This is a genomic window from Brevibacterium epidermidis NBRC 14811 (assembly GCF_001570805.1).
Taxonomy (GTDB): Bacteria; Actinomycetota; Actinomycetes; order Actinomycetales; family Brevibacteriaceae; genus Brevibacterium; species Brevibacterium epidermidis.
The window spans coordinates 459,909-575,251 of the sequence record NZ_BCSJ01000003.1 but is presented as its reverse complement, the minus strand read 5'-3'; the positions used below and the strand labels follow the sequence as shown (position 1 = coordinate 575,251).

Annotated in this window: 102 protein-coding genes and 1 pseudogene (1 of these 103 only partly in view); 45 read left to right on the top strand and 58 right to left on the bottom strand. The window is 65.0% G+C overall.

The window, feature by feature from the left end:
* Positions 1-448: 448 nt before the first annotated feature.
* A pseudogene (locus tag BEP01S_RS17315) lies at positions 449-865 on the bottom strand (ATP-binding protein); the annotation flags it as partial.
* 304 nt (positions 866-1,169) lie between these two features.
* Between BEP01S_RS17315 and BEP01S_RS04235 the strand changes: the two are divergent.
* Together BEP01S_RS04235 and BEP01S_RS04230 are read left to right on the top strand one after the other, a co-directional pair.
* On the top strand, positions 1,170-2,363 hold the full coding sequence (locus BEP01S_RS04235; protein ID WP_062240755.1) for an acyl-CoA dehydrogenase family protein: 1,194 nt from the start codon (positions 1,170-1,172) through the stop codon (positions 2,361-2,363).
* Between the two features lie 38 nt (positions 2,364-2,401).
* The gene (locus tag BEP01S_RS04230; protein WP_062240753.1) at positions 2,402-3,547 is read left to right on the top strand and encodes an acyl-CoA dehydrogenase family protein; all 1,146 of its coding nucleotides are present in this window, start codon (positions 2,402-2,404) and stop codon (positions 3,545-3,547) included.
* Positions 3,548-3,737: 190 nt separating this feature from the next.
* Here BEP01S_RS04230 and BEP01S_RS04225 read toward each other — a convergent pair whose 3' ends face one another.
* From BEP01S_RS04225 to pyrE, 4 genes are all read right to left on the bottom strand, one after another.
* A complete protein-coding gene (locus tag BEP01S_RS04225; protein WP_062240751.1) occupies positions 3,738-4,367 on the bottom strand; it encodes a TrmH family RNA methyltransferase in 630 nt (209 codons plus the stop codon).
* Positions 4,364-5,980: an ABC transporter permease gene (locus BEP01S_RS04220; RefSeq protein WP_083532505.1), complete on the bottom strand. Its 1,617-nt coding sequence runs from the start codon at positions 5,978-5,980 to the stop codon at positions 4,364-4,366. Before BEP01S_RS04220 ends, BEP01S_RS04225 begins: the two co-directional genes overlap by 4 nt.
* Entirely contained in the window at positions 5,980-6,861 is an 882-nt protein-coding gene (locus tag BEP01S_RS04215) for an ABC transporter ATP-binding protein (protein WP_062240749.1), read from the bottom strand. Before BEP01S_RS04215 ends, BEP01S_RS04220 begins: the two co-directional genes overlap by 1 nt.
* Before the next feature lie 180 nt (positions 6,862-7,041).
* On the bottom strand, positions 7,042-7,608 hold the full coding sequence (gene pyrE / locus BEP01S_RS04210; RefSeq protein WP_062240747.1) for an orotate phosphoribosyltransferase: 567 nt from the start codon (positions 7,606-7,608) through the stop codon (positions 7,042-7,044).
* 240 nt (positions 7,609-7,848) lie between these two features.
* Here pyrE and BEP01S_RS04205 point away from each other — a divergent pair, with 240 nt between their 5' ends.
* On the top strand, positions 7,849-8,121 hold the full coding sequence (locus BEP01S_RS04205) for a GlsB/YeaQ/YmgE family stress response membrane protein (RefSeq protein WP_039212053.1): 273 nt from the start codon (positions 7,849-7,851) through the stop codon (positions 8,119-8,121).
* Between the two features lie 74 nt (positions 8,122-8,195).
* On the opposite strand, the gene BEP01S_RS04200 is transcribed toward BEP01S_RS04205, so the two are convergent.
* Positions 8,196-8,384, bottom strand: a complete 189-nt coding sequence (locus tag BEP01S_RS04200) for a hypothetical protein (protein WP_062240745.1) — start codon at positions 8,382-8,384, stop codon at positions 8,196-8,198.
* 105 nt (positions 8,385-8,489) lie between these two features.
* On the opposite strand from BEP01S_RS04200, the gene BEP01S_RS04195 reads away from it, so the two are divergent.
* Positions 8,490-8,702: a hypothetical protein gene (locus tag BEP01S_RS04195; RefSeq protein WP_157070510.1), complete on the top strand. Its 213-nt coding sequence runs from the start codon at positions 8,490-8,492 to the stop codon at positions 8,700-8,702.
* Positions 8,703-9,258: 556 nt separating this feature from the next.
* Here BEP01S_RS04195 and BEP01S_RS04190 read toward each other — a convergent pair.
* Positions 9,259-10,035, bottom strand: coding sequence for an SDR family NAD(P)-dependent oxidoreductase (locus tag BEP01S_RS04190; protein WP_062240742.1), 777 nt, complete (start codon positions 10,033-10,035; stop codon positions 9,259-9,261).
* Positions 10,032-10,856 carry a thioesterase family protein gene (locus tag BEP01S_RS04185; protein WP_062240740.1) on the bottom strand — a complete coding sequence of 275 codons (825 nt, stop codon included), beginning with the start codon at positions 10,854-10,856 and terminating at the stop codon, positions 10,032-10,034. The genes BEP01S_RS04190 and BEP01S_RS04185 overlap by 4 nt, the downstream gene beginning before the upstream one ends.
* 176 nt (positions 10,857-11,032) lie before the next feature.
* Between BEP01S_RS04185 and BEP01S_RS04180 the strand changes: the two genes are divergently transcribed.
* From BEP01S_RS04180 to BEP01S_RS04150, 7 genes are all read left to right on the top strand, one after another.
* Complete coding sequence (locus tag BEP01S_RS04180) at positions 11,033-11,827, top strand: exodeoxyribonuclease III (protein WP_062240738.1); 795 nt, start codon at positions 11,033-11,035, stop codon at positions 11,825-11,827.
* Positions 11,828-11,937: 110 nt separating this feature from the next.
* Positions 11,938-12,852 (top strand): GTP pyrophosphokinase, encoded by a 915-nt coding sequence (locus BEP01S_RS04175; protein WP_062240736.1) that lies wholly within the window; start codon positions 11,938-11,940, stop codon positions 12,850-12,852.
* 69 nt (positions 12,853-12,921) lie between these two features.
* Positions 12,922-13,800: a DUF5926 family protein gene (locus tag BEP01S_RS04170; RefSeq protein ID WP_039212044.1), complete on the top strand. Its 879-nt coding sequence runs from the start codon at positions 12,922-12,924 to the stop codon at positions 13,798-13,800.
* Between the two features lie 78 nt (positions 13,801-13,878).
* On the top strand, positions 13,879-14,655 hold the full coding sequence (locus BEP01S_RS04165; protein ID WP_062240734.1) for a glycosyltransferase family 2 protein: 777 nt from the start codon (positions 13,879-13,881) through the stop codon (positions 14,653-14,655).
* Entirely contained in the window at positions 14,652-15,590 is a 939-nt protein-coding gene (gene pheA / locus BEP01S_RS04160; RefSeq protein WP_062240732.1) for a prephenate dehydratase, read from the top strand. Before BEP01S_RS04165 ends, pheA begins: the two co-directional genes overlap by 4 nt.
* A gap of 159 nt (positions 15,591-15,749) precedes the next feature.
* Entirely contained in the window at positions 15,750-17,510 is a 1,761-nt protein-coding gene (locus BEP01S_RS04155; protein ID WP_062240730.1) for an FAD-binding dehydrogenase, read from the top strand.
* 1 nt (position 17,511) lies between these two features.
* Positions 17,512-18,342 carry an SDR family oxidoreductase gene (locus BEP01S_RS04150; protein WP_062240728.1) on the top strand — a complete coding sequence of 277 codons (831 nt, stop codon included), beginning with the start codon at positions 17,512-17,514 and terminating at the stop codon, positions 18,340-18,342.
* A gap of 26 nt (positions 18,343-18,368) precedes the next feature.
* Here BEP01S_RS04150 and BEP01S_RS04145 read toward each other — a convergent pair whose 3' ends face one another.
* Both BEP01S_RS04145 and BEP01S_RS04140 read right to left on the bottom strand, forming a co-directional pair.
* Complete coding sequence (locus tag BEP01S_RS04145; RefSeq protein WP_062240726.1) at positions 18,369-19,301, bottom strand: NAD-dependent epimerase/dehydratase family protein; 933 nt, start codon at positions 19,299-19,301, stop codon at positions 18,369-18,371.
* Positions 19,302-19,334: 33 nt separating this feature from the next.
* Positions 19,335-20,114 carry an enoyl-CoA hydratase gene (locus BEP01S_RS04140; protein WP_062240724.1) on the bottom strand — a complete coding sequence of 260 codons (780 nt, stop codon included), beginning with the start codon at positions 20,112-20,114 and terminating at the stop codon, positions 19,335-19,337.
* Between the two features lie 108 nt (positions 20,115-20,222).
* On the opposite strand from BEP01S_RS04140, the gene BEP01S_RS04135 reads away from it, so the two are divergent.
* Together BEP01S_RS04135 and clpB are read left to right on the top strand one after the other, a co-directional pair.
* On the top strand, positions 20,223-21,800 hold the full coding sequence (locus BEP01S_RS04135) for a Na+/H+ antiporter (protein WP_062240722.1): 1,578 nt from the start codon (positions 20,223-20,225) through the stop codon (positions 21,798-21,800).
* Between the two features lie 119 nt (positions 21,801-21,919).
* Positions 21,920-24,526: an ATP-dependent chaperone ClpB gene (gene clpB / locus BEP01S_RS04130; protein WP_062240721.1), complete on the top strand. Its 2,607-nt coding sequence runs from the start codon at positions 21,920-21,922 to the stop codon at positions 24,524-24,526.
* Positions 24,527-24,704: 178 nt separating this feature from the next.
* Here the strand turns inward: clpB and BEP01S_RS04125 are convergent, their stop codons facing one another.
* From BEP01S_RS04125 to BEP01S_RS04115, 3 genes are all read right to left on the bottom strand, one after another.
* Complete coding sequence (locus BEP01S_RS04125) at positions 24,705-25,958, bottom strand: HTTM domain-containing protein (RefSeq protein ID WP_082019093.1); 1,254 nt, start codon at positions 25,956-25,958, stop codon at positions 24,705-24,707.
* Positions 25,948-26,736, bottom strand: a complete 789-nt coding sequence (locus tag BEP01S_RS04120) for a DUF5819 family protein (RefSeq protein WP_062240719.1) — start codon at positions 26,734-26,736, stop codon at positions 25,948-25,950. Before BEP01S_RS04120 ends, BEP01S_RS04125 begins: the two co-directional genes overlap by 11 nt.
* Positions 26,737-26,966: 230 nt before the next feature.
* The gene (locus tag BEP01S_RS04115; RefSeq protein WP_235355306.1) at positions 26,967-28,142 is read right to left on the bottom strand and encodes a CaiB/BaiF CoA transferase family protein; all 1,176 of its coding nucleotides are present in this window, start codon (positions 28,140-28,142) and stop codon (positions 26,967-26,969) included.
* A gap of 271 nt (positions 28,143-28,413) precedes the next feature.
* On the opposite strand from BEP01S_RS04115, the gene BEP01S_RS04110 reads away from it, so the two are divergent.
* Together BEP01S_RS04110 and BEP01S_RS04105 are read left to right on the top strand one after the other, a co-directional pair.
* A complete protein-coding gene (locus tag BEP01S_RS04110; RefSeq protein ID WP_062240717.1) occupies positions 28,414-29,448 on the top strand; it encodes an agmatine deiminase family protein in 1,035 nt (344 codons plus the stop codon).
* A gap of 218 nt (positions 29,449-29,666) precedes the next feature.
* Positions 29,667-30,062, top strand: a complete 396-nt coding sequence (locus tag BEP01S_RS04105; RefSeq protein WP_062240715.1) for a hypothetical protein — start codon at positions 29,667-29,669, stop codon at positions 30,060-30,062.
* Between the two features lie 224 nt (positions 30,063-30,286).
* On the opposite strand, the gene cls is transcribed toward BEP01S_RS04105, so the two are convergent.
* Positions 30,287-31,783 (bottom strand): cardiolipin synthase, encoded by a 1,497-nt coding sequence (gene cls / locus BEP01S_RS04100; RefSeq protein WP_062240713.1) that lies wholly within the window; start codon positions 31,781-31,783, stop codon positions 30,287-30,289.
* A gap of 189 nt (positions 31,784-31,972) precedes the next feature.
* Between cls and BEP01S_RS04095 the strand changes: the two genes are divergently transcribed.
* Entirely contained in the window at positions 31,973-32,674 is a 702-nt protein-coding gene (locus tag BEP01S_RS04095) for an NUDIX hydrolase (RefSeq protein ID WP_062240924.1), read from the top strand.
* 2 nt (positions 32,675-32,676) lie between these two features.
* Here the strand turns inward: BEP01S_RS04095 and BEP01S_RS04090 are convergent, their stop codons facing one another.
* Positions 32,677-33,552 (bottom strand): enoyl-CoA hydratase-related protein, encoded by an 876-nt coding sequence (locus tag BEP01S_RS04090; RefSeq protein WP_062240711.1) that lies wholly within the window; start codon positions 33,550-33,552, stop codon positions 32,677-32,679.
* 107 nt (positions 33,553-33,659) lie between these two features.
* Positions 33,660-34,979, bottom strand: coding sequence for an MFS transporter (locus BEP01S_RS04085; RefSeq protein WP_062240710.1), 1,320 nt, complete (start codon positions 34,977-34,979; stop codon positions 33,660-33,662).
* Positions 34,980-35,158: 179 nt separating this feature from the next.
* On the opposite strand from BEP01S_RS04085, the gene BEP01S_RS04080 reads away from it, so the two are divergent.
* From BEP01S_RS04080 to BEP01S_RS04070, 3 genes are all read left to right on the top strand, one after another.
* Positions 35,159-35,602 (top strand): TM2 domain-containing protein, encoded by a 444-nt coding sequence (locus BEP01S_RS04080; protein WP_062240709.1) that lies wholly within the window; start codon positions 35,159-35,161, stop codon positions 35,600-35,602.
* Positions 35,603-35,694: 92 nt separating this feature from the next.
* Complete coding sequence (locus BEP01S_RS04075; protein ID WP_083532504.1) at positions 35,695-37,278, top strand: FMN-binding glutamate synthase family protein; 1,584 nt, start codon at positions 35,695-35,697, stop codon at positions 37,276-37,278.
* A gap of 70 nt (positions 37,279-37,348) precedes the next feature.
* Positions 37,349-37,918 (top strand): dienelactone hydrolase family protein, encoded by a 570-nt coding sequence (locus tag BEP01S_RS04070; RefSeq protein ID WP_062240706.1) that lies wholly within the window; start codon positions 37,349-37,351, stop codon positions 37,916-37,918.
* Positions 37,919-37,969: 51 nt separating this feature from the next.
* Here the strand turns inward: BEP01S_RS04070 and BEP01S_RS04065 are convergent, their stop codons facing one another.
* Complete coding sequence (locus BEP01S_RS04065; RefSeq protein WP_062240703.1) at positions 37,970-38,773, bottom strand: 3-oxoacyl-ACP reductase; 804 nt, start codon at positions 38,771-38,773, stop codon at positions 37,970-37,972.
* Positions 38,774-38,981: 208 nt separating this feature from the next.
* Here BEP01S_RS04065 and BEP01S_RS04060 point away from each other — a divergent pair, with 208 nt between their 5' ends.
* From BEP01S_RS04060 to BEP01S_RS04045, 4 genes are all read left to right on the top strand, one after another.
* A complete protein-coding gene (locus tag BEP01S_RS04060; RefSeq protein WP_062240701.1) occupies positions 38,982-40,001 on the top strand; it encodes a hypothetical protein in 1,020 nt (339 codons plus the stop codon).
* 122 nt (positions 40,002-40,123) lie between these two features.
* Entirely contained in the window at positions 40,124-41,152 is a 1,029-nt protein-coding gene (locus BEP01S_RS04055; protein WP_062240700.1) for a 3-oxoacyl-ACP synthase III, read from the top strand.
* 8 nt (positions 41,153-41,160) lie between these two features.
* Positions 41,161-43,920, top strand: coding sequence for an alpha/beta fold hydrolase (locus BEP01S_RS04050; protein ID WP_062240699.1), 2,760 nt, complete (start codon positions 41,161-41,163; stop codon positions 43,918-43,920).
* 9 nt (positions 43,921-43,929) lie between these two features.
* Entirely contained in the window at positions 43,930-44,895 is a 966-nt protein-coding gene (locus BEP01S_RS04045; protein WP_039212004.1) for an NAD-dependent epimerase/dehydratase family protein, read from the top strand.
* A 33-nt stretch (positions 44,896-44,928) separates the two neighbouring features.
* Here the strand turns inward: BEP01S_RS04045 and BEP01S_RS04040 are convergent, their stop codons facing one another.
* Entirely contained in the window at positions 44,929-46,263 is a 1,335-nt protein-coding gene (locus BEP01S_RS04040; protein WP_062240697.1) for a hypothetical protein, read from the bottom strand.
* Between the two features lie 125 nt (positions 46,264-46,388).
* Here BEP01S_RS04040 and BEP01S_RS04035 point away from each other — a divergent pair, with 125 nt between their 5' ends.
* Positions 46,389-48,320: an acetate--CoA ligase gene (locus tag BEP01S_RS04035; protein ID WP_062240922.1), complete on the top strand. Its 1,932-nt coding sequence runs from the start codon at positions 46,389-46,391 to the stop codon at positions 48,318-48,320.
* Positions 48,321-48,500: 180 nt separating this feature from the next.
* On the opposite strand, the gene BEP01S_RS04030 is transcribed toward BEP01S_RS04035, so the two are convergent.
* Complete coding sequence (locus tag BEP01S_RS04030; protein ID WP_062240695.1) at positions 48,501-49,334, bottom strand: hypothetical protein; 834 nt, start codon at positions 49,332-49,334, stop codon at positions 48,501-48,503.
* 85 nt (positions 49,335-49,419) lie between these two features.
* On the opposite strand from BEP01S_RS04030, the gene BEP01S_RS16995 reads away from it, so the two are divergent.
* A complete protein-coding gene (locus tag BEP01S_RS16995) occupies positions 49,420-49,989 on the top strand; it encodes a MarR family winged helix-turn-helix transcriptional regulator (protein ID WP_176573034.1) in 570 nt (189 codons plus the stop codon).
* Positions 49,990-50,038: 49 nt separating this feature from the next.
* On the opposite strand, the gene BEP01S_RS04020 is transcribed toward BEP01S_RS16995, so the two are convergent.
* The 4 genes from BEP01S_RS04020 to BEP01S_RS04005 all read right to left on the bottom strand — a co-directional run bounded on the left by BEP01S_RS04020 (position 50,039) and on the right by BEP01S_RS04005 (position 54,115).
* A complete protein-coding gene (locus BEP01S_RS04020) occupies positions 50,039-50,524 on the bottom strand; it encodes an SRPBCC family protein (protein WP_083532503.1) in 486 nt (161 codons plus the stop codon).
* Positions 50,525-50,641: 117 nt separating this feature from the next.
* Entirely contained in the window at positions 50,642-52,111 is a 1,470-nt protein-coding gene (locus BEP01S_RS04015; RefSeq protein ID WP_062240693.1) for an LssY C-terminal domain-containing protein, read from the bottom strand.
* Positions 52,112-52,202: 91 nt separating this feature from the next.
* Positions 52,203-53,246, bottom strand: a complete 1,044-nt coding sequence (locus BEP01S_RS04010) for a MerR family transcriptional regulator (protein WP_062240691.1) — start codon at positions 53,244-53,246, stop codon at positions 52,203-52,205.
* 140 nt (positions 53,247-53,386) lie between these two features.
* Positions 53,387-54,115 (bottom strand): HEAT repeat domain-containing protein, encoded by a 729-nt coding sequence (locus BEP01S_RS04005; protein WP_062240689.1) that lies wholly within the window; start codon positions 54,113-54,115, stop codon positions 53,387-53,389.
* A gap of 100 nt (positions 54,116-54,215) precedes the next feature.
* On the opposite strand from BEP01S_RS04005, the gene BEP01S_RS04000 reads away from it, so the two are divergent.
* Entirely contained in the window at positions 54,216-54,830 is a 615-nt protein-coding gene (locus BEP01S_RS04000) for a GyrI-like domain-containing protein (protein WP_062240917.1), read from the top strand.
* An 80-nt stretch (positions 54,831-54,910) separates the two neighbouring features.
* Here the strand turns inward: BEP01S_RS04000 and BEP01S_RS03995 are convergent, their stop codons facing one another.
* Positions 54,911-55,198, bottom strand: coding sequence for a hypothetical protein (locus BEP01S_RS03995; RefSeq protein WP_062240687.1), 288 nt, complete (start codon positions 55,196-55,198; stop codon positions 54,911-54,913).
* Positions 55,199-55,310: 112 nt separating this feature from the next.
* Here BEP01S_RS03995 and BEP01S_RS03990 point away from each other — a divergent pair, with 112 nt between their 5' ends.
* Positions 55,311-55,898: a peptidoglycan-binding protein gene (locus BEP01S_RS03990; RefSeq protein ID WP_306306249.1), complete on the top strand. Its 588-nt coding sequence runs from the start codon at positions 55,311-55,313 to the stop codon at positions 55,896-55,898.
* A gap of 86 nt (positions 55,899-55,984) precedes the next feature.
* Positions 55,985-56,344, top strand: coding sequence for an ArsR/SmtB family transcription factor (locus tag BEP01S_RS03985; RefSeq protein WP_025777104.1), 360 nt, complete (start codon positions 55,985-55,987; stop codon positions 56,342-56,344).
* A 72-nt stretch (positions 56,345-56,416) separates the two neighbouring features.
* Here the strand turns inward: BEP01S_RS03985 and BEP01S_RS03980 are convergent, their stop codons facing one another.
* Genes BEP01S_RS03980 through BEP01S_RS03970 form a run of 3 tightly spaced genes read right to left on the bottom strand, consistent with a single transcriptional unit; the run spans position 56,417 to position 59,208 of the window.
* Positions 56,417-57,352: a DMT family transporter gene (locus tag BEP01S_RS03980; RefSeq protein ID WP_062240685.1), complete on the bottom strand. Its 936-nt coding sequence runs from the start codon at positions 57,350-57,352 to the stop codon at positions 56,417-56,419.
* Positions 57,353-57,392: 40 nt separating this feature from the next.
* A complete protein-coding gene (locus BEP01S_RS03975; RefSeq protein WP_062240683.1) occupies positions 57,393-58,631 on the bottom strand; it encodes a pyridoxal phosphate-dependent aminotransferase in 1,239 nt (412 codons plus the stop codon).
* A 4-nt stretch (positions 58,632-58,635) separates the two neighbouring features.
* Positions 58,636-59,208, bottom strand: coding sequence for a peroxidase-related enzyme (locus tag BEP01S_RS03970; protein ID WP_200885332.1), 573 nt, complete (start codon positions 59,206-59,208; stop codon positions 58,636-58,638).
* Between the two features lie 129 nt (positions 59,209-59,337).
* Between BEP01S_RS03970 and BEP01S_RS03965 the strand changes: the two genes are divergently transcribed.
* Positions 59,338-59,643: a cupin domain-containing protein gene (locus tag BEP01S_RS03965; protein ID WP_025777100.1), complete on the top strand. Its 306-nt coding sequence runs from the start codon at positions 59,338-59,340 to the stop codon at positions 59,641-59,643.
* 94 nt (positions 59,644-59,737) lie between these two features.
* Here BEP01S_RS03965 and BEP01S_RS03960 read toward each other — a convergent pair whose 3' ends face one another.
* Positions 59,738-61,219 (bottom strand): glutamate-cysteine ligase family protein, encoded by a 1,482-nt coding sequence (locus BEP01S_RS03960; protein WP_062240681.1) that lies wholly within the window; start codon positions 61,217-61,219, stop codon positions 59,738-59,740.
* A gap of 149 nt (positions 61,220-61,368) precedes the next feature.
* Between BEP01S_RS03960 and BEP01S_RS03955 the strand changes: the two genes are divergently transcribed.
* Positions 61,369-62,541 (top strand): M20 family metallopeptidase, encoded by a 1,173-nt coding sequence (locus tag BEP01S_RS03955; protein WP_174521213.1) that lies wholly within the window; start codon positions 61,369-61,371, stop codon positions 62,539-62,541.
* Between the two features lie 165 nt (positions 62,542-62,706).
* Here the strand turns inward: BEP01S_RS03955 and BEP01S_RS03950 are convergent, their stop codons facing one another.
* Positions 62,707-63,717 (bottom strand): FkbM family methyltransferase, encoded by a 1,011-nt coding sequence (locus BEP01S_RS03950; RefSeq protein ID WP_062240913.1) that lies wholly within the window; start codon positions 63,715-63,717, stop codon positions 62,707-62,709.
* A gap of 173 nt (positions 63,718-63,890) precedes the next feature.
* Here BEP01S_RS03950 and menC point away from each other — a divergent pair, with 173 nt between their 5' ends.
* Positions 63,891-65,015: an o-succinylbenzoate synthase gene (menC, locus tag BEP01S_RS03945; RefSeq protein ID WP_062240679.1), complete on the top strand. Its 1,125-nt coding sequence runs from the start codon at positions 63,891-63,893 to the stop codon at positions 65,013-65,015.
* A 144-nt stretch (positions 65,016-65,159) separates the two neighbouring features.
* Here the strand turns inward: menC and BEP01S_RS03940 are convergent, their stop codons facing one another.
* From BEP01S_RS03940 to BEP01S_RS03925, 4 genes are all read right to left on the bottom strand, one after another.
* Positions 65,160-66,068 (bottom strand): cation diffusion facilitator family transporter, encoded by a 909-nt coding sequence (locus tag BEP01S_RS03940; protein ID WP_039211980.1) that lies wholly within the window; start codon positions 66,066-66,068, stop codon positions 65,160-65,162.
* A 218-nt stretch (positions 66,069-66,286) separates the two neighbouring features.
* Complete coding sequence (locus BEP01S_RS03935) at positions 66,287-68,044, bottom strand: flotillin family protein (RefSeq protein WP_082019091.1); 1,758 nt, start codon at positions 68,042-68,044, stop codon at positions 66,287-66,289.
* A gap of 211 nt (positions 68,045-68,255) precedes the next feature.
* Positions 68,256-68,717 carry a DUF3817 domain-containing protein gene (locus tag BEP01S_RS03930; protein ID WP_039211977.1) on the bottom strand — a complete coding sequence of 154 codons (462 nt, stop codon included), beginning with the start codon at positions 68,715-68,717 and terminating at the stop codon, positions 68,256-68,258.
* Between the two features lie 237 nt (positions 68,718-68,954).
* Positions 68,955-71,078, bottom strand: a complete 2,124-nt coding sequence (locus tag BEP01S_RS03925; protein WP_062240677.1) for a M28 family peptidase — start codon at positions 71,076-71,078, stop codon at positions 68,955-68,957.
* 473 nt (positions 71,079-71,551) lie between these two features.
* Here BEP01S_RS03925 and BEP01S_RS03920 point away from each other — a divergent pair, with 473 nt between their 5' ends.
* Both BEP01S_RS03920 and BEP01S_RS03915 read left to right on the top strand, forming a co-directional pair.
* Positions 71,552-72,655, top strand: a complete 1,104-nt coding sequence (locus tag BEP01S_RS03920) for a VIT1/CCC1 transporter family protein (RefSeq protein ID WP_083532501.1) — start codon at positions 71,552-71,554, stop codon at positions 72,653-72,655.
* Positions 72,652-73,539 (top strand): aminotransferase class IV, encoded by an 888-nt coding sequence (locus tag BEP01S_RS03915; RefSeq protein WP_062240674.1) that lies wholly within the window; start codon positions 72,652-72,654, stop codon positions 73,537-73,539. The genes BEP01S_RS03920 and BEP01S_RS03915 overlap by 4 nt, the downstream gene beginning before the upstream one ends.
* Before the next feature lie 96 nt (positions 73,540-73,635).
* On the opposite strand, the gene BEP01S_RS03910 is transcribed toward BEP01S_RS03915, so the two are convergent.
* On the bottom strand, positions 73,636-73,839 hold the full coding sequence (locus tag BEP01S_RS03910; protein ID WP_039211971.1) for a hypothetical protein: 204 nt from the start codon (positions 73,837-73,839) through the stop codon (positions 73,636-73,638).
* Between the two features lie 244 nt (positions 73,840-74,083).
* On the opposite strand from BEP01S_RS03910, the gene BEP01S_RS03905 reads away from it, so the two are divergent.
* Complete coding sequence (locus BEP01S_RS03905; protein ID WP_039211970.1) at positions 74,084-74,383, top strand: DUF4235 domain-containing protein; 300 nt, start codon at positions 74,084-74,086, stop codon at positions 74,381-74,383.
* A 171-nt stretch (positions 74,384-74,554) separates the two neighbouring features.
* Here the strand turns inward: BEP01S_RS03905 and BEP01S_RS03900 are convergent, their stop codons facing one another.
* Positions 74,555-75,412 carry a type I 3-dehydroquinate dehydratase gene (locus tag BEP01S_RS03900; RefSeq protein WP_062240672.1) on the bottom strand — a complete coding sequence of 286 codons (858 nt, stop codon included), beginning with the start codon at positions 75,410-75,412 and terminating at the stop codon, positions 74,555-74,557.
* 57 nt (positions 75,413-75,469) lie between these two features.
* Between BEP01S_RS03900 and BEP01S_RS03895 the strand changes: the two genes are divergently transcribed.
* From BEP01S_RS03895 to BEP01S_RS03870, 6 genes are all read left to right on the top strand, one after another.
* Complete coding sequence (locus BEP01S_RS03895) at positions 75,470-76,270, top strand: alpha/beta fold hydrolase (RefSeq protein ID WP_039212511.1); 801 nt, start codon at positions 75,470-75,472, stop codon at positions 76,268-76,270.
* 336 nt (positions 76,271-76,606) lie between these two features.
* A complete protein-coding gene (locus BEP01S_RS03890) occupies positions 76,607-77,917 on the top strand; it encodes a quaternary amine ABC transporter ATP-binding protein (RefSeq protein WP_062240670.1) in 1,311 nt (436 codons plus the stop codon).
* The gene (locus BEP01S_RS03885) at positions 77,917-78,816 is read left to right on the top strand and encodes an ABC transporter permease (RefSeq protein WP_062240668.1); all 900 of its coding nucleotides are present in this window, start codon (positions 77,917-77,919) and stop codon (positions 78,814-78,816) included. Before BEP01S_RS03890 ends, BEP01S_RS03885 begins: the two co-directional genes overlap by 1 nt.
* A gap of 53 nt (positions 78,817-78,869) precedes the next feature.
* The gene (locus BEP01S_RS03880; protein WP_062240666.1) at positions 78,870-79,775 is read left to right on the top strand and encodes a glycine betaine ABC transporter substrate-binding protein; all 906 of its coding nucleotides are present in this window, start codon (positions 78,870-78,872) and stop codon (positions 79,773-79,775) included.
* A gap of 202 nt (positions 79,776-79,977) precedes the next feature.
* The gene (locus BEP01S_RS03875) at positions 79,978-80,502 is read left to right on the top strand and encodes a methylated-DNA--[protein]-cysteine S-methyltransferase (protein WP_039211962.1); all 525 of its coding nucleotides are present in this window, start codon (positions 79,978-79,980) and stop codon (positions 80,500-80,502) included.
* A gap of 327 nt (positions 80,503-80,829) precedes the next feature.
* On the top strand, positions 80,830-81,732 hold the full coding sequence (locus tag BEP01S_RS03870; RefSeq protein ID WP_062240664.1) for a glycine betaine ABC transporter substrate-binding protein: 903 nt from the start codon (positions 80,830-80,832) through the stop codon (positions 81,730-81,732).
* Positions 81,733-81,913: 181 nt separating this feature from the next.
* Here BEP01S_RS03870 and BEP01S_RS03865 read toward each other — a convergent pair whose 3' ends face one another.
* The 4 genes from BEP01S_RS03865 to BEP01S_RS03850 form a co-directional block, all read right to left on the bottom strand.
* The gene (locus tag BEP01S_RS03865; RefSeq protein ID WP_306306248.1) at positions 81,914-83,275 is read right to left on the bottom strand and encodes a Dyp-type peroxidase; all 1,362 of its coding nucleotides are present in this window, start codon (positions 83,273-83,275) and stop codon (positions 81,914-81,916) included.
* Complete coding sequence (locus BEP01S_RS03860; RefSeq protein ID WP_039211956.1) at positions 83,214-83,867, bottom strand: copper chaperone PCu(A)C; 654 nt, start codon at positions 83,865-83,867, stop codon at positions 83,214-83,216. The genes BEP01S_RS03865 and BEP01S_RS03860 overlap by 62 nt, the downstream gene beginning before the upstream one ends.
* Before the next feature lie 438 nt (positions 83,868-84,305).
* The gene (locus tag BEP01S_RS03855) at positions 84,306-85,001 is read right to left on the bottom strand and encodes a hypothetical protein (protein WP_062240660.1); all 696 of its coding nucleotides are present in this window, start codon (positions 84,999-85,001) and stop codon (positions 84,306-84,308) included.
* 68 nt (positions 85,002-85,069) lie between these two features.
* Positions 85,070-85,666: a hypothetical protein gene (locus BEP01S_RS03850; protein ID WP_062240658.1), complete on the bottom strand. Its 597-nt coding sequence runs from the start codon at positions 85,664-85,666 to the stop codon at positions 85,070-85,072.
* Positions 85,667-85,881: 215 nt separating this feature from the next.
* On the opposite strand from BEP01S_RS03850, the gene BEP01S_RS03845 reads away from it, so the two are divergent.
* The gene (locus tag BEP01S_RS03845) at positions 85,882-87,582 is read left to right on the top strand and encodes an HNH endonuclease signature motif containing protein (protein ID WP_062240656.1); all 1,701 of its coding nucleotides are present in this window, start codon (positions 85,882-85,884) and stop codon (positions 87,580-87,582) included.
* Positions 87,583-87,739: 157 nt separating this feature from the next.
* Here the strand turns inward: BEP01S_RS03845 and BEP01S_RS03840 are convergent, their stop codons facing one another.
* From BEP01S_RS03840 to dcd, 13 genes are all read right to left on the bottom strand, one after another.
* Positions 87,740-88,933: an N-acetylglucosamine-6-phosphate deacetylase gene (locus BEP01S_RS03840; protein ID WP_062240655.1), complete on the bottom strand. Its 1,194-nt coding sequence runs from the start codon at positions 88,931-88,933 to the stop codon at positions 87,740-87,742.
* A 163-nt stretch (positions 88,934-89,096) separates the two neighbouring features.
* Complete coding sequence (locus BEP01S_RS03835; protein ID WP_062240653.1) at positions 89,097-91,112, bottom strand: S9 family peptidase; 2,016 nt, start codon at positions 91,110-91,112, stop codon at positions 89,097-89,099.
* A 74-nt stretch (positions 91,113-91,186) separates the two neighbouring features.
* Complete coding sequence (locus BEP01S_RS03830) at positions 91,187-91,918, bottom strand: hypothetical protein (RefSeq protein ID WP_235355303.1); 732 nt, start codon at positions 91,916-91,918, stop codon at positions 91,187-91,189.
* 5 nt (positions 91,919-91,923) lie between these two features.
* Entirely contained in the window at positions 91,924-93,552 is a 1,629-nt protein-coding gene (locus BEP01S_RS03825) for a sensor histidine kinase (protein WP_083532500.1), read from the bottom strand.
* Positions 93,549-94,301 (bottom strand): response regulator transcription factor, encoded by a 753-nt coding sequence (locus BEP01S_RS03820; protein ID WP_039211949.1) that lies wholly within the window; start codon positions 94,299-94,301, stop codon positions 93,549-93,551. The genes BEP01S_RS03825 and BEP01S_RS03820 overlap by 4 nt, the downstream gene beginning before the upstream one ends.
* Complete coding sequence (mnhG, locus tag BEP01S_RS03815) at positions 94,291-94,686, bottom strand: monovalent cation/H(+) antiporter subunit G (RefSeq protein WP_039211948.1); 396 nt, start codon at positions 94,684-94,686, stop codon at positions 94,291-94,293. Before mnhG ends, BEP01S_RS03820 begins: the two co-directional genes overlap by 11 nt.
* Complete coding sequence (locus BEP01S_RS03810; RefSeq protein ID WP_052240180.1) at positions 94,676-95,257, bottom strand: MrpF/PhaF family protein; 582 nt, start codon at positions 95,255-95,257, stop codon at positions 94,676-94,678. The genes mnhG and BEP01S_RS03810 overlap by 11 nt, the downstream gene beginning before the upstream one ends.
* Positions 95,254-95,967 carry a Na+/H+ antiporter subunit E gene (locus BEP01S_RS03805; RefSeq protein WP_244882042.1) on the bottom strand — a complete coding sequence of 238 codons (714 nt, stop codon included), beginning with the start codon at positions 95,965-95,967 and terminating at the stop codon, positions 95,254-95,256. The genes BEP01S_RS03810 and BEP01S_RS03805 overlap by 4 nt, the downstream gene beginning before the upstream one ends.
* A complete protein-coding gene (locus BEP01S_RS03800) occupies positions 95,964-97,547 on the bottom strand; it encodes a Na+/H+ antiporter subunit D (RefSeq protein ID WP_039211946.1) in 1,584 nt (527 codons plus the stop codon). Before BEP01S_RS03800 ends, BEP01S_RS03805 begins: the two co-directional genes overlap by 4 nt.
* Positions 97,544-98,179, bottom strand: a complete 636-nt coding sequence (locus BEP01S_RS03795; RefSeq protein WP_039211944.1) for a Na(+)/H(+) antiporter subunit C — start codon at positions 98,177-98,179, stop codon at positions 97,544-97,546. The genes BEP01S_RS03800 and BEP01S_RS03795 overlap by 4 nt, the downstream gene beginning before the upstream one ends.
* Positions 98,176-101,223: a Na+/H+ antiporter subunit A gene (locus BEP01S_RS03790; protein WP_039211943.1), complete on the bottom strand. Its 3,048-nt coding sequence runs from the start codon at positions 101,221-101,223 to the stop codon at positions 98,176-98,178. The genes BEP01S_RS03795 and BEP01S_RS03790 overlap by 4 nt, the downstream gene beginning before the upstream one ends.
* A 136-nt stretch (positions 101,224-101,359) precedes the next feature.
* Positions 101,360-102,694, bottom strand: coding sequence for a hypothetical protein (locus BEP01S_RS03785; RefSeq protein ID WP_236853235.1), 1,335 nt, complete (start codon positions 102,692-102,694; stop codon positions 101,360-101,362).
* Positions 102,691-103,269: a dCTP deaminase gene (gene dcd / locus BEP01S_RS03780; protein WP_039212498.1), complete on the bottom strand. Its 579-nt coding sequence runs from the start codon at positions 103,267-103,269 to the stop codon at positions 102,691-102,693. Before dcd ends, BEP01S_RS03785 begins: the two co-directional genes overlap by 4 nt.
* Before the next feature lie 289 nt (positions 103,270-103,558).
* Here dcd and BEP01S_RS03775 point away from each other — a divergent pair, with 289 nt between their 5' ends.
* The 3 genes from BEP01S_RS03775 (at position 103,559) to BEP01S_RS03765 (ending at position 107,231) form a co-directional block, all read left to right on the top strand.
* Positions 103,559-105,130: an LPXTG cell wall anchor domain-containing protein gene (locus tag BEP01S_RS03775; RefSeq protein WP_157070508.1), complete on the top strand. Its 1,572-nt coding sequence runs from the start codon at positions 103,559-103,561 to the stop codon at positions 105,128-105,130.
* A gap of 6 nt (positions 105,131-105,136) precedes the next feature.
* Positions 105,137-106,210, top strand: a complete 1,074-nt coding sequence (locus BEP01S_RS03770) for an ATP-binding cassette domain-containing protein (protein ID WP_062240649.1) — start codon at positions 105,137-105,139, stop codon at positions 106,208-106,210.
* A gap of 61 nt (positions 106,211-106,271) precedes the next feature.
* On the top strand, positions 106,272-107,231 hold the full coding sequence (locus tag BEP01S_RS03765; RefSeq protein ID WP_062240647.1) for a hypothetical protein: 960 nt from the start codon (positions 106,272-106,274) through the stop codon (positions 107,229-107,231).
* A 111-nt stretch (positions 107,232-107,342) separates the two neighbouring features.
* On the opposite strand, the gene BEP01S_RS03760 is transcribed toward BEP01S_RS03765, so the two are convergent.
* The 3 genes from BEP01S_RS03760 to mmsB form a co-directional block, all read right to left on the bottom strand.
* Complete coding sequence (locus BEP01S_RS03760) at positions 107,343-109,277, bottom strand: NHL domain-containing thioredoxin family protein (RefSeq protein ID WP_062240645.1); 1,935 nt, start codon at positions 109,275-109,277, stop codon at positions 107,343-107,345.
* Positions 109,278-109,453: 176 nt separating this feature from the next.
* A complete protein-coding gene (locus BEP01S_RS03755) occupies positions 109,454-110,194 on the bottom strand; it encodes a YggS family pyridoxal phosphate-dependent enzyme (protein WP_082019088.1) in 741 nt (246 codons plus the stop codon).
* 224 nt (positions 110,195-110,418) lie between these two features.
* Positions 110,419-111,384 (bottom strand): 3-hydroxyisobutyrate dehydrogenase, encoded by a 966-nt coding sequence (gene mmsB / locus BEP01S_RS03750; RefSeq protein WP_373277892.1) that lies wholly within the window; start codon positions 111,382-111,384, stop codon positions 110,419-110,421.
* An 80-nt stretch (positions 111,385-111,464) separates the two neighbouring features.
* On the opposite strand from mmsB, the gene BEP01S_RS03745 reads away from it, so the two are divergent.
* On the top strand, positions 111,465-112,340 hold the full coding sequence (locus BEP01S_RS03745; RefSeq protein ID WP_052240179.1) for a LysR family transcriptional regulator: 876 nt from the start codon (positions 111,465-111,467) through the stop codon (positions 112,338-112,340).
* A gap of 90 nt (positions 112,341-112,430) precedes the next feature.
* On the opposite strand, the gene BEP01S_RS03740 is transcribed toward BEP01S_RS03745, so the two are convergent.
* From BEP01S_RS03740 to BEP01S_RS03730, 3 genes are all read right to left on the bottom strand, one after another.
* Positions 112,431-113,177: a 3-hydroxybutyrate dehydrogenase gene (locus BEP01S_RS03740; RefSeq protein WP_062240643.1), complete on the bottom strand. Its 747-nt coding sequence runs from the start codon at positions 113,175-113,177 to the stop codon at positions 112,431-112,433.
* 154 nt (positions 113,178-113,331) lie between these two features.
* Positions 113,332-114,690, bottom strand: coding sequence for an MFS transporter (locus BEP01S_RS03735; protein ID WP_062240641.1), 1,359 nt, complete (start codon positions 114,688-114,690; stop codon positions 113,332-113,334).
* Positions 114,691-115,132: 442 nt separating this feature from the next.
* Positions 115,133-115,343, bottom strand: the 3' portion of a protein-coding gene (locus BEP01S_RS03730) for a bifunctional copper resistance protein CopD/cytochrome c oxidase assembly protein (protein WP_062240639.1). It continues 1,847 nt past the right edge of the window; 211 of the gene's 2,058 nt are visible here — the last part of the coding sequence; its start codon lies beyond the right edge, outside the window; its stop codon occupies positions 115,133-115,135.

Genomic DNA, 115,343 nt, shown 5'->3' with positions numbered 1-115,343 from the left:
GTTCGCGCATGCTCACCTCTCCCCCTCGACCCTTCGAAATCGAGAGCAGACCATCCTCCGCCAGAGAGTCGATCGTCTGCGGACTGGTGAGTCCGACGAGCACGTCATAGGGCACCGCTTCGATGAGAGAGACGGTTTCGATGACCTCGCGACTGGTCTGATCGACCCGGGCGATCGCCGTTTCGACCCCGCTGGTCCGGCTCCGTCCGAACAGCAGCCTCTCGAGCAGCCGCGGATTGCCATGGGCGAGAGCGGTCAGCTCCGCGACCGATCTCGTCTCGGTCTCCATGAGTCCGATGCCGTTGATCATCGCCACCGCGTCCGCCTCGTCGATACCGTCCAGATCGATCCTGACGACGTTTCCGGCCAGCCACAGTCCGGCGATGAGATCGACCGGTGGGCGCGCGGATTCGGCGGCGACGACGAGCGTGATCCTGCGTGCATCCGTCAGCTGGGCCAGCACTGCGAGGGAATGATCGTCGACGAGATCGGCATTGTCGACGACGACCAGGCAGCGCCCTCCGGCGGCTCTGCGCTCGAACAGATCACCGATCACCGACAGTGCTCGGCCGGGCGGGAGGTCCGTGTCGATGCCCTCCCGTGACAGCAGGATTTCGAAGATTCCGAGGTTTCGGACCCGCGCATTCTCCGAGCCGCGCAGACGGGTGACCGACAGATCGGGGTCGAGACGGGAGAGTGCGGTGTTGACCAACGCGGTCTTCCCGACGCCCGCCGCGCCGATGATGAGTGCACCCAGATGACGCTGCCCGGAGAGCGCGTCGACGAGCGTCGAGAGTTCGGACTCATATCCGTAGAGCCGGCGCGAGGGTGCGACCGGGGGGATGTATGTGGTCCTGCCTGACACGTCACTCAGCTTTCCGTACCCCTGGGGATCTACTGCGGCGGGGAATGCGGAGCCCCAGCGGCACGGGGTTCGGTCCGGAGAGGCTCACGTCTGGGAATCACCGAAGAAATTCCACAAACAGTATTACCACTCGCGATAGATGTAGTAATACATTTCTGAAATAAAGTTAGGCGATTGTGACATCAACATCCGACCCCACCGGAGGGCCGCCTCGGCGAGGATCTCCGTCTTTGCCCACTTGTGAGCCGGAACACCGGACCGTATCATTGGAGGAAAGTTACTGAACGATCTATAAGGAGTTCACATGGACACACTACTGAATGCGGAAGAGCGCGATTTCGCGCAGCAGATGCGTCAGTTCTACCGCACGGAGATCCCTGAGGAACTCCGCCTCAAGGTCGCCACCGGCCAGGAGCTGACCAAGGAAGACATGGTCACCTCGCAGCGGATCCTCAACCAGCACGGCTATGCCGTGCCGAACTGGCCGGTCGAATGGGGCGGCCAGGACTGGACTCCGGTGCAGCGTCACATCTGGCTCGAAGAGATGCAGCTGGCCTGCGTTCCGCAGCCGCTGGCGTTCAACGTCTCCATGGTCGGTCCTGTCATCGCGACCTTCGGTTCGCAGGAGATCAAGGAGCGCTTCCTGCCCGCCACCGCGAACATCGACATCTGGTGGTCGCAGGGATTCTCCGAGCCCAACGCCGGTTCGGACCTCGCTTCGCTCAAGACCACCGCGGTGCGCAAGGGCGACAAGTACATCGTCAACGGCCAGAAGACCTGGACGACCCTGGGCCAGTACGGCGACTGGATCTTCAACCTCGTGCGCACCGATCCGGATGTGAAGAAGCAGGCCGGCATCTCCTTCCTGCTCATCGACATGAAGACCCCCGGCGTCACCGTCCGTCCGATCCAGCTCATCGACGGCGGCCATGAGGTCAACGAAGTCTTCTTCGACAATGTCGAGGTGCCCGTTGAGAACCTCGTCGGCGAAGAGAACAAGGGCTGGACGTACGCGAAGTTCCTCCTCGGCAACGAGCGCACCGGAATCGCCCGCATCGGCGGCTCGAAGGTCAACCTCGCCCGCGCCAAGGCCTATGCCGCGGTGACGAAGACCGCTCGCGGCACACTGCTCGACGATCCTCTGTTCTCCGCTCGTCTGACGAAGATCGAAGCCGAGCTCACCGCGCTCGAGATGACCCAGCTGAGGATCCTCTCGACCCAGGCCGCCGGGTCCGACAAGCCGGATCCGCGCTCCTCGGTGCTCAAGCTCAAGGGCTCGCAGCTGCAGGAGGACATCTCCGAACTCCTCGTCGACGTGCTGGGCCCGCAGGGCCTCGACTTCGTCTCCGACCGCGTGCAGGGTCAGGGTCTGTCCGACCTGCCCAACGGCGCCGTCGATGCGCTGCCCGCCTACTTCAACACTCGCAAGGTCACCATCTACGGCGGTTCGTCAGAGGTGCAGCGCGGAATCATCTCGAAGGCATTGCTCGGTCTCTGAGATACCGACGCTCATCCGATCTCCCAAGAAGGACAACCATGGATCTTGAACTCAACGACATTCAGCAAGAACTCGCCAGCACACTGAACAAGTACCTGCGCACCGAATACGACATCGCCAAGCGCGAAGAGATCCTTCGCAGCGAAGAGGGCATCTCCCGCGAGAAGTGGCAGGCGTTCGCCGAGATGGGACTGCTCGGTCTCGCAATCCCCGAGTCCTACGGCGGCGCGGACATGACCTTCAACGAGGTGGCCGTGGTCGCCGAGGCGTTCGGGCGCTCGCTCGTCCTCGAACCGTTCCTGGCGACCGCAGTCCTCGGCGCCAATGCCGTCCTGCTCGGCGGCAGCGAAGAGCAGAAGCAGGCCATCCTGCCTGGTGTGGCAGAGGGCCAGACCTTCCTCGCTCTCGCAGCGCTCGAGCCCGGACTGCGCTACGCCGTCGACGCCCCGCAGACTCAGGTCTCCGGTGCCGACGGCAGCTTCACCCTCACCGGTGAGAAGAACAACGTGCTCGGCGGAGACGTCGCCGACCACTTCGTCGTGACCGCTTCGCAGAACGGCGAACTGGGACTCTACCTCGTCGCCGCCGATGCCGAAGGTCTGACCCGAGTCGCTCAGCGCCAGGCCGATGGCCTGGGCAGCGCGAACCTTAAGCTCGACAGTGTCGCCGCTCAGCGCCTCGACGCCGCCGATGCCAACGCCGTCCTGTCCGAGGTCCTCGACCTGGGCAACGCTGCGATCATGGCCGAGGCCGTCGGTGCACTCGAAGCCTCGCTGACGATGACCGCCGAGTACCTGAAGACCCGTGAGCAGTTCGGTGCTCCGATCGGTGCGAACCAGGCTCTGCAGCACCGCGCCGCAGACCTCTACGCCGAGCTCGAGTACGCACGCAGCATGGCGCTGTACTCGCGTCTGGCCGTGACCTCCGAGGTCCCCGGGGCCGAGAAGGACCGCCACCGCGACGTCATCGCTGCGAAGATCATCGTCGACCGGGCAGCTCGCAACATCAGCCAGGAATCGATCCAGATGCACGGCGGAATCGGCATGACCATGGAATACCCCATCGGTCACTACGCCAAGCGCCTGACGGTCATGACCCGCACCTTCGACGACGCGGATTCGCTGACCGCGGAGCTCGCCGAACTGGGCGGACTCATCGAGCCCCAGGCTGCCGACCTCCGCTGAGGCAGCGACCGGATCGCTCGGGTTCCGCTGAGAACCTGAGCGATCCGGTCCGGCAGCACAGAAGCGCCGAGGCGGCACGATCGTAATCGTGCCGCCTCGGCGCTTCTTCGTGTCCGCGGTCTGTGTGGCAAGGTCGATTCCGCACAAACGGGAGCGTCTGCGCGGAGACCGCCGCCACGGGGCGAACTGATCAGTTCACGGGCTGGTCGTACACGTGACGACGGATCCAGGAGTGCATGGTGATCGCTGCGGCGGCCGCGGCGTTCATCGACCGCGTCGAACCGAACTGCGCGATCGAGAGCACGTCCCGACTCGCCTCATGCGCTTCCTCACTCAGCCCCGGTCCTTCCTGCCCGAACAGGAGCAGGCAGCGCTTGGGCAGGTCGTAGGTCTCCAGCGGCACGGAATCCGGGAAGTTGTCGATGCCCAGCAGCGGCACGTCGTTCTCGGCGCACCAGCTGAGCAGGTCGTCCACACTCGGATGATGGATGACGTGCTGGTACTTGTCCGTGACCATCGCCCCGCGGCGGTTCCAGCGGCGTTTGCCGACGATGTGCACGGCTGCGGCGTTGAAGGCGTTGGCGGTGCGCACGACCGAACCGATGTTGAGGTCGTGCTGCCAGTTCTCGACTCCGACATGGAAGTCGTGCCGAGATGTATCGAGGTCAGCAACGATCGCGTCGTGCTTCCAATATCGATACTTATCGACGACATTGCGCCGATCGCCCTCGGCCAGCAGCTCGGGATCGAAGTGCTCTTCCACAGGCCAGGGGCCGGTCCACGGACCGACCCCTACCTGTGGTTCAGCGCTTTCGGTCACTTGTCGTCGCGGGAATCATCCGCCGACTTCGCGTCCTCTTCGTCCTTTGCTTTCGCCTTTGCGTCCGATTTCTTCGCCGAGGCGGCCGTCGACTTCTTCTCGTCCGTTGACTCTGCGTCGTCGTCCGAATCGGCATCATCGGTGTCATCAGCGTCCGAGTCCGACTTCGCCGAGCCCTTCGAAGAGGCGACGGCTCCGACCTTCTGAGCGCGCTTGCTCATCTTCACGGTCTTGCCGCCGCGTCCGCCTCCCGACAGCACCGAGCGCACGTACGCACCCGAGGCCAGAGCGTGGAGGATGACAGCGAGGACCAGAGCGATGCCGGCGGCGACGAGGCCCTCCCACCATTCGGTCTGACCGGCGAAGGAGCGGCCGGCGATGCCCAGCGGCGAGGTGAACGGCGTCCACGACAGCACCTTCGCTACGGTGCCCGAGGGGCCGATGAGGACCGGGGCGAAGAAGCCCGCCACGGTGATGACGCCGATGATCGTGAGGAAGGTAGCACGTGCCTTGGACCCGACAACGGTCGACGCCCAGACCAGCAGCGCGAACACCGACCAAGCGGTGAGCAGCAGGGCCAGCGCGAACCAGCCGAGACCCGGCAGCATGGCGAAGGCCAGTGACGTCTTGCCTGACAGCGATAGGCCGAGTTCGGTGATGACGGCCGCCACCACGAGTTGGACGATGACCAGGGTCAGCATGCCGGTGATCCGGCCCGAGGCCGAGGCCCGCGGCGGGATCGTGGCAGCGATGATCTCGGTGATCCGGTTGCGCTTCTCGAGACGCAGGTTCTGGTACAGAGCAGTGCCCAGGGTGGCGACGACGAGAAGTGACAGTGCGACCATTCCCCACAGCAGCGGGGTGGCCACGGTGCTGTCAACAGCCGGTGTCTTGAGCAGCGTCGCCTCGGTCTTCGGAGCGAGCTTCTCGAGCAATGCGTCGGGCTGCTTGTCCAGAGCGATGATCGTCGGCTGTCCCTGACCGCTCGGGTCCTGGATGAATGCGGCGTCGACCTTGCCCTCACGCACGAGCTTCTCAGCCGCCGGCGCATCCTTGGCATCGGTGATCTTCACACCCAGCTGCTGTTCGTACATCTGCGCTTGTTCGCCGACACCGACCATCGCCATGGTCGGTGTTCCGGAGTCCTTCTGCACGTCGGCGACGATTCCGGAGATGATGGCGGCCAGCACGCCGAGGATAATCACGGCGGCGGTGACCAGGAAGTACGGGCTGCGCATGGCCGTGGTGCTCTCACGGTTCGACACGAGCCACGCGGCCTGGCGGTTGCCGACGTCGACGAATTCCGAGACCAGCCCGGTCTCCGGCAGTTCGTCGGGGTCGGGGGTGTCCTCGGCGAGTTCGAAGGGAACGTCGTCGAGGCCGTCGGTGGCGCCGGATTCGTCCGATTCCTTCTTCGCCGTGGCGGTCGATCCCTTTGACGCACCAGTCGCGGTCGCCTCGTCATCCGACTCGGCTTCGTCGGCGGTGGTCTCGTCTTCGATCACTTCGTCATCGACGGGCACACCGAGGTCGTCGATGCCTTCGCCGGCCGTGCCCTTGGACACGAGCGGTTCCGGGGACTCGTCGTTCGCACCGTTGTCTTTGCGCGCCATTACAGAGCCTCCTTGTACTGCTCGGCCAGTGTCGGGCGGACACTTTCGAAGTTCTTCACATTCTTCAGCTCGGCCACGGCAGCGGCGGCTGTCTTCGCATCGTCGGCGCTGAAGCTCACCGCGGAGTCTTCGCGTCCGGCGGTCTTGACGTCGCTGATTCCCTTCCGGGATTTCAGCGCCGAGGCGGCCGCCTCGGTGTCGGCTGTCTCGACTCGGTAATGCGGCTCACCGAGCAACTTCTCGACGCTGCCCGAAGCGGTCACCTTGCCCTGGTTGAGGATGATGACGTCGTCGGCGAAGGTCTGTGCGGCCTCCCAGTCGTCGGTGGCCAGGATGACGGGCACTCCCGATGATGCGTGGGCCCGCAGAAGGGACGTGACCAGACGCAGCGAAGCCGCGTCGAGGCCGGCGAAGGCATCGTCGATGACGACGACGTCCGGGTCGGCGGCCAGTGTCGCGGCGATGTCGACGCGGGCGATCTCGGCCCCGGAGAGGTTCTTCAACGGTGCGTAGCCGCGGTCGGCGAGCTCGAGGTGGCCGAGCAGGGTCAGCGCATTCCGTTCGGCCGCGCCCAGGGTGATCCCGTGCAGGCGGGCGAGGTAGACAATCTGGTCGAGCACGCGCATGTTCGGGTATCCGCCGCGTTCCGCGGGCAGATAGCCGAAGTTCTGCCGGTCGCCGAAGTCGAGTTCGAAGTCCTCGAGTTCGATCGTGCCCTCATCAGCGGCGATGAGGCCCATGATGATGCGCACCAGTTCGGTGCGGCCCGCCGAGCGGGTTCCCACGATTGCGGTGATCCGGCCCGCCTCGGCGGTGAAACTCACCTCGTCCAGATATGTCCGCTTCCCTTTGCGCAGGGAAACCTCTTTCAGTGTGAGCACGCGTCATCCTTTACATCAAACAGTTCTTGGGGAGTGTCTCATCTATCGTGTTGAAATAAGAGACTTGTTTCAAACCACGTCCTCGATTTCGACCGAATTGCCAGTCGAGTCCCAGGTCGTGATCGGTGAGCCGATCTCGCCGAGGCGGCACCGTGCGGGCCCACCTCGCCGAGGCGGGGCTCAGTCGAGTCCGAGATCCGCGGTCGTCAGCGCGGTCAGGTACGGAATTCCCGTGGCTTCGACCCGTTCCTTGGCGCCGGTGTCGCGGTCCATGACCACGGCCACTGCGACCACCTCGGCGCCGGCTTCCTTGAGCGCTTCGACGGCGGTGAGTACGGAACCGCCCGTCGTCGAGGTGTCCTCGACGGCGACGACGCGCTTGCCGGCGACATCGGGGCCTTCGACGCGACGAGACATTCCGTGCTTCTTCGCCTCCTTGCGCACGACGAAGGAGTCGAGCGGAGTGCCCCGGACCACGGAGCGGTGCATGACCGCTGTGCCGACGGGATCGGCGCCCATGGTCAGGCCGCCGACGGCGTCGACCTTGTCCAGCAGGCCGTGGGAGTCGAGCAGATCGAGCACCACGTCACCGATGAGCGGAGCCGAACGATGGTCGAGGGTGACCCGACGCAGGTCGAGGTAGTAGTCGGCCTCCTTGCCGGAGGAGAGGGTCACCCTGCCGCGCACCACGGAGAGTTCGTCGATGAGGTCGAGCAGTTGTCGGCGAGTGTCTGTGCTGTCGGTCATGGTCTCCAGTCTAATGCGCGGGTTTCGGGCGACCGTTCAGCGCCGTCTCAGCGACGGCGGCGGATGCGGACGTGACAGACGGCACAGATCTGGAGCGTGAGGATTTCGTCGCGCCTGCTCCTGTACCAACGCTATAAAGAATCAACACACCTTTCGACTCTCGACTATAGTGAGTTGTAGAGTGTCAACAACACCGCGCAACCCAGCCGGTCAAGTGCTTTCAGGAAGGACGTGAGCAACATGGGTTTCATCGCATATCTCATCCTCGGACTCATCGCCGGAGCCATCGCTAAGGCGATCCTGCCCGGCAAACAGGGCGGCGGCTTCTTCGCCACACTGATCCTCGGCGTGATCGGAGCCATGCTGGGCGGCTGGCTCGGCGGCATGATCTTCGGCGCCCAGATGGACAAGTTCTTCTCACTGTCGTCCTGGCTGTGCGCGATCGGCGGCTCGCTTATCGTGCTCATCGTCTGGGGCCTCATCACCGGACGCTCGAAGAGCAAGGCCGCCTGACCCCTCGGCAACGGCACAGAAAAAGGTGGATAGCCCATGTTTGAACATGGGCTATCCACCTTTTTCTGTGCCGTTCACGTGCTGCGGCGCATCACCCGTGCGGCCGCATTGGCGATCATGTCGCGCAGCCCCGGCGCCAGGCCGGTGACGCCGTCGACTCCGGTGACGGGTTCGGTCAGGCGAGCCGAGACCGCCGCCTCGTCGAATCCGCGGACGGTCTCGTTCTCAGCCATCGGCTTCTCAGCCATCGGCTTCTCAGCCATCGGCGGCCTCCTCGTCGACGAATACGTCCTCGACGGTGACGTCGATCCGCAGTGCGGGCGGTCGCCGCCGACCTCGAATCCACCGACGGGGTCTCGGATGCCCAGGTGATCCTGCGGGGCACCGCGCGGAGTCCGGAGCCGCTCATCCATGTCGATGCCGATGAACGTGCCGACCTCGATACCGTCATCGCCGAAGTCGCCGAGCGCGCCGCCGGCAATGCCTCGGTGGCGCTCGGTGCCCCGCTGAGCGCGGTGGCGCTCGAGGTCGGCATCGCCCGCACGCGCTCGCGCCGCCAACGCAGCGTCAGCGTGCAGTAGTCGGCCGTGCCGCATCAGCGGGTCAAAAGTGCATATGTGCTGATCTGGATCAGCGCACGCGCATTCACACTTCGGACCCGCTGGAGCAGTCCTCACGTCGGCGGCTGCGAAGAACGGCTGTGAATGACAAGAACCCCGGGGCGCGTATTCGCGACATCCCGGGGTCCTCGCAGCACTCCCCTCGAGTACCCGGACGCATCCCCATACGTCCGTTATGTCCACCCGATCCCCACCGGGCGAACACATTAATTTGACCACACTTTCGTATCGCTTGTAAAGAATCTCACGCTCCGTCTTGAATCCTGTCAGGCTCTATAGCATAGAAGCGATCAGAATAAAACCCCTGGTCACAAGCCCAGATCCAGGTAGTTCAATCCTCAACTCAGATGTGACGCTCCTGCCGAAAATTGCATATAGGTCACATCTCGCGACGCGCACACGACCCCGGATCGATGACCGCCGGCACGTCTTGCGAGACCCGACTCAGCGATCGCGAGTGCGAAGCGATCACCGCTGGCGCACGTCATGCCGACGAGCGCACGTGACGAATCCCGACTCAGCGATCGCGGGTGCGGGCGAAGGAGAATCCGGTCGACCCCCAGCGCATGAGCGGGCGCGGCACCACCGGAGCAACGAGCGCGGCCAGACGGTATCCCCACCCCGGCACCGAGACGACCTTGCCCGCCCGCGCATCACGCAGCGATTCCCGCACCACCTGATCGACGCTGAGCCAGATCAGGCCGGGCCCCGGACGCTCGACGCCGAGGCGGCTGTGGAATTCCGTCCGGATGAAACCGGGCAGAACGGCGGTGACCGTCACCGGGCTGCCTCTGAGTTCCCCGGCGAGCGCCTCGGTGAAGACCAGAGTCGACGCCTTCGAAGCGGCGTACTGTCCCATTGTCGTCACCGCCGCCAGCGAGGAGACATTGATGATGCCTCCGCGACCGCGGGCCCGCATGCGCCGAGCCGCCGCCAGCGACAGCTCCCTCACCGCCCCGGCGAGCACCCGATCGAGCGCATCGAGCTCGGCAGCGTCGGTATCCAGCAACGTCCCTGGCAGACCGAAGCCGGCGTTGTTGATGAGCACGTCGATCGGCTGCGTTTCGATGATCTCGTTGACCGCGTCGATACCGTCACGGGTCGACAGGTCAGCCACGGCCGCCTCGGCGTGGATGTTCTGCGTGGCCTGGAGCTGGTCGGCCAGCTCTCTCAGTCGGGCTTCGTTCCTGGCGACCAGGACGAGGTCGTAGCCCTCGGCGGCCAGGGTGCGGGCATAGCCGCTTCCCAGCCCGGAGCTCGCTCCGGTGATGAGGGCACGCGGCCGCGGACTCATACCGCGCCTTGACCTCGGCGGACGGTCAGGGACTGCACGGCCGTGCCGATGGGACCGTCGACATCGCTGAGCACGCTCGTCGTCTGCCCCAGGCCGGTCGGCCCGAAGGCAACCTTCGTGTCGAAGCCGACCCAGCCGGCCCCGGGCACGCGGGTGAGGTGGATGGAGAGGTCGACGTTCGGGAAGAAGGTCGTCTTCGGATCCTCGCGAACGGCCAGGCCATTGGCGGTGTCGACGAACTTGACGAAGGCCGCAGTCGGCGGGTCGATCTCGCCGTCGACGAGAGGATAGGGACTGCGCACCCAGGACTGTGCGCGGCCGGGATGAGCGTCCGCTCCTTGACGCCCCTCGAGCGACGCGATGAAGCCACCACCCCAACGACCGGTGAAAGGAGCCTCGGGCACTTCGGACACGGGCGGCATCGGCGACCATTCGTCGCCGGCGACTGCCTCGGTGTCGGAGGCCTGCAGCCGCCACACGCGAGCGGTCACGCTGGTGCGCTCCCCGTGGCGCATATGCGCTTCGACGAGTTCGATGGTGCGGCCGGGACGGACGACGTTGACGTCGATGGTGAACTCACCGGAGTGGATGACGCCGAGGACGTCGAAGGTCACCCGGGAGATGAGCTTGTCGCTGGGCAGTCTACGTTCGATTTCGGCGAGCACGATCCCCGAGGCGGGCGCGAGATGCTGCTCGCCGGGCTGCCATGCGCCCTGGCTGTGCAGCGTCGAGACGAGGCGGTCCTCGGACAGCCGCACATAGTAGGAATCCGGGTAGGCGGCACCGTCGTGGCCGAGGTGTTCATTGGGAGCTTCAGGCATGGTGCCAGCTTATCGAGCCGAGAGGGTCCGCTCGACGCAGGGGCTGGGCACGCCCCCTTCCACACGGCTCCGGCATAAGCGGCTGTGTTGCTCCGGCATAAGCACGCCGAGGCGGCCCACCGGCAGCCTCACGCACCCCGCTTTCACCTCCGGCGCGGACGGCTTAGGGTGGGAGGGTGAGAATCGCTACGTGGAATGTGAACTCGATCCGTGCCCGCCACGACCGCATCGGGGCCTGGCTGGATCGTTCGGATGTCGATGTCCTGGCCATCCAGGAACTCAAGTGCAAGGACTCGCAGTTCCCCGAGGAGCTGTTCACCGAGCGCGGCTACGAGGTCAGCTATCACGGCCTCAACCAGTGGAACGGCGTGGCCATCGCCTCGCGCGTCGGACTGGCCGACACGGAGATCGGGTTCGAGGACATCCCTGCGTTCGGCGCCGAGGAACCCGTCGTCGAGGCCCGGGCACTGTCGGTGACCTGCAACGATGTGCGCATCTACTCGCTCTATGTGCCCAATGGCCGCGAACTCGACCATCCGCACTACGCCTACAAACTTGACTGGTACAAGGCGCTGACAGCCGATATCGCCGCCCAGCTGAGCGCCGAACCGGAGAAGAAACTCGTCCTCTGCGGTGACTTCAACGTGGCCCCGCTCGACGAGGACGTCTGGGATATGGCCGAGTTCGAGGGCGCCACTCACGTCTCGGATGCCGAGCGCGCCGCCTTCGACGATCTGCTCGGTGCTGGACTGAGCGAGGTCACTCGGCAGTTCACGCCCGGACCCGGCGTGTACACCTTCTGGGACTACCAGAAGCTGCGGTTCCCGAAGAAGCAGGGCATGCGCATCGACTTCCAGCTCGCCTCACAAGCATTGGCGAAGACCGCGACCGCCGGTGAGATCGACCGCGAGGAGCGCAAGGGCAAGGGCGCGTCCGACCACGCTCCCGTCATCGTCGACTACGACGTCTGAGGCCCCTTCGTCTCACCTTTCGGCACCCGGCGACAAGTTCAGCGTCGAATCCATAGACATCTCCCCTCTCTTCTGGTGAAGTTGAATCAGGAGCTAGGAAGGTGACGAGGATGTCAGCAACTGTCCGCGAATTGGTCGACGAAGCCTATGATCGGCGTGAGTCCACCTGGAGGGCCGCTCTCGAAACGGTCAACGACTGGGTCGAGTCCGTCCGCGCTCCTTCCGCACTGCTCTCCGGGGATCGAGTGCGCGTCGTCGACGGTCGGATCAAGGACCGGATGCGCACGGGCGAGAAGCTGCGCCGCAAGCTCGCCGACGCCAATGACGAGATCCACGAATCAGTCGAGGTCGAGAATCAGGTCATCGATGTCGTCGGTGCCCGCGTCGTCTGCCGCACCGAACGCGAACAGTCGGCCCTGTGGGATCTGCTCACCGAGGTGGGTGACGATACGAACCTCTCCATCGCCGAGGTGCGCGACTATTCCGCGACCCCGAAACCATCGGGGTACCGCGGCCGCCACCTCATCGTCGAGGTCCCCTTCGACTCCGAACCTTCCGTCCTCGTCGAACTCCAGCTGCGAACGATCATGCAGGACGCGTGGTGCGTGCTCGCCGAGGAGCACCTGTTCAAACCCGGGCAGGCCCTGAAGACCGATGCCCAACAAGAACGGCTGTCGGTGATCCTCGCCGGGCTGATGGCGCAGGCCGATTCCGTGGCCGGCTATATCGCCGATGACGTCGGCGCCTATCTGGGGATGGGCAATTCTGCTCCGCCCAGAGCCTTCGCCGAGGCGGAGGAGCCGACCGATCCGGCCATCGAGGTCACGATCCGCGAACTCAATCATTCCTATGTCCTCGCAGCCGACGATGTGGGGCGCCACGGCATCATCCGGTTGGAAACCCTCGGGCTGACTCCCGACAATCCGGAACGCTCTGCTTTCCCCCATCCGGGCGACAAGCTGCAGGTGCGGATGGACGAGTCGAACAACACGCGCTACTTCATCCCTGTCGGTCGCGAGAGCTGAGCACGAGGTCACAGCCCTGACCGCGGGCCCTTCAGCCGACTGCCGTCACACCGACTAGACTTGCGTCCCATGGGAAAGAAGTCGAAGCGCTCCAAGGAAGAACTCATCGCCAAGCGTCTCGCGCGGGCCCAAGCCACGGCCTTCGTCGCGCGTCCGTTCGCTGATCTGCCGTTCGAGGCCGATCTCATCTGCCTGCGTGAACTCGTGCCCGCGGCCACCGCGACAGCCAAGCTGACCGAGGAATATGGCGGCCACGAGGTGACCATCGCCTCCCTGCTGCCCGCCGCATGGCAGGCCTGGCGCCGCGACGACGGTGAGATCCTGGCCGGAATGCAGGTGCCCGTGTCCTCGACCGATGCCTCCCGCGATGTCGCCCGCGGCCTGCTGGCCGCCGTCGATGCCGAACCCGGCACCTCCATCGAAGCGACGACCGAACCCGGCGAGGGCCCGCGTCTGCAGGACATCCTCGACACCTCTCATCCGTTCGACGTCCGCGTGCTCGAGAACTTCGACTACTGGGCCCTGCCCGAGGCGGAGAACGATGCCGATGTGGCCGCCGCCCTCCAGCAGGCCAACGACTCCGTGGCCCCCACGGAGAAGCTCGCCTCCGTCGACTCCGCCTACTGGACCGAGATGTCCGGTCGCACCTACGTCCGCTGGGCCCGCTCCGAGGGTGAGGACCGCGTCGTCGATGCGATGGCCCGCCTGCAGGCCGAGAACGCCAACGACCTCGGCGGAATCGGCACCTTCCTCGGCTACTTCCGCGCCCACGGCATCATCGTCCCCGTCTGGGAACTCGAGTTCGGCACTCAGGTCGACGACGTCGAAGAGCCCATCGCCGCCTTCGGCAAACGCCTCGACGAAGCGCTGAACGCGACGGAGCCGATGAGCACCGAGGCCCGCCGCGTCCGCTCGGGAATCGTGTCCCGCCAGCTGACCATCCACTGATATCCGTCACACCATCACCGAGGCGGGACCCGGGAACGGTGTCCCGCCTCGGTGCCGGTGACGGACAGGAGAACCGACATGAGCGCACAGCCGCACGCTGCCCCCGAGGCGGTCGCTGCCATCATCCCCGCGATGGACGAATCCGCGCGGATCGCTGCCACCGTCACTGCGGCCAAGCAGATCCCCGGGGTCGACATCGTCCTCGTCGTCGACGACGGATCGTCTGACGACACGGGGGTCCTGGCCCGCCGGGCCGGCGCCGAGGTGATCACCCACCCGAAGAACAAGGGCAAGGCCGCGGCCATGATGACCGGGGCGTTCGCTCTGCGCAATCGGGAGATCTCCGACGCCGATCCGGGTGCCGATCCGCACCACCGTGCGCTGCTGTTCATCGACGGCGACCTCGAGGACTCCGCGATCAATACCGCTCCCCTGGCCGCCCCGGTGCTCGCAGGGGAAGCCGATATGACGATCGCGATCCTGCCCGCCCAGAAGCGCAAGGGCGGCGGCTTCGGCTTCGTCGTCGGATTGGCGAAGAAAGGGATCGCCGAGCTCTCCGGGTTCGACGCCACCCAACCCCTGTCGGGAATGCGCTGCCTGTCGCGGGAGGCCTTCGACGCGGCCCTGCCGTTCGCCGCCGGATGGGGCGTCGAGGCGGCCATGACCATCGACGTCGTCAACGCCGGACTGCGCGTCGAAGAGGTCGAGTGCGACCTCCACCACCGCGTCACCGGTCGCGATCTGAAAGCGCAGCTGCACCGCGCCGCCCAGTACCGCGATGTCGCCCGCGCCATCCTCGTCCGCCGCCTCCGCGCGAAGCGGAATGGCGATAACCACAAGGAGACCGGCAAGTGAGCCTCAACCGTTTCGCGTATCTCGGCCCCGAGGCCACCTTCACCGAGGCGGCCCTGCTCAGCTTCCTCGACTCCCGGAACCTGCGCGCCGACGCCTCGACGCACCCGATGCGCAATGCGCCCTCGGCACTCGATTCGGTGCTCGAGGGCGACTGCGATGCCGCGGTCGTGCCGATCGAGAACTCCCTCGAAGGCGGAGTGCCGGCCACGATCGATGCGCTGACGGAGAACGGACGCCTGCAGATCATCGCCGAGGTGGTCGTGCCCGTCCGCTTCGTCCTCGCCGTCAAGCCCGGCACCACCAAGGAGGAGATCTCCTCCTTCGGCTCCCACCCGCACGGCGAGGCACAGGTGCGCGCGTTCATGAACGAGCACTTCCCCGAAGCCGTCTACCTGCCGACGTCCTCGACTGCCGCGGCCGCCAGGGATCTGGCCAATGACGCCGGCGACCATATGGCCGCGGTCTGCCCGGCTCTAGCCGCGCAGCGGTATGGACTCGAAGTCGTCGCCGAGGACATCGGCGACCGCAAGGATGCCGTCACCCGATTCGTCGTGGTCACACGACCGGGTCCTCTGCCCGCTCCGACCGGGGCCGATAAGACTACCATCGTCGCGGCGCTGCGTTCGGACCGTGCGGGTTCGCTGCTCGAACTGCTCGAACAGTTCTCCAGCCGCGGGATCAATATGTCCCGCATCGAATCCCGTCCGACCGGTGACGGGCTGGGCCTCTACCAGTTCTCCATCGACCTGCTCGGACACATCTATGAGGCACGGATGGCCGAGGCCCTGCAGGGCGTTCACCGGGCGGCTCTCACACTGCACTTCCTCGGCAGCTACCCGAGTTCCGACGGAGCCGTGGTGCCGATCGACCCGACGACGACGGACGAGTCCTTCGCCGCGGCCGCCGACTGGCTGGAGAGGACTCTGGAAGGCTGAATTCGTCCCAGTTCGCTCCCAGCTCGCCGCCGAATCTGCAATACTGAAACCTACTGGTAGGTAAGTGTGCGCAGATTGCCGGAAACTGGTCTGTTTCGGGCAATCTGCGCACACTTAACGTCGGTTCACCCGCCGACGAATGCGACAGAGGAGTCGACGATGAGTTCTTTCGGCAGCACACCCGCAAACAGGGGCCGCCCCTCCCCCGACGCGATCATCGTCGGAGCCGGACTCGCCGGGCTCGTCGCCGCCCACGAACTCACCCAAGCCGGCAAGCGGGTGCTCATCCTCGACCAGGAGAACCGCACGAACCTCGGCGGACAGGCTTTCTGGTCGCTCGGCGGACTCTTCCTCATCGACTCCCCAGAACAGCGGCGGCTGCGCATCCACGATTCGCTCGAGCTCGCCAAGGATGACTGGGCCACCTCGGCGGGCTTCGACCGAGACGAGGACCATTGGCCCAGGAAGTGGGCGGAGGCCTACCTCGAGTTCGCGGCCGGCGAGAAGCGCGAGTACCTGCGTGACCTCGGACTGAAGCTGACGCCGATCGTCGGCTGGGCCGAACGCGGCGGCTCCGGGGCCGGCGAGCACGGCAATTCCGTCCCCCGCTTCCACCTGACCTGGGGCACCGGCCCCGAGGTGGTCCGGGTCTTCCGCGAACCCGTCGAATCCGCGGAGGCCGCCGGACTCGTCAAGTTCGCCTTCCGGCACCGCGTCGACGAACTCATCACCGAGGGTGGTGCCGTCGTCGGGGTCCGCGGACGCACACTGGCCCTCAGCCACACGGCCCGCGGAGTCGAGTCGAACCGGGAGGAAGTCGCGGACTTCGACCTCCGCGCTCCCGCCGTCATCGTCACCACCGGCGGCATCGGACACAATTTCGAGCTGATGAGGAAATACTGGCCGACCGACCGCCTCGGCGAGTTCCCGCGTACGATGCTCGCCGGAGTCCCCGCGCACGTGGACGGGCGGATGCTGCAGATCGCCGAGGATGCCGGAGCCAGCCTCATCAACCGGGACCGCATCTGGGCATATACGGAGGGCATCGAGAACTGGAATCCGATCTGGCCGGGGCACGGGATCCGCATCATTCCGGGACCGTCGTCGCTGTGGTTCGACGCCGAGGGCAACCGCTTCCCGGCCCCGAACTACCCCGGTTTCGATACGAATCGGACGATGCGCACGATCCTGGACACCGGACACGACTATTCGTGGTTCGTGCTCAACGAGTCGATCATCCGCAAGGAATTCGCGCTCTCCGGTTCGGAGCAGAACCCGGACCTCACGGAGAAGGACATTCGGATCACGCTCGATCGGGTGCGCTCCTCCGATGCCCCGGGACCGATCGAGGCCTTCAAGAAGTACGGCTCCGACTTCGTCGTGGCCGAAACCACCGAGGAACTGGTCGCGGGAATGAACGAACGCTCCCGGGGACCGGTCATCGATCATGACCACATCGTGGAGCAGATCCGGCAGCGGGACCGGCAGACCGAGCACGGCTTCTCCAAAGATGCGCAGGTCCAAGCCATCCACAATGCGCGGTCCTATCTGGGCGACAAGATCGTGCGCGCGGTCAAGCCGCACAAGATCCTCGACCCCGCGCACGGACCGCTCATCGCGGTGCGGCTGAGCCTGCTCTCGCGCAAGACGCTCGGAGGGCTGGAGACGAACCTCGACGGGCAGGTCCTGGCGGGATCCGGCCCGGCTGCACTCGGCGGGCCCGGTGGCGGCGACAATGCAGGTGGTCCAGGCGCCGAAGACTTCAACACACCGATCCCCGGCCTGTATGCGGCCGGCGAGGTGACCGGTTTCGGCGGCGGCGGAATGCACGGCTACAACGCGCTCGAGGGCACCTTCCTCGGCGGGTGCATCTTCTCCGGCATGCGCGCCGGCCGCGCTGTCGCTGGGGAGGAGAACTGACGTGGCACGTACTGAAATCACCGTCCTTGTCACGGGCGGCACCTCGGGCATCGGCCGAGCCCTCGCCGAGGCGCTGGCGGCGAAGGGCTGCACGGTACTGACGACCAGCCGGAACCCCGACCGCCTCGCACCTGCCGAGCGGATCCCCGGTGTCCGGTATCTGCGACTCGATCTGGCCGACCCGGATGGTCCGGACGCCCTGGCAGAGGAACTCGAGGATCTCGGCCTGCTCGACGACATCGATGTGCTCATCAACAACGCCGGTGAGAGCCAGTCGGGTCCGTTCGAAGAGCTGCCGGCCGAGGCCATTGAGCGACTCTTCCGCACCAACGTGTTCGGACCCGTTCGGCTGAGCCAGCTCGTTCTGCCCGGTATGCGTGCGCGCCGCCGGGGGCGCATCATCATGGTCGGGTCGATGCTCGGCAGCTTTCCCTTGGCCCACCGCAGTTCGTATTCAGCGGCGAAGGCGGCTCTGCGTACTTTCGCCACGGCGGCACGGCAGGAGCTTTCACCCTTCGGTGTGTGGGTGAGCACCGTCGAACCGGGTTCGATCGCCACGGGAATCGGGCTGCGGCGGACGAAGTACCTCGAGGAGGGCTCACCCTATACGGACGACGTCACGACGATGCTCGAGCATCTCGACGCCAACGAACGCGGAGGCATTCCTGCTGAGAAGGTCGCCGCCACGATCGTCGATGCGATGGTCGCGCCGAGGCCGCGAGAGTTCTACGCCGTCGGCAGCAGGGCACCTCTGCCGTTTCTGCTCAAGCGCGCACTTCCGCGCGAACTCCTGTCGAAGATCGTCGCCGCCCAGCACGGTCTGAAGCGGTGAGCGCAGGCGGTCCGTTCCCAGCCGCCCTACTGCAGGCGGGACGGGATGAGGTGTTGGGTGGTCGAGATGCCGAGCACCCGCTGCTGCCGGGACAGGTTGTACGTCCGATCCGACTGCAGGTATCTGACGAGGAAGAGCTTCGCTCGGTCCCCGCGCTTGAACACGCCCTTGATCTTGAGTCCCAGCTTCGCCGACACCAGCGCCTTGTCCTTCGCGACACCCTCGATGACGACCTGGTCATAGCCCATCCGAGCAAAGTGAGTGACCACAGCCTCTTTGAGCCGGTACGGAATCGGGTCACCGATATTGAAGGGACCCGCCGCCGAAGGCACGTCGAGGCAGGCGAGCGCTGCCCGCACCACATTGCCGACATGCGTCAGGGTGATCTTCTGTCGTCCGCCGCCGGGCAGCCGCAGCACACCCTTCTTCGACATCCGCGACAGGAACGGCATGAGCATCGTCTCCCCCGGACCGTAGACAGCCGCAGGACGCAGGATCGCAGCATCGGGACGGAGCCTCATGACGAGCTGCTCGGCGAGAGCATGGGTGCGAGAGTACGCGTCGGCGAAGTCGTTGGGATCCTTCGGCCCGGCCTCCTCCCACAGCTCTGCGTGGGGTTCGGACTCGGAGTACACCGTCGTCGAGGACACATGGACGATGCGAGCCGTCGGGAAGGCGTCGAGGACATTGCGCGTGCCCGTCACCTTCACGTCATAGAGAGCGTCGTCATCGGCGCTGACGGAGGCGATTCCGGCACAGTGGAAGACCGCGGTCACATTCTTGGCCAACGAGGTCACCGAGGCGGACGCGGGTTCGGTGATGTCCCAGTGCTGGAAGTTCACCCCGGGGATCTCGGGATCTCGCCGGCACAGCGCGTAGACCGTTTCGCCCCTTTCGACGAGCGCCCGTGCAATGGCACCACCGATGAAGCCGCTGGCTCCGGTCACTATCACCGCCACGACGTTCCCTCTCTCATCTTCACATCCACCGCCTCAGCGGCGGTGCTGCCACTGCGGCTCCCTCTTCGTCAGAAAGGCGTCGATCCCTTCCTGCGCATCGGCCGCGACGGCATTGTCCGCCATCACCTGCGACATCCGCGCATAGGCGTCGGCCACAGGCAGCTCCCGCTGTTCGTAGAACGCGGCCTTTCCTAGGGCAACTGTAGCCGACGAGGCGGACGCGACCTTGAGAGCCAATTCCAAGGTGGCGGACTCGAGGTCGGCGTCGGCGACGACATCGGAGACGAGACCGAACTTCAGCGCATCCTCGGCGGTCACGAAATCACCGGTCAGCAGCATCCGCATCGCCTGCTTCGCCGGCACCGCACGGGAGAGGGCCACCATCGGAGTCGAACAGAACAGACCGATCTTCACTCCCGGAGTTGCGAATCTGGCGGACTCGGCGGCGACGGCAAGATCGCAGGTCGCCACCAGCTGGCAGCCGGCCGCCGTGGCCACACCCTGCACCTGCGCGATGACCGGCTGTGGGATGGATTGGATGACCTGCATCAGTCGGGCACAGGCGTCGAACGTGGTCTGCTGCGTCTCCAGATCCGCCCCGCGGATCTCGGTGAGGTCATGACCGGAGCTGAACACATGACCAGCGGTGATGAGGATGACCGCGCGCACATCGGTGCGGTCGGCCACCTCGGTGAGGGTGTCGATGAGGTCTTCCATGACCGTCAGCGACAGTGCGTTGCGCGTGGACGACCGGTTGATCGTCACGGACGCGACTCCGTCGTCGAGCTGCGCGAATACAATTGATTCCGACATAGCCTCATTCTGCCAAAGGTCGCCGTGCCCGGCGCGGAATCTGCGCAGACGATTTCCGCCCGCCTCCGGACATATCTGCCCCGGTGGGAGCGATTCGGAGGGACTGGCATGACCACACTGCTGATGATCATCGGATTCGGAGCCGCCACCTCGGTGGTGGTCGGATTGGGGCAGAAGCTCAAGCTTCCATGGCCGGCGCTCATGGTCCTCATCGGCATCGCCGGTGCGTTCATCCCCACCTTCGCCGAGGTGGCCATCGACCCCGAGCTCGTCCTCCCGCTGTTCCTGCCGCCCTTGCTCTTCGCTGCGGCACAGAAGACATCGTGGGCGCTGTTCGCGATCCGGTGGCGCACGATCCTCGGCATGTCCGTGGCACTGGTCGGGGTGACCGTGGCCGCCGTCGCCGGGTCCGCTGTCTTCCTCATCCCCGGAATCACGATCGCCGCGGCCATTGCGCTCGGCGCCATGCTCGCCCCGCCCGATCCCGTCGCCGTCGAAGCCGTGGCCAGCACCGTGTCAATCCCCCGCCGGATCATGTCGACCCTGCAGAGCGAAGGCCTGTTCAACGATGCCGCTTCCCTGGTCATTTTCCAGACTGCGATGGCCGCGGTGTTGGCCGGCACCGAGGTGGACTACGCAGATCTGGCCGTGTCCTTCGTCGTCTCCGCCATCGTGGCGATCATCGTCGGCTTGGTCCTGTCCTTCGCCGCCTGGTGGGTGATGGAGAAGATCGATCACACGATCGCTCGCTCCTCGCTCATGCTCGTCCTGCCCTTCGGCGTCTACCTCGTGGCCGAGCATTTCCACGCCAGCGGGGTCATCGCCGTCGTCGTCGCGGCCCTCGAGGTCAGACGCCGCGATGTCGAGGGCAATTCGGCGGAGCGGGTGACGCAGAATTCGACGTGGCAGGTTCTCGAAATGCTCATCACCGGAATCGCTTTCGGACTCATCGGCCTCGACCTGCGACTCATCGTCGAGTCCGAACACGGCGACCTCGGGCGAGCGCTGCTCGTCGGCGGACTCATCGCCGTCATCGTCGTCGCCGTCCGCTTCGTGTGGCTGCTGCTGGGCACGATCATCGAACGCAAGAGACGCGAGGAGGATCCGGATGCCGCACCCTTGAGCGTCCGCGATGCGACCCTGATGACCTGGGGCGGGATGCGCGGCCTGGCCACCGTTGCCCTGGCCCTGTCGATCCCGGCCACGACGAGCTCCGGCGCACCGTTCCCCGGCCGGTCCTATATCGTCGTCGCGGCCGCGGTGGTCCTGCTGGTCACTCTTGTGTTGGCGGGTCTGAGCTTTCCGACCGTCGTCGCTCTCCTCGGCATCGATGACGAAGCGGAGAAGGAGCACCAGGCGACAAGGGACATCGCTCTGCGTGCCTACAAGGCAGCGATGCGTGAGATCAAGAACGATGACAGCCTGCCCGACGACGTCATCGAACCCCTGCGGGCACGGTTCAAGGTCCTTCACGATCAGCTCAGCGGAACCACCGATGACCAGGCGAGCGAAGAACAGGCGATGGCGTTCAAGGAGCACCGGGAACAGATGATGCAGGTGCAGAAGAGGGCGATGCAGTCCGCCCGCGCCGAGGTGCTCAAGGCCCGTCGCGAACGCGGCACAGATCCGGAGATCGCCGACCGCGTGCTCCACCGCTTCGACCTCCAGTCGGTCATCACCCGATAGGGGCGGATCGGCGAAATTTTCCATCGAAATCCAAGGTTGAGTGGAATAGACTCAACTTTGTTGGTGTTGTTCCTTTCGAGAGCTGAAATCAGCACAGATTTTGACAAGGAGATGCGTAAATGGACGCACAGATGACAACCAAATCCCGGGAGGCGCTGCAGACCGCCGTCAACGACGTCGTCGCCCGGAAGAACAATCAGATAGAACCGGCCCACCTCGTCGCGGCCCTGCTCGGCCAGCCCGATTCGCTGGCCGCAACCCTGCTGACGACGGTCGGTGCCGACCCACAGACCGTTCTGCGGTCGATCGAATCGGTGATCAGCGGATTCCCGACCGTCAGCGGTTCCACCGTCAGCCAGCCGGGACTGTCCCGTGCGGGGCTGGAGATGATGAATCTCGCTCAGGAGGAGATGACCGCACTCGGCGATCAGTTCGTCTCGACCGAGCACCTGCTGCTGGCCGCTGCGGCTGGCCAGGACGGCGCCGGTGAGGCACTGCGCGCCAATGGGGCGAACCGGGATGCGCTGCTCGCCGCCCTGCCCGAACTGCGCGCCGGCAAGAAGGTCACCTCGGAGAACCCCGAGGAGACGATGCAGTCGCTGGAGAAGTTCGGCATCGATCTCACCGCCGTCGCCCGTGAGGGCAAACTCGATCCGGTGATCGGCCGCGATAAGGAAGTGCGCCGCGTCGTACAGGTGCTCTCCCGCAGGACGAAGAACAACCCCGTCCTCATCGGTGAGCCCGGCGTCGGCAAGACCTCCGTCGTGGAGGGCCTGGCCCAGCGGATCGTGGCCGGTGACGTGCCCGAATCGCTGCGCGACAAGACGCTCATCAGCCTCGACCTCTCCGCGATGGTCGCAGGTGCGAAGTACCGCGGCGAGTTCGAGGAGCGGTTCAAGGCCGTGCTCGAGGAGATCAAGAACGCCGACGGCCGGATCATCACCTTCATCGACGAACTCCACACGATCGTCGGTGCCGGTGCCGGCGGGGACTCCTCGATGGACGCGGGCAACATGCTCAAGCCGATGCTCGCCCGCGGTGAGCTGCGGATGATCGGCGCCACCACACTCGACGAGTACCGCGAGAACATCGAGAAGGATCCTGCGCTGGAACGCCGGTTCCAACAGGTGTTCGTCGGTGAGCCCAGCGTCGAAGACACGATCGCGATCCTCCGCGGACTCAAGGAACGCTACGAAGCCCACCACAAGGTCTCCATCAACGACGGCGCCCTGGTCGCGGCCGCGACGATGTCGAACCGGTACATCACCGGCCGACAGCTGCCGGACAAGGCCATCGACCTCGTCGACGAGGCGGCTTCCCGCCTGCGCATGGAGATCGACTCCGCTCCCGTCGAGATCGATGAGCTCCGCCGCGCCGTCGACCGCCTGAAGATGGAGGACATGGCGCTGGCGAAGGAAACCGACTCCGCCTCTGTCGAGAGGTTGAGCGCACTGCGCGCCGATCTTGCCGACAAGGAGGAGGAGCTGCGCGGACTCGAGGCCACCTGGGAGTCCCAGCGTGCCGGCCTCAACCGGGTCGGTGAGCTGAAGACGAAGCTCGACGAGCTGCGTTCGGCCGCCGAAAAGGCTCAGCGCGACACTGACCTCGAAACCGCATCCCGCCTGCTCTACGGCGAGATCCCCGCCGTGCAGAAGGAGATCGCCGAGGCCGAAGCCGCCGAAGCCCAGGCCGAAGCAGGAGCGAATTCGGATCCGATGGTCTCGGACAAGGTCTCGAGCAACGACATCGCCGAGGTGGTCTCCTCGTGGACGGGCATCCCCGCCGGACGCCTCGTCCAGGGTGAGGTCGAGAAGCTGCTCGGCGCGGAAGGCATCCTCGGTGAGCGTCTCATCGGGCAGAAGAACGCCGTCGCCGCGGTCTCCGATGCCATCCGCCGTTCGCGTGCCGGTGTCGCCGATCCGGATCGTCCGACCGGTTCGTTCCTGTTCCTCGGACCGACGGGTGTCGGCAAGACGGAGCTCGCGAAGTCTCTCGCGGACTTCCTCTTCGACGACGAGAAGGCCCTGATCAGGATCGATATGAGCGAATACGGTGAGAAGCACACCGTGTCCCGCCTCGTCGGTGCCCCTCCGGGCTACGTCGGATACGACGAGGGCGGCCAACTCACCGAGGCGGTCCGCCGTCGCCCGTACTCCGTCGTCCTGCTCGACGAAGTGGAGAAGGCGCACCCGTCCGTGTTCGACATCCTGCTTCAGGTCCTCGACGACGGTCGGCTCACCGATGGTCAGGGACGTACGGTCGACTTCAGGAACACCATCCTGATCCTGACCTCGAACCTCGGTTCGCAGTTCCTCGTCGACAAGAACCTGTCGAGCGAGGAGCAGAGGTCCAAAGTGCTCGACGTCGTGCATTCGACGTTCAAGCCCGAGTTCCTCAACCGTCTCGATGACATCGTGCTCTTCGACGCACTCAGCCAGACCGAGCTCGCGTCGATCGTCGATCTGCAGATCGCGCACATGTCGAAGCGGCTCTCGGACCGTCGGGTGTCGCTCGAGGTCACGCAGGGTGCCGAGGACTGGTTGGCCCTCGAAGGCTACGACCCGGCGTTCGGTGCCCGGCCGCTGCGCAGGCTGGTCCAGCGCGAGATCGGCGACAAGCTGGCCCGCGCCCTGCTCGCCGGCGACATCGTCGACGGGGACACCGTGGTCGTCGACCTGCCTGAGGACCCCGAGGCCACCGGCCTGGAGCTGCGCCCCAAGCGGTAAGCTCCCAGCCGCGGCATGAGGTGAGCCTCCCGGTCGCAGCGCCGGCGAACGGGTAGCCATTAAAGGTGCAGGGCATCAGTTTCGATCCTGATGCCCTGCACCTTTTGTGACGCTGGTCTGCACTAAATGTGACGCAGAAGTGCACCTGAAGTGATGCAGTGCCGAAAGTCGGCGCAGGCTACTTCTTGCGCGACCCGGACGAAGACTTCGACCCGGCCTTCGCAGCGCTGCCTTTGGAACCGCTGCCACGAGCTGTCGAACTAGCCTTCGTCCCGGACGCCACAGGCGAACGGCCAGCACCCGCGTCGGCTCCGACAGCCCCACCGGCCGACCTCGGGGCCGACGACTTCCACCAGTGCCGCAGGTACGCGCTGACCTTTGCGAACGAACGGTCGCGGATGAAGATCGCATCGACGGCGATCATCGTCAGCGAGAACCACGGCAAGCCCATGAGCAGCGCGATGCCGAGGTGGAACGACAGGATGCCCAGCAGCGCGATGATGCGGGTGTAACGGTTGAAGAGCATGAACGGGAAGGCGCACTGGAAGAGGATCGATCCCCACGAGATCGCCACGACCATCGGTCCCCACGCCGTCATCAGGTCCGACAGCACCGGCCACGTGCCGAACTGCTGAGTATGCAGTGGGTTGTACACTGCGAAACCGTGCTGCCACGCTTCGCCACCGGCCTTGTACAGACCGCCGGACATGTAGATCGCGCACACCTGGAATGCGAGCACGACGATGGCGAGGTTGTTGGCCATGATGAGCGCCCAGCGCCATTGGCCGCCGTCGTTGTCCGGGAACTCCGGATTCCGCGCCCGTCGCCTCGCGTCGAGGGACCACCTGCGGGTCGTATCGGCGAAGAGCATGGCGATCATGAACATCCGGTAGGCGTTGTCGCCCTGGTCGCCGGCCCCGTCGTTGAGCTCGATGAAGCTCACCCACAGCACGAGGTAGATCGGCAGGACGATTCGCGTGCGCCAGCCGAGGATGATGACGATCGCCAGCAGCGCGAGTCCGATCATCATCGCGGTGAACAGCGGCGGCACCGTCACCGCCCGATGGAAGAGGGAGAAGAGCCAGATGTTCGGGAAGTCGCTCTTGGGTTCGGCGATCTCCCCGTTCCATGCCGACCCCACACCGAAGGCGTAGTGCCGAGCATTGAAGTTCGTGAGGATGAGGCCGAGCCCGGTGAATCCGATGAGGATCCGCGTCACCGCCAGCCCGTACGTCGCGTGGTATCGGCCGGTGAGCATCTCCTCGAGCCAGTTCCACCCCTGCGCGAACTTCGTCCGCACGAGGGTCGTCACCGGGACGAGCCCGAATTCAGGTGCGTATTCCTCCGCCGAGGCGGCCGTACCGGTCCGCTGGTCCGTGACCTCTGCGTCGCGGTCGTTCCCGTCGTTACGGGTCGTGTCGTCACTGTTCACTGACGCACCTCACTTCGTCCGAGGCGCAGAAGTACTTCGTGAATTCCTCTTGGGACTGATGTTCTTCGACGACGAGTGCGCGCCATCCCACTGGGACGGGCTGGATGTTCGGGCGTTCCGCGCCTTTGTCGTTGCGTTCGGCGAAAGGCACAACGTTCTGCCGCGCGGCCTGGTATTGGACGCGCTGGACATCGTCACCCCAGATGGCCTTCGCCACCTGAGTCGCATACGCCGTGGCCAGGTGTTCGCTCTCCAGGTACGCAGGAATCGTATTCTCCGGGTCGTCGTATTCCTTCAGCTTCGTCTCCAGCCGGTCGAGGGAGTCATCGCCCTTGAAGTAATCGAGTTTGACGATCGCCTTCTGGTCATCGGACAGCTCTTCCCAGGACCCCTTGATGTCCGAGGCGACTCCGATGCCCAGTCCTGCCGACCGCGGCGGGAAGAGCTTGTACGTCGAGTGGTCGAGCTCGACATCGGTGGCCCGCACCCACTGGGTGATCTCTTCGCCGCTGTCGGTCTTGATCACCGCGCGCACGTCGAAGTAGTAGTCACCGTTGATCGGCTCGGGGGCGAACACGCTCCACGACTGTCCCCACAGCGGGATCATGTATTTGGAGAGCAGGTCACCGGGAATCACCTCCCGCATCGTCGATGCAGGGGCGATCCACAGGAAGCTGGCGAAGATATGGAAGCCCGTGATCGCCATGGCGATGACCATCAGGGTCCGTTTCACCGCCGAACGTCGCCGAGGTGTGACCTCGGTCGGCTCATTGTCCATCTCGGTTCCGGAATTCTCTTGGGAATACGACAGTCGTCACCGCTGGTCCCGCACCTCATTGCTCGATCGGCAGGCCCCTCGGTGACAACGCACAGTCAATAGCGTACTTCAGCTGTCCCACTGCCCGCCCGGGTAATGACAGAATCATTCGCGAGAACCATTCGCGGTCATAGGTCACAAGATGACTTGCCGATTTGCGGCGCGCGGACACAGCTCGACTCGGCCAAGGTCTACTCGGCCGCTCGCAGCCACGCCTTGACCGCTTCGGTGGAATCGCCGAGCGTCGGCGGGGCCAACTCATAGCTGGGCGGGGTCTCGGACAGCCGGATCGGGTTGCGGACTGTGGGGATGACGCGATCGCCGGACCCCGCCTCGGCGACGGGTTCGAGTCCCAGCGTCGATGCCAGGTCCACGCCTTGGGCGATCGAGTTGATCGGTGCACACGGCAGCCCCGCCTCGGTGAGGATGTCGAACCATTCCTGGTTCGTCTTCTCACTCAGCGCGGCGATGAGCTCGGGTTCGAGATCGTCGCGGTTGACGTTGCGGTCGGCGAAGTTCGCGAACCGTTCATCGGCAGCCCATTCGGGGTGGCCGAGCACCTCGGCGAGGCGGGCGAACTGCTTGTCGTTGCCGCACGCAATGATGATCTCGCCCTCGGCGGTGGGCATCGGCTGATAAGGGTAGAGGCTCGGGTGTTTGTTGCCCATCGCCTGCGGAGTCACGCCGCCGGCCACGTACGCCGAGGTCTGGTTCGCCAGTCCGGACAGTGCCGAGGACAGCAGATTCGTCTCGACCAACTGACCGACCCCGGTGTCCTTGCGGTGGGTGAGGGCACCGAGGATGCCCACCGCCGTGTGCAGTCCCGTGATCACGTCGACGACGGCGACACCGGCCTTGACCGGGCCCGATTCCTCGGAACCGGTCACCGACATGAAACCGGACAGGCCCTGGATGAGCAGGTCGTAGCCCGGCTGCGGGTTGCCCCGACCGAAACCGGTCACCGAGGCGTAGACGATGCCGGGGTTGACCGCGCTGACCGTGTCATAGTCGAGGCCGTATTTCGCCAGTCCCCCGGCCTTGAAGTTTTCGACGAGCACGTCCGCACGAGCGGCGAGCTGCTGGGCGAAGGCGAGGTCCTCCTCGTCCTTGAAATCGAGGACGACGGAGTGCTTGTTCCGGTTCGCCGTGAGGAAATACGTCGCATCATCCCCTCGCCGAGGCGGCGCCCAGTGACGTGTATCGTCCCCGGTCTTCCCCTCCACCTTGATGACCGTGGCACCGAGATCCGCAAGCATCATCGTCGCGTAGGGACCGGCGAGGACTCGCGAGAAGTCGGCCACAATGGTTCCGGCCAGCGGCCCCGTCCCTCGCCTGCCGAACATCTCCTGCAGATCCTGGTCTTCCACTTGTTGCCTCCTTCGGCACACGATCGAACGCTGGGCCCGTGTCCGGTGTTCGGCTTCGGTCCAGATCTATGACTCCCTGCCAGACTATACGGACTCCCACGCCCGCTCACTGCCTGGGATGGCTCCGTGGGCTGGCTTGGCGAACTGCGGGGACTCCCCCGGGGCCACCCGGTGCGCAGATCCGGCGTTGGACCTGCGAAATCCGTCGACCGCCTCGGCGAGATTCTGGCTACACTCGGCCTCAGCGACTGGCCAAGCGAAGGGACGAACGATGACGTTGCACATGCCGGCAGAGACCGCCGCCCAGGACCGAGTGTGGATGGCATTCCCGTCCTCCGGCTACGCCCTCGGCGACACGGAAGCCGAAGCCGAGGCCGCACGCGACACCTGGGCCGCCGTTGCCCGCGCCACCAGCGAATTCACCCCTGTCACGGTCGTCGTGACCAGTGCACAGACCGAGCAGGCTCAGGCCCACCTCGGCGAGGGGATCAACCACGAGATCACCATCGTCAACGCCGAACTCGACGATGCGTGGATGCGCGATATCGGACCGAGCTTCGTCATCGACGAGGCGGGAGCGCTGCGCGCGGTGGACTGGGTGTTCAACGGGTGGGGCGCGCAGGAGTGGGCGACGTGGGATCACGATGAGCACATCGGACGATTCGTCGCCGACCTTGCGGGGACTCCCGTGGTGTCCTCGGATCTGCGCAACGAAGGCGGCGGATTCCATGTCGACGGTGAGGGCACAGTGCTCGCGACACGCAGCGTCCAACTCGATCCCGGCCGCAATCCGGGACTGACCGAAGCCGATGTGGAAGCCGAATTCGCGCGCACGATCGGGGCGAAGAAGGTCATCTGGCTCGACCGCGGACTCCACCGGGACAATCAGACCTTCGGCACGCGGGGACACGTCGATATCGTCGCCGCAATGCCCAGCCCCGGGGTCGTCCTCGTCCACGATCAGCGCAATCCCGAACATCCGGACTTCGAATTCAGTCGCGCACTCAAGGAGCAGTTCGCATCCGAGACCACCGCCGACGGCACACCCTTCGAAGTCGTGCCGATCCCGGCTCCCGAGGTGCTGCGTGACGAGGAGGGGTGGGTCGACTACTCGTATGTCAATCATCTCGTCACCAACGGCGGGGTCATCGCGTGCACCTTCGATGATCCGATGGACGCCGAGGCGGCCGCCGTGCTCGAACGCGTCTACCCGGGCCGGAAGGTCGTCGGGGTCGATGCTCGCGAACTCTATGCCCGCGGCGGCGGAATCCACTGCATCACCCAGCAGCAGCCGAGCATTGGCTGAGCCGAACAGGGAACTGCCGCATCCGGTGCGTGCCGACCCCAACGGACGACGAAAATCCCGCGATGAAGGCGAGTGCAATTCCATCCCCGTACGGGCCCGACTCGGTATAAGCTGGTGGCGAGGGCACAGTGCCCGTGCGCGGCTGCATCGCTGCTCGGACCTGTGTCGCACAGCAGAGCCGAATACTGTGACGTCGAGTTGCGAAGAGGAGCACGACCATGAAGAAGAGATTGATTCTCCTGACCGGTCTCGGAGTCGGATTCATTCTGGGATCACGCACCGGGCGCCAGAGCTATGAACGGCTGAAGGCCCAGGCTCAGGACCTGTGGACGGACCCGCGTGTCCAGGACACCGTCGAGAAAGCCAACCAGTCGATCCGCGAGAAGTCGCCGGCCGTCGCCGACGCCGTGCAGACCGCGGCCGACAAGGTCAATGCCGCAGCCGCCACGAACACTCCCGTCTCCGAATTCGACGGTGACGAGGATTCGGCCGGTTCGAAGGCATCGGGCGGTGCCGCCAAGCACGTGCCGTCGCCGAAGGCCAAGGACTCGGTCGCCGATCCCGAGCGTCACCTCGACGACGAAGGTCCGGCCGGAGTCGCCGACGACGACTGAGCGTCGGCGAATCGGCTGAGCGAATCGGCTGAGTAGCCGCGCCGTCGGGACAGTCCGATCGCGGCCCCGACGGCCACAGCCCGAAAAAGGCGAACAGCCCCTGTTTGAAACTGGGCTGTTCTCCTTTTTCTGTGCTGTTCGCGGATTCCCCCGACAGTCGGCAGCACATCCCCCGGCCTCGACAGCAGCCAGCCAGACGTCCGCGGACGCCAGCACGCCTCCCCCTACAGCAGTGAGCTCGTCAGGCGGGCCACGTTCTCCAGATACTTCTTCAGCAGCGGCCGCGACTGCCATTCCTCGGCATTGAGTTCCACGGAGTTCGGTGCATAGCGTTGAGCTTCAAGGTCGTACATGCGCTGGGTGAATTCCTTGTTGACGATGAAGAGGGTGACCTCGAGGTTCATCGCAAACGACCGTTCGTCCATATTCGACGAGCCGATGATCGAGACCTCGTCGTCGATGATGAGGAACTTCGAGTGCAGCACCGTCGGAGCGTGGTACATGAAGATCCGCACCCCGGCCCGCACCAGCTCGTCATAGTAGGACTGCTGCGCTTTGTGAGTCAGCCAGTGGTCGCTCGTCTCACCGACGTAGAGGCGCACATCGACACCTGATCTGGCTTCCGTGGTCAGCGCGTGCAGCAGCGACTCGTCGGGCACGAAATACGGTGAGCAGACGACGACGCTGCGATTCGCGTTGTAGATGAGGTGGTTGAACAGCCGCAGATTGTTCTCGTCCTCGAAGCCCGGACCGGACGGCACGATCTGAGCCTGGATGCCGCCGAATTCAGGGGCTTCGAGTTCGAAGCTGTCGGGTTCGTCGAGGATCTCATCGGTCTCCGAATACCAGTCGGTGATGAACACGGCATCGAGCTCTTCGACGACCGGACCACGGCATTCCACCGACAGGTCCTTCCACTGGAAGCCCCTCCGACGGTTGCGGGCCTTGTTGTAGGTACGGTCGATGATGTTCTGCGAACCGGTGAACGCGACGTCGCCGTCGACGACGAGGATCTTGCGATGATTGCGCAGGTCGGGCCGCTGGTATTCGCCCTTCCACGGTCGGATCGGCAGGGCACGGCGCCAGCTGATGCCCGAACGGTCGAGCTTCTTCACCAGTTCCGAATATCCCGGGTAGCCCAGCGATCCCACATGGTCGATGAGCACTCGCACGCTCACGCCGCGCTGGTGCGCGGCCAACAGGGACTCGAGCAGCCGCCTCGTCGAGTCATCGATGGCGACGATGTAGAACTCGAAGTGGACAAACCGCTGCGCTCGATCGACGGCATCGGCCATCGCGTCCATGCAGGCGTGGTTGTCGACGTGGAGGTCGAAGGAGTTGCCGTGCGTCATCGGCAGGGCACCGAGGTCGAAGTTGAGCTGCGCGGCAGTGCTCAGCGGTTCGGGCATATGGTCTTGGCGTCCGACGATCGCCTGGTGCCGGATCTGATCGCGGAAGAGGTCGTTCATCTTCGACTGCTTGTCCCGCCGCCGCTTCGGCAGCTTCGCCGAACCCAGCAGCAGGAACGCCGCAATGCCCACATAGGGGATGAGGAAGATCGCGAGCAGCCACCCGAGCGCGACCGATGGCCTGCGATTGTGCGGAATCCACCCGAGCGCGATGATGCGGATGATCATATCGACCAACAGCAGGATGATGATCAGCCAGTTCGGCCAAGCCTGGTTGATCGTGAAGAACGGATAGATCCCGAAACTGCTCATATATTGCCCGTTCAGCCTCGCCCTGTTCGTCACCGGTTGGGTTAGCGGCCTCAGATGGAGGATGTCAGATTGTCACCCATCGTATCCTGCCTGGCCAGTGCGTTCACGGCCCACCCTGCCGTCGGCCATCTGTCCGCGCCCGGGCATACTGGATGAGGACATCAATTGCTGAGAGCGAAGGTGCTGAACGTGATTCGAGACATCAACCCCGAGGGCTCCGACCGTTCGGATACCGCCGACAGCGCGAGCCGCGGCCCCGATATCGCCGACGCCGAGGCGGTCCCGATCAAGCCCGCCGTCAGCGTGCTCATGCTCCGCGACGGAGAAGAAGGACTCGAGGTCTTCGTCCAGCACCGGGTGTCGACGATGGACTTCGCCGCCGGCGTCGTCGTCTTCCCCGGCGGTCGCGTCGACCCCGTCGACTCGACGACCGCACCGTCCATCACCGTTCCCGATCCGCAGGTGCACACCTCCGCCTGGTCGAAATCGACCATCGCCGAGGATGCCGAGGGCTGGCGCGTCCTGCTCGCTACCGCTGTGCGCGAGGTCGAGGAGGAGACGGGCGCAGTCCTCGACCCGGCCGGGCTCATGCCATGGGCGAACTGGGTGACTCCCCTGGGACGACCGAAGCGCTTCGACACGTACTTCTATACGATCGCCGCTCCCGAACTCGCCGCCGCCCACCATCAGACGACGGAGGCACACACGAGCGAGTGGCGCTCCGTGGCCGGCATCCTCGCCGATGAGGCCGAGGGCACGCTCAAGCTCATGCGCCCGACGTTCGTGCTGCTGCGTGAGCTCTCGGAGTTCTCCACCGTCGCCGAGGCGGCAGGAACCGAACGGATCATCGATCCCGTCCGTCCGGAGTTCCCCTCCAACCGCGGTTCCTGAGCTCAGCCCTTCGCGCGAGCCTTCATCATCGCGAGGCGTTCGGCCACGACCTGCTTCTGCTCGTCGGTGCCCAGCAGCTGAGCCAGCGCCTCCTGTTCGGCGTCAAAGCCGGCGCTGAGGTCGGATTCGTAGGAGAGGTCGACGAGTCGCTTCGCCCACACAAGGGATGACCGGGACTTCCCGGCGATCTGCCCGGCCAGTTCGAGGGCGCGAGCGATCGGGTCCTCGACAACCTCTTCAACAAGGCCGATGCGCAGCGCTTCCTCGGCGCCGATCGTGTCGGCGGTGACGATGAGCTTCTTCGCTTGTGCTGGACCGACGAGTCGTGGCAGCAGCTGCGTGCCGCACATATCGGGGATGATGCCCCAATTCGTCTCCATCACCGACAGCTTCACATCGGGGCCGACCACGCGCATGTCAGCGCCCAGGGCGATCTGCAGTCCGCCGCCGAGCGCTGCCCCGCGCACCGCTGCGATGACCGGGACCTCAACGAGCGACCACACGTGCACGGCCTTCTGCGCCAGCGCCCGGGCCGAACCGAGCCGAGTGCCGACCTCGACGACGGAGGCCACGGAGTCTGCGGATTTCGCTCCGTTGCCGGTCTCGGCCTCTTCCTCGGATGTCGAACGGGTCGCGGCTCCCGCCTCGGCGATCCGGGCGAGCTCGGTGAAGTCGAGGCCGGCACTGAAGGCACGACCGCGACCGGACAGGACCACGGCCTTGACCTCGCTCGAGTCTTTGAGTGCCAGCCCCGCCTCGACGAGGTCCTCGAAGACCTCGCGTGTGAGCGAATTGAGTTTGTCGGCACGATCGATCTCGACGTGGGCGATGCCCTCGGTGATCGAGTAGACGACGGTCGAGTGGGTGGTCTCGGGCATGAGCTGGCCTTTCGAAGACGGTGCCGGTGCGACAGCAGCCGGCGGAAGCGGAACGCGCTGCGACCGCAGGTTCCCCGGCGCAGGCGCCGGCAACCCTGAACGAGCGATCAGTTGCGTTTCCTGAACCCTATCGGAGCTCCCGTCAGCGTCAAGACCAACACGGCGATGAGCGACGCCGCGCACATGCCGACGACGCCGGGCCAGGCGAAGTCGGAGAAGAGGACTGCCGAGAGCCAGGCGCCGAGGCTCGTACCGAGGTAGTAGACGGTGAGATAGATGGCAGAGGACCGGGTCGAGTCGACTCCCGGCCGGGCGGCGCTGGCCGCCGCGGAGGCTCCCGTATGGCCGAGGAAGAAGCCGGCGGTGAGCAGTGACATGCCGATGATGATGACCACGAGCGAATCGACGAGGGTCAGACCCGCACCGGCGAGCGCGATGACCATTCCGGCCAAGGTGATCCGAGTGCGTGAGAACTTCGTGGCCAAGCGGCCGTAATACGTCGTGACGACGGTGCCGACGAGGTAGATGAGGAAGAACAGTGCGACCGCGCCCTCGCTCAGTCGCCATGGGTCCTGCTGCAGGCGGGTGCCGAGCATCGTGAATGATCCGCCGAAGACGATCATGCACAGGAACCCAGTGAGGTAGATCCGCCACAATCCCCCGCGCAGCGGAATCGCTCGCCGAGGCGGCTGTGCACTCCCAGCCCCACCATCGTCGGTCTTGTCGCCGGCTGGGACGGCATCGTTGCCGTCGGAAGGATCGGCCGCCTCGGTGAGAGTGGGATCCGTGTCGGTCGGATTCGAATCGACCGTGTCAGTGTCAACGACGGCCCTGCTGCGGGCGGTGGAGAAGAGGTCGTGGCGCAGCAGCCAGACGACGATGAGGCCGAAGATCAGTGACACGACCGCGGTGAACGCGAGGCCGCCGTGCCAGCCGAGGAATTCGGAGGCCAGCCCGGTGAGCAGTCGCGAGCACAGTCCGCCGATCGTATTGCCGGCGATGTAGACGCCGATGGCTCCGGGCAGAGCGGCGGGCGGCAGCCGCAGGGACAAGTAGGCCATGGCCGTGGCCGGCACCGAGGCGATCGCCACGCCCTGGAGGAACCGGACGACGATGAGCAGCTCCGGGGTCGGAGTGAAGGGAAGGATGAGCGCGAGGATCGCCGCAACGATCACTCCCGCACCGATCTGCCTTGCGTGGCCGATGCGCGGGGCGAGCATGGAGAACGGGATGAGGAAGCAGGCCATGGCCACGTTCGTCGCGGACACGGTGAGGCTCGCCGTCGGACCGTCGATTCCGTAGGCATCCCGGATCGCCGGCAGCAGACCTTGAGTCTCGTAGAGGACGAGGAAGACGGCGATCCCCGCGAGGAAGACCGCAGCGACGGTACGCCGAGTGCTCGTCAGACTCGGCTCACCTGTGCTCATGAGCCCAACGCTATGCCTGCCGAGAGCGTCTGCTCAAACGATTCCGGGTCCCGGACCGTGTAAGTCCCGCCACCGCGGGGTTCCCGGGATATGGAGGATAACCCCATCGCCGAGGCGGTCCCGCGCCTTTTAGGCTGAAGACCAGAAGTTCGACAAGCACCGAATGGAAGTACCCAGCGATGACGGCGACCAGCGAGATTCCCGCACTCAGCGACGCTCCCGCTTCGCACAATCCTGCGGCGCCCTCCCCCGGCGTCCCCGCCTCGCCCCTCGAATCTCTCGCCCCGCTCGACGGGCAGGACACGAAAGCCGCCGCCAATCGCTCCTTTGTCGTCACATGGCTGCTGTCGATGCTCTTCGGCGTCCTCGGCCTTGATCGGTTCTATACCGGCCGGTACTTCACGGGCGCACTCAAGCTGCTCAGCCTCGGCGGGTTGGGGATCTGGTGGATCATCGATCTCGGCATCGTTCTGGCCGGCGGTCTGCGCTATGGGCGGGATCCGCTGCGCGGTTATGCCCAGGACAAGGAGATCGCGTGGATCGCCACCGGGTTCACCCTCATCGTCGCCTACTCGCTGCAGGTCGACGAAATGGTCACGACGCTGCTCAGCGGACTGTTCTGATCCGCCCGCCTTTCCAAGGTTGAGGTCCGCCTTTCCTGAAATCTTCGCCTCCCCGGTCTAGGCTCGAGGTGAGGACAGTTCAAGGAGGCACTATGAAACGGCAATTCCCCTTTGGCAGGATGGTCACCGGCGACTCGGCAGGCAAGCAGTTCGCAGGAGTGGCCGCGGCCGCCTCGGCGATCGGGCTCGGCGCACTCGCCGCGTGGGATCTCACGCAGAAGAAGCACTCGATCCTGCGCAACTATCCGATCGCCGGGCACGCCCGGTTCCTGCTGGAATCGATCCGGCCGGAGATCCAGCAGTACTTCATCGAACGCAACTGGGACGGGCGCCCGTTCAGTCGCGACACCCGCACCACCATCTACGAACGCGCAAAAGGCACCCACTCCGAACACGCCTTCGGCACCGAGCACGATGTCGACCGCACCGGCTACGAGGCGCTCATGCACTCGAATATGCCGATCCCCAATCCGCCCCGGCCACCGCGCGTGCGCATCGGCGGTGACGAATGCACACAGCCCTACGACATCTCGCTGCTCAACGTCTCGGCGATGAGCTTCGGCTCGCTGAGCAACAACGCCATCCGGGCGCTGAACAAGGGTGCGGCGCTGGGCGGATTCGCCCACGACACCGGTGAGGGGTCCATCTCGCCGTATCACCGTGAGCACGGCGGCGACCTCATTTGGGAGCTCGGCACCGGATACTTCGGTGCCCGCACCCCCGAAGGAGATTTCTCCCCCGAGATCTTCGCCGAGAAGGCGCAGGATCCGCAGGTGAAGATGGTCTCGCTCAAGCTCTCCCAGGGTGCGAAGCCGGGCATCGGCGGTGTGCTGCCCGGGCCGAAGGTCACCGAGGAGATCTCCGAGATCCGCGGCATCCCCGTCGGCCAGACCTGCATCAGCCCTCCCGGACACACGGTGTTCTCGACTCCGATCGAGCTGCTCGAGTTCATCCGGCAGATGCGTGAGCTCTCCGGCGGCAAGCCCGCCGGCTTCAAACTGTGCGTGGGTTCGCGCACGGAGTTCCTCTCGATCGTCAAAGCCATGGTGGAGACCCAGATCCTGCCGGACTTCATCATCGTCGACGGCTCTGAGGGCGGCACGGGCGCTGCACCATTGGAGTTCGAGGACAATGTCGGTCTGCCGCTGACTCAGGGGCTGATGATCGTCCACAACGCGCTCGTCGGCGCAGGGCTGCGCAAGAAGATCAAGATCGGCGCATCGGGCAAGATCGCCACGGGCACCGACATCGTCAAGCGCCTCATCCAGGGTGCCGACTTCACGAACTCGGCGCGGGCGATGATGATGGCCGTCGGCTGCATCCAGGCCCAGGCCTGCCACACGGGCAAATGCCCCGTCGGCGTCGCCACACAGGATCCGCGGCGGGCGCGCGCCATCGACGTGCCCTCCAAGGCCGATCGTGTGCGCAACTATCACGAAGGAGTCGTCGCCGAGGCGCTCCGCCTCATGGCATCGATGGGTGCGGCCGCACCGGAAGAGCTGGAGCCGACGATGCTGCGACGCAATGTCTCGGCCTCCGAATCCTGGTCCTATGCCCGCATCTACGACTGGCTGAAGCCCGGGGAGCTCCTCGACGACACCCCCTCCTCCTGGTCAGACGACTGGGCCACGGCCAGCGCCGACACCTTCACCATTCCGCGCGGGCACAGCCGCTGACCCGTCGAGACGAACACTCGGGGCCGGCGGCTCGACGCCGGCCCCGAGGTCCCTTGCGAAAGGATTGCGCATGACCACTCTTGTCCTTCTCCACTCGGCACTGGGTCGGACGTCCGGGATGGACGCCATCGCCGAGCGCTTCGCTCTGGCCGGATATGCCGTCCACACTCCCGACGTCTACGCGGGCAGGACCTTCGACGCCGCCGAACCGGGAGTCGCCCACTCCCAGGAGGTCGGGTTCTCGACCCTCGTGGACCGAGTGAAGGAGGCCTGCGAGGACCTCGGCGATGACCTCGTCTTCGGCGGATTCTCGTTGGGAGCGGCACTCGCGCAGCAGATGGGCAAGAACGATCCGCGGGCTCGCGGAGTCCTGCTCTTCCACGGCGGCGGTTTCCCGAAGCCCACGCGCTGGCAGGCCGGAGTCCCGGTGCAGGCTCATTTCACCGTCGATGACTCCTGGCGCAGTCCGGGCACGATCGAGAACCTGATGGAATCCGCGACGAAGGCCGGCGCGCAGGCAGAGTACTTCCTCTACCCGGGAAGCACTCATCTGTTCAGCGACCCGACCGTCCCGGACTACCGCGAGGACAGCGCCGAACTGCTGTACGAACGGGCCTTGGCCTTCCTCGACCGCTTCTGAGCGATAGCCGCCTCAAGAGCACGGGACCCCGGCGCCTGCTGGCAGGCGACGTCACCCCATGACGAGGCCGTTGTCGACGATGAGGTTCTGGCCGGTGACCGCACGCGAAGCAGGAGAGGCGAAGAACACTACCGCCGAGGCGAATTCCTCCGGAGTCGTCACCCGTCGCAGTGCACTGGCGGTGGCAATCTGGTCGAAGACCTCCTCGGGTGTCGCCGACGACGCATCCGTGGTGCGCAGCAGACCGCCGGAGACCATGTTCACTCGCACCCCGGCGGGCCCGAGGTCCTTCGCGAATGTCCTGGTCAGCGACAGCAGAGCTGCTTTGCCCGCCGTGTAGTCGTGGTACGGCACGACCGGGTCCTGGAACAGGTTCGTGCCGATGTTGATGACGCGGCCGGAACCGAGCTCGCGGAAGCCGTGCATCGCGGCCTGGATGGTGTTGACCGCTCCTTCGACCGAGCCGCGGAACTGATCAGCGAAGTCCGAATAGTCGATCTCGTCGGCCGGCTGGCGCTCATCGCCGTTGAACGAGAAGTCGGCGAGCGCATTGTTGACCACTGTGGACACGGGCGCCCCGAACTCGGCAGCCGCGGTTTCGAACATGGCATCGACGGCGCGGGAGTCGGTGACATCGGCCTCGACGGCCACTGCACGTCCCCCGCGAGCGCGGACCGCCTCGGCGAGCTCTTCTGCGGTCTCGGCCGAGTACCGGTAATTGATCACCAGCGCCGAACCCTCCGGAGCGAAGGCCTTCGCGATCGCAGCGCCCAGGCCGCGTCCGGACCCGGTGACGAGCACGACCTGCTCATCGAGAGGCAGTGCCTCGGAGGTGAATGCCTGTGGGTTGCTCATCGCGTGTCTCCTTCGGACGTCGGTGGCCGAATCTCGCAGGCCTGATCCCACCATACCCACGAACCTCGGACATCGTGTTCGACGGCCGCCAGGGCGAAGAAAAGGGGTCCGAACCGCATGCAGATGCGGCACGAAACGTGCTCTGAGCGGCATGAGTCCATAGACTGAAAAGAAGACCACCGTTGTCCATCCCCAGGAAGTCACCCTTATGAACGAGCTCGGCGCCGGCATCTCCATCGGAGTCCTCGCGGCTCTCGTCGTCTTCGTCATCTACTTCATCGGAGCGAAGATCGGCCGATGGCAGCCGCGGAACCCCAGCGCCGGATCAGGCGCTCAGGGCGGCTACCCGCAGACTCAGGGCGGCTTTGGCCAGAACCCCTACGGCCAGTCCGGGTACAACCAGTCCGGTCGCCCGTGGAGCAGTGAAGACGAGACCCGTGTCCTTCCCAGCAATGCGCAGGGCTATGACGACGTCGACGCCGATCTGCCCCGGGCCACGAAGAACGAACTCGCCGGCAACATCCAGCACTCCGGCCAGATGATCGAGGCCAACCGGCGGGCCGCCACCGCGGCCAACGGCGACACCGTTGCAGTCTTCACCTACATCCTCGGCGCCGCTCTCATCGCCGTCGTCGCCTTCGTGTTCTTCAACAACCTGCTGCTGCCGGCCACCATCGGCGCGCTCACGGGCGCGATCATCTGCGTCGCGCTTTCGGCGACCTATACGATCAAGCACCTGGACTTCTGGCCGGACAATGCGACGATCTCGATCATCAACCTGCTCGTCGCCCTGGCCGCTGCGATCTTCATGTACATCGGGTCCGTCCAGACTGTGCGGGACAACATCAGCCTGTCCACGATCACCGACTCGTTCGACGCCCTGCCCTTCAGCGACGGCTTCTCCGCCTTCGCCGTGGCCATCGGCGATCGGGTGGTGACATTCTTCAAGGACTTCGGCTTCCTCGGCTTCATGTTCCTGCTGTTCATGGGCATCGGATGCATCATCGTGTTCACCCTCGCGGCTAAGTCGCTCATCGACGTCATGGACTGGCGGATCTTCGCCCAGTTCGGCCACAACGTCACCGATCGGCCCATGTCATATTCGCGTGCCGTGCGCTTCCAGACCTCGAAGGTCTCACACACTGTGACCTCGCTGGTTCTGGCCGTCATCGCCGTGCTCGCCGCCACAGGATTGCTCTATGACGGCTTCACGTGGTTCACACGCTGATGAACATCTCAGAAACCGGGCGGTAAGATAGGTCCGGAATTCCTCCGTCGTGACGCGTCACGCGCGCCTCTGCGGCCAATATCGATACTGACGAACGACCCGAAAAGGGATGAGAACCTCAATTGGCGAACGGCAACGCAACATTTCGGCACTCGAACGTGGCCCTGCTCGGCCTGACCGAGACGCTGGCCCCGAACGAAGTGACCTCACAGGAATTCGACGACCGCCTCGCCGATACGCTGTCATCCCTCAAACTGCCGCAGGGTCTGCTCCAACGCGTCGCCGGCGTCTACGCCCGCCGCAACTGGGATGAGCCCCACCACTTCGCCGATGGTGCGATCGCGGCCGGAAAGAAGGCCCTCGCCGAGGCGGGTGTCCCTCCCGACGCCATCGGACTGATGGTCAACACCTCAGTCACCCGTGAACACCTGGAACCGTCCGTGGCCGTCGGCGTCCACGCCGGCATCGGACTCGGCCCGCAGGCGATGAACTTCGACATCGCCAACGCCTGCCTCGGATTCGTCAACGGAATGACTCTGGCCGCGAACATGATCGACGCCGGGCAGATCGAATACGCCCTCATCGTCGCCGGCGAAGACGCCTCCCGAGTCCAAGACGCAACGCTGCGCCGCCTCAACCGCCCGGAAATCACTCGCGAGGAGTACCTCAACGAATTCGCGTCCCTGACGCTGGGCTCCGGCGCTGCCGCCGCCGTCCTCGGACCGGCCGACAAACATCCGGAGGGCCACCGCATCCTCGGCGGGATCACCCGTGCGGCCACCCAGCATCACGAACTCTGCGTCGGCGACCACAACGGAATGTTCACCGACACGAAGGGTCTGCTCTCCGGCGGCATGGAACTCGTCGTCGCCGCGTGGGAGGAAGCCCACGAGACCGGTTGGGACTGGCGGGAGATGGACCGCTACGTCATGCACCAGGTCTCCGATGTGCACACGAATTCGATCACGAAGGCCGCGAACCTCGACCCCGACCGAATCCCCGTGAGCTACCCGGAACTGGGCAACGTCGGCCCCGCCTCCCTGCCCATCACCCTGTCCCGTGAGGCCGAGAACCTCAAACCCGGCGACCGCATCCTGTGTATGGGCGTCGGCTCCGGCCTCAACACCGCCATGACCGAGATCGAGTGGTAGAAACCTTCATGAAATATCCTGCACGGCCGGCCACGATTCCCCCGCAGCTGCCCGAGTGGGACCCCGCCTGGTCCCGAATCGTCGAGGCGCGAACCTCCGACGGGACGCATGAGTTCCATGTGCTCGACACACTGCCCGCCCTGACCGCCGCCGGTGTGGAGCCGACGGGCACGATCGTCGCACTCCACGGCAACCCCACCTGGTCGTATCTGTGGCGTCGGCTGGCCCGCGCCACCGTCGATGCCGCACAGTCGGGCGCCCGCGCCTGGCGGCTCGTCGCCCCCGACCAGCTCGAGATGGGCTTCTCCGAACGACTGCCCCATTCCGCGATGCCCACCCCGAAATCCCCCGAGGTGCGTCGCATCGCCGATCGCATCGCCGATTTCGATGCCGTCGTCTCCGATCTGTTCGCCGAGGTGGCCGCCACCGGGTCTGACACCCACCCGATCGTGACGATCGGTCACGACTGGGGCGGAGTCCTCTCACTCGGCTGGGCGGCCCGAAACACCGACCGTGTTGCCGCGGCCATCAGCCTCAACACGGCCGTCCACCAGCCTGAAGACGCCCCGGTGCCCGCTCCGCTGCGCGCAACTCTGGCTGGCCCCATGCTGCCGACGGCCACCGTGCTCACGGACTGGTTCCTGCGCGTGACCTTGAGCCTCGGCGATCTCGACGCCGAGACCAAAGATGCCTTCCACGCCCCGTATCGCAAGGCAGAGGACCGGTGGGCGATCGGCAACTTCGTCGCCGACATCCCCGTCGATGACACTCATGCTTCGGATCCTGAACTCCAGCGCATCGGCAGGGACATCGCCGCCTTCGACAAGCCCGCGCTGCTCGTCTGGGGCCCGAAGGATCCGGTGTTCCTCGAACGCTATCTGCGGGATCTGCGCCAGCGCCTGCCGCAGGCCGATGTGCACCGGTTCGAAACCGCGTCCCACCTCGTCAGCGAAGACCACGACGTTCCCGGTCTCGTCCTCGACTGGCTGAGCGCCCAGTTCGATTCGCCCGAGACTGCGAACACCCCCGCCGAAGCGGCCCCCGCGAAGGGATCGTCCGCGCGTTCGGGCACGGCTGCCTCGGCGCAGGGATCAAGTTCCGGCAGCGCTGCGGACGTCCGCGCGGTGGCGGCGATCCTCGATGCACGCCGCGACGACGAATCGATCGCGTCGGTCGACTTCGCGCAGAACCCGGCGCAGCAGATCACGTGGCGCCACCTGTGGCACGTCACCACATCGATTGCGAACGGACTGCTCGACCTCGGCGTGAAGCCCGGGGATCGGGTGTCCATGCTCGTGCCTCCGGGCAACAATCTCACCGCCGCGCTCTATGCGTGTCTGAAGATCGGCGCGGTCGCCGTCGTCGCCGATGCCGGACTCGGCCCGAAGGGGATGACCCGGGCGATCACCTCGGCCGATCCGCAGTGGATCATCGGCGAACTGCCCGGACTCACCCTGGCACGCGCCTTCGGCTGGCCGGGACGACGGATCTCCGTGCGTCCGCTCGGCCCCGTGCGCTCCCGCCTGTTCAAGACGGAGACGAGCCTGACCGAGCTCTCGCGCACACCGCACCGCGACGAGCTGCCGTCACCGGCACCGGATGCCGATGCGGCGATCCTCTTCACCTCCGGGTCGACCGGACCGGCGAAGGGTGTGCGCTATACGCATGCGGACATCTCCTCGCTGGCGGCCGTGCTGACCAGGACCTTCAACGTCACTGAGGGCACCGGCCTGGTGGCCGGCTTCCCACCGTTTGCTTTGTTGGGACCGGCCATCGGGGCCACCTCGGTGACACCTGACATGTCGGTGACGAAACCGAAGACGCTCACGGCCACGGCGATCGCCGATGCGATCATCGCCGGACGGGCGACCATGGTCTTCGCTTCCCCGGCGGCGTACTTGAACGTCGCTGCGACCGCCTCGGAGCTCGACGAGCAGCAGCGGGCAGCGTGCGCCGGAGTCCAGCTCGTACTCTCCGCGGGTGCGCCCGTGCCCTTGGAGCTCATGGACGCCATCGCCGAGGTGTTCCCGAACGCGTCCATCCACTCCCCCTACGGCATGACCGAGGGGCTCCTGCTCACCGATATCGACCGTGACGGTGTGGCCGCCGCCGACGCCACCGGTGATCTCGGCGTGTGCGTGGGGCAGCCGATCGACGGCGTCGAACTCGCGTTGGCGCCCATCGATGAGTCCGGCGAGTCCTCCGATGAGCTGCTGCAGGGCGAGACCGCGCAGGGCCGCCTCGGTGAATTCGTCGTCAGCGCAGCCCATATCAAGTCCGGCTACGACAACCTGTGGCGCACCACTGCGGATTCGGCCCGCGATGACCTGCACGGTCTGACCTGGCACCGGACGAACGACATCGGCCATATCGATGACGCCGGTCGCGTGTGGCTCGAAGGACGCCTGCAGCATGTCGTGACGACGCCGCGCGGACCGGTCGGACCCGGCGGGCTCGAAGCACTCATCGACTCCGACGAGCAGGTCAGCCGCAGCTCCGTCGTCGGCATCGGACCCGTCGGCACCCAGGCTCTCGTGGCAGTGCTCGATGCCGAAGGCACCTCACTCTCACCCGGTCTGGCGCCCCTGGACCTGTCTGCGCGTCTGCGGGAGAAGGTCGCCGAGGCCGGCGGCCATGATCTGACCGCGGTGCTCGTGGCGCCCGAATTCCCCACCGACATCCGCCACAATTCGAAGATCGACCGTTCCCGCCTCGCCACCTGGGCCGACAGCGTCCTGGCCGGTGGGCCGGTGCGTGGAAGCGTCTGAGGAGCTGAAGTGAGAATCACCGTCACCGGAGCCTCCGGGCTGCTCGGTTCGTCCGTCGCACGTGCGCTCGTGGCCGCCGGTCACGAGGTCACGACCCTGCAGCGTCGCCCTTCGGGGGTCGACGGCGCCACCGATGTGCTGGGTTCGGTGACCGATGCGGCCGCCGTCGGGAAGGCCGTCACCGGCGCCGAGGCGGTCGTGCACTTGGCCGCGAAGGTCTCCATGATGGGCGATCCCAAGGAATTCGAGGCCGTGAACATCGGCGGCACTCGCACCCTCGTCGATGCGGCACAGGCCGCCGGCGTGCAGCGTCTCGTCCACATCTCGTCACCCTCGGTGGCCCACACCGGTGAGTCGATCATCGGCGACGGTGCCGAACCAGCTTCTCCGGAGTTCGCCCGCGGTGAGTATGCACGGACGAAGGGCGCCGGTGAGCGGATTGCTCTTGGCGCCGATTCGCCTGATTTCCGGGTGCTCGTCCTGCGCCCCCACCTCATGTGGGGTCCGGGTGACACTCAGCTCACGGAGCGGGTCATCGATCGTGCTCGTGCGGGCCGGATGCCCGTGCTCGGTTCAGGAGCCGCCCTCGTCGATACCCTGTTCGTCGACAATGCTGTTGAGGCGATCGTCGCAGCAGTCACCGCGGTCGATTCCACTCATGGTGAGGCGCTGGTGGTGACGAACGGGCAGCCGCGACCCATCGGCGAACTGATGTCGCGGATCGCGATCGCCGGCGGTGCGTCGGAGCCGAAGCTGCGCATTCCGGTGTCACCGGCGCTGGCTGCCGGAACCGTGGTCGAGAAGGTGTGGGAGCTCGGAGAGCACGACGACGAACCGCCGTTGACCAGGTTCCTGGCGGAACAGCTGTCGACCGCGCATTGGTTCGATCAGCGGCGGACGCAGGAAGTCCTCGGCTGGACTCCCCGCGTCAGCATCGAAGAGGGCATGCGGATCCTCGCCGCACACTACGCCTGAGCGTATTCACCGACTCAGGGCAATATCTCCGGCTCAGAGCCGGTACTGGTTGTTCTCCTCGGCTGAGGGACCCTCGCGTTCAGGAGCCTCAGCATCGTCGGCGTCGTCGTCAGGTTCTTCTCCGGCCGTGTCGGCTGACTCATCGGCTTCTTCCGGCAACTTGCCGGAGAGTGCGTCGGCCGACATTCCGGGCTCGCCGGTCGGCGGTGCCTCGAGCGAGGAGCCGCTGGCGGATTCGTCGAATTCCTCCGGGTCGAGCGTCGCCGGATCATCGGCCTGTCCTTCGAGATCCGGGTCGGATGACTGAGCGGAGCCACTTGCGCTGGCACTGTCCCCGGCTTCGTCCTGATTCAGCGACGGAGCCGAGGACATGTCGGCGTTCTTCGCATCGGCGGCACCGGCCTGCGGAGCGTCGGTGGGCTGAGAGGGGAACGCTGGCGGCATCGGCGGAGGCGGAGGCAGCTCCGACGAGTCCTCTACCTGCGAGGCCGGCTTCTCAGCGGGCTTCGACGGTTCTGCCGTCTGTACTGGCACAGCGGGTGCGGCGGGCTTCACTGGTTCTTCGTGCTGCGCAGGCTTCACCAGCAACTCGGGCTTCTCCGGCTCAGTGGCATCGGTCGTGTCCCCATCAGATTTTGCCGCTTCGCTCGGTGCCGCTGCATCCTTCGATGTCGCTGCCTCAGACTGGCCCGCATCGGTGGGCTGTCCCTCATCCTGTGAAGTGACGTCATCTCCGGTTCCGTCCGATTCCAGGGACGATTCCGTTTCCCCGTTCTGCTCGGCTGCGTCCTCGGTCGCCTTATCGGCTGCATCGCTTTCGGGAGTATTCTCCTCAGCGGTCGAGCCGGGAGTCGCCTCGGCGTCTGCGGCGGCAGACTCCCCATCGGCGCGGTCACCAGCCTGGTCAGTGTCTTCACTCTCGAGAGATGTCCCCTCGGCGGGAGCCGCCTCCTCCGACTCACTCTCTAGGGCCGTCTCACCGTCGGCCCCGGGGGCCGCCTCACCATCGGCGGCCTTCTCATCGGTGGAGGTCGACTCATCGGTTTGGGCGGTCGATCCCGGCAGGGCACCGTCGATGCCTTCGAGGCTCACTCCCGCCTCGGCGGCGAGTCGCGCACGACGTTCGGCACGGGCCTTCGCCCTCTCGTCTTCGCTTTTCTGCGCCTTCGCCTTGGCCTTCGCCGATTCGCCCTTCGTCTGGGTCGGGCGCACGGCCTCCCAGATGAGCAGGACGACGAGCATGGTCAGTCCGACGATGACGCCCATGAGGATCGAACCCCACGGTCGCGCCATCGCAAAGAAGTCGAAGATGGCGTTCAGACCGAACATGACGGCCAGGCCGAGGATCAGTGCAACCAGGAATCTCATATCCCCATTGTGCCCTCTCCTGGTCCGAGTTCAGGGAAATGGGTCGACTTTCATGCCGACAGCGATCTCCAGAAGATGTGCACCCCACCTCTTCACAGGGCTGTGCCATGCGTCACAATAGTTTCATGAATACCACCACCGAGAACTCCGCAGCCAACTACGACGAGGTCGTGACCCGCATCGCCGAGGATCCCGAGGGATTCTGGCTCGAGCAGGCCAAGAGCCATATCGACTGGGTCACCGAACCGACGAAAGCCGTCGACGATTCGAATGCGCCGATCTATCGCTGGTTCCCCGACGGCGAGCTCAACGTCTGCTTCAACGCGATCGACCGCCATGTCGCGAACGGCCGCGGCGATCAGGCCGCCATCATCTACGACTCGCCGGTCACGAACACCGTCCGTTCGATCACATACGCAGAACTCCTCGATGAGGTCTCCCGCTTCGCTCGCGCACTGTCGGACAAGGGCGTGACCAAGGGCGATCGAGTCGTCATCTACATGCCGATGATCCCCGAGGCGGCCGTGGCCATGCTCGCCTGCGCCCGCCTCGGCGCAATCCACTCGGTCGTCTTCGGCGGCTTCGCCCCGAACGAACTGGCCGTGCGCATCGATGACACCGCACCGAAGGCCGTCATCTCCACCTCCTGTGGGGTCGAGAAGAGCCGAGTCCTCGAATACAAACCGATGCTCGATGAGGCCATCGAGATCGCTGCGAACAAACCGGAATTCACCGTCATCGTCCAGCGCGACGAACACCGCTGCGAACTGGGCGAGACCGACCTCGACTACGCCGAGCTGCTCGACCAGTCCCCCGAAGGCATCGACCCCGTGACCGTGAAGGCCACTGACGAGCTCTACGTCCTCTACACCTCAGGCACCACCGGCAAGCCGAAGGGCATCGTCCGCGATTCCGGCGGATACGCAGTGGCCAGCGCTTTCTCGATGCCGACAGTCTTCGGTCTCCAGCCGGGCGACACGATGTTCACCGCGTCCGACGTCGGGTGGGTCGTCGGGCACACGTACATCATCTACGCGCCTCTGCTGGCCGGCGTCACCTCGGTGCTCTATGAAGGCAAACCCGTGGGCACGCCCGACGCCGGAGCCTTCTTCCGCGCCATCGAGCAGCACAAAGTCAACGTTCACTTCACCGCCCCGACAGCCATGCGCGTGGTGCGCAAGGAAGATCCGAACGGTGAGCTGATGAAGAAGTACGACCTGTCGAGTCTGCGCGCAGAATTCCTCGCCGGCGAACGACTCGATCCCGACACCTACGAGTGGACGACGAAGATCCTCGCCGAGGCGACCGGACGCGATATCCCCGTCGTCGACAACTGGTGGCAGACGGAGACCGGCTGGCCGATCACCGCGAATCCTTTGGGACTGACCCGGTTCCCCCTCAAGGCGGGATCGTCAACGAAGCCGAATCCCGGCTTCCAGGTCGAGATCGTGGACCCCGGCGGAAAGCCCGTTCCTGCCGGAGAGGAAGGACTCATCGTCATCAAGCTGCCGCTGCCTCCGGGCACCATGGCCACGGTGTGGGGCGATGACGAGCGGTTCATCTCCTCTTACCTGGCCGCCTTCGACAGCTACTACCTCACCGGCGATTCCGGCTACCTCGATGAGGACGGCTACGTCTTCGTCATGGGTCGTACCGACGATGTCATCAACGTCGCCGGTCACCGTCTGTCCACCGGCATCATCGAGGCGGTCGTCGCCTCCCACCCGGCCGTGGCCGAGGCCGCTGTCATCGGTGTCCACGATGACGTGAAGGGGCAGATCCCCCGTGCCCTCGTCGTGCTCGGTGATTCCGCCGAGGCGGCCGACCCGAACACCGTCATCGACGAACTCGTGGCGCTCGTGCGCAAGGAGATCGGGCCGGTCGCCGCGTTCAAACGCGTCGACATCGTCTCGGGCCTGCCGAAGACCCGGTCGGGCAAGATCCTGCGCAAGACGATGCGGCAGATCGCCGATGGCGAGAACGATCCGGCTGTGCCGTCGACGATCGAAGATCGCAGCGTTCTCGATGACCTCGGGGCCGTGCTCTCCCGCAGCTGAGAAGTCAGAGGCCCGAGCACGCAGACGCGATCCGGGCGAACCGTGGAGGTTCGCACCGGATCGCGTCGATCTCTCACGGTGCCGTTCTGTTGATGGACAGCGCGGATGTGCGGGCCGGCACCGCAGTCATGGGCGGCTAGCTGCGGCCTGCTGAATGAGCAGGCGGACCAGCCGATTCGGTTATGAGTTGCGTCCCTGCTCGAAGCCCGCGGCGAATCCGCGCTCGAAGGCCTCTTGGACTTCCTGCTCGCGGCTGCGGCGCTCATCGGCCCAACCGAAGGGGTCGAATCCGCGGCGTCCGGGTCCGAAGCCAGGACCGAAGTTCGGGCCGAATCCGCGTCGTCCGCGGCCTCCGCCGCGGCGACGGTCGCCGTGGCCTTGACCGTGAGCTTCGTGGCGGTCAGGGCCGCCTCGGTGATCGTCATGATCGTGCGGTCCGTCGTGGCGGTCCGAATCGTCTCCACAACGTTCGGGGCCGAAGTTCTCAACGATCTTCGACAGCGAGGCTTTGAGGTTCTCGAACTCTTCGGAGGTGAGCACCTCTTCGATGCGGTCGCCGACTCCGTCGCGCATTTCGCGGAAGCGCTGGCGCATCTCTTCGGGGTCGATGTTCTTCGACGGTCCCCAGCTGCCCCGGCCGCGCGGCGGCCCGTAGGTTACCGGCTCTTCAGGGTAGGCGGCGCCATCGGCGACGACCTCGTCGGAGTCCCAGCGGCGACGTCCTCGCCGCATGCGTCCGAAGTCTCGAGGGTCGAATCCGGAGTCGGCCGCGGCGCCGCGGAATTCGCGGCGCAGCACGTGGCTGAACTCGCGCAGCAGCTGCGGAAGATCGGCGTCGGAGTCGTCGCGCTTGTCGTCGCCGGAATCGGCATCGAGGTGCGGGGCATCGCTCGCATTGGTGTTCTCGTCGGTGTTCAGTGAGTCTTCCCGGTCGTCTGCACCAGTTGAGCCGGAGTCAGAGTTCGGAGTGGTGAAGTCGTCGTTGTCATCGTTGAAGTCTTTGTTTTCAGTCATGTCATCTCCTTAGTTGTCATCTGACATGTACATGCAGAATGACATGCAATTAGATTGCATGTCAAGTGGCATGTAAAATCGAATCATGAGTACGAACGATGACATTCAGGCGATCGCCGAGGCGCTCACCCGCCTGCAGTGGCGACGCGGACCCGGCGGTCCGCGCGGATTCGGACCCTTCGGCGGTTTCGGTGAGCACGGCGGCCCGGGCGAGCGCGGGGGCTTCGGTGAACGCGGAGGCTTCGGTGGCGGCCGGCATTCGGACGACTTCCCCTTCGGCGGCAAGCGTCATCCCGGTGGACCGTTCGCCGCGCACGGTCGGGGACGTGCGCTCATCCGCCTGCTCGTCTCGCTCGTCCAGGCGGGCACGGCGCTGGGAGTCAGCGCACTCGGCGATGCGATCGGCGTCGATCAGCCGCGCGCGTCCCGGCTCGTATCCCAAGGTGTCGAGCTCGGCTTTCTGCGTCGCGAGGCAGACCCGGATGATGCCCGGCGAACTCTCATTGCGCTGACGGACAAAGGTCGCGCGATCACGAACAGGTTCCGTGGCGCTCAGCGTGAGAACGTCGATCAGGCACTGAGCACATTCTCCGAAGACGAGCGCGCACAGCTGGCATCGCTTCTCACACGCTTGGCCGACGCCTGGCCTAAATGAGTGTCGCTGTGCCACTCCGGTCAGTCGGCGGTCGGCCCGAAACCTGTCTTCAGCTCTCGGCGAGCTGTTTGAGTCGCTTGAGTGACGCGAGCAGATTGGCTGCCGTCGTCGACTGTGCCCGCGGCAGGCGCTGAGGATCGCGCAGCTCGGTCCAGTCGTAGACGTGACGCACCAGGACCGAGTCCTCCCCGATCGGTTCGATTTCCCACACCCACTTCTGCCCGAACGGCTCTCCCCCGACTTCGGAGGGCATCCAGGCGATGAGCCTGCCCTCGGCGAAGTCGACGATGTGGTTCTCGCGGTCCACGCCCTTAGTCAGGGTCGTGATGAAGGAATCGCCGGTCCCACGCACTCGCTGACCGTCGGCGGCCGAGCCGAGGTTGTCGTTTCCGTCCCATTCGGGCTGCCGCTGCGGGTCGGCGATGAGCTCGAACACCGCCTCGGCGGGGGCTGAGATCTCGATCTCGGCGGTGACGACCTTGAGGACCGGGTCGATCGAGTCGAAGACGGAAGCGTCGGGAGTCTGGTCGGTCATGGGTCCTGCCTTCGTTGATGGTCCAGCTCCGGCGTCGGGTCGAAGCGAGGAGTGGATCGGACACGGTCAGAATACACGGGCCGCCGCCCCAACCTTCGGGCCCGCGGGTCCGCCGCTTCAGTCCTCGAGCGCGCGGTCCTGGCGCTCGGCGCGCAGGGCCGCCGTGCTGAACCGGGTGAACATCCGGGAGGAGTCGCTCGACAGCGCCAACAGCACTGCCACCTGCATCGCGATCGTCGTCAGCGCGTACATGTTCGTCGCCAGGTCGCGGTCGCCGGTGAAGTAGTTCGTCATCGACACGATCACAGAGATCGTCGAGAGAGTGAGGATCCACAGTCTGGCCCGGTTGCTGCCGCGGAACACCGAGGTCGAGGCGATGACCTGCAGACACCCGATGAGGAGACTGACGCCGACGAGCACTCCCGCGACGATGCGGGTGGCCGTGTCATCGCTGACGGTCGCGATGTCCGAGCTAAAACCGACGACTTCGGACCTCAGCCCGTTCCAGTCGAGGAGCATGCTGATCACATCCCAGGCTTGGAAGAGGAGCAGGATGAGCACGAGAGCGGCCCCGACGACGGTCTGCAGCGGGCGTTGCCGCCACAGCGTCTTCGTCACTTCGGACACGCTGCGCGATTCGGAGTAGATGCGGGTGGCGTCGAGGGCCAGTTCCAAACGTTCTGGGTGGTCGGCTTCGTCGGCGACCACCTCATTGACGTCGACGATCGGCAGGTGCCCGTCCGTGACGATCGCGTCGCCGCCGCCATTTCGGGAGTGGTATCCGGTGGAGAAGTCCTTGATCCGGTCGACCGAGATCGCTTCGTTGACGCCGGTGACGGTGTCGACGATGTGGTCGCGTTCGACGTCGGTGTTCTCTTCGATCTTGTGGGTGAACTGGAGCGTGAACAGGGAGATGCCGACGGCTTTGTCGTAGGTTCCGGCGGCCAGCCAGTCAGCGTGGTGTCCACCGGGCAGCAACCATCCGTTCGGGCATTTCCAGAACCGCACGTGGTGACGCTGTCCCGGATCGCCGTCGACTTCCTGCTGGTAGGCGAAGTCCTGACGTCGACCGAACAGCAGCAGCGGGGACACCGGGGCCTGTGGGTAGCTGCGCTTCGTCACCGTCGAGCGGATGATCTCCCATGTCGATGCGGGCGTGATGCTGTCAGCGAGGATCCACCCAGCTTCGCGCATCGCGTGGTGGATCTGGGCTTCCTCACCGCGCCAGGCGAGGTTGACCGGATCGCCGAGCAGACCGTCGGAGGTGCGGGTGCGGCCGATGAAGTAGTTCGGCACATAGATCTGGGACAGGATGCGATGCAGTCTGGGCAGAGCAAGGTAGGACACGACTCCCCAGAACACGAGAAGTGTGAGCACCTGCCACCAGCCGAGGCTGAATCCTTTGAGCAGGATCAGCAGCGCCAGCCATGTCGAAGCCGCACCGGCGAAGAGGAAGAACAGGTAATCGAGTACTCCGGTGGGCGTGAAGTGGTGTCGCCGATAGACGAACGGCTGCCTCAGCCGTCGTTTCTGGCCGACTGCTCCACCGGCCGCATCCGTTCCGCCTGTCGGCCCTCCCGAAGTCATGAGGGCCAGTTTAGTGACCCGTTCTCAGCCCCCGTAATGAGGAAGACCCGACATCCCCTCGCCGAGGCGGCCGGTCCGTATCCGTTCGCGTTCACCGTCGACGGCGCTCAAGGGCAGCACGTGCCGTCGCCGCGAGCTCTGGACTGTCGTCGCCGGAGAGTTCGGCGATGAAGTCATCGCTGAGCTCGCCGGGGATTTCGAGGAGGACCTGGAGCACCCGGAACCGCGTCGTCGTATCATCCGAGTCCGCAAGGCGGTGCAGTTCGGTCAGTATCTGTTCGCTGATGTCGGCATTCGGTCCGGCCGCGTCGACTATTGAGCCGAGAGTTTCTGCCGCCTCGATGTCCTTCGGTCCGCTCATCGCCATGTCGAGCAGCACGGGCACGGCCTTCACATCACCTGAGCGGCCGAGGGTGAGCGCGGCGATGCTGCGGATTTCTGGGTCGGCATCATTGAGCGCCTGGCTCAGCGCCTGCCGGATCATCGACTTCGAGCGTGGGTCGAGTTTCTCATCCGGTGTGGTTCTGCGGATCTCGTCGAGAGCGAGCAGTGCATTGTGGCGCACCTGGGCGGATTCGTCGTCCATTCCCTTGACCACATGCGGCACTGCCTCGGCGCCGGCTTGGGCGAGCGCCCACCGCATGGCCCCCGCCGCGTTGAGCACGGTCTCCTGCAGGACCGCCTGCGCCAGAGTCTCGACCGGCATGCCTCCGTCGACTCCGCTGCCGAGTGCGGCCTTGTGCCTTTGGATGACGTCGCCGGATTCGAGGGAGCGCATGAGGTCGATGGTGTTTAGGAGCGATTCGCCATCGGTCCGGCCGAGTCGAGAAACGGACTGGAGGTGCTCGAGCAGACGCTGCTCTGCGGCGATCCGCTCACGCGTTTGGTCGATGAGGTCTTCGAGCACGCTGCCGGGGTCGAAGTCAGGCTCGGACAGTACCCGACCGACTTCGGTCAGTGACATGCCGAGTTTGCGCAGACCCTCGATATGGAAGATGCGACCGATATCGGCATCGGAGTATTCACGGTAGCCGCCGGACGTCCGCTGGCTGGGCGCCACAAGCCCGAGTGATTCGTAGTGGCGCAGCATGCGGGCGCTCACACCGGAGCGCCGAGCCACCTCGCCGATAAGCAATTGCCACCTCTTCTCTGCTGCCTTTCACTCTATGCCGCAGCCGCCGCTCGTTGGAGGAAGGGATCCGAGACTCCGGTCGCGTGCCGGCGGGCTTGCCCCACCCGCCGACACACGCACGATCGGACCTTCCCTGAACCGATCTAGACCGTGGTCTCGGACCCCAGTGCGACCACCCGCTTGGCTGCGTCCAAGGCGTGAGCGAAGCCGGCGTCCGGGTCATCGAACATGTCCCGGGTCGCCATGACGTGAGCCCGCACTGTGTCGTCCTCTGCGTGAAGCTTCTCATCGACCACTGACACGAGATCCTCGCCGAGGGCAACGATTGCCCGACTGAGGCTCTTCTGCATCTCGATATCACCGCGTCCCAACTGTGTCACCAGGGCTGATGCCAGTTCTCCCCGATTCTCACCGGGCACAAGTGCAACTGTGGCTCTCCACGCACTGCGAGCCACCTCGGTGTCGGGATGCGCGATGAGTGCAGTGCCGATCCGGGCTGGGTCCATTGCCGGCCAGGCACGGGCGTCGCCGACCTTCGACAGGGTGTGCAGGGACTGGCTGATCGCCTGCGGCTGCGACGAGTCGAGTTCGGCGATGAGGCGGGGAATAGTGTCGTCGGCGGGCAGCCGGGTCAGCGCCCAGGTGAGCATGTCGCGGACGAAGAAGTCCGGTTCGACGCGGCAACGGGCGATGAGCACGTCGAGGTCGCGGGGCTCCGCCCGTGTGCCGATCGCCATCGCCGCCTGCAGCCGCTGCTGCGGGTTCGACGCGCTCAGTGCGTCGATCATGCGATCGCCGGTGTCAGTCCGGCGGTCAGTCCCGGCCTGGAGGTCCGGTTCGCGAGTCTGGTGGTAATTGAGTGGATATGTCATGGTCTCCACCTCCTTCTCACCCAGTGAAGACCTTGACATCGTGTCAAGGTCAAGGGGAATAGACTCTTTTCATTCCCACCCCCCTGGAGCGGAGCCAAGTATAGACAAGGTCGATTTCAAGAGATCGCTGCCGGGTTTCCGCGCGAAGCAGGGCCGGTTCGGTCTCATCGAGGTGCCGGACTCGCAGTACCTCATGATCGACGGCCACGGCGATCCGAACACCTCTCCCGATTTCGCATCGGCGCTGACCAGCCTCTATCCGCTTGCCTATGGGCTGAAGTTCTTCAGCAAGCTCGAACTCGGTCGCGACTATGTGGTGCCGCCACTCGAAGGTCTGTGGTGGGCCGATGACATGACGACGTTCACGAGTGCCCGGGACAAATCCGCGTGGGACTTCACGCTCATGCTGTTCGTCCCGGACTGGCTGGACGGCGAACACGTAGACGGCGTGGTCGACACGGTCCGGGCGAAGGGATCGGCGCCCCGCCTCGGCGAGATCCGGTTCGAAACGCTGCGGGAGGGAACGTGCGTCCAGACCCTCCATATCGGTTCCTTCGACGACGAAGGACCGGTGCTCGAGCGCATGCACACCGAGGTCATTCCCGAGGCGGGGATGAAGATGACGGGGAAACATCACGAGATCTACCTCAGCGACTTTCGCCGCACCGCGCCGGAGAAGCTGCGCACGATCCTCCGTCAGCCGGTGACCCCATAGAGTGACCTCGCCCGATCTGAGTACGCACGCCTGATTCAGTCGACCACCGATGGTCCCACTCGGCCCGATCAGCCCGGAACTCAGCCGCCGCTAGACCAGCCTCCGCTGACCGGGGCAGTGGTCCTCGCTCCGGAGCCGCCTGAGTCTGCACCTGAGCCGCTGCTCGAGTCGACACCAGAAGATGTGGATCCGACCGATGATGAGTCCGGGGTCGGTGATGAGCCGGTCGACGGTGATTCCGCGGAGAGGAAGATGACCGCGACGAGGATGCCGGCAATAGTCAGGATGCCGACCGCGACGAAGGAGAAGACCACGATGAGGCAGGTCATCAGAGGTGGGCGGTTGTTGCGCCGAACGATTCTCACCATGGCTCATAGCCTAATAGGCGGCGCCCCAGCCCACTCTGCCGTGACCTTCCTGTGACAAAAACCTCGGCATGGTCTCATGCGTCCTTAAGTTTGTTGCATTATCGTTATATTCATGCCTCGTCTGACATCATCTCGCAAGGGCCGCCGGTCCGTGCTCACTGGTGCCCTGATCGGGCTCGGGGCGGCAGTGATGGCATTGGTCGTGGGCGCCGTCATCATCCTCAATTCCCCCTTCTCGTTCGGTTCTACGAAGATCAGGCAGATGCAGATGGCTTCGGTCAATCAGCTCAGCGAACAGCAGATCGACAACGCTCGACTCATCATCGGAGTCGGCCGCGGCGGCGACTTCGACGACCATGCGATCCGCATTGCCCTCATGACGGCTCTGCAGGAGTCCTCGCTGCGCAATCTGGATTCCGGCGACCGTGATTCGGTGGGCCTGTTCCAGCAGCGTCCTTCCCAGGGATGGGGCGAACCCCATCAGCTCACCGACCCCATCTACGCAGCCAAGGCCTTCTACGGGATCAACCCGGAGGTCGAGAACCCGGGACTCAATCAGATCGACGGCTGGGATTCGATGACACCGACCGAAGCAGCACAGTCCGTGCAGCGGTCGGCACTTCCCGACGCCTACGGACAGTGGGAGTCCTTGGCCGACGACCTCCTCGGCACGCAGGCCGACGTCGAAGCCCTCGACTGACGCAACGAATGACGTACCGACAGGCGCGGCCGCCTCACGGTGCCCGATATCGCATGACCACGCCGGTTGTCCGGTAATCTGCACTCATGGCTTCCATTCCCGATTCCGTTCCCGTCAATGACGAGGTCGAGCAGCTCCTGCTCAACCCCGAGGATCATCTCGAAGCCATCACCGAGACCGCCGATCTCTTCAAGGCACTCGCCACACCATCCCGGCTGAAGATGCTGCTCGTCCTCACCCACGGCGAGGCCACCGTCACGCACATCGTCGAGGCGACCGGACTGTCCCAGCCGCTGGTGTCCCAGCACTTGAAATTCCTCCGTGGACTCCACCTCGTCGGAGTCAATCGGATCGGCCGCGAAGCCTACTATTCGCTCAAGGACGACCACGTCGCCCACATCATCGTCGACGCCATCGCCCACACGATCGAGGCCCACGAACACTGAGCCACATCCGGTTCGCTGTTTTCACAGCGAATCCCTCGCCGAGGCGGCCCACCGTTCCCGGCCGACCCCGCACTACCGCTTCCCCCGACGTTTCAGGGCCTCCGGTCCCCCACCGACGCCCCACACGATGAGGGCTACGAGGACTGCACCGACCCACTGTCCTGCCTGCAGCCGTTCCCCGGCGATGAGGGATCCGAGCACCACCGCTGACAGCGGCTGGAGCAGCATGAGCGCCGCGGTCGTCGGCACCGGCACCAGCGGACTGGAGATGCTCAGCAGCACCCACGACAGCGCTTGACCGCACACGGCAAGGGCGATCATCCACCCCCAACCGGCCCAGCCGAGGTCGAAGTCGAGCCCGCCGAGGGTCAGCCCGGCCACCGCGGTCATCACACCGGCCGCGATCGTGCCCACCTGGACCGGGGCGACGACGAAGTCTCCGGCGACCTTGCGGCTGTGATGGATGCCGAAGATGTACACGCCGTAGAGCACACCGGACAGCACCCCGAAGATCGCTCCTCGTGTCGGATTCGCCGCCGTCTCATCGGCGCCGAACACTCCTCCGGTCAGCAGCATGCCGATGATCATGATCGGCACGCAGCCGATGAACAGCCACCCGGGCCGGTTGCCTCCGAAGATCCAGACCAGGGCAGGGAACACGATGACTTGGACGCTGATGAGGACGGTGGACACTCCCAGACCAGCGTCGAGCACGCTCTGAGCCCACAACACATAGTCGATGCCGAGTGCTGCTCCGGAGACCGCGGCGATGATGATCGCCTTCGGCGGGAACCGTCCGTGCCGGCGCAGTTCGAGCACCGCCAGCGGAGCGAGCACGACCACGGCGATCCAACACCGCAGGAAGGCAGCAGTGGGTGCGGTCGCCTCGGCGAGGATGACGAACAGCCCTGCCGATCCCAGCAGGACCGCGGCCATGATGATCCCGAGCACCGGCAGGGCCTTCGGCGCGGGAGGCGGCCCTCCTGCCTGCGTCTCCTGTGAGCTCATCGGACCACCTCGGGGGGACTTATCTCACGACGTTCAGGACTCATCCCATGAAGTCGAGGATGCGGTCGATGGCCTCGGCCGTCCGGTCGGAGCCGACTGCCAGTGACAGGCGCACCGAACGGGACCCGTCGACGGAGTCGAAGTCATCACCGGGGGCGAGCGCGACGCCGGTGGCTTCGAGCACCTGATCGCACCACTGACCGGAGGTAGCCAGACCTGCGCGGTCGAGGATGTCGTCGACGCGGGCGTACATGTAGAAGGCCCCGTCGGGTGGGGCCATCTCGCCGAAGCCGAGGTCGGCGGCGGCTCCCAGCACATGCTCGCGGGCCCCGGCGAAGGAGGCCACGGCGGCCTCGCATTCGGCATAGGACTCGTCTGTGAAGGCCGCAACGGCCGCGTACTGTGCCGGCACCGGGGCGCACAGGGAGAGATTGCCGGTGACGTTCTGGGCCGGGGCGACGAGTGCTTCGGGCAGGATCGCCCAGCCCAGGCGCCACCCGGTCATGCCCCAGTATTTGGAGAACGATGAGATGACGATCGTATTGTCGTCATGGGCGAGCGCGCACTCTCCGCGGGTGCCGATGTAGCTGATGCCGTGGTAGATCTCGTCGGAGATCACCTGCACTCCGTTGTCCCGACACCAGCCGACGAGTTCGCCGAGCGCTTCGGGGCCGATCATCGTGCCCGTCGGGTTCGCCGGTGAGGCGAGCATGAGTCCCTTGAGTGGGGCTTCGGCATGGGCGGCGGCCAAGAGCTCGACGGTCGGCTGGAACCCTTCGTCGGCGCCGCAGTCGAGTTCGACGACTTCGCAGCCCAGTGCGGCGAGGATGTTCTTGTACGCACCATAGCCGGGCCGGGCCAAAGCCACCCTGTCGCCGACGTCGAAGCAGGTGAGGAACGTCGTCTGGAACGCGCCGGAGGATCCGGTGGTCACGGCGATGCGGTCGGGCGCGATGTCGAGTCCGTACCAATCGCGGTAGTGGGAGGCGATGGCCTCGCGCAGTTCGGGGATGCCGAAGATCGGCGAGTAGCCGAGTCCCGTGCCGTCGCTCATGACCTCGGCGGCGCGGGTCAGCACGGGGCTGGGTGCACCCTGGGTCGGTTCGCCAAGACACATGGCAATGGTGTCGCGACCCGCCCGCTGCATCTGCCCGACGGTGGCGACGATGCCCATCGCGGCGAAGGGTTTGACGAGTCCCGACCGGGCCGAGGCGGTCGGAACGGAAACGACGGGGGCGGACGTGGTGGGGGCCGCCTCGGCGGGGGTGGATGAGGTCATCGGTTCACTTCTTCTCACGCGGGAGGCGGCCGAGGGTGTAGAACTCCGGGTTAGGAAGCATCCCGGAGATGTGGGCCATACGGTTGGACAGGCCGAAGAAGCCCGTGATCGCGGCGATGTCCCAGGCGTCCTCGTCGTCGAATCCGTGCTCGGCGAGCTTTGCATGGTCGGCGTCGCCCACGGCCCACGGTTCCTCGCAGACCTTGACGGCGAAGTCGAGCATGGCCATCTGACGTGGGCTGATATCGGCCTGATGGTAGTTCGTGGCGACGACGTCGGCGATGAGGGGGTCCTTCGCGAAGATCCGCAGCATCGCCCCGTGCGCGACGACACAGTAGAGGCAGTGATTGATCGCCGAGGTGGCCACGACGATCATCTCCCGATCCGCCTTGGTCAGGTTCCCCGTCTCTTTCTCCATGAGCGCGTCATAGTAGGCGAAGAAGGCGCGGAATTCGTCCGGTCGGCGGGCCAGGGCGAGGAAGACATTGGGCACGAAGCCCGACTTCTCGGCGACCTCGAGGATCTGGGCGCGGATGTCATCGTCGACGTTGTCGATGTCAGCAAGTGGGTATCGCATATCACTCATGCTAGCCCGGGAGGATCGGTTCGGGTCGAGCCCGTTCAGGGCGATAAAGTGAGGGCGTCAGGACCGCCCCGGCCTCCATTCGATTCCACTGGGGCCGTTCGCGTATCGAAGGAGATCACAATGACCGCAGACAATGCAGCAGACACGGGTTCGACCGGTGAGGTCCAGCTCGACAACGGCGTTTTCCGAGTGACGAAGTGGACGATCCGCCCCGACGGAGTCATCCCGATGCACAAGCACGAATACGAGTACGTCGTCGTGCCGATGGTCACGGACACGATGCTCGTGCGCAATTCCGACGGCACGGAGATCCGTGCCGAGCTCGAGGCCGGAGTCTCCTACACGCGTCCGGCAGGCTCCGAGCACGAGGTCTCGAATCCCGGTGGCAGCGCCGACGTCGTCTTCGTCGAGGTCGAACGCCTCTGAGGCTTGTCCCCTGAGCCCGAGAATAGGTCACTATCGGACACTTTCTGCGTCGAGAAGTATCCGATGGTGACCTACATCTGGCGACGAACGGCCATCAGCGGGTGGGGATCTCCCAGGTGTGGACGGGCTTTCCGGTCGCCTGGTTCGCCAGGTAGGCATCCATCATGGCCGCAATCCCCTCGGCACGTTCGGGTGAGTCCTGCTTGCTGTCAGGTGCCAGACTCTCGAGAGCCTGGAGCTGCCAGGTCGCGCCGTTGACGCGGGTCTCCGCCCGGCCTTCGATGATCGACATAAATTCGTCGATGACGTCCTTGTCGATATTCAGCCGGGAGAGTCCGCGTCTGGCCTGAGGTGCGAGCACATCGGTGACGAGGTCGGCCACGCCGATGCGTCCGATCTTCGGCCAGGTCACCCGGGCCTCGATCCCGTCCTTGGCGCAGGCGTTGAAGTTCTCTTCCGCCTCGGCGAACGACATCCGCGACCAGACGGGACGGTTCTCCCCGACGAGGAACTCGGCCAGTCCGTAGTAGAAGGCAGCATCGGCGACCATATCGACCGGGGTCGGCCCGGCCGGCAGCAGCCGGTTCTCGACGCGGATGTGGGCGCCGCCGTCACCGGAGTTGTAGATGGGTCGGTTCCAGCGCCAGACGGTACCGTTGTGCAGGTTGAGTTCGAAGAGCTTCGGGGCATCTGCGGCACGGAACTCGACGAAGTCCTTGATCTCGGGCAGCAGCGGCGGGAAGTAGCGGACGTTCTCTTCGAAGAGGTCGAAGACGCTGGTGATCCAGCGTTCGCCGAACCACACGCGAGGTCGCACACCCTGATTGACGAGTTCGGGTGTGCGGGTGTCGATGGACTGCGCGAAGATCGGGATCCGGGATTCGTGCCAGAGCTTGCGGCCGACGAACAGCGGCGAGTTCGCGGCCATCGCCACCTGTGCTCCGGCGATGGCCTGTGAGGCGTTCCAGGCATCGGCGAAACGGTTCGGTGCCACCTGCAGGTGCAGCTGCATCGAGGTGCAGGAGGACTCGGGAGCGATATCGGAGAACTCCGCCCGGTACCTCTCCTCACGGCCGAGTTCGATGCGGACGTACTCACCGCGGGCATCGATGACCGAATTGCTCAGCGCTTCGTAGCGGTTCTCCTCGGTCATCCACTTCTCGTCGGTGAGGATCTGCGTGGTCAGCGTCGGCAAGGTGCCGATCGAGACCACCTTGAGCCCATCCTCGGCGGCGGCCTTCTGGGCTTTCTCCAAACGATGGGCGACACCGGCTTCAAGGGTCTTGAGCCCACGGCCCGCGACCTGGAGCACCGGATGATTGAGTTCGAGGTTGAAGGCGCCGATCTCGGACTGGTATTCGTCATCGAGCCGAGCGAGCACCTCTTGGTTGCGCAGGCTCGGCTGATTGCCTTCGCCGACGAGGTTGAGCTCGAGTTCGAGACCGATCGTGCCTGCTGATTTGAAATCCGCATGACGGAGGTAGGTATCGAAGAGCTCGAGGTTCTCTGCGAGCTTCTCCCGATACAGTGTGCGTTCCTCTGGCGTGTACCGCTTCGAGCTGACTGCCTCACCCATAGAACTAGCAAACCACAGACGGCAGGGTTTGTGCTCAGTGATTTCCATCCCGCAGCCAGGCGCACATCTGGTGCCGCGACTGGTCATGCGTCGATCGCACCATCCGGACACCGCGGATCCCGACAACCGGCCTTCCGTAGACTCGCCCTATGACTTCGACCACATCACCCGCGTCCCAGCCCGCTGACTACATCGAACAGGCGCAGCGACGCCTGCCCGACATGCTCGCCGATATCGAACGGGTCATCTCCATCGAGACTCCCTCACACGACAAGAAGGCCGTGGCCGCCGGGGCACAGGACTTCGCAGCGCTGCTGAAGGACCGCCTCGGCGCCGAGGCGGAGTTGCTCGAGATCGACGGCACCACCCACGTGCGCCTGCGTTTCGGCACCGGGCCGGCCCGGGTCGTCCTGCTCAACCATCAGGACACGGTGTGGCCGCACGGCACTCTCGACCGGATCCCGTTCTCCACAGAGGATGGGATCCTCCGTGGTCCCGGCAGCTTCGACATGCTCACCGGGGCGATTATGAGCGTGCACGCGACCGCGATCGTGGCCGACCACCTGGGCGAGGGCGGGCTGGACGGTCTGTCGATCCTCGTCACCGGTGATGAGGAGATCGCCTCGCTGACCTCGTCGGAGCTCATCCGCGCCGAGGCGGCCGAAGCGAAAGCCGTGTTCGTCATGGAGGCGAGCGCGGACGGTGCGCTCAAACTCGAGCGGAAGGGCACGAGCAACTACGTACTGAAGTTCACCGGCAAGGCCTCGCACGCCGGGCTCGAGCCGGAGAAGGGGATCAACGCGGGCATGGCACTGGCGCTGACTCTGCCGTTGGTGGCCGATCTGGCCGATGCCGCGGCCGGAACGACGGTGGTGCCGACCGTGATCAGCGCGGGAACGACGTCGAACACCGTTCCGGCAGAGGCCCGGGTGGACATTGACGTGCGCGCCCGGACCGCCGCGGAACTCGAACGCGTCGATGCGCAGATCCAAGAGTTGGCCGCAACGCCGCTGGTGGAGGGCTCGACGATGGAGGTCCTCGGCGGAATCAATCGGCCGCCGTTCGAACGGGAGCAGTCGGCTGCACTCTTCGAGCGGGCGACGGCTCTTGCGAGTGAACTCGGACTGCCGACGCCGCAGGGAGTATCGGTCGGTGGGGCCTCAGACGGAAACTTCACCGCCGGTGACGGCATCGCCACGCTTGACGGACTCGGCGCCGTCGGCGATGGGGCGCACGCCGAACACGAACACGCCGTCATCGATGAGATCGCCCCGCGTACCGCACTGCTGGCCGCTCTCATCGCCGATCAGCTGCAGGGCTGAAGCGGAGCGGCGAGCTGCTGCCTTTCGCTGCCGCCGTCCGCAGCCGTAGTTCCCAGACGCCGACAGTGCGCCGGGGCCTCCCCTACGCAGTTAAGTGTGCGCAGATTGCCAGTTTCGAGCCGAAAATGTGCAATCTGCGCACAGTTGACTGTCGGCAGCAGGACTTCAGTCGACCGGGTAGCCCGCCGCGCGCATCTGATCCGGTGATTTCAGCGTGAACAGCCAGTCACGCAGGCGCGGATCCGGCCGAATCGTCGTCCGCGCGTACAGTCGATCTTCGCCGACGAGGTAGTAGCGATAGCCATGCTCGCCGAGGTGGCCCATGAGTTCGCGTGGTTTCGCGCGGTCATCGAGGACTTCGCAGAGGATGTCCGGGTGCAACGCGGCGAGGAAGTCCTGTCCGTGCGCGAAGACGTCGTTCTCACCGCCTTCGACATCGATCTTCACCGTCACGCGCGGTGCCTCGCCCCGACTTGAAACGTCAGGTACACCTTCCCCGGCGTGCAACCGCGGATCTCGCTCCGACGCCTCGGCCAGCACCTCGGGCAGGAGTGCGTCGAGGGAGGTGAAGCGCACCTCGGCGTCGGAGTCGAAGCGCATATCGGAGGAGTAGAACGACGGCAGCGCCGATCCTCCGTCCCCGATGGGCACCTTCATCCAGGTGTCGGGGCTGCCTACCCCGGTCGGGTGGACGGTCACGCGGCTGTTGAAGCCGTTGCGTTCGACGTTCTTCTCCACACCCGCGACGACGGCGGGGATGATCTCGAAGACGTGGGCGCGCACATTCTCGTTCGCGGCGAGGACTGCCATGGTGAAGACCCCGGTGTAGGCGCCGATGTCGAGGAAGACATCGGCATCGGCGCTGAGCGCGACCATGAGGTCGAGGGCGAACGCGTCTTCGGGTTCGGTGCGTCTGCCCCTTCCCCAGTAGAATTCCTTGGCGATCTCGCAGCGGAACGGCTCGACGAGGATGAAGTCCGCTCCGCCCGCTCGCCCGCGGATTTCGGTGAGTTCGATGGGGGCGGGGAGACGACCAATCTTCAGCCCTCTGATCCGGGGCGCGATCGTTCGCAGCAGAGGGTGGAGCGCAGGTTGTGCGAGGGCGGTCTTGACCGGCAGCTTGAGGCCGAACCAGGACTGTCTGCGCGCGGTGAAAGTGCGCAGGTGGTCATTCACGACGGTTGCCCCCTTGCTGACAGGAAGACTTTTGTTCACACTATCAATCGCCGGTCCGCCGCTCCAGGGTTCTTCCGGACCTGATTCGCGATACTCGCCGCCTCTTCGCGGACCGCTGGCATAAGGTGGAAGCGAAGACCCATCCGCCCCGTTGCAAAGCAGGAGCCCGGCATATGAAGCTCAAGTCAGTCACCCTCCACCAAGTCTCGATTCCTCTCGTCACCCCGTTCGAGACCTCGTTCATGCGGGAGACGGAGAAGGACTGCTACCTCGTCGAGGCTGTCTTCGACACCCCGCAAGGTGAGATCACCGGGTGGGGAGAGTCCGTGGCGATGATCTCTCCGCTCTACTCCTCCGAATATGTGGCCGCCGGCATCGATGTCACTCGCCGCTGGCTGGCACCGCTGCTCTTCGACGTCGAAAATCTCACTGCGGAGACCGTCGGCTGGCACCTGCGTCATGTCATCGGCCACCCGATGGCGAAGTCGGCGCTGGAGATGGCCGTCATCGAGGCCCAGCTCAAGCTCAACAACCAGTCGTTCAAGGACTACCTCGGCGGAGTGGTCGACTCCGTGCCTTCAGGAGTTTCGGTGGGCATTCAGGATTCCGTCGAGGAGACCGTCAAGGTCATCGGCGGCTACCTCGAAGAGGGCTACGCCCGGATCAAGCTGAAGATCAAGCCCGGCAAGGACATCGCCCCGGTGGCCGCGGTGCGCAAGGCCTTCGGCGACGACTTCGGTTTCCAGGTCGATGCGAACGCTGCGTACACCCTCGTCGATGCCGCCCACCTGCGCCGCCTCGATGAGTTCGGTCTCCTGCTCATCGAGCAGCCTCTCGGCGAGGCCGATATCCGCCAGCATGCGGAGCTCGCGAAGCTCATGGACACCCCGATGTGCCTCGACGAGTCCATCGTCTCCGCCGAGGCGGCAGCGGACGCGATCATGCTCGGAGCCACCTCGGTGATCAACATCAAACCCGGACGGGTCGGAGGGTTCATCGAGGCGAAGAAGATCCACGATCTCGCCGCCGCTCACGGTGTCGCCGTATGGCACGGCGGAATGGTCGAGACTGGGCTTGGTCGGGCGGCGAACGCGGCCTTGGCTTCGCTGCCGGGCTTCACGCTGCCCGGTGATATCTCCGGGTCGAACCGGTTCTTCCACGAGGACATCACCGAGGAGATCGTCATGTACGACGGCAAGGTCGACGTGCCCACCGGCGTCGGCTTCGGCGTCTCGATCGACCCGGCCAAGCTCGAACGCTTCCGCACGGATTCCGTGGAGATCCTCCCCGGACAGTAGGTCAAAGTTCGCCGAGGCGGCCCTCCCTTCACCGGTCACCGACCGTCGCGGGGAGGGCCGCCTTGCGTATGCTGGTCCGCTTGAGGAGGCGGTCGTCGTACGAAGTGCCCGGCCGCCGGCTCGACCTACTGTCCGCCACCCGCTTCAGTCGTGGGTGTGGGTCTCCTCGGCGACGTCTTCGGCTCGGTCGAATTGGAAGGTCGAGTGCTCGATCGCGATCTTGTGATGTTCGGTCAGACATTCCTGCAGGGCCTTGAGGATGCGCGGAGCATGCCCGTCATAGAAGCATTCGTCGGCGAGCACCACATGTGCGGTGAGCACCGGCAGGTTCGAGTCGATGCGGGTGACGTGGAGGTCATGGACCTGCTGGACGTGCTCGACAGATTCGAGGTGTTCGCGGACCTTGTCCAGATCGAGCTCCTTCGGTGCCACCTCGAGCAGAATGGACCCGGTCTCGCGCAGGATCGCGAACGCACGGGGCACGATGAGTGCGGCGATGATGAGGGCCGCCACCGCATCGGCGCGCTCCCAGCCGAAGAGCCAGATCGCCAGCGCTGCCAGGATCACGGCCACGGAACCGAGCGCATCGGCGATGACCTCGAGGAATGCCGCCTTGAGGTTGAGAGAGTCTTCCTTCGACGAGCTGAGAATGAAGATGGACACGATGTTGCCCACAAGTCCGAGGGCACCGAAGAGCAGCAGTCCCGGACCAGGCACCTCGGGCGGCACGAAGAACCGACGGATGCCTTCAATGAGGCTGTAGACGCCGAGGCCGAGCAGAAGAGTCGCCTGCGCTCCGGCAGCCAGCACCTCTGCCCGCCGGAACCCCCACGTCTTCTGCCCACCGGACGGCTTGTTGACCAAGGTCGCTGCGAAGAGGGCGATACCGATGCCGATGAGGTCGACGGCATTGTGCCCGGTGTCGATGAGCAGGGCCAGACTGCCGGTGAGGACAGATCCGATGAGCTGGAAGACGAAGATCGCTGCGACGATGCCGAAGACGATCTTCAGCTGCCGCTTCGAACCCGAACTATGCGAATGATCCTGAGCCATGGATACCTCCTCTCTCAAAACATTAACCTATGCACATGTGTTTATGCATCTGAGATGTCGGAGTGCTGGCGACCCGGCGCAGCGGGGACGACAACAGCGGCCGCCGAGGCTGTGCTCGGCGACCGCTGTTGTCGTTCGTGCGGGAGTGGTTGACGTTCGAGAGGGCGGGACTCATGGAAACAAGCCGTGAAGACAAGCCCCACGCGGCGCCCGCGATGTCAGTCTTCGGGGTTCTTTCCGTCCTCGTCGCTGTCCGAATCTCCCTCGGGACGATCGGCGGCATCGGTGCCAGTCGCACCAGCGCCACCGGCTGAGCTGCCCTCGTCGAGGCGGCGCTTGGCCTCATCGATATAGGACTGCACATCGAAGCCGGTGGCCTTCTTCACCTCGTCGCCGATCCGATCGAGATCGACGCCGCTGTCGTCGAGGAATGCCTTCGGATCGAAGCCGGAACGGTTCGATCGCGGCCCCGCAGATGAACCTGCGGACGAACCCGAAGACGGGCCATCGGCAATGACGCCGTCGACGACCTCGCCTGATCCCGAGCCAGCAGAAGACGAACCATCGGAAGAGGACCGTCCGGATCCGACTGACCCGCCAGAGCCAGTCGGGCCACCGCCGTCAGGCCCGGAGTCCTTCGCCTTGGCCACGAGGTCGGTGAGGTCGACGCCGGTCGTCCCCCGCACCACCTCGAGCACCTGCGCGAGGTTGTTCGACACCGAGTTCGCGAGCTTCGACTCGCCATCGGTGGACACGATCGAGAGGTCCTTGATGTTCGCATACGGAGCGACGAGTTCGCCGGCCACGGTCGGCAGCACTTCGAGCACCTTCGACAGCACGGCCGCATCATTGAACTGTTTGTACGCCTCGGCCTGTGCACGCAGCGCCTCGGCTTCGGCCTCACCGCGGGCACGGATCGCGTCGGCTTCAGCTTCACCTTCGAGACGGATCGCCTCGGCGTCCTTCGACCGACGATGCAGCTCAGCGGCAGCCTCGGCGCGGCCTTGGGCCTCGATCTCGTAAGCACGGGCATCGGCGGCAGCCTGCTGCCGGTAGCGTTCGGCATCGGCCGGGCGACGCACTTCGGCATCGAGCTGTTCGGCACGCAGCTCTGCGGCTTCCTTCGCCACGACGCGATCACGTTCGAGCAGCTTCTGCTTCTCGGCCGCGGACGCCAGCGGACCGGCGTTGTCGGCGGTCGCCTGGCGCTGATCGGCCTCTTCCTTCAGTGCGGCACGGCGCAGAGCCAATTGCTGCTGCTGTTCGGCGATGGCCTGATCGGTCAGCGCCTGCTGCTTCTGAGTCTCCTCGTTCTGCTGCGCTTCCTCGACGGCGGCGGCACGGGAGGCATTCGCCTCGGCGATGGCGGCGTTCTTCGCCACCTCGGCGGCCTGCGGACGACCCCAGTCGCGCAGGTAGCTGCCTTCGTCTTCGACCGCGGAGATCTGGAAGGTGTCGATGACCAGACCCTGGTTGTTCATCGAATGCGCGGACTCCTCCTGCACCTGGGCGGCGAAGGAAGCGCGGTCCTGAATGATCTGCTCGACGGTGAGCGTGCCGACCACGGCGCGCAGCGTACCGGAGAGGATCTCCTTCGAATAGTGGTCGATCTGATCCTGCTGGTCGAGGAAGCGCTGCGCGGCCTTGCGCACGTCATCCTCGGTGCCGCCGACCTTCACCTGGGCGACGCCGCGCAGACGCAGCGCGATGCCGTTCTTCGAGATGCCGTCGATCTCGACCTGGATCTGCCGTGAGGACAGCGAGAGGATGAACGCCTTCTGCACGATCGGATAGACGACCGAGCGCCCGCCGATGACGATCCGCCCGGTCCCCGATGACCCCGTCGCACCGCGGCCGGTGATGATGAGCGCTTCGGACGGTGAGGCGATCTTGTAGGAGCGCAGGATCACGAACAGCGCGATCAGGATGATGATCACGAGGACGCCGATTCCGCCGGCGCCGAAGAGCAGGTCCATCAGTGGGCCTTTCATCGCAGTGGGATGTGCCGACCGACCGATCGCCGGCCGGCCCCTTTCATCCTAGGCGAGGACACCGACACAGCACAGGGCGGATTTCCTCCGATGAGGAAACCCGCCCTGTCTGTTCCCATTTCGCCGAGACGGCCAATCCATTCGTCGACCGCGCGGTGAGCGCACGCTCCCTGCCTCGCCGAGGTGGGACTTCAGTTCACTTGCCCCATTCGCCGGGAGGGCCTGCCAGCAGCAGCCCCGAGAAGACGAGGACGACGAAGATGATGCCCAGCCCGATCGCCAACCAGGGCGAGCGGATGCACCATGAGGTGAGCTTCTCGAACCAGGTCTGCGGGGTGCGGCCGTTGCGGCCCAGACCCCAGTCGCCCTCGAGGGAGCCGGTCTTCTCCACCGACCGCTCAAACGGAATCGTGGCGTAGGGGATGATCGCCGAGGCGAGGCCCGTGGCGATGCGACGCTTGCTCCACTGCTGTGAGGTGCCGACGCCGATGACGGCGATGACGAAGCAGATGAAGATGAAGCCGTGGATGCCTCCGCCGATCCGCACTCCCACCTCGGTGGTGTGGGTGACGTATTTGAGGAACATGCCGATCAGCAGCAGAGTCCAGGTGACGGTCTCGGCGATGGCGAAGAATGTGAAAAAGCGTTTGGGAGTCACAGAAGACCATTGTGCCCGGACAAGGTGAACACCCCCTGAGGAGCGCCGCCAGGTGAGTCGCTCGATCTCAGATCTGGTTCAGGGCAGACTCAGCTGCGTCATCGGTGCCGGATTCGAACCGCGGCCATCGTCATCATCGCGGACGAGAACGGCCCGACGCGGGCCGGCGACCGTCTCCAGTCACCGGCCCACGTCGGGCCGTCCGTGCCGCTCAGGGCACGTCGTCTCGGCTGCCGCTCAGCTGCGGCGGCGGCGTGAACCCAGAGTCATCGCCAGACCGAGCGCGATGAGCGCTCCAGCCGACAGAATCAGCGGCAGGGCTTCATTACCGGTGCGCGGAAGATCTCCGCCGCCACCGTCACCGCCGTCTCCTGCTCCGGGGCCTTCGCCTTCGGCGACGACCTCGAAGGAACCGGTCATCGGATCTCCGCCTTCGCAGTCGACGGACACCTGGTAGGTGCCGATGTAGCTGTCGACCATCGAGGCGTCGAGTCCGCGGACTCCGAAGCGGGCAGTGCCGTCTTCATCGACGGTCGCGGTCTGCTCGAACGTCTCGATCTTTCCGTTGTCCGGGGTCACCGTCATCGTCGCAGTGGTATCCGCGGTGCAGCCGGTGGCCGAGACCTGGACTCCCTTTTCGCTGACGAAGTCAGGTGCCTCGATCGTCTTCGGATCGATGTTCAGCGCCCGTTCGGCCGGCTTGTCGGTCGGCGTCTCCGTGGGCGGATCGGTGGGATCCGTGGGCGGAGTCGTCGGATCGGTCGGCGGATCCGTCGGGGCGTCGGTCAGGTCGTAGGCCAAGGTGTGGACGGAGAAGCCGATGGCGGGAGCGAAGATGTCGATGGACTCCTTGCTCACGTTCTCGATCGTGTCGGTGGCCTGGTGGTAGTTCGTATCGTGCTTCTCGCCGACGGTGCCGCCGAACATCTCTGCTTCTTCAGCCGTCTTGGTGCCGTCTGCTCCGGAGAACAGGCCGCTGGCCGGGATGCCGTTGTCGATGAACGCCTGGTAGTCCGAGCGTCCGGAGAAGTCGGTGCCGACGTTGGGCTGATCGATATCAGCGAAGTAGTCGGTGAAGATCTTCTCGAGCTCGGCCGAGCCTTCGGGAACGTTGACACCGTCCGGGATCGGCACATCGGAGCCGTCGGAGTCGAGCGTGCCGACGATGTAGTTGTCGGAGCCGATCATGTCGAAGTTCATGTACGACTTGATCTTGCCCAGTTCGGCATCGTCGAGGCTGGCGACGTACTCCGTCGATCCGACGAGTCCGACTTCTTCAGCACCCCACCAGCCGAAGCGGATGGCGTTGTCGACCTCGGTCGGCTGCTTGGCGAGCGCCTCGGCGGAGGCCAGCAGTGCAGCAGTTCCGGAGCCGTTGTCGTTGACGCCCGGGCCTTCCTCGACACCGTCGAGGTGGGCGCCGAACATCTGGACATTGTCGTGGTCGCCGGCCTTGGTTTCGGCGATGACGTTCCAGGTCGTCTCGGTGACGAATTCGGTCTCGAGAGTGAAGTCAGCGGTCAGAGCGGCTGCGGCCTGAGCCTCGGCCTTGTCAGCCTCGCCAGCCTGATCGGCCTTGTCGGCTCCCTGGCCGAGTCCAGCCTCGCCTGCCGACTGCTTTCCGCCCTGGTCGCCGGCTTCGGTGCCTGCGGCTTCGACCTTGTCAAGGAGGTCAGTGCCGACGTTGTAGGTGACCGTCACCGTCGGGGCGCTGCCCTCCATGCGACCGCCGAGGGTGGCGTTGAGCTCTTCGTCGGGGTTGGCTTCATCGTTGTTGTAGATGATGACCGCCGCGGCACCGGCTTCGGTGGCGGCCTTGGTCTTGTCACCGAAGGCGCATTCGCCGCGGGACACGAGTACGAGCGCCCCTTCGGCGCTGTCATCGTAGTCGCTGGCCTGGCAGCCGAGCTGTCCGCCGGCGAAGTCGCTGTTGTCGTCATCGACCGGCAACACGACGGGCAGATCGGTCAAAGGCTCGGTCGTACCCTCGGTGTATTCGGCGGTCGTGACCTTGACCTCTTCTCCGTCGACCTTGACGTCGACGGTGCCGAAGTCCTGGCTCTCGACGTCGAAGGCCTGACGCTTCACGTCGAACGCTCCGGTCGCCTCGAGGGTGGATTCGACGTATTCCACGGCTTCTTCGTAGCCGGGCGTGCCCAGCGCACGGTGACCTTCGTCCGCGTGCTTGGTGGAGATATCGGAGATCTTCTGCAGATGCTCCATCACGGCGTCACCGTTGACGCCCATATCGGTGTGTTCTGTCGGTCCGGCGGTGCCCGCCGCCAATGCCGGGCTCACCCCGCCGAGGACCAGACCGGCCGTGGCGGTGACCGCCAGCCAGCTCTTCGTGCGCAACTTCATGGAGTTCCTTTCGTTCCTTTGTCTGTGTCCAGAGGAATCGCACATGACGGCGCACCGGAAGCGACCGCCACGGCATGACTGCTCGTCCATACCGGTGTCGGCCTCTTTACAGCTGCGCTTGCGGGGAAGCTCGATTCTGACGCTTCGCTATGACTCGTCATTGGTAACGAATCACATGCTTCTATAACGAAACGGTGACACAACTCACATTGGTCATTAATCTAACGCACCACAGCCGGCTTTAAGGTTACGAATTGATAACAACCGGTCACTGAACGGTTTCGGAGTCGCGGTTCGCCTGCGGAATTCCTGCGGTTCGACTGCGGAAGCTCCCTTGCCATCCCGTCCACCCCCGAGCACCTCCCCTGGTGTCCAGCCCTCGCACAGCCGCCCACCTATCCCCCAGAACCCCCAACGCACCCCGCAGGCACCTCCCCTCCCCGCTGACAGCCCACCCGACTAGACTCAGACCAGTGACCACCAACGATTCCGCCGGAGGGACTCCGCCCGCCTCCCCCGACAGACGGACAATTCGCCGCTGGCAGCGCTATCTCGCCAATGAACGGCTCGAGGAGCGCGTGTATCGCGACCTCGCCGAACGCCGCAAGGGCGAGGACCGCGAGATCCTGCTCAGCCTCGCCGCCGCAGAATCCCGCCACCAGGAGCACTGGATCACCCTGCTCGGCGAGCACGCGGAGAAGCGCCGCTCCGCCGATCTCCTCACCCGCTGCCTGGCCTTCCTCGGCCGCATGTTCGGCTCCGTATTCGTCCTCGCTCTTGCTCAGCAGTCCGAGACGAGCTCGCCCTATGACGACGAAGAGGCAGCGTCGGCCGAGATGGCCGCCGATGAACGCATCCACGCCGAGGTGGTCCGCGCTCTGGCCGCCCGTTCCCGCGCCCGCCTGTCAGGCAACTTCCGCGCCGCCGTCTTCGGCGCCAACGACGGCCTGGTCTCGAACCTCGCACTCGTCCTCGGTGTCGGTGCGGCAGGAGTGTCGAACACCGTCATCCTGCTGACCGGCGTCTCCGGACTGCTGGCCGGCGCACTGTCGATGGGCGCAGGCGAGTACATCTCGGTGCGCTCCCAGCGCGAACTCCTCGACGCCTCCACTCCGGACCCCGAGTCCCGGCACGCTCTGGCCGATCTCAACATCGACGCCAACGAACTCGCCCTCGTCTTCCGTGCCCGCGGAATGGAGACCCGCGAGGCCGAAGCCCGCGCCAACCGCACGATTGCGGCAGCGAAGAACAAACAGGCGCCGAGGCTGCCGAACCTCGATTCCGAAGTCGACCGTGACGAGCTGGGCACCGGCATCGGTGCCGCACTGTCGAGCTTCTGCTTCTTCTCCTCCGGCGCGCTCATCCCAATCCTCCCCTATATCTTCGGCATGTCCGGACTGCCCGCCGTGTTCCTGTCCGCCGGCCTCGTCGGCATCGCGCTGCTGTTCACCGGCGGCGTCGTCGGCCTGCTCTCCGGCAAATCACCCGGTCCCCGGGCCCTGCGCCAGCTCGCCATCGGCTTCGGTGCCGCCGCCGTGACCTACGCTCTCGGCCTGCTCTTCGGAGGTACCGCATGACCGATCTGCTCATCCTCGTCGACCCAGACGCAGCCACGTTCGAGCTCACCGATCTGCGTGCCGCTCAGCTGCCCGTCACGGATCTCTCCGCTCATCGCGGGGACGGAATCTTCGAAACCGTGCTGGTGAACAGGGGTGCGCACGGCGCCATGGTGGTGTCGCGAGAACGGCACTTCACCCGGTTCCGGGCTTCCGCCTCGGCGCTGGATCTGCCCGAACCGGACCAGGGACTGTGGGATCGGGTCATCGATTCCCTCATCGCCGAGGTGGCCGCCGCCGATCCCGAGAACGTCGAGTTCGGGATCCGCTACGCCCTCTCCCGTGGCGAACAGGGTGCGGACGGGCAGTTCCGCCCCCGCGGGTGGGCTTTCCCCGTGCCCGTGGACGACCACATACACACCGCCCGGAAGCAGGGGGTCACCGCCGTCAGCCTCGACCGCGGATTCGACGCCTATATCGGCAGCAAGGCCCCGTGGCTGCTCATCGGCGCGAAGACTCTGTCCTATGCGGTCAATCAGGCCGCCGGCCGTTACGCCGCGGCGAACAATGCCGACGAGGCCCTATTCGTCTCCCACGACGGAATCGTGCTCGAAGGACCGACCGCGAATCTCATCATCCGCCGAGGCGACCGCCTCCTCACGCCGAATCCGGAGGCAGGTCTGCTGTCGGGTACGACGCAGCGCCTGATCTTCGATCATGCGGAGGAGCTGGGGCTGCAGGCTGAGTATGCCGATCTTCGACTCGAGGACGTCAAGGAAGCGGATGGCGCCTGGTTCGTCTCGTCGATGCGCACGGCGGTTGCGCTGCACGAACTCGACGGGAATGCGATCTCTGTTGATCAGAATCTGACCGACCGGTTCCAGGAGATCGTCCGCGGTCGGTGACCTCCCGGTAGTGCCGCGGACTCACCCGGTAAGGCTGTGAGTCCACGGGCTCCGGGAGATCTCAGTCAATCTTCGGGGATGCACTGCCCCGAGCTCTCAGGCCCGGGGCAGAGCGTCGGCGGGTTTCGCCGAGGGGAGAGTGAAGGCGATGACGAGCCCGAGGATGCAGGCGGCGCAGCTGATCAGCCACACCGGCCAGAAGACGCCGGATAATCCCGGCAGCAGCGCAAGCAGGAATCCGAGGCCACCACAGACGAACAGTCCGGTGACGACGCGCGTCTTCCACTTCCTCAGCATCATCTGCCTTTCTCTTCACGGTTCGGCCTAGACCTTCCCTTGCCCGACCGAAGCGTGCTCTCACGCTATCTCCCCCATTCCGTTGAGCACATCCCCCAAAAGTATGAAATGAACGAACTTTCTCGACCTCGTTCAACTGTGGGTGGCACCGCGCTCATCGTCCTGAGTTAGTGTTGTCTTCGAAGGAATACGTTCCCGCCCCTCTTGAGAGTCGCGGGACCCGAGGTTCAAAGGAAAGGACACGAGCATGGGAAAGCTCGCTTGGCAGATCATCGGCGTGGGAGCGCCCATCGCAGCTGCATTCGTCGCTCGCAAGACCCTGACCTTCGCGTGGGAGAAGTCGACAAAGCGCCCGGCGCCGTCGAACCCTGTCGATGACGAGATCTCGATGTCCGAGGCCCTGGCCTGGACGATCGTCTCCGGTGTCGGTGTGGCCGTGGCTCAGCTCGTCGTTCAGCGCATCGCCGCGAACACCGTGCGCAACAACTTCGGCGAGGAAGCCCTGCCGAAGAAGTTCCGCAAGCAGATCGAAGAGATCACCGACTGATTCTCCGCTGACTTCCACCAGCGAAACGACCCGCGAAGCTCATGCTTCGCGGGTCGTCTGTTTGCCGGCGGAGTGTCAGCACTCGCGGGTTCGAAATTCATACGCACTGATCGAGATCACCACATATGAACTTTGAAACCGCTCATACACACCAGCCCCCAGGGCTTGTGGTCAGCCGGTGACGCGGTCGAGGATCTCGGCGAGGACCACGGCATCGATCTGTCCCGGCGCCGAGGCCTGACCGATCTGCGCGAATGTCGCGCAGCTGCCGAAGTCGGCACCCATGATCCGGCTCGTCCGTCCCAAGGGTCCCATCGAGATCCCCAGCACGGGGGCCGCCGAGGATGCGTCCGCCGTGGAAGTCGCCTCCAGGAGCCGAAGAACATCGGCCGGTGTCTGCGGCATCATCGCCACTTTGGCCACATCCGCACTGGCCTCGCTCATCGCAGTGAACGTCGCGAGCAGGCGTTCGGCTGAGTCCGTGACCTCGAAATTGTGGTGGGATGCGACGACGGGCACGCCCGCCTCCCGCGCCGAGGCGATGAGCGAGCGTGACTCTGCCCGGTCGATCTCGACGTCGATGGCGACGGGAACGCCCGATGCTGCGGCCCCTGGTACGCCCGATTCGACGCCGGCTGCGGCTGCAGTTCCGTCGCCCACTTCGACACCTGTAGCGCCGGCGATCAGGGCACGCACCGCCTCGGCGTAGTCGTCTTCCGTGATCTCCACCTGTCCGCCTTCGAATCCGGTGCGAACGGTCAGGAGGATGGGCAGCCCCACTGTGAGCGCACGAGGAAGCAGACTCAGGGCCGCCTCGGCGCGGGTAAGAACAGAACCGGAAGCGGCGGCGAGCAGCGGATCGATACGCCATTCGACGGCATCGACGATCCCGGTCGCGGCGGCTGCGGCGCACTCGGCGGCGAGCTCCTCGGCGTCGATCGCCTGCGTGGGCACAATGACGGCCGGTCGGCCAAGATTGCGCACGGCCGGCGATCCTGCGGCAGGATTGAGGAACGGCAATGATTTCATTTCTCAAGCGTAGGCGGTGACCGGGCGCGCGCGAGCAGGAGGACACGGGTGGAGACGATGCAGGTGGACAGGATCAGCGCACGCGATGGCTTCCCCCTCGAGGTCCAGGTCAGCGGGCCGGCAGATGCACCCGCATTGCTCCTGCTGCAGGGTCAGTCGAACTCGCACGAGTGGTGGGACGATCTGCGCGGGGACTTCGAAGCCGACTTCCGCACGATCACCTTCGACTATCGCGGAACGGGCGGCAGCCGGGGTGAGCTCGGCGAACTGTCGACGGCGAGCTTCGCCGACGATGCCGTGGACGTGCTCGACCACCTCGGCGTCGATCGAGCCGCGGTCTACGGCACCTCCATGGGCGGGCGCATCACGCAGATGCTGGCGCTCAACCACCCGGAGCGGGTGAGTGCGATCGTCCTTGGATGCACCTCTCCCGGCGGGCCTCATGCGGTCAAACGTCCGCGCGAGGTCGGTCAGGCATTGGCGAGGCTGCGCGGGGACGAGCACACTCAGTACCTCTTCGACCTCTTCTACACCCCTGAGTGGACGGTGTCGGCGGAGTACAGCAAGATGCTCGGCGATGACACGATGACGACCGCCGAGTCATCCGCCCATCTGCGCATCAGCGCCAACCACAATGCGTGGGACCGGCTGCCCGAGATCTTTGCTCCGACGCTGATCATGCACGGCGATGCCGACCGGATGAACCCGGTCGGAAATGCTCAGATCCTCCACGATCGCATTCCCGATTCTCAGCTGCGCATTCTGCCGGAGGGCCGACACGGATTCTTCGAAGAATTCGCCGAGGTGGTCACTCCGGCCGTGATCCGCTTCCTCACGGAATCGCTGCGGCAGTCCTGAGAGCAAGGCCGCTTTCTGCATCAAAATCCCATATCCGGTAGCAAATCCATTAACGCCATATCTACATGCCCCAATCGATGATTATAACAATCAAGTAACGCACTGGTATCTGTTTGCCCAGGTCAGAGGGCCAGTCAAGGGCGACTCGCCGCATAATTCCAATAAGATCTCTACCGAAAATCCTGAACAAAACTACAATGGTGGATCAGATATCCGTGTGCGGTGAGGCGCGTGCGCAATTGAGCTATTCGGATCTGATCTGCGAGCACCGAACCGTGCAAACGGGGGTGAAGCCTCTCGTTCTTGCGGACTGCCAAGAATGCAAGGAGGAAGCACGTGAGCGTTGTCAAAGCGTCACACGTCTACAAAGTTTTCGGAAAGCGTGAAAACGAAGTCGTCAAACGACTCGAAGCTGGCGCCGACCGTGATGACCTGACGAAACTCGGTACGGCCGCCGTCATCGATGCGAGCTTCGAGGTCGAGGCCGGCGAGATCTTCGTCGTCATGGGCCTGTCGGGTTCGGGCAAGTCGACCCTGATCCGCACTCTCAACGGACTCTGGGCACCCACTGCCGGATCCGTCGAGGTGCTGGGCACCGACATTGCGAAGATCGATTCGGCCGCGTTGCGCAAGGTCCGCAGCGAACACATCTCGATGGTGTTCCAGCACTTCGCACTGCTTCCGCACCGCACCGTCCGGGACAATGCCGCCTATGCGCTGGAGGTCCGCGGCGTCGCGAAGGCGGAGCGGGACAAGTCAGCCGACAAGTGGCTCAAAGCCGTTGGTCTGGAAGGCTGGGGCGACAAGTTCCCCGAACAGCTCTCCGGCGGCATGCAGCAGCGCGTCGGCCTGGCCCGCGCGCTTGCGGCCGAGACCGACATCCTCCTCATGGACGAAGCCTTCTCCGCCCTCGACCCGCTGATCCGTCGCGAGATGCAGGAACAGCTCGTCGAGCTGCAGCGGGAACTGAAGAAGACCATCATCTTCATCACCCACGACCTCAATGAGGCAATGTTCCTCGGTGACCGCATCGCGGTGATGCGCAACGGACGCATCGTCCAGGTCGGCACCCCGGAGGACATCCTCACCGACCCGGCCAACGACTACGTCGCACAGTTCGTCCACGACGTCGACCGGGCACGCGTCCTGACCGCCAACAACGTCATGGAGAAGGCGCGACTGATCGTGACCAACAACAACGGTCCCCGAGTCGCGCTGCGCACCATGCGCGAGAACAGTTCCTCGGGCCTGTATGTCACGGACAGGGACCGGAAGTTCCTCGGCCTCGTCAGCGACCGTGACTGCGTCGAGCACATCCGCACGGGCGCCACGACTCTCGACGAGATCATCAAGCCGATCGCCCACCCTGCATCTCCGGACGACCTGCTCATCGACCTCTTCCTGCCGACGGCAGAGATGCCTATGCCGGTGCCCGTCACCGACGCCGAGGGCGAACTCGTCGGAGTCGTGCCCCGAGCCACCCTGCTCGCCGCACTCGGCAACCAGGGCGGCAATGACGATCAGGCGACGGAAGTCGCCGTCGAAGACTGGCCCGAGCCGGTCGACACCGGGATCATCGATCAGGTCCTGGCCGAGAGTGATGATGCCGTCGCACCGCAGGCCGCCGGAGAAAGGGGTGAACGCTGATGGAGAACATCAGAATTCCGATCGGAGCCTGGGTCGACACAGCGTTCGACTGGCTCAAGGAGAACGTCGCCTGGTTCTTCGACGCCGTCACCTGGCTGTTCAACTTCCTCATCGAGGTCCTCACCAATGTGCTCGTCGACCTCCACCCACTCGTCATCATCCTTCTGCTGGCGCTCATCGGCTGGGTGCTGAGGTCCTGGCAGATGGCTGTGGGCACAGTGATCACGATGTTCTTCATCATGACAATGGGCCAATGGGTGGCCTCGATGCAGACTCTGGCGCTCGTCCTCATCGCCGCCGTCATCGCCGTCATCATCGCCGTGCCGGTGGGCATCCTCGCGGCACGCAACGAGGCTGCGTCCACGGTCATCAAACCGATCCTCGACTTCATGCAGACGATGCCGTCCTTCGTCTACCTCATCCCCGCCGTCACCTTCTTCGGCATCGGCGTTGTCCCGGGCCTCGTGGCAACGGTCATCTTCGCCCTGCCCCCAGGTGTGCGGTTCACTGAGCTCGGCATCCGCGGGGTCGATTCGGAGACGGTCGAAGCCGGACAGTCCTTCGGTGCGACTCCCGGCCAGATCCTCCGCGGAGTCCAGCTGCCGTTGGCCACACCGACGATCATGGCCGGCATCAACCAGGTCATCATGCTCGCACTGGCCATGGCCGTCATCGCCGGCATGGTCGGCGCCGACGGACTCGGAAAGAACGTCGTCGAAGCGATCGCCACCCAGAACCTGCCGCTCGGTGTCGAAGCCGGACTTGGTGTCGTCATCATCGCGGTCTACCTCGACCGCGTCACTGCGGCCCTGGGCAATGCGAAGGACTACCCGCACTCGCTCGTGGCAGGTCTGCGTCGCCGCAGCGCGAAGAACAAGACGGCTGCGGCAGCGGCCTGAACCGATTGACCACACAGTCTCAACAGTCGATCACTAGAGAAAAGGAACAAACAATGAAGAGAAGATTCCTCACCCCATTCGTCGCTGCAGTCGCAGCCCTCGGCCTTGCTCTGACCGGTTGCTCGCAGGAAGCCGCAAAGGACGACGGCGGAGGCGGCGACAAGGGCGACATCAAGCTCGGCTACGTCACCGGCTGGACCGACGGCCAGAGCATCTCGCTCCTGCTCGAGGATCAGCTGGGCAAGATGGGCTACAACGTCGAGACAGAGACCTTCAACGACGCCGCCGTCCTGTACGCCGGTGTCGCCAATGGCGATATCGACATGTATCCGTCTTCGTGGCCCGAGGTCACGCACAAGCAGTACATCGATGAGTACGGTGACGACCTCGAAGATATCGGCGCCTACTACGACAACGCCGTCCTCACGATCGCCGTCCCGAAGTACATGAAGGACATCAACTCGATCGAAGATCTCAAGGGCAAGGGCAAGGACTTCGGCGGCGAGATCATCGGAATCGAGCCCGGTGCCGGTCTGACGAAGGCCACCAAGGCGATGATTCCGGAATACGGTCTCGACGGCGAATACGAGCTCGTCACCTCGTCGACCGCTGCCATGCTCACCGAGCTCGGCAATGCGACCGAAGCGGAGAAGGACATCGTCGTCACCCTGTGGCGTCCCTTCTGGGCGAACAACGAGTACCCCGTCAAGGATCTGAAGGATCCGAAGGGTGCGATGGGCGACCCGGAGAAGCTCCACTTCACCGCGACCAAGGGCTTCGGCGAGGAGTTCTCCGATGCCGCTGACTACATCGGCAACATCAAGCTCGACGACAAGCAGTACGGAGACCTCGAGGACCTCGTCGTCAACGAATACAAGGACGATGGCAAGAAGGCTATCGCCGAATGGCTGAAGGCCAACCCTGACGCCTACGAAGGTGAACTGCCTGACGAGAAGTGATTCGAACGCCGCGGCAGCAGCTGCGCTGAGGAACTCATCCTCTTCTCAGCTGCGGACTTCCCCAGTACGCGGCACGCAATCATGAACGACCTGTGCCCTCCCGACTCTGATGAGTCGGGAGGGCACAGTCGCGTGAGTAGACTCGACTGAGTATCGCAGTCGACTCCGTGTTCGGCGCGCGGCTGCGAACGGAGGACATCTCATGGCGACCATCTCAGCATCCGTCGACACCTTCGTCGGCCCCATCACCGTGACCAGCGACAGCCGGTCGATCGTCCGGCTCGAATGGAGCACGTCCCCCGAGGCGACCGACGACTCCGTCCTGATCCCCGCCGAGGAGGCCGCCGCCTCGGATCCGATCCTCGCCGAGGCGGTCGCCCAGTTGCGAGCGTACTTCGACGGCCGCCTCGGCGATTTTGATCTGCCCGTGGACTTCGGTCAGGTATCGAACGTCGCGAGGGCCGTGCTGACGACCTTGGCCGAAAAGGTTCCGGCAGGGACCACGGTCACGTACGGACAGCTCGCCGAAGCCAGCGGCACCGGGATTCCGGCGCGTGCTGTCGGCGGGATCATGGGGCTCAATCCGATTCCGATCATCGTCCCCTGTCATCGGGTTGTCGCCGGTGACGGACTCGGCGGGTACTCCGGCGGACTGCCCGGGCACGAACTCGAGACCAAGAGGCGTCTTCTCGAATTCGAAGACGCCCTACCACAGCCGCTGTTCTGACATTTCCGGGAAGGGCTTGCCTGCCGCAGCTCCTTCTGCCTGCTTCCGGCCTCGTCCGACTGCGCTCGGCACGTCGTGCCTGCCGCGCAGGCGCACCTGTCTGCCAACGGTCTGATCCGACTCGGATCTCACCGACCTCGGGGCTCAGCCCCACGCCCTCATTCAGCGAATTGCCATTGGAAGTTCAGTGAACACTGTGATTACATAGCGTTAGCAGATTTGTGATCACAAATGATCCTAGGTCCACCTGAACCTGTTCGGACGACCGAAAGCCGCCGACGCCGGCGGTTTTCACGCATTCGAGCAGCCACCACGAAGAGGAAACTGATGAAATCACGCACAATCACCACCGTCGTCGCCGCCTGCGCAGCTCTGGGCCTCGCCCTGACCGGGTGCTCTCAGGAAGCCAGCAAGGATTCCGGCTCCGACGGTGACAAGGGCAAGATCAAGATCGGCTACATCTCTTCGTGGTCCGACAGCCGCAGCACCGCGTTCCTGCTCGAGGACCAGCTCGAGAAGCTCGGCTACGAGCCCGAACTGGAGACGATCTCAGAGGCCGCGATCCTCTATGCCGGAGTCGCGAACGGCGACATCGACATCTACCCGTCCGCTTGGCCGGAGAAGACCCACAAGCAGTACATGGATGAGTACGGCGACAAGATCGAGGACATCAGCACTTACTACGACAAGGCGCAGAACACGATCGTCGTGCCCGACTACGTCGACATCGATTCGATAGATGAGCTCAAGGACAACGCCGACAAGTTCGACGGCAAGATTGTCGGCATCGAACCCGGGGCCGGTCTCACAAAGGTGACGAAGGATTCGATGATGCCGGAGTACGGCTTGGAGAAGGACTTCGAACTCGTCACATCTTCGACCCCGGCCATGCTCACGGAACTGGGCAATGCCATCGACGCGAAAGACGACATCGTCGTCACCCTGTGGCGTCCGTTCTGGGCGAACAACGCCTTCGACGTCAAGGACCTCAAGGATCCGAAGAACGCGATGGGCGATCCGGAGAAGATGCACTTCCTCGGCACCGAAGGCTTCAGCGATGATTTCCCCGAAGCGTCCGAGCTCATCAAGGGGATCAAGCTCGACGACAAAACCTACGGAGAGCTCGAGGACCTCATCGTCAACGAGTATGAAGAAGGCCAGGAAGGCGACGCCGTCGACCAGTGGGTCAAGGACAACCCGAAGGCCTTCGACTCCGAGATCACTGACTGAGCATCGGGACCAACGAATGTGGTTCGGGACCTCCAACTGAAACTCGGGATCACCGGCGTAGCGCTGGGATCACCCACTGAGTTCCTAACTCGGTCGGCGCCCTGAGGCGCTTCACCTCACTTCACCGAATCGGTGCGGCCGCCGAACCCGCTTCTGCGGGTCCGTCGGCCGCACCGTTCTCTCACCCTTCGAACAGCTCCTGGCCGACATACCCGTCTTCCGTCGCTCCGGGCGGGATCGCCCACACGGTCGACCCGATCGGGGTCGTCCATTCGTTGAGCAGGTCCACCTCGGCGAGGCGGCGTTGGATCGGCAGGAACTGTCGCTCGATATCGGCTTGGAAGGATGCGAACAGCAGCCCCGAATCTCCACCCGCGCCGGTCTCGTAGTTGAACGTGCGCCGGTGGATCTGCACCTCCGGGCCCAGTCCGTCGCGGGCACGGGCGATATGCGCAACCTGCGAGATCTTCGTCAGTCCGCGCTCATCGACGGCGGTGAAGTCCGGAACGTCGAATTCGTCCTTTCCCGACAGCGGCGCCCCGGTGTCCATGGTCCGCCCGACCGAGAACTCCCTGGCTGGACGGTCGGCCTTGTCCCAGGTGTCGAGGTTCATGGCGATATCGCGCAGGACCAGCGTCGTTCCCCCGTGCATCCATGCCGGCAGGTGTGCTCCGAGGTCAGCCGGCGGCTCCCCTCGAGCGGAGAACACCGGGTCGGTGGTCTCAGTGCCCTGCCCCCAGATGATCCGCGCGAAGTCCTCGGACCCGGGTCCCGGATTCGCCGTGCCGTCAAGCTGGCCGAAGAGGTTCCGTTGGGTCTTCCCCTCCCCCGAGCTGCCGTAGGCACGCCTGAATCCGTCCCGCTGCCAGGCCACCTCGGCGAACGAGCGCGAGTCTTTGAACAGCATGCGCCGAGCATGTGCCAAGGTCAGCGGATCGTCGCCGCAGATCTGCAGGAGCAGGTCGCCCTTGCTTCGATCCGCGTCGAGTCGATCAATCGAGAACTTCTCCAAGGGCTTCAGCCAGTCCGGGACGTGCTCCTTTCCGGCCAGCGCCACCAGCTTTCCCCCGAATCCGAAGGTCACCGTCAGCCGGGCAGGATCGACGGCGAGCTCGGATTCGGAGTCGGCCAACGGCGCCTGCCCTTGAGTCAGCGCAGCCGCATCCGCGGTGAGCAGCCGCAGCCAGCGCACCGCCTCGGCGGCCTTGATCCCGGGTTTGAGCGCGAACGCGATGAAGTGCGCGTACGCCTGCGTCGGGGTCTCGACCCCGGATTGATGAGTGCCGAAGAACGGCTCGGTCTGCGGCCCGTTCGCCCCGTCCAGATCTCGCCGGGGCAGCCCGCCGTCACCGGTGCCCGTGCCCTGAGACCCGGGGCCACGGCCGAGCGCGAACCCCGCCGTGGCACCGACGAGTCCCGCACCGCCGGCGGCGGCCGCCGAGGTCAGGAGACCTCGGCGGCTGAATCCGGTGCGACTGGGCTCAGTGGTCACCATGGTCTCCGTGGTCGGAGTCCTCGTGGTCTCCGCTGTCGCCGTCGTCACCGTGTTCACCATGTTCGCTGTGGTCGTCGCCGGAGCCTTCGGCTTCACCGGGTGCATAGTCTTCCTGCGCTCCGGAGTATTCCTTCGCCACGGCCGTGACCTCGACGGTCTCACCGTCGGCGGTGACGAGGTCGAGGCTGATCTGCTCGCCCGGCTTGATCGCCTTCTGCAGGCCCATGATCATGATGTGATCGCCTCCGGGTTCGAAGTCTAGGCTCTCCCCCGCTGGGATGGTGAAGCCGCCCTTCTTTTCCTGCATCGACATTCCACCCGAGCCGTCGCCTTTGGTCTCGTGGAGTTCGACCATCTTCGCGTCCTCGAATTTCGCTTCGACGAGTTTGATGTCGTGGTCGGTGTTGTTCTGCAGTTCCCCGAAGACGGCGGTCATTCCGTCGTCGGCGGCCTTGACCCAGGCGCCGTCGAAGCTGAGCGCCTCGGCATCGATCTGGCTTGCCTTGGGGCTGGTTGCGGCGGAGCTGCCGCTGTCGTTCTGTTCTGAACCGCTGGCCTTGCTGTCGTTTTGGCCGCAGCCTGCCAAGCCGATGGCGACGGCGATGGGCAGGGCAAGGGCCAGAGTGATGTTCTTTCGCATGGTGTCTGCACTTTCGTTGTTCCGGTGCAGTCGAGCACGTGCCAGCACGCGTTGCGGTCGGCCGATGGCGCATGCATTTCCCCGCGGGGCACCTGTCGCCTGACGACACGGGCATGGACTGCAGATTTTCTGCCGCCCGATGACGCGGGTCGCTGGCTGCAGAGTCACTGCCGCTCAAAAGCGCGGCACTCGGTCGCAGCGCCTGCATGTACCTGTACGCGGGAATCGCGGCCGGCTGCCAGCAGCGCTTTCGTGCGCCGATGCGCGGAGCAGGCGATGACCTGCGAGCGGAGCATGCTCGTGGCTGTGCACGAGATCTGCGCGGACGTGTTCGACTAACACCGATGGGCTCGCCGCCGCCGATTCGGCGGTCGCCCGAAGATGGATGGTCACCCGGAAGTCGGGTGTGAGTCGGCGGTCTGATCGCCGAGTGGTGTGTCAGACGAGTGCGGGTGGACCGCGGCGGTAGTTCGGACCGACCACCGCCGAGGTGACCGGCTGCGGCAGTCGGAACTGAGCGCATAGCTTACGGAACGGTTCGTCGGCAAGGACTCCAGCCGCCTCGGCGAGGGCACGCAGTGCACCGATCACCGGGCCCAGGGCCAGCTGCAGAATGCTGAGGACGATGTCCTCACCGCGCTTGAGGATCACGGCGGTGACGAGGACGGCGACGAGGTGGGCGATAATCATCCCCACCGAGGTGGCGCCGTGGTTCGCGTGTCCGAGCGCGGATGCGGCCGGACCGAGATCAAGGGAGCCGGGGGCCGGGACGATGTGTCCGGCGTGGGAGTTGAGGGCCGCCTCGGCGGAGGCGGATCCTGTGCCTGCGGTCCCGGTCTGCCCGGTTCCGGTGTGGGCGGTGCCCGCGTGGGTCCCCGCAAGGGTGAGGGTGTGTGCGGACCAGCTCATCGTCAGGTGCATGAGCACCTGCCCGAGGCCGAGGAGCCCGGCCAGAGTGAGGTATCCCAGACGGCGGCCGGCGACCATCATGGCCGCCCACAGGACAAGAACGAAGACGACGACGGTGCCCGGAATCGAGACCGAGCCGCCGGCACCGAGGTGCATGAGCAGGGCAAGGAGGGTCGTGAAGAGGGCGGCGAAGAGCGCACGCACGGACTTCGTCCATCCGGTCATAGGCCCTCCCCTCTCAGCTCGCTCCCACATTCTACTCATTGTAGAAACATTTCGGGAAGGCGACGAACCTACATCCGCAGCCAGGTGTCGGCAGTCTTCTTGACCATGGCACCGGCTCTTTCGGCGGCATCGGACCAGGTGACGAGCTTGCCGTCGGGATCGGTGGTGGAGTCAGAGAGGACGATGACGTCGAAGTTGCACACAAGGGCCGCCATCGCCGAGGCATAGACGGCCCCGGGGGCATTCGCCGAGGAGGCGCTGTCGTCGGCATCGCCATCATCTTGGGTAGCAGGGTCAGTGGGGGCAGGATCAGCGGCGGTGGGGTCAGCGGCGGCACCACCGGCTCCCGCGCTGGGCACCCCCACAGTGGCGTCGGCGCCGGCGATGATGATCCGGTCAACGGACAGGTCGTGCAGGCCCGCAGCCAGGTCGTCGACGCCTTCGAAAACATCGGGGCTCTCGGAGCGGAGCACGAGGTCCTCTTCGTCGGGGACGAAGATGCTCAGCTCCTCGTCGGGGGTGTCGACGAGGTCAGCCTTCGTCGAAGCGAAGATGAGCACACCGCCCACGGCGCGGGTGCGAGTGACGATATCGCCGAGGGTCTCCATGGCTTCATCGCTGGGGTAGCTGGCGTCGTCTGTGTCAATGAGGAGCAGGGCATCCATACTCCAATCGTGCCACGACCGGGTGCCAGCCTCAGCACTCACTGCCGACAGCGGGCACGATTCCGCACCGACAACTTGATTTGCTATATATGTCGAACATTGACGAACACCCTATGTTTATTCGAATTATTTTTCGATTCTCTATGGTGTTCTATGATTTTGGAGAGTAAACTGGTCATCAACAACAACGATGTTGGTGAACGGAAATCATCCCCATGACCCTCACTCCCGAACGCAGCTCCGATCAGTCAGATCGCGATGCCGACAACTCCCCTCAGACCAGTGGTCACCCGCTGCTGGCCGACGAGGAGTGGGCAGATCTCAGCCGTTTCGCGCCCGAGGTCACTTCTTCAATCACTCAGCTGATGAGTCTCAAAGATGAGCTGCGCGCGTTCGATCGGCCCATGGGACCTGACCAGGCCATCATGCTCGCCGATGGAGTCGAGGCGATCATACGCATCAACGACGCATTGTCGACGCTTGCGCTCTCAGTCTGCGAGCGCGTCGGGACACCCAGCGACTACGGTGCCAAGTCGACGAAGTCGCTCATCGAGAACCGATTCAACCTCACCGGCGCGGAGGCGAATCGTCGGACCGATATGGCCAAGAACCTCGGCGGCCGTGTCGACATGTCCGGACAGGCACTGCCACCTCTCTACCCGGTCGTCGCGGACGCGCTCCACGCATGCACAATCTCTGCCGCTCAGGCGTCCGTCATCGAAGACTGCATGCGAAAGCTGCCCACGTGGGTCAGCCAGGCGATCCGCACCGATGTCGAGTCGCGACTGGTCCGCAACGCGCCCAAGGTCCGTCTCAAGGACCTGCGTGAGATCTTCAGCAAGCTCATGGGGTACATCGACCCGGACGGTTCGGAGCCGAAGGACTCGGCCGACCGATCTGCCTACAACATGTCCATGCGCGCCAAGGCCAACGGCGACTGGGAGCTGCGTGGACTGCTCGACCCCGTCACCGGCGGCACTCTCAATGGACTGCTGACCTCACGGATCCAGTCTGCAGGAGACACCGACAAGGGCGGGGCCGAATCAACTGGAGGAGACAGGGCCGACACGGCGGCCGGTACTTCTGGTGCAGCGACCGCCTGGAATTCTGGCGCCGACACCTCGACCGCCACCGCTGAGGGGACGCTTGCGCCGCTTCCCGACAAAGAGCTGCTCGAGATCGTCGATGCAGTGCTCTCCGGCGAACGGTACGACGCGAAGCGAGTTCCGGCACCCGATCTCAAAGCTGTTAGCGCGGCTGGGAATCCGGCCGACGTCCCCGGCGTAGGCATTCGCGAGGACGGCGGTTTCGTCGACGTCAGCGCCGAACAGCCCTCGGCTCGCGAATGGATCTACGAACGATTCGCGGGCCTCGTCACGACGATCGACAAGCAGCGGACGGCTGCAGGAGCACCGTATGCGCTCGTCATCAACGCCACCGCCGAAGATCTGGCCAACGGCACGGGACACGGCACCACGGGCGCCGACAATCCCATTCCCATCAAGGAACTGATGAGAAACGGCCTCAACGGCTCGCTGTTCTTCCACCTCATGAGCGACAAGGCCAAGACGATGCAGGTGGCCACCGAACAACGCTTCGCCAACCGGAAGCAGCTGGCAGTGATCACCGCCCGCGACCGAGGCTGCACCTTCCCGGGCTGTGACGCCCCTCCCGGTTGGTGCGACGCCAACCATGTGCTGCCATACGCACTCGGAGGCAAGACAGAGATCAACAACCTCGCACTGCTCTGCAGCTATCACCACCACTTGCTCGATCGCAGCGATTGGGAGACCCGGATGCTCTTCGACGGTCGACCGGCCTACATCCCACCTGCTGCAAAAGACCCCGCTCGTGCGCCGATCCTCCACGCCCGCTTCATCGCGGACGACATCATCGACGCTCTGTTCGACAAATAGCCGCCCCAAATTTCCAGGGACGACTGTGCCCATTCTCCAAGTTCAACCTGCCCCAGCCAGGTTCAGATGATCAACGGGCGCAACCGCATCGGCCTACTCGTCGAAGATCAACCAGGCACTGCCTGATTCGGCCCAGCCAAGCAAAGCACAGCCAGAATCAACCGCCGAGTCGCGAGCCCCGAATGTTCATGCCCTCGTCGAGGAGCAACAAGTCAGCCGGCATTCCGACCGCCAACAGGCTGCTGTCATCAGCAGCACCTCCCACAGCCCGCAGGGGCACGAGGCTCGCGGCCTGCACAGCGTCGAACGGGCTGAGTCCCACCTCGGCGACGGCCCGCTTTACGGCATCGTCCATCGTCAGCGTGGACCCCGCGATGGCACCCTGAGTGCCGTCCGAGGTGACCAGACGCGCCACCGAATCCGTGACCTCGACCGGGAGCGAACCGAGATGATAGTTCCCATCGTGCAGACCGGTTGCGGCCATGGCATCGGTGATGAGCGCCAGCCGTCCGGGCACGAGGTCGTGAAGCATTTGCGCGACGGGCGCGACGACGTGGACACCATCATTGATGAGTTCGACGGTGACGTGCTCGGCCTCGGCCGCAGCCAGGACCGGCCCCGGGGCGCGGTGGTGGATGCCGGGCATCGCATTGAACGCGTGGGTGAGGATGCTCGCCCCAGCGTCGAACGCCTGCGCCGTCAGCTCGTAGTCGGCGGCAGTGTGACCGACGGCCACGCGCACCCCTGCAGCAGAGAATCGAGCGATCGCATCGAGGGCACCGGGAAGCTCGGGTGCGATGGTGATCTGCGCGAGAGTTCCATCGGCCGCCTCGAGGATCGCTTCGACCGCCTCCGGGGTCGGCGAAGTGAGTACCTCGGGTGCGTGCGCGCCCTTGAAGTCCGGCGACAGGAACGGACCTTCGGCATGCAGACCCATGACCATCGCCCGATCGCGGACAAGACCTGCCCCCGCGCGCAGCGACCGGCACAGCCCCTCGATCGTGTTTGAAACGTATGACAGAGCGAGCTTGCCGGTGCCATGAGCCCGATGGACGTCAAGGATCGCGTCGATCGCGTCGGCCCCGCCCTCGGCACTCGCACCGCCCGCACCATGGCAGTGGATGTCGACGAATGCGGGAGCGACGAACCCGCCGGCCGCATCAATGACCTCGCCCTGCGCCGAGGCAGCCCTGTCCTTCCAGCCGTCCCCGCGGCCCCGTGCAACGACCGTTCCTTCGGCGATCACGATCCACGTGTCAGCGCTCGCCTCGGTGAACGTCGCTCGATCACCGTCGAGGATGCACGCATTGTGGATGACCGCCTCGGCGGGGATCTGTTCGGTCTGTGTCATCGGGGTCCTTCCATCGGTCTGCGAACGCCTCATTCAGGGTACGGAATGGCTTCACGGTCTCCCCACCGCAGGGGCAGACGAATCAATTGTCGGCTCGCCCATGGTGCGCAAACGAACCGTCCACCGACTCGGCACATGGTGCGCGGTCGAACCGACCGCCGCCTCACCCCAGAGTGCGGACTCGGTTCGCGTCGATGCCGAGCACATGCGTATCGAGGAACGCGAGCACTGTGCGGTACCAGACCTCGGCATTCCCGCGGCCGAGAATCCAATGCCCCTCGTCGGGGAAGTAGAGGAACCGATGCTGAGTGTCGCCATCGGCGTCGAGCGGTGTCTTCGCCTGAGTGAGCAGATCCAGCCACAGTTCCTGACCCTGCCCGATCGGCACCCGGTAGTCCTTGTCGCCGTGGATGACGAGCATCGGCACCTCGATGTCCTCGGCGAAGAGGTGCGGCGAATACTGCGCCGACTGCTCGCGCATCGCCGAGTCCCAGGACGAGTTGTCAGTCGTCCGTCCCATCGACGTGGTGTTCCACAGCGAGGCGTGGGTGACGATGCACTTGAACGCGCTGCCGGTGTGTCCGGCCACCCAGTTGGCCATGTACCCGCCGTAGGATCCACCGGCCAGGGCGACGCGTTCGGAATCGATGTCCGGCCTCTCCCCCGCAGCCTCGGTCAGCGTCATGATGTCGGTGAAAGGCGTGCCGCCGAGCTGCTGCTGACCGCGATCGATCATCGCCTGCCCATAGCCGGTGGAAATCGCCGGATCCGGCAACAACACCGCATAGCCGGCAGCCGCGAAAGGACCAGGGTTCCACCGATAGGTCCACGCATTCCATGAACCCCACGGACCACCGTGGGCGAAGACGACGAGCGGATGCGGCCCCTCCCCCTCCGGCAGCACCAGCCACGCACGGATCGGCGTGCCGTCATCGGCACGGACCTCCACCTCGGTGAGGGTGCCTTCCTCGTCGAGGACCGTCGCCGGGTTCGCGAATTCGCTGATCACTCCGGTGCCCAGGTCGACAGAGATCGGCAGTGGTGCGACATCGATCGCCGAGGCGGTCGCCACGACCGTATCCTCGCGCAGTGCCAGTCCCGAGAACGAATACTTCTGATCGACTCCCCCGACGAGCCGCCGGGGCTGCGCATCATCGAGACCACCGATGAAGATGCTGCCGCGGCCGTGATCATCGGCACTGGCCACGATGGTCGAATCGTCCACCCAGATAGGTGCGAACCAGAAATCAGCATCGGGCCACACCGGCTTGACCTCGGCGGTCTCGAGATCGAGGACCATGAGTTCGGCCGCGAGGTTAGCTTGCGGAGTCCACTGCTGTACGCGAGTGACCAAGGCCTTCGTTCCGTCTGGGCTGATGGCCTCGATGTCGAAGCTGTGGTCGGCCGCCGGCTTCGTCAGCCGGTGCAGCTCGGGCTCTCCGTCGAGGTCGACGCGCCAGATCTCACTGGCCTCGAGCTGACCGGGGATCGGCTTCTCGAGCTGGACGAGGACGAAACGTGCCTCATCGTCAACGGCCCAATCAACCAGTCGACCGGACGGCAGCGACAGGTAGCGGAAGTCCAGGCCCGCTGGTGTGCTCAGTTCGTCGCTGACTTCGGGAAAGTCGGTGGCCGCCTCATCGAGAGTGGCCACGGCCAGAGTCTGCCGGCCCGGCCCCAGATCATGGTCCCAACGGCGGACGGGGAAACCGGTATGGAGGATTCCGCTGACCTTCGCGTCGCTGCGTTCGGAGCTGAATTCCTGATGATCGTTCTCGTCGGCGGCCCACGTGTGGACGGGGAACTCGACGATGATGGTCTCGCCTTTGACCTCGATGCGGGAGAAACCGCCCTCGTGATCGGCGAGTTTGCGGGCCTCTCCGTTGTCAGGCAGTGCCCACAGGCTCGGTGAGTCGGCGTCTTTGCCGTCCTCGCCCTTGCGCTTGGAGGCGAAGACGATCGTGCCGTTCTCGCTCAGTGCAGCCGGTCCGATGGACTGGTCGCCGCGAGTGATGCGTCGGGGCGTCTCCCCGCTGATATCGGCGAGGTGGCTGAGTGAAGAGTTGCCCTCGGAGTTGAGGAACGAGTACTGGGCGATGACGCGGCCGCTCTGATTCGTCAAGAGGCCTTGCAGGCGGCGGGCGTCGAGGAGTCGGGTCACTGCGTCGTGGGTCGTCATCTTCCCATCCTAGATCCCAACGTAGTTTCCAGGGTGAAATCCAAAGAAACCCCAGATCGCTGAGACGGCCGGTATCAGCGGAAGCTCGGCGCCGGAACCCTCTCGCCGTCGATCGTCACCGTCGGCAGCATCTTCTTGAAGTCTTCTGCCACCTCGGTGTTCGTCTTCAGTGTGCGCATCTGGATCGAGAGATTCACCAGACGTCCGTTGATCTTATAGCCGGTTTCAACCCCGTAGGCATACGTCGGTTTGCTGTTGAGAGCGAGGATCTCGGTAGGACCGAGTTCGCCCTGATAGCTCCAGAACTCTCCTGCGGCCAGAGAGCCCGTCTGCTCGGCAATCACCTGTGAGTCCTGTTTGGAGAAGTTATAGCGCCGCTTATTATCTACGACTCCCTGCGCGCTGTCACCGTATTCGTCGTTGCAACTGACGAGGATGATATCGGCAGTCGCACTGTTCTCTCCGTGACTGAAGACATGGAACTCTTCGGAACTCCCGCTGCTGTCGCGCCAGTCATCGCCGAGCGCGAAGCTGAGGTCGACCGGGCAGCTGCTTCCGAATGACACTGAAGTCTTCGACATCCCCTCGGGGATTCCGGCCTCGGTGGGTTTGCCAGTGGGCTCGGGGCCGGCGGTCTCCTGGACACCGATCCGCATGGGACCGGCAGACTTGTCTTCGGTGCGGATCTGGAAGACAGAACAACCGCTGAGCAGGACGGTGAGCGCGAGTGTGCCGGCGGCCGCGGCTCGCCGCACCGAGGCCGGTCTCGCCGAGGCGATTCTCGGCGATGCCGTTCGCCTAGTCACTGGTCTCACTGCTGGTCACCCTGCTGGCGACGGTCCGGGTACCCCGCTTCCCGGCCGTTCTGGTTCGGCTGGCCTTGTCCGTACCCGTGCCGAGGAGCCTGCGGTCCCGAATTGGGCTGCCCAGCGTTCTGACTGCCGACCGGAGGCTGTCCGGATTGTTGAGGACCGCTGGCCGGCTCACTGCCGACTGGTGGCTGTCCGAAATTCTGCTGGCCCGAGTTCGGCTGACTTCCGACAGGCTGATTCCCGAAGTTCTGCGGACCGGAATTGGGCTGGCCGCCGACAGGTGGCTGACCGGTGGGCTGAGGACCGCTGGCAGGCTGACTCCCGACAGGAGGCTGTCCGAAGTTCTGGGGGCCCGAATTCGGCTGTCCTGATTGCTGCGGGCCGGAATACTGTGGGCCGGAATTCGGCTGACTGCCGACCGGAGGCTGCCCATAACCCGGGTTCTGTCCTCCGACGTTCGGTGCCTGCCGTGGCGGTTTGAACTGCGAATGCTGACCGGAATCCGGCGGGAATCCGCCGGAGACGGACTCGCCCGTCCGACGATTGACCAGGTTTCCGTCGACCCGCTCGAGGCGACGCTTCGACGTCCGCCGAGGAGTGCCGAGGATCCGCCCCTGCAATTCAGCCTCGTTGGGCTGGCGGGGAGGCAGGAATCCGGGCGCCTGCCGCGAATCCGCCTGCTGCACCGGCTGCACCGCATGCGAACCAGCGGCGACCCGATCCATATGATCCGACATCTGCGGAACGGTCACGGGCGCGGCATCGGCAAGCACGGGAAGGACCATACGCACCGAGGTGCCCACACCCTCCTGGCTGAAGAGCTGCACTGATCCGCCGTGCCGGGTGACGATGGCACGCACGAGCGAGAGGCCCATTCCAGACCCGGCGACCGCACGCACACGAGAACCGCGCGAGAGCTCGTCCCAGACGTTCTCCTGTTCGGCCAGCGGAATACCGCTGCCTGTATCGGCGACCTCGACGACGACCCAGCGGTGACCGTCGATGATCTGCTCATTGGCACGCAGCTCGACGACTTCGGCCTGAGACGAATATTTGAGGGCATTGCCCAACAGGTTGAGGATCGCGGTGAGCAGCAGATCCTCTTCACCGGCGACATCGGGCAGCCGCCACGGAGCCCGGGCGACAGTCGCCACGATCATCCGATCCTCGGCGCCCGGCGCGGTCGAGGCATCCTCGACGGCTTGATGGATGAGCGCATCGAGATCGACACGGGCGTATTCGATGATGCGGGTCTCGACATCGGCGAGCTTGCGCAGATCGGCCAGCAGTCGGGCGACCCGACGCGAGGACACGTCGACCTGCTTTGCGGCCGGCTCCACCTCGCTCAGGGTGCCGCCGTCACGGACGACCTCGCGGATGCTCGCCGCCGAGGTGCGCAGAGCCGTCAGCGGATTCTTCAGCTCGTGGTCGAGTCGGATGAGCATCCGATTGCGCTTGGTCATCGAATCCTCGGCCGCGGCCGTCTCGATGGACTCTCGCAGCTGCGCCTCACGCTTCTTCAGATACCGCCAGCCGAACCAGGCGCCGACGGCCAGACCGCCGAGCACGATGACGAGCAGCAGCAGGAACAGCCAGACCTGGATTTCGAAGACAAGGAAGTTCGTCATAGACGGCTCTGTCCGTCCTCGCCGCGGACTTCACCGACGAAACGGTAGCCGCGTCCCTGCACGGTGGCGATCCACCGTGGTTCCGCGGCATCTTCGCCGAGCACGCGACGCAGTTCGGCGACCCGGGAGTCCACCGCACGGGTGCCCACGGCCTCTTCGAATCCCCACAGCACTTCGAGTAGGCGGGAGCGTTCGATGAGTTCGTCCTTGTGCACCATGAGGTACTCGAGCAGAGTGAAGCCCTTCGGGGTGATGACGAGCTCCCGCTGCCCCAGCCACGCTCGGCGACCGACACGGTCGACGCGCAGACCGAAGCTGGATACGAGCACCGGAGCCGTCGCCAGCGGCGGTCCGTCATTGCGGGTGCGGCGCAGTACGGCACGGATGCGAGCGACGAGCTCGTGCGGGTCGAAGGGTTTGTTGAGGTAGTCGTCGGCGCCCTCTTCGAGGGCCATCGCCCGCTCGACCCCTTCGCCGACCTGGGTCAGCAGCAGCACCGGAACCCAGTTCTCCTCCTGGCGCAGACGGCGCAGCACCTGCCGGCCGTCGGCTCCGGGCATGAGCACGTCGAGGACGCACACATCGGGACGGTGGCGGTGGATCTCATCGAGGGCGAGCAGTCCGTCGCTGGCGGGCAGCACCCGGAATCCGGAGCGTTCGAGGAACGGTACGACCGCTCCGAGGACGTCGGGCTCATCATCGGCGACTAAGACGAGTGGTTGGGGCTCGGTGTGATTGTCAGCCGTCATGGTGGTCTGTTCCGGTTCCTCTCTGGCGTTCCCAGGCAATCTCTCTGGCCTCGGCACGGTCGACCGCCTCGGCGAGTTCATCTCGGTACAGCATAGATCGACGCAGGTGTTTGGTGCGATATCCGGCGCGGCCGACCATATGCGTTGCGACGGGGATCGTCACGAGTTGGAAGGAGATGACGATCGCCAGCGTGGTCACCGTCGCCCAGGTCGGGAACTGGATCGCGATCGCCACGGCGACGAGCATCAGGCCCAACACCTGGGGCTTCGCACTCGCGTGCATGCGCGAGAGAAGGTCGCCGAAGCGGACGAGACCGACCGCGGCGGCCAGGGACAGGACCGCGCCGAGGAAGATGAGCACGGCCGAGATGATGTCAAGAACCACGGGTGTTCTCCTCTCCGTCGCGCTCCGCCATATGTTCGGCGTCGTCGGGTCCCGGGTCGGGCCCGGTGCCCTCGCCCTCTCCGCCGCTGTCGGCGTGGGCGTCGTAGGTGGGATCTTCGATCTCGGTGACCTCATCGCCATCAGCCGTTGCGGCGTCGGTCGCTCCAGCCTCGGCCGCTCCGGCACCTGTCGCCCCAGCATCGGCCGCCTCGGAACTCTGCCCCTCCCCGTCACGGGGCATATGCCAGTCGGAGGAGCTGAACTCGGACAGTGCACCCGCCTCGGCGCCGGGAGTCATCGAATCGGACTTCGACACATACCGCGACACGCTCACCGAACCGACGAAGCCGAGCATCGCGAGAACGATGAGCACGGGCAGCAGATCCGTGCGGTCGGACAGAGCCATGTATCCGCCGAGGCCGCACATGATTGCGGCAAGCACGACGTCGGTGCCGATCATGCGATCGAGGATCGACGGACCCCGGACAATTCGGAAGAGCGCAATGACCACCGAGGCGGCCAACAGCACCGACCCTGCGACGATGAGCGTGTGGAGGACGATCTCACTCATGAGCGGCCCCCTTCGGTCTCGTTGAGCGGATCCGGCCTGGCCCGCAGGGCGGCGAGGTCACGGTGCGAACCGAGGGTGCGGATGAGCAGCTCTTCGATGTAGTAGACCTGCGCCTTCGCCTTGCGCAGCTTCTCCTCGGAATCGCAGTCGAGGAAGTGCAGGTAGAGCATCCCCATGGCCCGGTCGCTGTCGATGATGATCGACCCGGGGATGAGGCTCGCGGTATCGGCGATGAGGGTGAGCACGAGGTCCGAGCTCGTGCGCAGATCGCAGGCGATGACGGACCCGGCTCCGACGGCTTTGCGGCGGAACGCATACCAGGCGACCTCGATGGAGGCGTGGAGGACCGAGTAGAGGAACCACAGACCGAACACCAACGCATGCCAGACGTTGAACCGTCCGGAGAGCACGACGGGCGGGAGGTAGAACACGCGCGTGACGACGAAGGCCAACACGATTCCGGAGACCACTGTGACCACCGTGATCGAATCCCACAGCATCAGCCACAGCAGAACCAACGAGACCAGCAGCACGAGCTGCTGGATGATTCCACGGCCCCGGCTCATCCGCGGCCGGTTCGCCGGTGGACGGTCCGGGCCCTGTGCGCGGACCTGGCCCGGAACTCGGACCTGCCCCTTGTCCCGGTTCTGGTCCTGACTCGGGTTCTGGCTCTGGTCGCGATTCTGGCTCTGGTCTCGGTCGGGAGTCATGACTCATCACCTCCGAGCACGTTCGTGACGTAGTCGATCGGCGTCGAAAGGTTCTCGGCCGCCCGGTTCGACATATCCCACAGTGGTTCGGCGGCGACCGTGAGAACGATGGAGGCGATCACCACCACCGAGGTGGCCACCACCATGGCAGGGGGAACTCCGATCTGAGATTTCCACTTCTTCCCCGCCAGCAGCGTCTTCTTCCGCTCCGTGAATTCCTCCACGAGGTCCTCGTTCGGTTCTTCCACATCGGCCGGATCGCGCCAGAACGCGAGGTTGAATGTACGTCCGATGACATAGAGGGTGAGCAGGCTCGTCACGGTGCCGGCGACGATGAGGACGGTCGGCAGCCAGGCGTGATCGTCGAAGCCGGCGAGGAAGAGTGCGACCTTGCCGATGAACCCGGAGAACGGCGGAATGCCGGAGAGGTTGAGCGCCGGGATGAAGAAGATGATCGTGATCACCGGCGAGAGCACCATGAGACCGCCCAGCGACCTCGTCGAGGTGGACCCGCCGCGCATTTCGACGAGCCCGATGGCCAGGAACAGCGCGGTCTGGACGATGATGTGGTGGACCGTGTAGTAGATCGCCGCGGACAGACCGATGCTCGTGCCCAAAGCCACGCCGAAGAGCATATAGCCGATATGGGAGACGAGGGTGAAGGACACGATCCTCTTGATCTCCGACTGCGCGATCGCACCGAAGATGCCCACGAGCATCGTCAGCCCCGCCGCAATGAGCAGCGGCACCCTCAGAGAGGATTCGGCGAACAGCAGGGTTTCGGTGCGGATGATCGCGTAGATGCCGACCTTCGTCAGCAGTCCGGCGAAGACCGCCGTCACCGGAGCCGGCGCCGTCGGGTAGGAGTCGGGCAGCCAGAAGGACAGCGGGAAGATCGCGGCCTTGATGCCGAAGCCCAGCAGCAGGAGCACGTGGAGGATCATCTGCACATCGGCAGGCAGATCCGAGATTCTCTCGGACAGCTGCGCCATGTTCACGGTGCCGCACGCGGCGTAGATGACGCCGATGGCGGCGAGGAAGATCACCGAGGACACCAGCGAGATGATCACATAGGTGACTCCCGCCCGGATCCGCTCCGCCGTGGCACCGAGGGTGAGCAGCACATAGGAGGCGACGAGGAACATCTCGAAGCCGACGTAGAGGTTGAACAGGTCTCCGGCGAGGAACGAGTTCGCAATGCCCGCGCACAGCACCAGATAGCTGGGGTTGAACACGGAGATCGGTGTCTCGTTCGAGTCGTCGTTGGCGTCCTGACTCAGGGCGTACACGAGGACGCACAGTGTGACCAGTGAGGACACGATGAGCATGAGCGAGGACAGCCGGTCGGCGACGAGTACGATGCCGGCCGGGGGCTGCCAGCCGCCGATCGCCACGACCTGCGGTCCGTGCGCATCGACGCCGAAGAGGATCATCGTGGCGATGACCATGACCGCGACAAGGATCGCGATCGACACGATGTTCTGCGCTCGCGTGTTCTTGGACAGGATGAGCGCGATTCCGGCACCGATGAGCGGCAGCAGAACGGGCAGGGGAACGAGTACGGGCAGAAGATCGATCATGCGTCGTCTCCCTGCTGCTTCGCGTCCCGGGCCTCTTCGGCAACGTCGGCCTCCGTGGCGCTGTGGGCCTCCGTCTGCGAGTCCACCGCCTCCTCGGCGATGGCATCGGCCTCGGCCGGAGTCTGTGCGTCCTCGATGTCGTCGACGAGGTCCTCCCGTTCTGCGGGGGTGCCGTCGTCATCGAGATCGATGGCGCCGGTGATCGGGGACTCCGCCTCGTCGCCGAACTCGGTGTCGTCGTACTCCGTGCTCGCCTCCGCCTCGGAGTCGATGAGCTTCGTGATCGCCACCTGGAGGTCGGTGTCGTCGTCCTGCAGCGAATCGGCGCGCATGAGCCTCCAGGAACGGTAGATCATCGCCAGTAGGAACGCCGTCACGGCGAAGGTGATGACGATGGCTGTGAGGATGAGCGCCTGCGGCAGCGGATCGGACATGCCTTCGGTCGACAGGTTCTTACCGTCGGTCAGAGGCGGGGCGCCGCGGCCGGCGGTGAGGATGATGAGCAGGTTGACTCCGTTGCCGAGCAGGATGAACCCGAGCAGAACGCGGGTCAGCGAGCGTTCGAGCATGAGGTAGATGCCGGCGGCGATCAGGACACCCATGGCCAGGACCATGACGAAGGAGACGCTCATAGGCGGCCTCCTTCCGCACCGTTGTCGACGTCGAGTTCGTTGACGCGGTCGATGATCTCGGACACTGCCCGGTGTTCGGCGGTGGCGCCCATGTTGTCGGAGAAGTTCACGTTGTCGTGGATGCGGTTGGTCAGCATCGCCTCGTCGCGTTCTTGGTGCAGGTCGACTTCGGCTCCGAGGGAGCGGAGGATGTCGAGCATGAGGCCGACGACGATGAGGTAGACGCCGATGTCGAAGAACGTCGAGGTGCCGAAGGACAGATGTCCCAGCAGAGGCAGATCGCCTTCGAGGTAGACGGCGTCGAAGACCGTATCTCCCCAGATCCAACCGCCGATGACGGTCAGTATCGCGGTGGTCAGACCGGTGCCCAGCATTCCCGAGGGAGTGAAGGGAGCCGCCTCGGCGAGTTCGTACTTGCCTCCGGCGAGGTAGCGCACGACGAGGGCGAGACCGGCGACGAGGCCGCCGGCGAATCCGCCGCCCGGGTCATTGTGACCGGCGAAGAGGAGGTAGACGGAGAAGACGATGACGGCGTGGAAGATCAGGCGCGCGGTGACCTCGAGGATGATCGAGCGGTTGCGCGGGGCCAGGGTGCGTCCGGCAATGAGCCAGGACGCCCGCTTCTGCGACAGGCCCTCCCCACGGCCGGTGTGATGGAGGTCGACGACATCCTCGGCCACGGGCTGGAAGCGGATGCGGCCGGCCGCCTCGGTGCCGTCCTTCTTCCTTTCGAACCGGTGCAGGTGACCCTCGCGGCCACGCACGAAGATGAGTCCGGCGATACCGGTTCCAGCGGCCACGAGCACCGAGATCTCGCCCATCGTGTCCCAAGCGCGGATGTCGACGAGGGTGACGTTGACGATGTTCGTGCCGTGGCCGAGCTCGTAGGCGAGCTCGCCGAAGTCGACGGAGATCGGATCGGCCACGCGGACACCTGCGGCGATGAGGACCACGAGCATGACGGTGATGCCCACGGCACCGCCGATGATCGCCCGCCAGGCGGGAGTGAGGCGACCAGTGGACTCACCGATGCGCGCCGGCAGCCGGCGGAGGACGAGGACGAAGACGACGATCGTGATGGTCTCGACGAGCACCTGGGTCAGGGCCAGGTCGGGAGCGCCGACGAAGGCGAAGTAGGCGACCATGGCGTAGCCGGAGATGCCGGTGACGACGACGGCGGTGAAGCGCTTCTTGGCCCGGGTGGCACCGATCGCGACGATGACGAGCACGGCTGCGACGATGAGGTCCAGCGGGGTGTCCCAGAGCCGGAAGGTGATGTTCCACGTGTCATTGGAGATGATCGCCAGGCCCACACCGGCGACGAGCACGAGGTAGACCACGCCCTGGTAGAACGGCAGCGAACCGCGCTGGGTGCGGGCGGTGACCCACAGCGCCAGGGCTTCCATCCAGCCGATGAGCATTCGGTAGAGCTCGTGGAAGTCCAGTCCCGACGGCAGCGTTGCCTGGACCTTCGCGAAGGGCCGGCGGAAGATGAACAGGGCGAGACCCGCGGCTATGGTTACGGCGGTGAAGGCGAGCGCCGGTTCGAGTCCGTGCCACAGCGCGAGGTGGTAGTGCCCGTCGCCCTCGGCCACCGCCGGCAGTCCGCTGGTCCACGCTGAGAAGTAGCCGTCGAGCAGTCCGACTCCCGGGCCGAGCGCCAGGGTCAGTGCGGTGAGGATGAGCGGGGAGACGACGAGGGTGAGCTTCTCGTCGCGGCGGGCGATGTCGTCGACTCCCGGTTTCGTGGAGAACGCACCCCAGACGAAACGGGCCGAGTAGGCGACGGTGAGGATCGAGCCGATCATGATGCCGATGAAGCCGATGACCGAGGCCTTGTCCGGTGAGGACAGGAGGGTCGAGTACGCGGCCTCCTTCGCGGCGAAGCCGAGCAGCGGGGGAAGCCCGGCCATCGAGGCGGCCGCGATCGTCGCGCACACGGCGACGACGGGGAACGCCTTCCAACCGCCGGAGAGCTTCGTCAGGTCACGGGTGCCGGCACGGTGGTCGATGATGCCGACGCACAGGAACAGGCAGGACTTGAACAGCGCGTGGGCGATGAGCAGGCCCAGGGCCGCTTTCGTGATGTCCGGAGTGCCGAACGAAGCCATGGTGGTGAGGAATCCGAGCTGGGAGACCGTACCGAAGGCCAACAGCAGTTTGAGGTCGGTCTGCTTCAGCGCCTGCCAACCGCCGATGAACATCGTCAGCAGTCCCAGGGTGAGCAGCACCTCGGACCAGCCGGGGATGTTGTTGTAGCCGGGTGCCAAGCGCAGGACGAGGTAGATACCAGCCTTGACCATGGCCGCGGCGTGCAGATAGGCACTCACCGGAGTGGGTGCTGCCATAGCGCCGGGCAGCCAGAAGTGGAACGGCATGAGCGCGGACTTCGAGATCGCACCGACGAGGATGAGGATGACCGCGGAGACGATGACTCCGCCGGTGTCCATTCCGGACTGGGCACGGTCGACCAGGGTCGAGATCTGCCCGGTGCCGGTGGCGGTGATGAGCAGGACCATGCCCACGAGCATGGCCAGTCCGCCGGCGGTGGTGACGATGAGTGCCTGCAGGGCCGCCTGCCTCGAGCGGCGGCGGGACTGGCTGTGCCCGATAAGCAGGTAGGAGAAGACTGTGGTGCCCTCCCAGAACAGGTAGAGCATGAGCAGTTCGTCGGCGACGACGAGCCCGTACATCATTCCGGCGAAGGCCATGAAGATTCCCGCGAACCGAGCCAGTCCCGGCTCGTCGGGCGGGAAGTAGCGTGCGCAGTAGACGAAGACGAGGGCACCGACACCGGTGACCAGCAGCGTCATGATCCACGAGAGCACGTCGAGGCGGAAGATTCCGGCAAGGCCGAGTTCGGGCAGCCAGTCCAGATTCTCCACGAGCGGCTGGGCGGCAGGGCCGAAGATCTCGGAGACCGTCGACAGGCTCCACAGGAGTCCCGCGAGGGGGACGAGGGCGAGGAAGAAGAAGGCGTTGCGGCCGAGCAGACGAACCAGAGGGTAGGCGATGACAGATGCCCCGAAAAAGGCCCCTGTCATGACTATCACCGGCGGCCACCTCCGTCATATGCCTGTTTGTGAGAAAGGTTCGTCAGGTCATTTTCGCACGGACAGGTGTCGTTTCCCCAATCACCCGGTGTGAGCTGAGACAGGTTCTGCCCCGGCACGACACCGATCACGCACGCAGCTGTCGACTGGTCACGAGGAAGCCGTTCTCGTCGAGTCCGATGCCTGCGGAGCCGACGAGCAGCTCGGCTCCGATCGCGTCGGTCAGCTGCGCCACCTGGCTGCGCATCCGCCGGAATCGTCGTCGCTGGTTCGGCTGATAGCGCTTCGACTCGGTGTCCATCCAGTGCACGTGGTATTCGATCTGCGGGGCATCGGTGTGGGCGGCGATGATCGGCGGAACCCACTCGGCCTCCATCACACGGATCTCGAGGCTGCCAGCAGATTCGTCGATCTCGCCCAGCGGGACGAGCAGGGCATAGCCGTCGAGGATGACCGGGGCGGAGGGGTCGAAGAGCGGGTCGTCGATGCTCGCTTGGGCCAGCACATCCTCGTCGGGGGTGGGCAGGGCCTGCTGGAAGGCGTGCGGGGCATGACGGCGCACGAAGTCGAGCGCGACGGGCGGTTCCATCCAGTACGAGGAGTAGATGTAGAGGTCGACCTTCGCCTCGGGGTCGGGGATGATCACCCGGGTCGGCAGATCTGGCTCGTCAGCCAGGCGCACGCCCGTGTGGAGTCGGGAGGCGACGGAGAGCATGAGGCTGAGCATGCGCTCCTCCTCCCGGTCCGGCATTCCGTTCGGGAAGGCCTCGTGGAGTCCATCGGCATCGGCGAACCAGTCAGGCGGCGGGGTCGGCTGCCGGTCGCGGGGGCAGTCGATGACGACGGCATGTTGGACCCACTCGGGAACCTCGAGCGCGGCGGCATCGGCGGGATCGAGGGCCACCCCCGAACTCAGGCGGGAGTGCCTGCTCAGTCGCATCTGCCCGTGCTCGTCGAGCACCGGGCGCAGATCGGGCAGCTTGTTGTGGATGAGCGCGAGGACGTCGGAGACCTCGACAGCGTCATCGAGGAGGATGAGGTGGAAACCCCGCAGATCCGCCGAGGTGGCCGTGTCCTTCGGCGTGGATGTGTCACCGCCGTAGCCGGGCCGTCCCGTCGACGGCATCCCGGTCCGCCGCCGGCTCGCGGCTTGGGTTTCGGGGGTCGGGGCCCCGGAACCCTGGTTCGCGGGAGTCCTGCCATCGGGAACCAGGGTGGGTGCACCGGGGGCGGCGACTGCCGGGGGTGCGGAGGATCCGGCTCCAGTCGCGTTCGAGACGCCCGAAGCCTGGACAGCTGGGAACTGCACGCCCGTCGCCTCAGCGTCGGGAACTGGAGTGCGTGCGGCCGGGGCACCCGGCGCCGGAGCGTCGGGAACCTGGTAGCGCGCGGCGTCTGCCTGTTCCCGGGCGGCGCGTTCAGCGGCTTCGCGTTGCAGCCGCAGTTCGCGGCGGGTGATCACATGTCCCTCCGGTAGAAGTTGAGGTGCGAACGGGAAGCGGTCGGTCCGCGCTGGCCCTGGTAGCGGTTGCCCGTGGCCTTGGAACCGTAGGGATTCTCCGCTGCCGAGCTGAGTCGGAAGAAGCAGAGCTGGCCGATCTTCATTCCCGGCCACAGAGTGATCGGCAGCGTCGCGACGTTCGACAGCTCCAGGGTGACGTGGCCGCTGAAGCCGGGGTCGATGAAGCCGGCCGTCGAGTGGGTCAGAAGGCCGAGACGCCCGAGCGAGGACTTGCCCTCGAGTCGAGCGGCGACATCGACGGGCAGAGTCACGAGCTCATGAGTGGAGGCGAGGACGAACTCGCCCGGGTGGAGGACGAAGGGCTCCCCCGGAGCGGCTTCGACGTAGCGCGTGAGCTCGGGTTGCTCGAGGCTCGGATCGATGACCGCGTACTTGTGGTTGTCGAAAAGCCGGAAGTAACGATCGAGACACACGTCGACGCTGGCCGGCTGGATCAGCGAAGGGTCGTAGGGGTCGAGGGCGATGCGTCCGGAGTCGAGCTCGGCGCGGATGTCGCGGTCGGAAAGGAGAGTCACGATTCCGATGGTAGTCGTTCCGGGCTTCCCACGCTCGCGAGCGTGTGAGTCAATCACGTCGAATCCGCGAAAGATTTCGACCGACACGCCGAATCTATGTCACAAACAGATAACGATTTTCCGGAATTCTCCTGATTTTTACCCGTGTGTCTCCCCATAGCGACGGATGAATGCTTTAGGGTTATGAGCTGTACGGACCCGCGCACGATGGTGCCTTCCCCTTCTTAAGCCAAGGAATGCCGGGAGTCCATCGTCTTTCGTGGGTAGACAACAATCGAAAGGCATTACTGTGAAGACCTCGCGTCTTGTGCTTGCCCCCGCAGTAGCCGTTGCATTGACAGGTCTTGCTGGCGCCCCGGCGTTCGCAGCGACAGAGTCCACCGCTACGGTCCCTCAGCAACCGCTGTGCGCCCAGGGTGATCAGCAGTCATCGAACAGCTCCGAATCGGATTCCTCGGTTCCCGAAGAGTCGGATCCGCAGGCGACCCTTGCGCAGGCGCAGGTGACCCGCGCCGACATCGCGAACGACAAAAAAGGAATCGGCTTCTCCGGCACCGGGTTCACCCCCGACGAGAAGGCCACGGTGACCGTTGTCGGCACCGATGGCACCGAATACTCGCCGGACAAGAAGCTCACGGTCGACGATGACGGAAAGGTCTCCGGCACCTACTTCTTCACCGTCACTGACGGTGCACAGGTTCCTGTCGGCGAATACTCGCTCTACCTCACCGACCTCAAGTCCGAAGAGAAGTCCTCGAAGGTGACCTTCGATGTCGTCTCCAAGGCCTCCGAGGTCGACGAACCGGGCGAGGGCGACAACAAGGACGAGGACAAGTGCGACTCGGCCACCGGTCCGATCCAGACTCCGGACGAGACTCCCAGCAAAACGGAGTCCCCGGAGCCGTCTGAGACCAAGACTGACGAGCCGACGACAGACGCGCCGAAGCCTTCGGAGACGAAGACCGACGATCCGACCACCAAGGCCCCGGAACCGACCGAGACCAAGACTGAAGAGCCCACCACTGAGGCGCCGAAGCCGAGCCCGACTGAGACCGACAAGGCCAAGAAGGCTCCTGCCGACGATGTGACGCCGGGACCGGCTGAGGCTCCGACCGACGACGACCAGTCAGACGACGCCAAGGCCAACGAGTCTGACGGAGCCGACGACGCCAAGAAGGACCAAAGCCCGAAGGCTGAGGATTCCGACGACGCTGAAGGCGCCAAGGACTCCGACGACGCCGACAAGAAGTCGAAGTCGCCGGCTGAAGACGCTACCGAAGGCGACGAGAAGGACGAGAAGGACGAGAAGAAGGACGAGGCTCCCGAGTCCACCGGTCCGGCCAGCCCCGGCACCGAGGACAAGAAGCCTGCCGCAGCCGCGCAGGCGTCGATGTTCATCAACCCGACCGAGGTCAGCTCCGAGGACTTCCTGAACGACGGCATCAAGATCGGCGTCAGCGGAGCTCAGCCCGGCGAGAAGGTCTCCATCACGGTCGAGCATGCCCAGGGCAAGGTCGATCGCTACACGATGACCAAGGAAGCCGATTCCGAAGGCAAGGTCACGTTCGGTGTCCAGGCCAAGGTCAAGGCCGTGCTCGGCACCTACAACGTGCGTGCCCAGGCCGAGAGCTTCGATGAGCCCCAGGGCGGAAGCTTCACCGTACTTACCAACGGCACCGCCGTCGACGAAGGCGGAAACGGAAACGGCAACGGCCAGGGCGACTCTGGCAGCGACCTGCCGCGCACCGGTGCCGAGATGACCGGACTGGCACTCGGTGTCGGTCTGCTCGCAGTCGGTGCAGCAGCCGTCATCATCACCCGTCGGCGGATGAACGCCTCCGACGATCCCGCGGAGTTCTAAGCTCCGTTGAACGATGAATTGTCCCTCGCGGGGCTGCAGCTCGACGGACGCGAGATCGACCTCGGACGTCTGCGAGCAGGGACAATGCTCGGACTCATGGGCAGCCCGGACAGCACCACTTCGGTGGTGCTGTCCGCGGCGGCCCTGCCGAACGTCGCACCGCCACCACGCTTCCCGACCGGTCGCCGGTCGGGTCGTTCGCGTGTGCGCAGCTGGATGAAGAGCTATCTTCGCGAAGCCGATGCCGGATCTGGGGAGGCGGCATCGGCAGCGGATCCATCCGCTGCACTGACAGCATTCGGACTGCGTTCCGATGTTCTGCGCCGTCGCATCGACGACCTCGATGCGACCGATCGCGCCCGCCTCGCCCTGGCTGCGACTTGGGCGAGCGGCGCGAAGTGGTTGACCCTCATCGACCCGTTCGGTTCGGTTCCCGGTCATCTGCGCACCGGGCTGCGGGGTCGCTTCGCCGAACTCGTCGCCCAGGAGGGTCGCGGGGTCGTCTTCAGCTCGAATTCACTGACCGACCACGCCATCGCCGAGGCGGGGGTGGCCGATATCGAAAAGGACCAACTCGTCGCGTTCGGCTCCTTGGAGCAGATCGTCACCGAACCGCGCGGTTCGCTGCCGGCCGAGCTCAGCGGAGTCAACGTCTATTCCGGGCTGGCCCGGAAGGGATGGCTGTCCATCGGCCATTCGGCCGTGCGCGCCCGCACGGAACTCGACGGGAAGGTGTTCGTGACTCTCGGGTGGCGTGCCGCCCTCCTGTCACTGGACGAACACGACCCGGCGTTCACCTCGGCGACGGTGTTCGAAACCATCGTCACCGGACTGCGCGATCGCGGTTCCTGCCTGCAGGCGAAGCTCTCACCGGTCGACACGGAGATGGGCCTGGCCCTCGACGTCGACCTCGCCGACCTCGCCGGCGTAACGGACCGGCCGACAGATCAGGCCGGGTTCGGCGTTCTGCATCCAGGACTCGGCGCGACGATCACCGAACTGCGTGCCAACGTCAAGGTCGGCACGCATGTCTTCGTCGAGGTCGACACCTCCGCACTGCACGCCTACCCGGTTGAGTGACGGCCTGCAGATAGACTGAGTACTACCCAGTCCCCTCAGTCCCGACCCAATCAGGAGCGCCATGCGAACGTCGCGCAGACTTCTGATCTCAGCGCTGACGGTCGTCGTCCTCACGGTTGCAGCGGTCCCCCTCCTCAACTTCACCGTCTACACACCTGCCCGAGCTGCCGAGGCCTATATCTCGGCGATCGAAAAAGGCGATGCACAGAGTGCCTTCTCCTACCTGTCGACACCGACTCCCTCGTCGACCTTGGCGCTCAGCGACGAGGTCCTCTCGGCGGCTCCCGACCTGCCGCGCGACCCCGAGGCGAAGACCGTCTCCGTCGACGGCGACCAGGCGAAGGTCCGCCTCAGCTATAACCTCTCCTCCAAGGAGCAGACCGTCGATCTCAACATGGTCCGGCTGCCTGCCAGCGCGGGACTCTTCGATCGGTGGGCCATCGAACAGCAGGAATGGCCGACCCTCAGCCTCGACGTCTCCGGTTCGTCGACAGCAACGGTCAACGGCTACGGAGTGAGCACGGGAGATGTGCCCGTGCTGTTCCCTGCGAGCTACCTCGTCGGTTTCGATGCGACATATCTGAAGTCCAAGTCCCAACGCTCCGAGGTGACCGCTCCCGGCGACTCCCCCACCGTGAAGCTCTCACCGGAGCCCACGGCCAAGCTCGAGCAGACCGTGGAAGAGCAGGTCACCGACCACCTGCAGGACTGCATGAAGTCGAAGACGCTCATGCCGGCCGGCTGCGTCTTCGGCTACGACACGGACAACGAGATCATCGGCGACGTCTCCTGGTCGCTCGAGCGCAGTCCGCAGATCGGGCTGTCTTCGTCCGGAAATGACCTCGAACTCACGCCTTCGACGGTCGAGGTGCGGGTCAAGGGACGCTACCGGGACATCGTCACGGCCGCCGAGCACGACTTCGACGAGAAGCTCTCCTTCGTCCTGGGCGGCTCCGTCGTCGTCAAGTCCTCACAGGTGAGCTTCGAACCGCGCCGCCTCGGCGACGTCGCCATCGCCTGAGCGACTGGCCGCGCGTGCGGCAGGCGGCGGCGCGTGCGGCGGGCCCGCGGCATCGTGATCAGGGGGTCCTGACCGAGTACACAACCGGTCAAGGGGCCCTTGACCGAGACCTCAGGCGCCGCGGAGGTCGAGGGTGAGTTCGTTCGGCGCCGAGTCCACGAGCTCGACGGGGATTCCCCAGTCCTGCTGGTAGAGGTGGCAGGCGGCGTGCAGCGGGATCTCTCCCCCGGGCTCGCCATCACAGGCGGCGGCTCGTGCGGTCACGTGCAGCACGCCTTCAGTGAATTCGGGATCGATGACGATATCGCGGCTGAGTCCCTCGGCTCCGCCGTCGCCGGAGACGATGAGTTCCGGCGGAGTCGCAGATACCTGCAGGAAGGTGGGATCGCCCCACCGATCGTCGAGTTTCTGACCAGCCGGGACAGTGAAGCTCACGGTCAGCGACACCGGACCGGAGGCGATCTCCGTCGATGGGCGCTTCGTCGTCAGTGCGCCTTCGTCGACCTTCTGAGCGTCCTTGGGCAGCTTCACCCGGGTGAGTGCATGCGCCGCGGATTCGACGACGATGAGTTCGGCATCATCGGAGGTGCCTTCATTGTCGATGAGGACGATGTCCGAGGGTTCGCGCAGTCCGCGCGCCAGGGTCGTGACTTCCTCGGTCTTCGGGTCGAAACGACGGATCGCACCGTTGTAGGTGTCGGCGATCGCGACCGACCCGTCGGGCAGGCTGCGCACGCCTAGCGGGTGCTGCAGACGCGCCTCGGCGGCCGGTCCGTCGCGGAAGCCGAAGTCGAAGAGTCCGACGCCCACCAGCGAGGACACTTCACCGGTGGCGGGGTCGAGGCAGCGGATCGCCGAGGTCTCGGAGTCGGCGACGAACACCTCGCCCGCGGGTCCGAGGTCGAGACCGGAGGACTGAGCGAACCAGGCGGTCTCTCCGTCGCCGTCGACCAGGCCTTCGTTCATCGTGCCCGATAGGATGCGGATCGTGCCGTCCTTCGGGTCGAAAGACCAAAGGGTGTGGTTGCCCGCCATCGCCACGACCACCTCGGCGGTGGAGGGGACGAAGAGGACATCCCACGGCGAGGACAGCTTCACATCCCGTGCGGGTCCGTCGTATCGTCCCAGCTCACCGGGCTTGCCGCGGACATTGTCGATGGCGCCGACCATGTGCTGCTCCCCCGTGCCGGCGATCGTCGTGACCGTCTCGTTCTCGAGGTCGATTCCGCGCAGGGTGTGGTTGACGGTGTCAGCGACGATGAGCTGGTACCCGACCTCGGCGGCGAGATCTTCGGGCAGCACGGTGATGCCGCCAGGTTCGCTGAAGCTCGCCGAGGCGAAGTCGCCGTCAGCGGATCCGCGGACTCCGGTGCCGATGCGGCGGATGATCGTAGCCGCATCGTCGTCGTATTCGACGAGGCTGTGGTGTCCGGAATCAGCGACGAGGAGGTGGCCCGAAGGCAGGCGCGTGGCCTTTCCGGGGTAGAACAGGTCGGTCTCCGGTGCCGGTGGCGGAACGTAGGGGCCGTCGCCGGAGTGGAGGGTGCCCTTGGCCGAATGCTCCTCGATGAGGCCTTCGATGATCTCAGTGAGACCGGCCGCGTGGCCCTCGCCGGACATCGTCGCCACGAGGTAGCCCTCGGGGTCGATGACGGCCAGAGTCGGCCAGGCGCGGGCGGTGTAGGCCTGCCAGGTGACGAGGTCGGGATCGTCGAGGACGAGGTGTTCGACCTGGTAGCGTTCCACGGCCTGATCGACGGCTTCGACGGTGCGTTCGAACTCGAACTTCGGCGAGTGCACGCCGATGATGACGAGTTCCTTGGAGTACTTCTCCTCCAATGGGCGCAGTTCGTCGAGGACGTGGAGGCAGTTGATGCAACAGAACGTCCAGAAGTCGAGGAGGACGACCTTTCCGCGCAGGTCAGCAAGGGTCAGATCCTTGCCGCCGGAGTTCATCCACCGGCGACCGGCGAGTTCGGGCGCACGGACCTTGACGTCCCGTGCCGACGAGGTGGCTGACGCGGAGAATTCTGGACTGCTGTTCATGCTTCTATGATCGCAGATCCCCGCCGAGGCGGCCTCTCAGGTGTCATCAAGTGACGGTTCTCTCCCCCCGCCCTGTATCGGGGAAGGACATGCCCGGTTCAGTGAAAGTCGTACCCGGCCTTGGGGAGGACGTACCGGTGTTCCCGGACGCGCCCCACGTCGTGGAGGAAGTCCGTTCAGGAGTAGTCGCGGGCGCCGAAGATGCTCGAGCCGACGCGGACCATCGTCGCCCCTTCGGCGATGGCGAGTTCGAAGTCGCCGCTCATGCCCATCGACAGCTCGGTCGCCTCGGCGGGCATGACCCCGGATTCGCGCAACTTCTCGCTGAGTTCGCGCAGGTCGGAGTAGCTGGGGCGGATCTCTTCGGGGCTGCTGCCGGGCAGGCCGATCGTCATGAGTCCGCGCAGCCGCATCCGGCCGAGTTCCCGGGTCGCGGTGATGAGCTCCTCGGCGTCTTCGGGTGCGACGCCGAACTTCGAGTCCTCGCGGGAGGTGTTGACCTGGATGAAGTAGTCGACGGTTTCGTCGAGGACGTCGAGGCGGTTGTTGATCTTCTCGGCCAACGGGAGGTTGTCGACGGACTGGATGCACTGCGCATGGCGCAGGGTGTGGTTGACCTTGTTGCGCTGCAGCGGTCCGATGAGGTGGGTCTCGGGATTGAGGTCGGCCAGCGCCTCTGCCTTGCCGGTGATCTCCTGCACCTTGTTCTCGCCGATGAGGGTGAACCCGTGCTCGAGGGCGACGCGGATCTTCTCCGCCGGCTGCGTCTTCGTGGCCAGCAGCACGCGCACATCGTCACCGCTGCGACCGCTGGACTCGGCGGCCGCACGGGCCCGGTCGGCCACCTCGTCGAGGTTGCCGGTAATGGCTGCGATGTCGTCCGCGGACAGTGGGGAGGGGGAATCAGGCGTACTCATGTCTCCAGTCTTGCATGAGCCGCTCGAAGTTTCAGGTCGCCGAGGATGCCCGGACGACGGCGTCTCGCGCCACGTTTGGCGACAGGGTCGGGCTCGCCTCTGGGCGGGGTAACGAAATGCGGACGATCCGGGTCGAAATCATCATGATTCTTCGACCCGGATCGTCCGCAGCTCGGTACCGGCTCGACGCCGGTTCAGCCGTCAGCTCGGCGCCAGCTCAGTGCTTACTTCGGCAGACCCTCGGCGTTGGGGTCGATGTTCTTGATCAGCGCGGAGGTGTCGAGACCGCCGAGGTCTTCGTCCATGAGCTTCTGCAGCTGTGCGTGGACGAGGGTGGCGGCCGGGAGGTCGACACCCTGGGTCTCGGCACCGGCGAGGGCGAGGCCGACGTCCTTGTGCATGAGTGCGGTGGCGAAGCCGGGCTTGAACTCGTTGTTCGCTGCGGCCGTCGTGGTCACGCCGGGCACCGGGTACCAGGTGCGCAGCGGCCAGGAGTCGCCGGAGGAGACCTTCGCAATATCGTGGAAGACCTTCGGGTCGAGACCGAAGCGATCGGCGAGAACGGCGCCTTCGACGACACCCTGGAGGCTGATCGAGAGCATCATGTTGTTCACGATCTTCGCGGCCTGACCTGCGGCGTCACCGCCGGCGTGGAAGATGTTGCCGGCCATCGCCTCGATGACGGGACGAGCCTCTTCGACATCGGCATCGGCGCCGCCGAGCATGAAGGTCAGGGTGCCGGCTTCGGCACCGGTTACTCCGCCGGAGACGGGACCGTCGATGAGGCGGAAGCCTGCCTTGGCCGCCTCGGCGTGGAGGACACGGGCCGAATCGAAGTCGATCGTCGACGAATCGATGAGGAGCGTCTTCTGGTCCGCGTTGGCCAGGACGCCGTCGGGTTCGAGGTAGGCGGTGCGGGCGTGCTCACCCTTAGGCAGCATCGTGAAGACGATATCGGCACCGGCGACCGCCTCGGCGATGGAATTCACCGGGTTCACGCCGCTCTTCGCGGCTGCCTCCACGGCTTCGGGGACGAGATCGAAACCGTTGACGGTGTGACCGGCCTTGACCAGGTTCGCAGTCATCGGGCGGCCCATATTTCCCAGGCCTACCCATCCAATCGTCGACATAATATGCCTCCTCGCATCATGTTCAGCTTCTCTGCAGTGTTCCCTCTCACAGTACGCCAGTCGACGCGGGGAGGCCCGACGGGGAGCCTCACTTATTCCGCACCGTTTATGTGCGCGTACGCAGATAGAATGGGAACACTATGGCTTCCTATGCACCAGGCAGTTCCGGTCCGCAGATCGCCCCCGAGGATCTGCTGACTCTGCTTGCCGTCGCTCGATTGGGGAAGTTCACGGCCGCGGCGCACAGCCTCGGACTCAATCACACGACTGTGTCCAGGCGCATCGCCGCGCTCGAGAAGGCGTACGGCGATCGAGTGCTCGTGGCGTCCCCCGACGGGTGGGAGCTCAGCGCCGCCGGGCGTCAGCTGCTGCCGATCGCCGAGGACATCGAGGCCGCTCTGGGCCGCATCGAGGCACATTCGAATTCGGCCCTGTCCGGGACGATCCGGCTGGCCTGCCCGCAGGCCTTCGCCCTCGAGTACGCTGTTCCGGCGCTCACTGAACTGCAGGCCCAGCATCCGGGTCTGCAGATCGAGCTGATCACCGCCACGCAGCGGGCCAGGCAGTACCGGTCGGGTGTTGATATCGAGATCGTCGTCGGGCGGCCGGATGCCCCGCGCTCGATTGCCAAGCACATCCGCGACTATCGGCTCCAGCTCTATGCCTCACAGGACTACATCGCCTCGCATCCGATGCCGCAGACGCTGGACGATCTGGCCGACCACCGGATGGTCTATTACATCGAGAACTCACTGCGGGTCGATGATCTCGACGAGGCGGCCGATGCCCTTCCCCGCGGGAAAGGCTTCTTCCGGTCCACCTCGGTGCATGCGCATGTGCTCGCGACTTCGCGCGGAGCCGGGATCGGGATCCTGCCGGACTTCCTCGCCCACGGCAATTCCCGCCTGGTGCAGGTGCTGCCTGAGCTGTTCTCCAAACAGGTGTCCTACTGGGCCTCGGTCCGCCACGAGTCCCTACGCAACGCCGGAGTCCGCAAAGTCCTAGAATCCCTCTAATTGCTACCTGACGGCGGCCCAGCAACCTTGCGCGAGGTATCTGGGCCGCCGTCAGGTAGTAGTTAGAAGGCGGGTGCTACGCCAGGGTGGTCAGGCGGCGACCCAACCGCCGTCGATGCTGTGGGCGCTGCCGTTGATGACTGCGGCATGCTCTCCGGCGAGGAAGAGCGCGATGGCCGCGACATCCTCGGGTTCGGCGAGCTTGGGCACAGCGGAATGGCCGAGGAAGACCTGCTCGAGGACCTCGTCCTCGCTGATGCCGTTGGTCTTCGCCTGGTCCGCGATCTGCCCCTTGACCAGGGGCGTGAGCACATAGCCGGGGTTGATCGCATTGCACGTCACGCCGTGCGGGCCGGCCTCGAGCGCGGTCGTCTTCGTCAGACCCATGAGACCGTGCTTGGCCGCGACGTAGGCGGATTTGTTCGCCGAGGCGCGCAGACCGTGGACGGAGGAGAGGTTGATGATCCGTCCCCAGCCGCGTTCGTACATCTTCGGCAGCACCGCCTTCGTCAGCACGAACGGCGCCTCGAGCATGAGGGTGTTGATCAGCCGCCAGTCCTCGAGCGGGAATTCGGTGATCGGGTGGATCCGCTGGATGCCGGCGTTGTTGACGAGGATGTCGACGTCGAGTTCGGTGCCCTCCAACGCCGAGGTGTCCGCCAGATTGACGGCCCACGCTTCGCCGCCGATGTCGTCGGCAACGGCCTGCGCCGAGTCAGCGTCGACGTCGGCGACGATGACGGAGGCTCCGGCCTGAGCGAAGGACTGGGCGATCGCTTTGCCGAGCCCGGATGCTCCGCCGGTGACGAGAGCGCGTTTGCTGGTGAGATCTCCCATGAGATGTCCCTTTCGTGGTTCGAGTCAGTGGTGCGTATCCATCGTCCACCGTATGGTGGACGAGGATTCATCGAGGTGGGCGCACGGTGGCACGCAATGAGGGCGGTGCCGATAGTCACCGACACCGCCCCCATCAGACGAGCGCTGGCTGGAATCAGCTGGCCGTCGCGACTCCGCGGCGCACCTTATCTGCGTGGTCGAGGGAACGCAGGTCGATGCCCTTGGTCTCGCGAGTGAACATGAGAGCGACGAACGAGATGATCGCAGCCGCCAGCAGGTAGAGCGCGATCGGGATCGAGGACCCGAAGGCGTCGAGCAGCGCGGTGGCGATGATCGGCGCGAAGGATCCGGCGACGATGGCCGTGACCTGGTAGCCGGTCGAGACGCCCGAATTGCGCATGCGGGTCGGGAACATCTCGGACATGATCGCCGGCTGACCGGCGTACATAAGCGCGTGGAAGACCAGGCCGATTAGCAGGGCGAGGAAGATCATCACTGCGCTGCCGGTGTCATACATCGGGAAGGCGAAGAAGCCCCACGTCGCTGTCAGGATGATGCCCACTGCGTAGGGCATCTTGCGTCCGATGCGGTCGGTTGCTGCGCCCACGATCGGAACGAGAACCGCATGGATCGCGTGTGCACCGAGGAGGAGTCCGAGGATCTCCGCCGAGTCGATCTTCACCTGCGTGGCAAGGTAGGTGATCGAGAAGGTCACCACCAGGTAGTAGTGGATGTTCTCGACGAAACGCAGACCCATCGCGGCGAAGACCTCACGCGGGTAGCGCTTGAATACGGCCTTGACACCGTAGTCAACGCCTTCCTCGATCTCCTCGGCCTGAACCTCGTCGAAGATCGGAGCGTCGGAGACGCGGGTGCGGATGTAGTAGCCGATAAGGACGATGACGGCAGACAGCCAGAACGAAATTCTCCAACCCCACGACAGGAAGTGCTCTTCGGTCAGAGTCGCGGTGAGGACGAACAGAACTGCGGTGGCGAGCAGGTTGCCCAAGGGAACACCGGACTGCGGGAAGGACGCCCAGAAGCCACGTTCCTTGTTCGGTGCGTGCTCGGCCACGAGGAGCACTGCGCCTCCCCATTCGCCGCCGACGGCGAAGCCCTGCACGACACGCAGCAGCACGAGCAGGATCGGGGCGAGGTAACCGATCTGGTCGAAGGTCGGCAGGCAGCCCATGAGGAATGTCGCCACACCGACGAGGACGATCGAGAGCTGCAGCAGCTTCTTACGTCCGTATTTGTCGCCGAAGTGTCCGAAGACGATACCGCCGATGGGGCGGGCGATGAATCCGACTGCGTAGGTGGCGAAGCCGGCCAGGATCGGAGTCAGCGGATTGTCAGAAGGCGGGAACAGGATGTGGTTGAAAACCAGTGTGGCGGCCGAACCGTAGAGGAAGAACTCGTACCATTCGACGACCGTTCCGGCCATCGAGGCAGCGACGACCTTGCGCAGCTGGGCGCGGATCGACTTCCTCTCAGCATTGTTCTGAGAACTCATGGGACTCCTTCGTTTCCACAATCCGCGTCACCATTGAATGCGCGAATCGACTTGCTCTGGCGCCGACGGGCCGACAGTTCGGGGCACTCGAACCGCATCGGCGCGGCCGGCGAACCCCTTACTTCAGCGCAGTGTTTCGGGCGCTTGGATATTTCTCATCCAAGGATCAGTGTGCGTCACGTTACAGAGATTTTGGTAGCAACCTGGCCATAATCCGAGAATTTCCGGTGCACATTCGTGCACAGCCGATGTGCACCCCTCCGATGTGACCGCTGTGAGTTCGCAAGGTCGATTGCAGCCCGGATGGTTCTGCACGTCGGGCTATCCCAACCCCACCCACGAAGAGTCATCCCGCCAGCCCACGAAGAATCACACCGCCAGCTGCCGAGGCAACACCGCGCCCCTTGCAGAGAGCACGGGCAGAGACCACGGCCCGATGAGCTCACCGACGGCGCGGAGGCGCCTTCGCATCGCGTTCGGCCATGGAGGCGAGCATCGCGTTGTAGGCGCGCAGCTCGGCATCGTCGGTGCGATCTTCGCTGCGGTCGATGCGCTTGGCTTCCCGGTCCGAGGATTTCGCCCATTGGACGCAGACCATGATCGCGATGAACAGGGTCGGGAACTCGCCGATGCCCCACGCGATGGCACCGCCG

Bases quoted from the DNA above. Each gene is read 5' to 3' on its own strand.
- BEP01S_RS04235 (WP_062240755.1), top strand. From the start codon at position 1,170: ATGGACACACTACTGAATGCGGAAGAGCGCGATTTCGCGCAGCAGATG.
- BEP01S_RS04230 (WP_062240753.1), top strand. From the start codon at position 2,402: ATGGATCTTGAACTCAACGACATTCAGCAAGAACTCGCCAGCACACTG.
- BEP01S_RS04220 (WP_083532505.1), bottom strand. From the start codon at position 5,980: ATGGCGCGCAAAGACAACGGTGCGAACGACGAGTCCCCGGAACCGCTC.
- pyrE (WP_062240747.1), bottom strand. From the start codon at position 7,608: ATGACCGACAGCACAGACACTCGCCGACAACTGCTCGACCTCATCGAC.
- BEP01S_RS04205 (WP_039212053.1), top strand. From the start codon at position 7,849: ATGGGTTTCATCGCATATCTCATCCTCGGACTCATCGCCGGAGCCATC.
- BEP01S_RS04200 (WP_062240745.1), bottom strand. From the start codon at position 8,384: ATGGCTGAGAAGCCGATGGCTGAGAAGCCGATGGCTGAGAACGAGACC.
- BEP01S_RS04190 (WP_062240742.1), bottom strand. From the start codon at position 10,035: ATGAGTCCGCGGCCGCGTGCCCTCATCACCGGAGCGAGCTCCGGGCTG.
- BEP01S_RS04185 (WP_062240740.1), bottom strand. From the start codon at position 10,856: ATGCCTGAAGCTCCCAATGAACACCTCGGCCACGACGGTGCCGCCTAC.
- BEP01S_RS04175 (WP_062240736.1), top strand. From the start codon at position 11,938: ATGTCAGCAACTGTCCGCGAATTGGTCGACGAAGCCTATGATCGGCGT.
- BEP01S_RS04170 (WP_039212044.1), top strand. From the start codon at position 12,922: ATGGGAAAGAAGTCGAAGCGCTCCAAGGAAGAACTCATCGCCAAGCGT.
- BEP01S_RS04165 (WP_062240734.1), top strand. From the start codon at position 13,879: ATGAGCGCACAGCCGCACGCTGCCCCCGAGGCGGTCGCTGCCATCATC.
- BEP01S_RS04155 (WP_062240730.1), top strand. From the start codon at position 15,750: ATGAGTTCTTTCGGCAGCACACCCGCAAACAGGGGCCGCCCCTCCCCC.
- BEP01S_RS04140 (WP_062240724.1), bottom strand. From the start codon at position 20,114: ATGTCGGAATCAATTGTATTCGCGCAGCTCGACGACGGAGTCGCGTCC.
- BEP01S_RS04135 (WP_062240722.1), top strand. From the start codon at position 20,223: ATGACCACACTGCTGATGATCATCGGATTCGGAGCCGCCACCTCGGTG.
- clpB (WP_062240721.1), top strand. From the start codon at position 21,920: ATGGACGCACAGATGACAACCAAATCCCGGGAGGCGCTGCAGACCGCC.
- BEP01S_RS04120 (WP_062240719.1), bottom strand. From the start codon at position 26,736: ATGGACAATGAGCCGACCGAGGTCACACCTCGGCGACGTTCGGCGGTG.
- BEP01S_RS04110 (WP_062240717.1), top strand. From the start codon at position 28,414: ATGACGTTGCACATGCCGGCAGAGACCGCCGCCCAGGACCGAGTGTGG.
- BEP01S_RS04105 (WP_062240715.1), top strand. From the start codon at position 29,667: ATGAAGAAGAGATTGATTCTCCTGACCGGTCTCGGAGTCGGATTCATT.
- cls (WP_062240713.1), bottom strand. From the start codon at position 31,783: ATGAGCAGTTTCGGGATCTATCCGTTCTTCACGATCAACCAGGCTTGG.
- BEP01S_RS04090 (WP_062240711.1), bottom strand. From the start codon at position 33,552: ATGCCCGAGACCACCCACTCGACCGTCGTCTACTCGATCACCGAGGGC.
- BEP01S_RS04085 (WP_062240710.1), bottom strand. From the start codon at position 34,979: ATGAGCACAGGTGAGCCGAGTCTGACGAGCACTCGGCGTACCGTCGCT.
- BEP01S_RS04080 (WP_062240709.1), top strand. From the start codon at position 35,159: ATGACGGCGACCAGCGAGATTCCCGCACTCAGCGACGCTCCCGCTTCG.
- BEP01S_RS04075 (WP_083532504.1), top strand. From the start codon at position 35,695: ATGAAACGGCAATTCCCCTTTGGCAGGATGGTCACCGGCGACTCGGCA.
- BEP01S_RS04070 (WP_062240706.1), top strand. From the start codon at position 37,349: ATGACCACTCTTGTCCTTCTCCACTCGGCACTGGGTCGGACGTCCGGG.
- BEP01S_RS04065 (WP_062240703.1), bottom strand. From the start codon at position 38,773: ATGAGCAACCCACAGGCATTCACCTCCGAGGCACTGCCTCTCGATGAG.
- BEP01S_RS04060 (WP_062240701.1), top strand. From the start codon at position 38,982: ATGAACGAGCTCGGCGCCGGCATCTCCATCGGAGTCCTCGCGGCTCTC.
- BEP01S_RS04050 (WP_062240699.1), top strand. From the start codon at position 41,161: ATGAAATATCCTGCACGGCCGGCCACGATTCCCCCGCAGCTGCCCGAG.
- BEP01S_RS04040 (WP_062240697.1), bottom strand. From the start codon at position 46,263: ATGAGATTCCTGGTTGCACTGATCCTCGGCCTGGCCGTCATGTTCGGT.
- BEP01S_RS04035 (WP_062240922.1), top strand. From the start codon at position 46,389: ATGAATACCACCACCGAGAACTCCGCAGCCAACTACGACGAGGTCGTG.
- BEP01S_RS04030 (WP_062240695.1), bottom strand. From the start codon at position 49,334: ATGACTGAAAACAAAGACTTCAACGATGACAACGACGACTTCACCACT.
- BEP01S_RS16995 (WP_176573034.1), top strand. From the start codon at position 49,420: ATGAGTACGAACGATGACATTCAGGCGATCGCCGAGGCGCTCACCCGC.
- BEP01S_RS04020 (WP_083532503.1), bottom strand. From the start codon at position 50,524: ATGACCGACCAGACTCCCGACGCTTCCGTCTTCGACTCGATCGACCCG.
- BEP01S_RS04015 (WP_062240693.1), bottom strand. From the start codon at position 52,111: ATGACTTCGGGAGGGCCGACAGGCGGAACGGATGCGGCCGGTGGAGCA.
- BEP01S_RS04005 (WP_062240689.1), bottom strand. From the start codon at position 54,115: ATGACATATCCACTCAATTACCACCAGACTCGCGAACCGGACCTCCAG.
- BEP01S_RS03995 (WP_062240687.1), bottom strand. From the start codon at position 55,198: ATGGTGAGAATCGTTCGGCGCAACAACCGCCCACCTCTGATGACCTGC.
- BEP01S_RS03990 (WP_306306249.1), top strand. From the start codon at position 55,311: ATGCCTCGTCTGACATCATCTCGCAAGGGCCGCCGGTCCGTGCTCACT.
- BEP01S_RS03985 (WP_025777104.1), top strand. From the start codon at position 55,985: ATGGCTTCCATTCCCGATTCCGTTCCCGTCAATGACGAGGTCGAGCAG.
- BEP01S_RS03980 (WP_062240685.1), bottom strand. From the start codon at position 57,352: ATGAGCTCACAGGAGACGCAGGCAGGAGGGCCGCCTCCCGCGCCGAAG.
- BEP01S_RS03975 (WP_062240683.1), bottom strand. From the start codon at position 58,631: ATGACCTCATCCACCCCCGCCGAGGCGGCCCCCACCACGTCCGCCCCC.
- BEP01S_RS03970 (WP_200885332.1), bottom strand. From the start codon at position 59,208: ATGCGATACCCACTTGCTGACATCGACAACGTCGACGATGACATCCGC.
- BEP01S_RS03965 (WP_025777100.1), top strand. From the start codon at position 59,338: ATGACCGCAGACAATGCAGCAGACACGGGTTCGACCGGTGAGGTCCAG.
- BEP01S_RS03960 (WP_062240681.1), bottom strand. From the start codon at position 61,219: ATGGGTGAGGCAGTCAGCTCGAAGCGGTACACGCCAGAGGAACGCACA.
- BEP01S_RS03955 (WP_174521213.1), top strand. From the start codon at position 61,369: ATGACTTCGACCACATCACCCGCGTCCCAGCCCGCTGACTACATCGAA.
- menC (WP_062240679.1), top strand. From the start codon at position 63,891: ATGAAGCTCAAGTCAGTCACCCTCCACCAAGTCTCGATTCCTCTCGTC.
- BEP01S_RS03940 (WP_039211980.1), bottom strand. From the start codon at position 66,068: ATGGCTCAGGATCATTCGCATAGTTCGGGTTCGAAGCGGCAGCTGAAG.
- BEP01S_RS03935 (WP_082019091.1), bottom strand. From the start codon at position 68,044: ATGGACCTGCTCTTCGGCGCCGGCGGAATCGGCGTCCTCGTGATCATC.
- BEP01S_RS03925 (WP_062240677.1), bottom strand. From the start codon at position 71,078: ATGAAGTTGCGCACGAAGAGCTGGCTGGCGGTCACCGCCACGGCCGGT.
- BEP01S_RS03915 (WP_062240674.1), top strand. From the start codon at position 72,652: ATGACCGATCTGCTCATCCTCGTCGACCCAGACGCAGCCACGTTCGAG.
- BEP01S_RS03910 (WP_039211971.1), bottom strand. From the start codon at position 73,839: ATGATGCTGAGGAAGTGGAAGACGCGCGTCGTCACCGGACTGTTCGTC.
- BEP01S_RS03905 (WP_039211970.1), top strand. From the start codon at position 74,084: ATGGGAAAGCTCGCTTGGCAGATCATCGGCGTGGGAGCGCCCATCGCA.
- BEP01S_RS03900 (WP_062240672.1), bottom strand. From the start codon at position 75,412: ATGAAATCATTGCCGTTCCTCAATCCTGCCGCAGGATCGCCGGCCGTG.
- BEP01S_RS03895 (WP_039212511.1), top strand. From the start codon at position 75,470: ATGCAGGTGGACAGGATCAGCGCACGCGATGGCTTCCCCCTCGAGGTC.
- BEP01S_RS03885 (WP_062240668.1), top strand. From the start codon at position 77,917: ATGGAGAACATCAGAATTCCGATCGGAGCCTGGGTCGACACAGCGTTC.
- BEP01S_RS03880 (WP_062240666.1), top strand. From the start codon at position 78,870: ATGAAGAGAAGATTCCTCACCCCATTCGTCGCTGCAGTCGCAGCCCTC.
- BEP01S_RS03875 (WP_039211962.1), top strand. From the start codon at position 79,978: ATGGCGACCATCTCAGCATCCGTCGACACCTTCGTCGGCCCCATCACC.
- BEP01S_RS03870 (WP_062240664.1), top strand. From the start codon at position 80,830: ATGAAATCACGCACAATCACCACCGTCGTCGCCGCCTGCGCAGCTCTG.
- BEP01S_RS03860 (WP_039211956.1), bottom strand. From the start codon at position 83,867: ATGCGAAAGAACATCACTCTGGCCCTTGCCCTGCCCATCGCCGTCGCC.
- BEP01S_RS03855 (WP_062240660.1), bottom strand. From the start codon at position 85,001: ATGACCGGATGGACGAAGTCCGTGCGTGCGCTCTTCGCCGCCCTCTTC.
- BEP01S_RS03850 (WP_062240658.1), bottom strand. From the start codon at position 85,666: ATGGATGCCCTGCTCCTCATTGACACAGACGACGCCAGCTACCCCAGC.
- BEP01S_RS03845 (WP_062240656.1), top strand. From the start codon at position 85,882: ATGACCCTCACTCCCGAACGCAGCTCCGATCAGTCAGATCGCGATGCC.
- BEP01S_RS03840 (WP_062240655.1), bottom strand. From the start codon at position 88,933: ATGACACAGACCGAACAGATCCCCGCCGAGGCGGTCATCCACAATGCG.
- BEP01S_RS03835 (WP_062240653.1), bottom strand. From the start codon at position 91,112: ATGACGACCCACGACGCAGTGACCCGACTCCTCGACGCCCGCCGCCTG.
- BEP01S_RS03825 (WP_083532500.1), bottom strand. From the start codon at position 93,552: ATGACGAACTTCCTTGTCTTCGAAATCCAGGTCTGGCTGTTCCTGCTG.
- BEP01S_RS03820 (WP_039211949.1), bottom strand. From the start codon at position 94,301: ATGACGGCTGACAATCACACCGAGCCCCAACCACTCGTCTTAGTCGCC.
- BEP01S_RS03810 (WP_052240180.1), bottom strand. From the start codon at position 95,257: ATGAGTGAGATCGTCCTCCACACGCTCATCGTCGCAGGGTCGGTGCTG.
- BEP01S_RS03805 (WP_244882042.1), bottom strand. From the start codon at position 95,967: ATGACTCCCGACCGAGACCAGAGCCAGAATCGCGACCAGAGCCAGAAC.
- BEP01S_RS03800 (WP_039211946.1), bottom strand. From the start codon at position 97,547: ATGATCGATCTTCTGCCCGTACTCGTTCCCCTGCCCGTTCTGCTGCCG.
- BEP01S_RS03795 (WP_039211944.1), bottom strand. From the start codon at position 98,179: ATGAGCGTCTCCTTCGTCATGGTCCTGGCCATGGGTGTCCTGATCGCC.
- BEP01S_RS03790 (WP_039211943.1), bottom strand. From the start codon at position 101,223: ATGACAGGGGCCTTTTTCGGGGCATCTGTCATCGCCTACCCTCTGGTT.
- BEP01S_RS03765 (WP_062240647.1), top strand. From the start codon at position 106,272: ATGCGAACGTCGCGCAGACTTCTGATCTCAGCGCTGACGGTCGTCGTC.
- BEP01S_RS03760 (WP_062240645.1), bottom strand. From the start codon at position 109,277: ATGAACAGCAGTCCAGAATTCTCCGCGTCAGCCACCTCGTCGGCACGG.
- BEP01S_RS03755 (WP_082019088.1), bottom strand. From the start codon at position 110,194: ATGAGTACGCCTGATTCCCCCTCCCCACTGTCCGCGGACGACATCGCA.
- BEP01S_RS03745 (WP_052240179.1), top strand. From the start codon at position 111,465: ATGGCTTCCTATGCACCAGGCAGTTCCGGTCCGCAGATCGCCCCCGAG.
- BEP01S_RS03740 (WP_062240643.1), bottom strand. From the start codon at position 113,177: ATGGGAGATCTCACCAGCAAACGCGCTCTCGTCACCGGCGGAGCATCC.
- BEP01S_RS03735 (WP_062240641.1), bottom strand. From the start codon at position 114,690: ATGAGTTCTCAGAACAATGCTGAGAGGAAGTCGATCCGCGCCCAGCTG.